This window comes from Cupriavidus sp. SS-3 (genome assembly GCF_035818815.1).
Taxonomy (GTDB): Bacteria; Pseudomonadota; Gammaproteobacteria; order Burkholderiales; family Burkholderiaceae; genus Cupriavidus; species Cupriavidus taiwanensis_C.
Map to the genome: position 1 here is coordinate 1 of NZ_JAYLVT010000001.1, position 113,488 is coordinate 113,488.

At 69.4% G+C, this 113,488-nt stretch carries 97 protein-coding genes (1 of these 97 cut by a window edge); 45 read left to right on the top strand and 52 right to left on the bottom strand.

Annotated features, from left to right (window positions below; all coding sequences use genetic code 11):
- Positions 1 to 568: 568 nt before the first annotated feature.
- The 3 genes from U9J39_RS00005 (at position 569) to U9J39_RS00015 (ending at position 3,123) form a co-directional block, all read left to right on the top strand.
- Complete coding sequence (locus tag U9J39_RS00005; RefSeq protein ID WP_115682180.1) at positions 569 to 958, top strand: OsmC family protein; 390 nt, start codon at positions 569 to 571, stop codon at positions 956 to 958.
- A 363-nt stretch (positions 959 to 1,321) separates the two neighbouring features.
- Positions 1,322 to 2,143 (top strand): hypothetical protein, encoded by an 822-nt coding sequence (locus tag U9J39_RS00010; protein ID WP_115682179.1) that lies wholly within the window; start codon positions 1,322 to 1,324, stop codon positions 2,141 to 2,143.
- A 230-nt stretch (positions 2,144 to 2,373) separates the two neighbouring features.
- A complete protein-coding gene (locus U9J39_RS00015; RefSeq protein ID WP_172581805.1) occupies positions 2,374 to 3,123 on the top strand; it encodes a DUF3047 domain-containing protein in 750 nt (249 codons plus the stop codon).
- On the opposite strand, the gene U9J39_RS00020 is transcribed toward U9J39_RS00015, so the two are convergent.
- From U9J39_RS00020 to U9J39_RS00055, 8 genes are all read right to left on the bottom strand, one after another.
- Complete coding sequence (locus U9J39_RS00020; RefSeq protein ID WP_326346241.1) at positions 3,120 to 3,881, bottom strand: lipoyl protein ligase domain-containing protein; 762 nt, start codon at positions 3,879 to 3,881, stop codon at positions 3,120 to 3,122. The genes U9J39_RS00015 and U9J39_RS00020 overlap by 4 nt on opposite strands.
- A 47-nt stretch (positions 3,882 to 3,928) precedes the next feature.
- Complete coding sequence (locus tag U9J39_RS00025; protein WP_111520933.1) at positions 3,929 to 4,270, bottom strand: carboxymuconolactone decarboxylase family protein; 342 nt, start codon at positions 4,268 to 4,270, stop codon at positions 3,929 to 3,931.
- A gap of 74 nt (positions 4,271 to 4,344) precedes the next feature.
- Positions 4,345 to 5,460, bottom strand: coding sequence for an acetoin dehydrogenase dihydrolipoyllysine-residue acetyltransferase subunit (locus tag U9J39_RS00030; protein ID WP_326346242.1), 1,116 nt, complete (start codon positions 5,458 to 5,460; stop codon positions 4,345 to 4,347).
- Entirely contained in the window at positions 5,460 to 6,476 is a 1,017-nt protein-coding gene (locus U9J39_RS00035; RefSeq protein ID WP_115682175.1) for an alpha-ketoacid dehydrogenase subunit beta, read from the bottom strand. The genes U9J39_RS00030 and U9J39_RS00035 overlap by 1 nt, the downstream gene beginning before the upstream one ends.
- Before the next feature lie 35 nt (positions 6,477 to 6,511).
- Positions 6,512 to 7,525 carry a thiamine pyrophosphate-dependent dehydrogenase E1 component subunit alpha gene (locus tag U9J39_RS00040; protein WP_115711922.1) on the bottom strand — a complete coding sequence of 338 codons (1,014 nt, stop codon included), beginning with the start codon at positions 7,523 to 7,525 and terminating at the stop codon, positions 6,512 to 6,514.
- Positions 7,526 to 7,590: 65 nt separating this feature from the next.
- A complete protein-coding gene (locus tag U9J39_RS00045) occupies positions 7,591 to 8,658 on the bottom strand; it encodes an ATP-NAD kinase family protein (protein ID WP_326346243.1) in 1,068 nt (355 codons plus the stop codon).
- 362 nt (positions 8,659 to 9,020) lie between these two features.
- The gene (locus tag U9J39_RS00050) at positions 9,021 to 11,027 is read right to left on the bottom strand and encodes a sigma-54-dependent Fis family transcriptional regulator (RefSeq protein ID WP_116313669.1); all 2,007 of its coding nucleotides are present in this window, start codon (positions 11,025 to 11,027) and stop codon (positions 9,021 to 9,023) included.
- A 223-nt stretch (positions 11,028 to 11,250) separates the two neighbouring features.
- Positions 11,251 to 12,291 (bottom strand): LLM class flavin-dependent oxidoreductase, encoded by a 1,041-nt coding sequence (locus U9J39_RS00055; RefSeq protein WP_326346244.1) that lies wholly within the window; start codon positions 12,289 to 12,291, stop codon positions 11,251 to 11,253.
- A 212-nt stretch (positions 12,292 to 12,503) separates the two neighbouring features.
- Here U9J39_RS00055 and U9J39_RS00060 point away from each other — a divergent pair, with 212 nt between their 5' ends.
- Complete coding sequence (locus U9J39_RS00060) at positions 12,504 to 13,259, top strand: IclR family transcriptional regulator (RefSeq protein ID WP_326346245.1); 756 nt, start codon at positions 12,504 to 12,506, stop codon at positions 13,257 to 13,259.
- Positions 13,260 to 13,277: 18 nt separating this feature from the next.
- On the opposite strand, the gene U9J39_RS00065 is transcribed toward U9J39_RS00060, so the two are convergent.
- Positions 13,278 to 16,061 (bottom strand): hypothetical protein, encoded by a 2,784-nt coding sequence (locus tag U9J39_RS00065; protein ID WP_326346246.1) that lies wholly within the window; start codon positions 16,059 to 16,061, stop codon positions 13,278 to 13,280.
- Between the two features lie 190 nt (positions 16,062 to 16,251).
- Between U9J39_RS00065 and U9J39_RS00070 the strand changes: the two genes are divergently transcribed.
- The 6 genes from U9J39_RS00070 (at position 16,252) to U9J39_RS00095 (ending at position 23,114) form a co-directional block, all read left to right on the top strand.
- Positions 16,252 to 16,965, top strand: a complete 714-nt coding sequence (locus tag U9J39_RS00070; RefSeq protein WP_115711910.1) for an IclR family transcriptional regulator — start codon at positions 16,252 to 16,254, stop codon at positions 16,963 to 16,965.
- 64 nt (positions 16,966 to 17,029) lie between these two features.
- Positions 17,030 to 18,637 carry an OPT/YSL family transporter gene (locus U9J39_RS00075; protein ID WP_326346247.1) on the top strand — a complete coding sequence of 536 codons (1,608 nt, stop codon included), beginning with the start codon at positions 17,030 to 17,032 and terminating at the stop codon, positions 18,635 to 18,637.
- 54 nt (positions 18,638 to 18,691) lie between these two features.
- Positions 18,692 to 19,876 (top strand): aminotransferase class V-fold PLP-dependent enzyme, encoded by a 1,185-nt coding sequence (locus U9J39_RS00080; RefSeq protein WP_326346248.1) that lies wholly within the window; start codon positions 18,692 to 18,694, stop codon positions 19,874 to 19,876.
- 30 nt (positions 19,877 to 19,906) lie between these two features.
- Complete coding sequence (gene pepE, locus U9J39_RS00085; protein ID WP_116313674.1) at positions 19,907 to 20,662, top strand: dipeptidase PepE; 756 nt, start codon at positions 19,907 to 19,909, stop codon at positions 20,660 to 20,662.
- 276 nt (positions 20,663 to 20,938) lie between these two features.
- A complete protein-coding gene (locus U9J39_RS00090; protein WP_326346249.1) occupies positions 20,939 to 22,099 on the top strand; it encodes a porin in 1,161 nt (386 codons plus the stop codon).
- 58 nt (positions 22,100 to 22,157) lie between these two features.
- Complete coding sequence (locus tag U9J39_RS00095) at positions 22,158 to 23,114, top strand: DUF1177 domain-containing protein (RefSeq protein WP_326346250.1); 957 nt, start codon at positions 22,158 to 22,160, stop codon at positions 23,112 to 23,114.
- A 10-nt stretch (positions 23,115 to 23,124) separates the two neighbouring features.
- On the opposite strand, the gene U9J39_RS00100 is transcribed toward U9J39_RS00095, so the two are convergent.
- Positions 23,125 to 24,105 (bottom strand): DedA family protein/thiosulfate sulfurtransferase GlpE, encoded by a 981-nt coding sequence (locus U9J39_RS00100; RefSeq protein ID WP_115682168.1) that lies wholly within the window; start codon positions 24,103 to 24,105, stop codon positions 23,125 to 23,127.
- Between the two features lie 393 nt (positions 24,106 to 24,498).
- Between U9J39_RS00100 and kdgD the strand changes: the two genes are divergently transcribed.
- Complete coding sequence (gene kdgD / locus U9J39_RS00105; protein ID WP_111520918.1) at positions 24,499 to 25,413, top strand: 5-dehydro-4-deoxyglucarate dehydratase; 915 nt, start codon at positions 24,499 to 24,501, stop codon at positions 25,411 to 25,413.
- A 114-nt stretch (positions 25,414 to 25,527) separates the two neighbouring features.
- On the top strand, positions 25,528 to 27,054 hold the full coding sequence (locus U9J39_RS00110; protein ID WP_116313677.1) for an aldehyde dehydrogenase (NADP(+)): 1,527 nt from the start codon (positions 25,528 to 25,530) through the stop codon (positions 27,052 to 27,054).
- Positions 27,055 to 27,182: 128 nt separating this feature from the next.
- Here the strand turns inward: U9J39_RS00110 and U9J39_RS00115 are convergent, their stop codons facing one another.
- The 3 genes from U9J39_RS00115 to gudD all read right to left on the bottom strand — a co-directional run bounded on the left by U9J39_RS00115 (position 27,183) and on the right by gudD (position 30,746).
- Positions 27,183 to 28,178, bottom strand: coding sequence for a Bug family tripartite tricarboxylate transporter substrate binding protein (locus U9J39_RS00115; RefSeq protein ID WP_115682166.1), 996 nt, complete (start codon positions 28,176 to 28,178; stop codon positions 27,183 to 27,185).
- Positions 28,179 to 28,276: 98 nt separating this feature from the next.
- Positions 28,277 to 29,299 carry a Bug family tripartite tricarboxylate transporter substrate binding protein gene (locus U9J39_RS00120; RefSeq protein ID WP_326346251.1) on the bottom strand — a complete coding sequence of 341 codons (1,023 nt, stop codon included), beginning with the start codon at positions 29,297 to 29,299 and terminating at the stop codon, positions 28,277 to 28,279.
- Positions 29,300 to 29,390: 91 nt separating this feature from the next.
- Entirely contained in the window at positions 29,391 to 30,746 is a 1,356-nt protein-coding gene (gene gudD / locus U9J39_RS00125) for a glucarate dehydratase (protein ID WP_115711899.1), read from the bottom strand.
- 167 nt (positions 30,747 to 30,913) lie between these two features.
- Between gudD and U9J39_RS00130 the strand changes: the two genes are divergently transcribed.
- Positions 30,914 to 31,681: a FadR/GntR family transcriptional regulator gene (locus tag U9J39_RS00130; RefSeq protein WP_115682163.1), complete on the top strand. Its 768-nt coding sequence runs from the start codon at positions 30,914 to 30,916 to the stop codon at positions 31,679 to 31,681.
- Positions 31,682 to 31,757: 76 nt separating this feature from the next.
- Here U9J39_RS00130 and U9J39_RS00135 read toward each other — a convergent pair whose 3' ends face one another.
- Positions 31,758 to 32,387 (bottom strand): response regulator transcription factor, encoded by a 630-nt coding sequence (locus tag U9J39_RS00135; protein WP_026164172.1) that lies wholly within the window; start codon positions 32,385 to 32,387, stop codon positions 31,758 to 31,760.
- 293 nt (positions 32,388 to 32,680) lie between these two features.
- On the opposite strand from U9J39_RS00135, the gene fusA reads away from it, so the two are divergent.
- The 4 genes from fusA (at position 32,681) to U9J39_RS00155 (ending at position 41,685) form a co-directional block, all read left to right on the top strand.
- Entirely contained in the window at positions 32,681 to 34,789 is a 2,109-nt protein-coding gene (fusA, locus tag U9J39_RS00140; protein ID WP_326346252.1) for an elongation factor G, read from the top strand.
- A gap of 529 nt (positions 34,790 to 35,318) precedes the next feature.
- Complete coding sequence (locus tag U9J39_RS00145; protein ID WP_326346253.1) at positions 35,319 to 36,440, top strand: porin; 1,122 nt, start codon at positions 35,319 to 35,321, stop codon at positions 36,438 to 36,440.
- Positions 36,441 to 36,631: 191 nt separating this feature from the next.
- Positions 36,632 to 37,057 carry a PRC-barrel domain-containing protein gene (locus tag U9J39_RS00150; protein ID WP_062804057.1) on the top strand — a complete coding sequence of 142 codons (426 nt, stop codon included), beginning with the start codon at positions 36,632 to 36,634 and terminating at the stop codon, positions 37,055 to 37,057.
- Between the two features lie 167 nt (positions 37,058 to 37,224).
- Positions 37,225 to 41,685 carry a response regulator gene (locus tag U9J39_RS00155; protein ID WP_442784876.1) on the top strand — a complete coding sequence of 1,487 codons (4,461 nt, stop codon included), beginning with the start codon at positions 37,225 to 37,227 and terminating at the stop codon, positions 41,683 to 41,685.
- A 33-nt stretch (positions 41,686 to 41,718) separates the two neighbouring features.
- Here U9J39_RS00155 and U9J39_RS00160 read toward each other — a convergent pair whose 3' ends face one another.
- The 3 genes from U9J39_RS00160 to U9J39_RS00170 are packed head-to-tail and all read right to left on the bottom strand — an operon-like array spanning position 41,719 to position 43,996.
- Positions 41,719 to 42,063 (bottom strand): DUF3325 domain-containing protein, encoded by a 345-nt coding sequence (locus U9J39_RS00160; RefSeq protein WP_116313680.1) that lies wholly within the window; start codon positions 42,061 to 42,063, stop codon positions 41,719 to 41,721.
- The gene (locus U9J39_RS00165; protein WP_115711894.1) at positions 42,060 to 43,700 is read right to left on the bottom strand and encodes a PepSY-associated TM helix domain-containing protein; all 1,641 of its coding nucleotides are present in this window, start codon (positions 43,698 to 43,700) and stop codon (positions 42,060 to 42,062) included. Before U9J39_RS00165 ends, U9J39_RS00160 begins: the two co-directional genes overlap by 4 nt.
- The gene (locus U9J39_RS00170) at positions 43,700 to 43,996 is read right to left on the bottom strand and encodes a DUF3649 domain-containing protein (RefSeq protein WP_326346254.1); all 297 of its coding nucleotides are present in this window, start codon (positions 43,994 to 43,996) and stop codon (positions 43,700 to 43,702) included. The genes U9J39_RS00165 and U9J39_RS00170 overlap by 1 nt, the downstream gene beginning before the upstream one ends.
- 343 nt (positions 43,997 to 44,339) lie before the next feature.
- On the opposite strand from U9J39_RS00170, the gene U9J39_RS00175 reads away from it, so the two are divergent.
- Positions 44,340 to 45,038, top strand: coding sequence for a hydrolase (locus U9J39_RS00175; RefSeq protein WP_115682157.1), 699 nt, complete (start codon positions 44,340 to 44,342; stop codon positions 45,036 to 45,038).
- Between the two features lie 187 nt (positions 45,039 to 45,225).
- Here the strand turns inward: U9J39_RS00175 and U9J39_RS00180 are convergent, their stop codons facing one another.
- Positions 45,226 to 46,143 carry a LysR family transcriptional regulator gene (locus U9J39_RS00180; RefSeq protein WP_116314711.1) on the bottom strand — a complete coding sequence of 306 codons (918 nt, stop codon included), beginning with the start codon at positions 46,141 to 46,143 and terminating at the stop codon, positions 45,226 to 45,228.
- Between the two features lie 235 nt (positions 46,144 to 46,378).
- Here U9J39_RS00180 and U9J39_RS00185 point away from each other — a divergent pair, with 235 nt between their 5' ends.
- The 3 genes from U9J39_RS00185 (at position 46,379) to U9J39_RS00195 (ending at position 49,076) form a co-directional block, all read left to right on the top strand.
- The gene (locus U9J39_RS00185) at positions 46,379 to 47,665 is read left to right on the top strand and encodes an MFS transporter (RefSeq protein ID WP_115711890.1); all 1,287 of its coding nucleotides are present in this window, start codon (positions 46,379 to 46,381) and stop codon (positions 47,663 to 47,665) included.
- A gap of 50 nt (positions 47,666 to 47,715) precedes the next feature.
- Positions 47,716 to 48,465, top strand: coding sequence for a creatininase family protein (locus tag U9J39_RS00190; RefSeq protein WP_115711888.1), 750 nt, complete (start codon positions 47,716 to 47,718; stop codon positions 48,463 to 48,465).
- Positions 48,466 to 48,611: 146 nt separating this feature from the next.
- Entirely contained in the window at positions 48,612 to 49,076 is a 465-nt protein-coding gene (locus tag U9J39_RS00195) for a RidA family protein (protein WP_116313681.1), read from the top strand.
- A gap of 8 nt (positions 49,077 to 49,084) precedes the next feature.
- Here U9J39_RS00195 and U9J39_RS00200 read toward each other — a convergent pair whose 3' ends face one another.
- On the bottom strand, positions 49,085 to 49,996 hold the full coding sequence (locus U9J39_RS00200) for a LysR family transcriptional regulator (protein WP_326346255.1): 912 nt from the start codon (positions 49,994 to 49,996) through the stop codon (positions 49,085 to 49,087).
- A gap of 230 nt (positions 49,997 to 50,226) precedes the next feature.
- Between U9J39_RS00200 and U9J39_RS00205 the strand changes: the two genes are divergently transcribed.
- Positions 50,227 to 50,937 (top strand): SDR family NAD(P)-dependent oxidoreductase, encoded by a 711-nt coding sequence (locus U9J39_RS00205; protein WP_115682151.1) that lies wholly within the window; start codon positions 50,227 to 50,229, stop codon positions 50,935 to 50,937.
- 89 nt (positions 50,938 to 51,026) lie between these two features.
- On the opposite strand, the gene U9J39_RS00210 is transcribed toward U9J39_RS00205, so the two are convergent.
- The 3 genes from U9J39_RS00210 to U9J39_RS00220 all read right to left on the bottom strand — a co-directional run bounded on the left by U9J39_RS00210 (position 51,027) and on the right by U9J39_RS00220 (position 53,035).
- Entirely contained in the window at positions 51,027 to 51,446 is a 420-nt protein-coding gene (locus U9J39_RS00210) for an organic hydroperoxide resistance protein (protein WP_326346256.1), read from the bottom strand.
- 63 nt (positions 51,447 to 51,509) lie between these two features.
- Complete coding sequence (locus U9J39_RS00215; protein ID WP_115682150.1) at positions 51,510 to 51,860, bottom strand: hydroxyquinol 1,2-dioxygenase; 351 nt, start codon at positions 51,858 to 51,860, stop codon at positions 51,510 to 51,512.
- A gap of 209 nt (positions 51,861 to 52,069) precedes the next feature.
- Positions 52,070 to 53,035, bottom strand: a complete 966-nt coding sequence (locus tag U9J39_RS00220) for a LysR family transcriptional regulator (protein WP_240987744.1) — start codon at positions 53,033 to 53,035, stop codon at positions 52,070 to 52,072.
- A 121-nt stretch (positions 53,036 to 53,156) separates the two neighbouring features.
- Between U9J39_RS00220 and U9J39_RS00225 the strand changes: the two genes are divergently transcribed.
- From U9J39_RS00225 to U9J39_RS00240, 4 genes are all read left to right on the top strand, one after another.
- Positions 53,157 to 54,140 carry a Bug family tripartite tricarboxylate transporter substrate binding protein gene (locus tag U9J39_RS00225; RefSeq protein ID WP_115711884.1) on the top strand — a complete coding sequence of 328 codons (984 nt, stop codon included), beginning with the start codon at positions 53,157 to 53,159 and terminating at the stop codon, positions 54,138 to 54,140.
- A gap of 43 nt (positions 54,141 to 54,183) precedes the next feature.
- On the top strand, positions 54,184 to 55,791 hold the full coding sequence (ggt, locus tag U9J39_RS00230; protein WP_326346257.1) for a gamma-glutamyltransferase: 1,608 nt from the start codon (positions 54,184 to 54,186) through the stop codon (positions 55,789 to 55,791).
- A gap of 508 nt (positions 55,792 to 56,299) precedes the next feature.
- The gene (gene fur / locus U9J39_RS00235) at positions 56,300 to 56,788 is read left to right on the top strand and encodes a ferric iron uptake transcriptional regulator (protein WP_326346258.1); all 489 of its coding nucleotides are present in this window, start codon (positions 56,300 to 56,302) and stop codon (positions 56,786 to 56,788) included.
- Positions 56,789 to 56,825: 37 nt separating this feature from the next.
- Positions 56,826 to 57,083: a hypothetical protein gene (locus U9J39_RS00240; RefSeq protein WP_062804044.1), complete on the top strand. Its 258-nt coding sequence runs from the start codon at positions 56,826 to 56,828 to the stop codon at positions 57,081 to 57,083.
- 84 nt (positions 57,084 to 57,167) lie between these two features.
- On the opposite strand, the gene U9J39_RS00245 is transcribed toward U9J39_RS00240, so the two are convergent.
- A complete protein-coding gene (locus U9J39_RS00245) occupies positions 57,168 to 58,097 on the bottom strand; it encodes a DMT family transporter (RefSeq protein WP_116313683.1) in 930 nt (309 codons plus the stop codon).
- Positions 58,098 to 58,602: 505 nt separating this feature from the next.
- Here U9J39_RS00245 and U9J39_RS00250 point away from each other — a divergent pair.
- Complete coding sequence (locus U9J39_RS00250) at positions 58,603 to 58,926, top strand: PadR family transcriptional regulator (protein ID WP_115682144.1); 324 nt, start codon at positions 58,603 to 58,605, stop codon at positions 58,924 to 58,926.
- Positions 58,927 to 59,016: 90 nt separating this feature from the next.
- Here the strand turns inward: U9J39_RS00250 and U9J39_RS00255 are convergent, their stop codons facing one another.
- From U9J39_RS00255 to U9J39_RS00270, 4 genes are all read right to left on the bottom strand, one after another.
- The gene (locus tag U9J39_RS00255; RefSeq protein ID WP_326346259.1) at positions 59,017 to 60,051 is read right to left on the bottom strand and encodes a putative 2-aminoethylphosphonate ABC transporter substrate-binding protein; all 1,035 of its coding nucleotides are present in this window, start codon (positions 60,049 to 60,051) and stop codon (positions 59,017 to 59,019) included.
- Positions 60,052 to 60,117: 66 nt separating this feature from the next.
- A complete protein-coding gene (locus U9J39_RS00260; RefSeq protein WP_326346260.1) occupies positions 60,118 to 61,845 on the bottom strand; it encodes a putative 2-aminoethylphosphonate ABC transporter permease subunit in 1,728 nt (575 codons plus the stop codon).
- Positions 61,842 to 62,936: a putative 2-aminoethylphosphonate ABC transporter ATP-binding protein gene (locus U9J39_RS00265; RefSeq protein WP_326346523.1), complete on the bottom strand. Its 1,095-nt coding sequence runs from the start codon at positions 62,934 to 62,936 to the stop codon at positions 61,842 to 61,844. The genes U9J39_RS00260 and U9J39_RS00265 overlap by 4 nt, the downstream gene beginning before the upstream one ends.
- Before the next feature lie 132 nt (positions 62,937 to 63,068).
- Entirely contained in the window at positions 63,069 to 66,284 is a 3,216-nt protein-coding gene (locus U9J39_RS00270) for a bifunctional diguanylate cyclase/phosphodiesterase (RefSeq protein ID WP_326346261.1), read from the bottom strand.
- Between the two features lie 262 nt (positions 66,285 to 66,546).
- On the opposite strand from U9J39_RS00270, the gene U9J39_RS00275 reads away from it, so the two are divergent.
- Entirely contained in the window at positions 66,547 to 68,562 is a 2,016-nt protein-coding gene (locus tag U9J39_RS00275; protein WP_326346262.1) for a sensor domain-containing diguanylate cyclase, read from the top strand.
- Here the strand turns inward: U9J39_RS00275 and U9J39_RS00280 are convergent.
- On the bottom strand, positions 68,556 to 68,930 hold the full coding sequence (locus U9J39_RS00280) for a hypothetical protein (RefSeq protein ID WP_062804036.1): 375 nt from the start codon (positions 68,928 to 68,930) through the stop codon (positions 68,556 to 68,558). The two genes, U9J39_RS00275 and U9J39_RS00280, sit on opposite strands and share 7 nt — an antisense overlap.
- Positions 68,931 to 69,255: 325 nt before the next feature.
- Between U9J39_RS00280 and U9J39_RS00285 the strand changes: the two genes are divergently transcribed.
- Positions 69,256 to 69,606 carry a four-helix bundle copper-binding protein gene (locus U9J39_RS00285; protein ID WP_012354956.1) on the top strand — a complete coding sequence of 117 codons (351 nt, stop codon included), beginning with the start codon at positions 69,256 to 69,258 and terminating at the stop codon, positions 69,604 to 69,606.
- 33 nt (positions 69,607 to 69,639) lie between these two features.
- Here U9J39_RS00285 and U9J39_RS00290 read toward each other — a convergent pair whose 3' ends face one another.
- Positions 69,640 to 70,524 (bottom strand): LysR family transcriptional regulator, encoded by an 885-nt coding sequence (locus U9J39_RS00290; protein WP_115711869.1) that lies wholly within the window; start codon positions 70,522 to 70,524, stop codon positions 69,640 to 69,642.
- 138 nt (positions 70,525 to 70,662) lie between these two features.
- Between U9J39_RS00290 and fumC the strand changes: the two genes are divergently transcribed.
- A complete protein-coding gene (gene fumC / locus U9J39_RS00295) occupies positions 70,663 to 72,066 on the top strand; it encodes a class II fumarate hydratase (protein ID WP_326346263.1) in 1,404 nt (467 codons plus the stop codon).
- Positions 72,067 to 72,124: 58 nt separating this feature from the next.
- On the opposite strand, the gene U9J39_RS00300 is transcribed toward fumC, so the two are convergent.
- Both U9J39_RS00300 and U9J39_RS00305 read right to left on the bottom strand, forming a co-directional pair.
- Positions 72,125 to 72,895 carry a ferredoxin--NADP reductase gene (locus U9J39_RS00300; protein WP_018006019.1) on the bottom strand — a complete coding sequence of 257 codons (771 nt, stop codon included), beginning with the start codon at positions 72,893 to 72,895 and terminating at the stop codon, positions 72,125 to 72,127.
- A 197-nt stretch (positions 72,896 to 73,092) separates the two neighbouring features.
- On the bottom strand, positions 73,093 to 73,434 hold the full coding sequence (locus U9J39_RS00305; protein WP_092314779.1) for a hypothetical protein: 342 nt from the start codon (positions 73,432 to 73,434) through the stop codon (positions 73,093 to 73,095).
- Positions 73,435 to 73,791: 357 nt separating this feature from the next.
- Between U9J39_RS00305 and U9J39_RS00310 the strand changes: the two genes are divergently transcribed.
- A complete protein-coding gene (locus U9J39_RS00310; RefSeq protein WP_115682137.1) occupies positions 73,792 to 74,715 on the top strand; it encodes a LysR family transcriptional regulator in 924 nt (307 codons plus the stop codon).
- An 83-nt stretch (positions 74,716 to 74,798) separates the two neighbouring features.
- A complete protein-coding gene (locus tag U9J39_RS00315; protein WP_018006022.1) occupies positions 74,799 to 75,272 on the top strand; it encodes an aminoacyl-tRNA deacylase in 474 nt (157 codons plus the stop codon).
- Between the two features lie 61 nt (positions 75,273 to 75,333).
- Here the strand turns inward: U9J39_RS00315 and eutC are convergent, their stop codons facing one another.
- Both eutC and U9J39_RS00325 read right to left on the bottom strand, forming a co-directional pair.
- A complete protein-coding gene (gene eutC / locus U9J39_RS00320) occupies positions 75,334 to 76,149 on the bottom strand; it encodes an ethanolamine ammonia-lyase subunit EutC (protein WP_326346264.1) in 816 nt (271 codons plus the stop codon).
- 9 nt (positions 76,150 to 76,158) lie between these two features.
- Entirely contained in the window at positions 76,159 to 77,541 is a 1,383-nt protein-coding gene (locus tag U9J39_RS00325; protein WP_326346265.1) for an ethanolamine ammonia-lyase subunit EutB, read from the bottom strand.
- A gap of 222 nt (positions 77,542 to 77,763) precedes the next feature.
- On the opposite strand from U9J39_RS00325, the gene U9J39_RS00330 reads away from it, so the two are divergent.
- A complete protein-coding gene (locus U9J39_RS00330) occupies positions 77,764 to 78,801 on the top strand; it encodes an AI-2E family transporter (protein WP_115711863.1) in 1,038 nt (345 codons plus the stop codon).
- Positions 78,802 to 78,864: 63 nt separating this feature from the next.
- Here U9J39_RS00330 and U9J39_RS00335 read toward each other — a convergent pair whose 3' ends face one another.
- Positions 78,865 to 79,584 (bottom strand): FadR/GntR family transcriptional regulator, encoded by a 720-nt coding sequence (locus tag U9J39_RS00335; RefSeq protein ID WP_172581803.1) that lies wholly within the window; start codon positions 79,582 to 79,584, stop codon positions 78,865 to 78,867.
- Positions 79,585 to 79,709: 125 nt separating this feature from the next.
- On the opposite strand from U9J39_RS00335, the gene U9J39_RS00340 reads away from it, so the two are divergent.
- The 4 genes from U9J39_RS00340 (at position 79,710) to U9J39_RS00355 (ending at position 84,498) form a co-directional block, all read left to right on the top strand.
- Positions 79,710 to 80,492, top strand: a complete 783-nt coding sequence (locus tag U9J39_RS00340) for a (Fe-S)-binding protein (RefSeq protein ID WP_326346266.1) — start codon at positions 79,710 to 79,712, stop codon at positions 80,490 to 80,492.
- Complete coding sequence (locus U9J39_RS00345) at positions 80,489 to 81,190, top strand: LutC/YkgG family protein (protein WP_116313691.1); 702 nt, start codon at positions 80,489 to 80,491, stop codon at positions 81,188 to 81,190. Before U9J39_RS00340 ends, U9J39_RS00345 begins: the two co-directional genes overlap by 4 nt.
- On the top strand, positions 81,187 to 82,632 hold the full coding sequence (locus U9J39_RS00350; protein WP_326346267.1) for a LutB/LldF family L-lactate oxidation iron-sulfur protein: 1,446 nt from the start codon (positions 81,187 to 81,189) through the stop codon (positions 82,630 to 82,632). Before U9J39_RS00345 ends, U9J39_RS00350 begins: the two co-directional genes overlap by 4 nt.
- A gap of 156 nt (positions 82,633 to 82,788) precedes the next feature.
- Positions 82,789 to 84,498: a lactate permease LctP family transporter gene (locus U9J39_RS00355; protein ID WP_115711859.1), complete on the top strand. Its 1,710-nt coding sequence runs from the start codon at positions 82,789 to 82,791 to the stop codon at positions 84,496 to 84,498.
- Positions 84,499 to 84,583: 85 nt separating this feature from the next.
- Here the strand turns inward: U9J39_RS00355 and U9J39_RS00360 are convergent, their stop codons facing one another.
- The 3 genes from U9J39_RS00360 to U9J39_RS00370 form a co-directional block, all read right to left on the bottom strand.
- A complete protein-coding gene (locus U9J39_RS00360; protein WP_326346268.1) occupies positions 84,584 to 85,705 on the bottom strand; it encodes a CaiB/BaiF CoA transferase family protein in 1,122 nt (373 codons plus the stop codon).
- A 22-nt stretch (positions 85,706 to 85,727) separates the two neighbouring features.
- Complete coding sequence (locus U9J39_RS00365) at positions 85,728 to 86,702, bottom strand: Bug family tripartite tricarboxylate transporter substrate binding protein (protein ID WP_116313694.1); 975 nt, start codon at positions 86,700 to 86,702, stop codon at positions 85,728 to 85,730.
- A gap of 221 nt (positions 86,703 to 86,923) precedes the next feature.
- Positions 86,924 to 88,717, bottom strand: coding sequence for an acyl-CoA dehydrogenase family protein (locus U9J39_RS00370; RefSeq protein WP_326346269.1), 1,794 nt, complete (start codon positions 88,715 to 88,717; stop codon positions 86,924 to 86,926).
- Between the two features lie 120 nt (positions 88,718 to 88,837).
- On the opposite strand from U9J39_RS00370, the gene U9J39_RS00375 reads away from it, so the two are divergent.
- The 4 genes from U9J39_RS00375 to U9J39_RS00390 all read left to right on the top strand — a co-directional run bounded on the left by U9J39_RS00375 (position 88,838) and on the right by U9J39_RS00390 (position 92,644).
- Entirely contained in the window at positions 88,838 to 89,773 is a 936-nt protein-coding gene (locus U9J39_RS00375) for a LysR substrate-binding domain-containing protein (RefSeq protein WP_115682126.1), read from the top strand.
- 362 nt (positions 89,774 to 90,135) lie between these two features.
- The gene (locus U9J39_RS00380) at positions 90,136 to 90,447 is read left to right on the top strand and encodes a FeoA family protein (protein WP_115682125.1); all 312 of its coding nucleotides are present in this window, start codon (positions 90,136 to 90,138) and stop codon (positions 90,445 to 90,447) included.
- A 14-nt stretch (positions 90,448 to 90,461) separates the two neighbouring features.
- Complete coding sequence (feoB, locus tag U9J39_RS00385; RefSeq protein ID WP_116313697.1) at positions 90,462 to 92,318, top strand: ferrous iron transport protein B; 1,857 nt, start codon at positions 90,462 to 90,464, stop codon at positions 92,316 to 92,318.
- Positions 92,319 to 92,332: 14 nt separating this feature from the next.
- Complete coding sequence (locus U9J39_RS00390) at positions 92,333 to 92,644, top strand: DUF6587 family protein (protein ID WP_116313698.1); 312 nt, start codon at positions 92,333 to 92,335, stop codon at positions 92,642 to 92,644.
- A 344-nt stretch (positions 92,645 to 92,988) separates the two neighbouring features.
- Here U9J39_RS00390 and U9J39_RS00395 read toward each other — a convergent pair whose 3' ends face one another.
- Positions 92,989 to 94,347, bottom strand: a complete 1,359-nt coding sequence (locus U9J39_RS00395) for a hypothetical protein (protein ID WP_326346270.1) — start codon at positions 94,345 to 94,347, stop codon at positions 92,989 to 92,991.
- Positions 94,348 to 94,951: 604 nt separating this feature from the next.
- Between U9J39_RS00395 and leuA the strand changes: the two genes are divergently transcribed.
- Positions 94,952 to 96,634 (top strand): 2-isopropylmalate synthase, encoded by a 1,683-nt coding sequence (gene leuA / locus U9J39_RS00400; RefSeq protein ID WP_326346271.1) that lies wholly within the window; start codon positions 94,952 to 94,954, stop codon positions 96,632 to 96,634.
- Positions 96,635 to 96,977: 343 nt separating this feature from the next.
- On the top strand, positions 96,978 to 97,619 hold the full coding sequence (locus U9J39_RS00405; protein ID WP_115711847.1) for an OmpW/AlkL family protein: 642 nt from the start codon (positions 96,978 to 96,980) through the stop codon (positions 97,617 to 97,619).
- Positions 97,620 to 97,696: 77 nt separating this feature from the next.
- Here U9J39_RS00405 and U9J39_RS00410 read toward each other — a convergent pair whose 3' ends face one another.
- The gene (locus U9J39_RS00410) at positions 97,697 to 99,196 is read right to left on the bottom strand and encodes an AMP nucleosidase (protein ID WP_115711845.1); all 1,500 of its coding nucleotides are present in this window, start codon (positions 99,194 to 99,196) and stop codon (positions 97,697 to 97,699) included.
- 187 nt (positions 99,197 to 99,383) lie between these two features.
- On the opposite strand from U9J39_RS00410, the gene U9J39_RS00415 reads away from it, so the two are divergent.
- A complete protein-coding gene (locus U9J39_RS00415; protein WP_115682118.1) occupies positions 99,384 to 99,773 on the top strand; it encodes a GNAT family N-acetyltransferase in 390 nt (129 codons plus the stop codon).
- 31 nt (positions 99,774 to 99,804) lie between these two features.
- Here U9J39_RS00415 and U9J39_RS00420 read toward each other — a convergent pair whose 3' ends face one another.
- From U9J39_RS00420 to U9J39_RS00440, 5 genes are all read right to left on the bottom strand, one after another.
- Entirely contained in the window at positions 99,805 to 100,554 is a 750-nt protein-coding gene (locus U9J39_RS00420) for an NADPH-dependent F420 reductase (RefSeq protein WP_326346272.1), read from the bottom strand.
- An 86-nt stretch (positions 100,555 to 100,640) separates the two neighbouring features.
- Positions 100,641 to 101,714, bottom strand: a complete 1,074-nt coding sequence (locus U9J39_RS00425) for an MBL fold metallo-hydrolase (RefSeq protein ID WP_326346273.1) — start codon at positions 101,712 to 101,714, stop codon at positions 100,641 to 100,643.
- 186 nt (positions 101,715 to 101,900) lie between these two features.
- Complete coding sequence (locus tag U9J39_RS00430) at positions 101,901 to 102,866, bottom strand: Bug family tripartite tricarboxylate transporter substrate binding protein (RefSeq protein ID WP_115711840.1); 966 nt, start codon at positions 102,864 to 102,866, stop codon at positions 101,901 to 101,903.
- A 42-nt stretch (positions 102,867 to 102,908) separates the two neighbouring features.
- Positions 102,909 to 103,262 carry an AtuA-related protein gene (locus tag U9J39_RS00435; RefSeq protein ID WP_326346274.1) on the bottom strand — a complete coding sequence of 118 codons (354 nt, stop codon included), beginning with the start codon at positions 103,260 to 103,262 and terminating at the stop codon, positions 102,909 to 102,911.
- A gap of 10 nt (positions 103,263 to 103,272) precedes the next feature.
- Positions 103,273 to 104,634, bottom strand: coding sequence for an acyclic terpene utilization AtuA family protein (locus U9J39_RS00440; protein WP_116313703.1), 1,362 nt, complete (start codon positions 104,632 to 104,634; stop codon positions 103,273 to 103,275).
- Between the two features lie 113 nt (positions 104,635 to 104,747).
- On the opposite strand from U9J39_RS00440, the gene U9J39_RS00445 reads away from it, so the two are divergent.
- A complete protein-coding gene (locus tag U9J39_RS00445; RefSeq protein WP_115682112.1) occupies positions 104,748 to 105,653 on the top strand; it encodes a LysR family transcriptional regulator in 906 nt (301 codons plus the stop codon).
- Between the two features lie 63 nt (positions 105,654 to 105,716).
- Here U9J39_RS00445 and U9J39_RS00450 read toward each other — a convergent pair whose 3' ends face one another.
- From U9J39_RS00450 to U9J39_RS00485, 8 genes are all read right to left on the bottom strand, one after another.
- The gene (locus U9J39_RS00450) at positions 105,717 to 106,508 is read right to left on the bottom strand and encodes an SDR family oxidoreductase (protein WP_326346275.1); all 792 of its coding nucleotides are present in this window, start codon (positions 106,506 to 106,508) and stop codon (positions 105,717 to 105,719) included.
- Positions 106,509 to 106,555: 47 nt separating this feature from the next.
- On the bottom strand, positions 106,556 to 107,692 hold the full coding sequence (locus U9J39_RS00455) for an ABC transporter substrate-binding protein (RefSeq protein ID WP_115711831.1): 1,137 nt from the start codon (positions 107,690 to 107,692) through the stop codon (positions 106,556 to 106,558).
- 247 nt (positions 107,693 to 107,939) lie between these two features.
- On the bottom strand, positions 107,940 to 108,452 hold the full coding sequence (locus tag U9J39_RS00460) for a DUF1269 domain-containing protein (protein ID WP_115682109.1): 513 nt from the start codon (positions 108,450 to 108,452) through the stop codon (positions 107,940 to 107,942).
- Between the two features lie 203 nt (positions 108,453 to 108,655).
- Positions 108,656 to 110,086 carry an acetate kinase gene (locus U9J39_RS00465; protein WP_116313705.1) on the bottom strand — a complete coding sequence of 477 codons (1,431 nt, stop codon included), beginning with the start codon at positions 110,084 to 110,086 and terminating at the stop codon, positions 108,656 to 108,658.
- 74 nt (positions 110,087 to 110,160) lie between these two features.
- On the bottom strand, positions 110,161 to 111,090 hold the full coding sequence (locus tag U9J39_RS00470; protein ID WP_116313706.1) for a flagellin: 930 nt from the start codon (positions 111,088 to 111,090) through the stop codon (positions 110,161 to 110,163).
- A gap of 10 nt (positions 111,091 to 111,100) precedes the next feature.
- On the bottom strand, positions 111,101 to 111,799 hold the full coding sequence (locus U9J39_RS00475; protein WP_115682106.1) for a C39 family peptidase: 699 nt from the start codon (positions 111,797 to 111,799) through the stop codon (positions 111,101 to 111,103).
- Entirely contained in the window at positions 111,799 to 112,233 is a 435-nt protein-coding gene (locus U9J39_RS00480; protein WP_115711826.1) for a hypothetical protein, read from the bottom strand. The genes U9J39_RS00475 and U9J39_RS00480 overlap by 1 nt, the downstream gene beginning before the upstream one ends.
- Positions 112,234 to 112,413: 180 nt before the next feature.
- Positions 112,414 to 113,488, bottom strand: partial view of a hypothetical protein gene (locus tag U9J39_RS00485; protein WP_326346276.1) — the 3' portion only. Its footprint extends 497 nt past the window's final position; the window shows 1,075 of its 1,572 coding nt (coding positions 498-1,572); the start codon falls outside the window, past its right edge; its stop codon occupies positions 112,414 to 112,416.

Here is a 113,488-nt window from a genome sequence, read left to right on the forward strand (position 1 = left end):
CAGTTCAATCTCTGTGTGGACCCGAAGGTCCTCGCTCTTTCGAGCGGTCGCTCACTCTCAGAAAACTGACTGACCAGATCCGAAGATCCAGTCACGTTTTGCTGTGCGAGCACTGTATAACTTGAAGCATCACTGTCTGTAGACAGCGGCGTCCGCTACCCAGCGCCCACACTTATCGGTTGTTTGTTTGTTAAAGAACTTCGCCACCCGGCTTTGCCGTTCAGCGCGCTGCGTTGTCTGCAGCAGAGAAACGAGATTATGCAGAGCTTTCTTCGTTTCGTCAACCGTTTGCCGCAATCTTTTTTGCTGCCGTCAGCGCTGCAAACTTCGCCGCGCCAACCTCCCGGTCGACCCCGCATCCCTTGCTGCGCCTGCCTTGCAGGTGCCGCGTCGTGTTGCGAGGGGGCGAATAGTAAGCGAGCGCGACGGGGTTGGCAAGCGGTTTCTGCGAACCAGCCGAAACTGGCACAAATGCGCCGCTTTCGGCGCTTCTCACTGGAGGCCAGGCTGCTTATAGAATGGCCGTTCCGGCCCGCGGGGCCGCTCTTTGACGAGATGGGGACGTTCGATGACTATCCAAGCGACATGGAAGCCAAGCCAGGGCAACAGCATCTGCCAGCTGACCAACGGCACTGCCGAGTGGCAAGCCGATCTGGACGCTTCCGCCGGCGGCGACACCCGCTACCCGAACCCGCATGACCTGCTGGACTCGGCCCTGGCTGCCTGCACCACCCTGACCTTGCAGCTGTATGCGAAACGCAAGGGCTACGCGGTCACTGACGTCCATGTTTCGGTCGGTCATGAAGAAGCCAACGGCACCTATACGATGCAGCGCGAGGTCAGGGTCAGCGGCGACCTGTCGCCCCAGATCCTCGAAGACCTGCTGCGCGTCGCCAATCGTTGCCCGGTGCACAAGACCCTGTCCGGCCAGGTTTCGATCCAGACCTCGATGGTATGACCGGCGCGCCCCGGTCACGGCATGGGGTTGCCACAGAAAATGAGAATCGTTAGCATTTGAGTTCTCGGGTTCTGACACCGCCTGAGTCAGCAAATGGGTTAGCCGGACACGGCATCCGTGTCCGGCTTTTTTCTTTTGCGGGATGCCGTGTCACGGTCATGACCGCCAGCCGCAATACGCTACGCCGCGATCCCACCCCGTTGACGCAACGCCCATGTGCTGTGTTGGCTGGCCCACCAAGTTCCGTCCGGGAAGTGGTCAAAACGGCGGTGCCGACACACTTTGCACCCCACCGCCGGCTTACCATGGCGAAAAGCAAAAACAATAAAAACGCTTAAATAACGAAGCGAGCGGGGGGATGCCTTGACCAATTTCATTGAAGCCTATTGCGCGCAGATACGGCTTGCGGGCGCCGGCGGCGTGATCGCGAAACCCGTCGTGGTGGCGCGGGACAGCAGCTACGCCATGCACTACGTACCGTGCGAATACCTGAATCCGCAGGCAGCGCTGGTGCTGGTCAGCACCACGCCGGGCCATGCGCACGTGCGGCTGGCCGCCGCGGTGACCGAGGAACTGCTGCGCTCCCATGCGCCGGGCCGTGTAATCCAGCGCGAGAACAAGCGGCGCGTTGAACTGGGCGGCAAGCTGGTACGGCCCAACCTGATCCGCATGCTTGACCACTTCCGCGTGCCGGAGCTGGTGGGGCTGCCGCACGCCGCCGCCTTGTGGAACGATGGCTTCGAGCGCCTGCAGCCGCTCGCCCTGTTGCCGCATGCCACCACGCGGCGTGGCCTGGCATTCGATGGCCCGCTGGAAGAACTGCTGGACGCGCCGATGCTGCGCGACGTCTTCGAGACGCAGTTCCTGGGCGCCGTGCGGCAGATGCGCACCGACGCGCTGTATATCGCATTGGGCCGCACCGCCTGGGCCGCGCTGCAGCACGCGGTCACACGCCGGTTGCTGGCGCGCCGCCAGTTGCTGGGAATGATGCCGGTGCCGGCGCGCGCGGGCAGCATGGTGCGTTACTTCCTGCGAGAGATCGCCGCCAGCGCCCTGTCGGCCAAGGATCCGGTTCGGCATCGCGTGGACTGGCTCGACGCAGCCCACGCCGAACTGGAAGCGAATGTCCGCAAACTGCGCGCCTCGGTCCGACCAGAGCCGCCTCCCGCCTACCTGATCGCGTAAGCGGTCGCTCGCATTCATAGTTGTGATCAATAGACCCCACGGAAGAGGGGTCTTGGGACGCCGGTTTGCGTCGATAACGTCTCCTGAGGAATTTGACACTCCTCGCATTCCCGATTTGCGGCCCCTCGTGGGCCGCGATTTTTTTTGTGGTGGTCAGATCGGACAGGGTCCACGGCGCTCGGGCACACGGTTTGCGTTCGGTCCCACGTCTCGTATTCCGCTGATCCGCCATGACGACCACCCATGCGTTGCCCATTGCCCTGTGTGCCACGCTGCTGCTGGCCCCGCTTTCAGCGCCGGCGCAGAGCGGCAAGCCTGGACTTGTCCTTTCCGACCGCAAGCCGGGCGGCGCGCTGCCGAATGACTGGAAAAATTTACCGGTCGCCGAAGGCAAGGCCAGGACCGAGTACCAGCTGGTGACCGAGGGCGGCACCACGGTGCTGCGGGCGCAAGCCAAGGACTCGGCGTCGGCGCTGATGCATGCGGGCAACGTGGACCTGTCGCGCACGCCCGTGGTGGCCTGGCGCTGGAAGGCAGAAGGCGCGATTCCCGGCGCCGACAACCGCGATGGCGCGCGCGAGGACGCGCCGGCGCGGCTGGTGTTCTTCTTCGACGGCGACGCCAGCAAGCTCTCGCTGGGCGACCGCGCCGCGATGCAGCTGGCGAAAACCGTGGCGGGGGAGGAACTGCCCTATGCCACGTTGATGTATGTCTGGTCGACCAGCGCCGCGCCCGGCAGCGTCATCCCCAACCCGCATACCGGCCGCGTGCAGATGATCGTGGTATCCGGCGCCGACGATGCCGGCAAATGGCAGAACTTGCGGCGCAATCTGGCGCGCGACTATGAACGCGTCTTCCACGAGCCGCCCGGACCGCTCAAGGCCTACGGCCTTATGACCGACACCGACAATACCCACGCCGCCAGCCGCGCCTGGTATGGCGATATCCGCTTCCTGCCGGACACCGCGGCGAAGAACTAGACCGGGGCGAGATGCTGTCCGAGACTCCATCGCAGCGCAACCGCGACCTCGGGCATCAGTGCGACATCGTCCTTCACGGCGTGTCCGACGGACAGCAACGCCTCGCGCACGCTGACCACCTTGTCCGCGCCATACCGCCGTTCGCTGCCGATGGCCGCCTCGAAGGCATTGGCGCGCGCATTGATCTGCTCCGGGTCGGCGCTGACCAGCAGCACCGCGTGGGCAAGCACCAGGTGGCGCTGGCCATCGGCCGCCTGCATGGCCGCTGGCGCGCGCCGCCAGTACTGGGCCGTGCCGGCGATCTTGCGGGCGGCTTCGGGCGGCCCCCAGGCGAGGTTGTAGCGGCCGTCGCAAAATGAGCCGGCCACCGCCTGCCAGTGGGTCTCGATGCCGAGCGTTTGCAGCGCGCCGCCGATCACCGCGCACAAGTGCAGGTAGACCGCGTCGCTGAGCGCGCCTGGCGGCTGGCCGACGGCGTAAGCGAGGCTCAGGTTGAGGATGCCGGGCCCTTGCGGAACCAGGCCGCCGCCGGACATGCGCAAGAACACGGGGCAACCCTGCTGCGCGAAATCGGCGCGCGCAGTCTCCAGCGCCGCGTGGCGCAGGTAGGTGCGCGGCACCACCAGCGACAGCGGTGCCTCCCACAACCGTGCCACCTGCCGGCCCTGCGCCGCGAGTTCGAGCAGCGCCAGTTCTTCCTGCAGCGGGTCGCTGCCCGCGTGGTCCGGGGCGACGGTATCGACAAGTTCAAACGGCATCGGTTGGGAAGCTGCCCGGGAATGGCGATGCGCCGAGTCTAGCAACCCTAGGCGTTGAGCGCATCGAAATACGCCAGCGCCTTGGCCGCGTACATCGCGCCGGGGCCGCCACCCATCTCGATATTGACGGCGAGCACTTCGGCCAGTTGCTCGCGGCTCGCGCGATGGCGCAGTGCCTGGCTGGTGTGGAACAGCACGCAGTCGTCGCAGCCCTTCTGCACGGCGAGTGCGACCGCCACCAGTTCCTTGAGTTCGGCGGGCAGGCTGCCCTGTTGCGTGGCAGCCTTCATCACGCCCTGGAAGGCGCTCATGGTGCCGGGCTGGGCCTGGCCGAGCGCGCCGAATTGCTTGTTGATCTCCGCCAGGCGGGTCTTCAGGTCTGTGGTCATGTGTAAGTGTCCTTTGGTAAATCGGCCCCGGGGGCCGCCTGGACGGCGCATGGTGGCGCCGTCCGGGGGCGGCATCAGCCGGCCAGGTGGGTCTTCAGCAGCGCGTTGAAGTCGTTGGCCTTCTCCATCTGGCTCATATGGCCGGCATCGGCAAAGACCTTGACGGTAGCGTCGGGCGGCGCCGCCTCGGCATGCGCGGCCGGGATGATGCGGTCCTGGCCGCCCCACACCACCAGCACGCGCTTGCCGCTGTCGGCCAGGCGCTGGCCCGGCTGCTCGCTCTGCCGGCCGCCGCCGAACAGGCCCTGGCCGAGCGCGGTCAGTGCCTCGTCGACGCCATCGAGCCGCTTGTAGCGCAACAGGTCGTCCAGCATCTGCCGGCTCACCAGCCCCGGGTCGGCAAACAGCAGCTCGACCACGGGCTTGAGCTCGCGCCGCGACTGCGCCTTGACGAAGCCGTCGGTGTAGGCGCTGTTGACGGCTTCGCCGAAGCCGACCGGCGACACCAGCGCCACCGACAGCACCCGCTGCGGCGCATCCACGGCCAACTGCGCGGCCACGCCGCCGCCCATCGAGTGGCCGACCACATGCGCGGCGTCGATCCCGGCTTCGTCCATGAAACGCGCTACAAAGCCGGCCATCTGCGCCAGCGTCGTGCCCGCGAGCCGCGGCGACGACTGTCCGTGGCCGGGCAAGTCGAGCGCCACCACGGTGTACGCGTCGGCCAGGGGATCGAGGTTGAACAGCCAGTTGTCCAGGTCTCCGCCAAAGCCGTGGATGAAGAGCACGGCCTGGGCGCCGTCGCCCTTGCGGGCATAGCGGACCCGGATGCCGTCGACCTCGGCAAACTGGTACGCGCTGGCGGCATCCTCGTCGCCGCTGTCGTCCGCCGGCGTTTCATAAGCCGCGACGTATTCATCGATCTGCGCATCGCTCACCTCCGCAGGGGCCAGCACGCCAAGCAGCGCCTTCACCGGCAGCACGTCGCCGGCCTGCGCCACCTTGCGGCGCAGCGTGCCCGCGTCGGGCGCCTCCACCGCATTGGCGATCTTGTCGGTTTCCACATCGAGGATCGGCATGCCCACGGTGATCTCGGTGCCTTCGTCGACCAGCCAGGCATTGACCGTGCCTTCCTTCATCGACAGGCCCCATTTGGGCATCACGATCGGGGTGATTGCATCCGTTGCCATCAGTGCTTGCCTCCCTTCACGGTCTTGCGCGCGGCATTGACGATCTGTGCCGCACTGGGGATATACAGGTCTTCCAGCGTGGGCGAGAACGGCACCGGGGTATGCGGCGGGCACACCATCTCGATGCCGGCCTTGAGCGCGCCGAAGGCCTGCTGCGCGACCTGCGCCGAGATATCGGTGGCGATATTGCAGCGCGGGCTGGCTTCATCCACGACGACCAGGCGCCCGGTGTTCTCTACCGACTCCAGCACCGTATCCATGTCCAGCGGCGAGAGCGTGCGCAGGTCGACGATCTCGGCCTCGATCCCCTCCTTCGCCAGCGTCGCCGCCGCTTCCAGCGCCCGATGCACCATCAGCCCGTAGGTGACGATCGACACGTCCTTGCCGTCGCGCACGATATTGGCCTCGCCGAACGGGATGGCATAGGCGCCTTCCGGGACATCACCTTCGAGGCCATAGAGGTTCTTGTGCTCGCAGAAGATCACCGGGTCGTTGTCGCGGATCGCCTGGATCAGCAGCCCCTTGGTGTCGTACGGCGTGGACGGGCACACCACCTTCAGGCCGGGGATATGCGTGAACAGCGGCGTCAGCATCTGGCTGTGCTGCGCGGCGGCGCGGAAGCCCGCGCCGACCATGGCGCGAATCACCACCGGGGTCTCGGCCTTGCCGCCGAACATGTAGCGGAACTTGGCGGCCTGGTTGAAGATCTGGTCGAAGCAAACGCCCATGAAGTCGATGAACATCAGTTCCGCGATCGGGCGCATGCCGCACGCCGCGGCGCCGATGGCGGCGCCCACGTAGGCGGATTCGGACAGCGGCGTGTCCAGCAGCCGGTCGCCATGCTTGGCATACAGGCCCTTGGTCACGCCCAGCACGCCGCCCCAGGCGTCCTTCTCGCCGTCCGCGCCGGCGCCGCCGACGATGTCCTCGCCCAGCATGATGACGCTGGGGTCGCGGGTCATTTCCTGGTCGATCGCCTCGTTGATCGCCAGCTTGATGCTCAGTTTGCGAGCCATGTCTGTCTCCTGATAATTGGTTTGCGCGTGGCGGATCAGTAGCTGACGTAGACGTCGGTCAGCAGGTCTTCCGGGCCCGGCTGGGGCGCCGCCTTGGCTTCCTGCACGGCGTGCTCGATCAGCGCGGCGACTTCGCGGTCGATCGCGTCCAGCTCTTCGCGCGCGATCACGCCGGCTTGCGTCACGGTGCGGCCGAACAGCTTCAGGCAATCCTTGTTGGCGCGGATGTCATCGAGTTCGCCGGCAGCACGGTAGGTCTGCGCATCGCCTTCGAAGTGGCCGTAGAAGCGGACCATCTTGCATTCGAGCAGCGACGGGCCGCCGCCCTCGCGGGCGCGGCGGATGACTTCGCCGGCGGCTTCGTGGACCGCGAAGAAATCGGTGCCGTCGACGGTCACGCCCGGGATGCCGAAGCCCGCGGCGCGGTCGACGTAGCTGTCGACCGCGGTGCCGTAGTCGCGCGAGGTCGATTCGGCGTAGCCGTTGTTCTCGATCACGAAGATCACCGGCAGGTTCCACACCGCGGCCAGGTTCAGGCTTTCCAGGAAGGTGCCCTGGTTGGAGGCGCCGTCGCCGCAGAAGGTAATGCCGACCTCGCCCTTGCCGCGGAACCTGGCCGCCAGCGCGGCGCCGCAGATCAGCGGCGCGCCCGCGCCGAGAATGCCGTTGGCGCCCATCATGCCCTTGGACAGGTCGGCGATATGCATCGAGCCGCCCTTGCCATTGCACGAGCCGCCCTTCTTGCCGTAGATCTCCTTCATCATCGCCACCGGATCGACGCCCTTGGCAATGCAGTGGCCATGGCCGCGGTGCGTGCTGGCAATGCGGTCGCCGTCGTGCAGGTGATGCAGGATGCCGACGCCCGCGGCTTCCTCGCCCGCGTACAGGTGGACAAAGCCCGGGATGTCGCCGCGCGCGAAGTCCACGTGCAGGCGCTCCTCGAAATCGCGGATGGTGCGCATCTTGCGGTACACCGTCAGCAGCGTCTCCTTGTCGAGCGGCAGCGCGCCGCGGGATTGCGCCGGATCTTGCGAAGCTCTGGCTGTCATCTCTGTCTCCTTCGTTTTCAGGTGTTGCACTTCAAGAAAATCGGTGGGTGCGCGGCCCGGCGTGCTCAGGCCAGGACGTGCTGCGGCACGCTGCGCATCAGCTGGTGGCGCGCCGCGTGGCGCATGCACGCGGCGACGTCGATGCTGCGGAATGCGTGGTCGTGCAGCGTGACGGTGACTTCGTCGTCCGGGCCGAAGGTCAGCTCGCGCTCGCCGTCCAGCGCGACGACGCCGCTGCGCTGGCGCACGCGATGGGGGCGGCCGTGCGCGAGCCGCTGCCAGCCGGCGATGGGAACGGTGCACATCAGGCCGGGCGCAATCGGCGCGCTCAGTTCGAATTCGCCCGCGCCCGGCGCCGCCAGTTCGATCGCAAGGCCGCCCGCTTCGCGCCGACCCACCGGCTCGAGCAAGCCGGCGATGGCGGACAGCCCGATCGCCTCGGGGTCGGCAAAGGACACGTAGACCGCGGCCAGCGTGTCGGTCTTCCACAGCGCGCGCGCGCCGATGAAGTGTTCGTGCGAGATCACCGCGTCGACCAGCGCGATGTCGCGGCGGAAGGTGCCATTGCCGTCGCGGATGACGATGTCCAGGCGCTTGTTCGACGCCAGCGCCTGGCTGGCTGGAATGCGGCCGGTGGCATAGAGGCCGGTGGCGAGCCCGGTGATGGTGGGCTCGCGCATCTCGGGGTAGGCATTGTTGGTGCCGGTCGACAGTCCTGCGATCGGCACCGCGCCGCATTCGCGCGCCACGGCGCGGTGGGTGCCGTCGCCGCCCAGCACGATGATCGCTGCCACGCCGGCATCGGCCATGCAGCGCGCGGCATGCAGCGTGTCGTCGACGCGCGAGGCCACCGGCATGTCCAGATACGCGACCTCGGGCAGGCTCGAATCCGGTCCCTGGCGGTGCGCCAGGTGCCGTGCCAGCATGACGCGCAGGCCCTCGCGATCGGGCATCATCAGCACGCGCTGCACGCCGCACGATGACAGCGCGGCCAGCAGCCGCAGCACGATATTGACGCGGTCAGCCAGTTGCAGGCTGTTGGCGTTGGCGATCACGCGGCGGATGTCGCGCGCCGAAACCGGATTGGCGATGATGCCGACCAGCGGCGCATCGGCGAACCTTGGCTGCCCCATTGCCTGTCTCCTGTGTTGTCGTTGTGGTGACAGGCGACATTGCAATGGCTGTGCCAGTGGCCGGATGGCATCGCGATGGCACAAGGCGGGCGGTTGCGGGGCCCTGGCTTCAGGGATAACCCGCAAAAATCGCTGCCGCTTGCGACGGGCGAGCGGCCTGGGTGGCCGTCAGGGCGAGACAGGTGTCACAGTGCAGGTGTATGGAGTGGACACGCGTAACGTCTTATCACCGGCGTGGCCGCACGCCTGGCGAAAGCCGGCGTCAAGAGAAATCCGGAAGACGAAAGGCCGCGAACGGCGTCGCAGAAACGGGTACGCCCGGCAGCCGCGCCAGCGCTGCCGGCCTTGCCTACGGCGCAGTGCTACGCCTGCTCCCCGCCGTCGCGCCGGTTAGGCGACTGGATGCCGTAGCGCTCCATGCGCCGGTACAGCGTCATGCGGCTGATGCCGATCTGGCGCGCGACCGCGCTCAGGTTCCAGCCCGAGGCGCGCAGGTACTGCATCAGCAGCATGCCCTCGGGGGGCAGCTGGTGCGGGTCGAACGGGGCGGCGGTGCCGTGGTCCGGGGCGCGATCGGCTGATGCCGGCTGGGCCGCTACGGCAGCCGGTTCGGCGGTGCCGGCGACGGCATCGGGCAGGTCGTGCACGTCGATATAGCCGCCGCTGCAGACCGCGCGCGCGTACTCCAGCACGTTGCGCAGTTCGCGCAGGTTGCCCGGCCAGCGGTGGCGGCGCAGCCGCTCGCTCGCGGCCGGTGACAGCGTCACCGGTTCGACCGCGCCTTCCTGCAGCAGCTTGCGCACCAGCCAGTCCAGGTCGGTGCGGGCGCGCAGCGGCGGCAGTTCGAAGCGCGCGCCGTTCAGGCGGTAGTAGAGGTCCTCGCGGAAGCGGCCGTCGGCCACCAATTGCTCCAGGCGATGGTGCGTGGCCGAAATGACGCGCAGGCGTACCGGCACCGGGCGCGCGGCGCCCACCGGCAGCACCTCGCCCTCGGCCAGCACGCGCAGCAGCCGCGACTGCAGCTCGCGCGGCATGTCGCCGATCTCGTCCAGGAACAGCGTGCCGCCGTCGGCCTCCTGGATCAGCCCGCGCTTGCCGCGCGAGCCGGCGCCCGAAAAGCTGTTGGGCAGGTGGCCGAACAGCTCGCTCTCGATCAGGGTCTCCGGAATCGCCGCGCAGTTCACCGCGACAAAGGGCCCGGCGCGGCGCGCGCTGGCCTGGTGCAGCGCCTTGGCGAAGAACTCCTTGCCGCTGCCGGTTTCGCCCTGGATCAGCAGGTGGATCGGGGAATCGACCAGACGCGCGGCGCGCTCCAGCTGCTGCGCCAGCGCGGCGTCGCCGCCGCTGAGCGCCGCCAGCGGCGCCGGCATCGCCACCTGCGCCGGTGCCGCTGGAGCTTGCCAGCCCAGCGCGGGCGGCATCACGCTCAGGTACAGCAGGCCGCCGCTGCGGTTGAGCGCGACCAGGCGCTGCTCGCTGGGACGCGAGTAGACATAGCGGCCCAGGTCTTCGAGCCGGGCGTCGAACAAGGTCTCGAACGGCTGCCCGAGCACGGTGGCGCCGGGCATGCCGGCCAGTTCGGTTTCCAGCATCAGGCGGGCGCGATGGTTGTGGCCGACGATGCGGCCGGCATCGTCGAGCGCCAGCAGGTATTCCGGGTTGACGTCGACGAACTCGGGCGCGACGTTAAGCTTAAGGATCCAGTCGCGCCGGTGCGCGCGCAGGAAGTTGGCGTTCTCGATATGCGCGGCGTAGATGCGCACCATCTGCAGCGCCAGGCCCTGGCTGTCCTTGGCCTGCGGCGAGACCAGCGCGGAGATGTCGAGGATGGCGTGCAGCGTGCCATGCGTGTCGAACAGCGGCGCGGCGGTGCAGGTCAGCGGGATATGGGTGGCATCGAAATGGTCGGCCTGGTGCACGGTCAGCGCCTGCCCGGTGACCAGCGCGGTGCCGACCGCGCAGGTGCCGGCGCCGCTCTCGCTCCATTCCGCGCCAAGGTAGAGGCCGGCGTGGCGCAGCGCGGCATCGGTGTGGGTGTCGCCGATATAGTCGACCGTGACGCCCTGCGCATCGGTCAGCAGCACCACATAGCCCAGCGCCGCCACCTGCGCGTGCAGGCTCTGCAGGCCGTGGCGGGCGATGCGGGCGAAGTCGTCGATGCGTTCCTGGTGTTCGCGCAGGCGCGTCTGCGGCAGGATGCGCGCCTCCTGCATGCGCGAGGGATCGAGCCCGTACTGGTGCACGCAGCGCCGCCATGAATTCTGGATGATCGCGTCATGCGCGATGCGCTCCGCGAGCAGGGCTGGCGGGGATAGGTAGGCGGTGGCCTGGACCACCGTCTCGATGTGCTCGCGTTGCCGCAGGTCCATCGCTGTCTCCTGTCGTCGCTGCCCCTCGGCCCCTGGAGATTGCTTGGGGGCGGCGGATCGGGCGGACTATGTGGGCGCGTGCCTGGGTGGCCACGCCTCTGTCTGGTGTCGGCCTTCTAATGTATCCGAGCGCCTCGGCGCTATGCAAACCAGAACCGGCAGGAAATGAAAGACAGCGGCCGGCGCACGCCGCAAGTGCGGCGTGCGTCATACCGGCAACGGCTCAGAGCGCGGCGTTGGCCTTGAGGCTGCGCGCGGCAGCCGCGGCGATCTCGAACGATCGCAGCCGCGCCTGGTGCTCGTAGATCTGGCCGGTGATCATCAGCTCGTCCGGCTGCAGGTCATCGACAAAGCGCTGCATGCCGGCGCCGACCACATCCGGGTCGCCCACCACGGAGCACGCCAGCGAGCGCCGGATATGGTCAGCCTCGCTCTCGTTCCAGAGCGCTTCGATATCGTCGACCGGCGGGCGCAGCTGCCCCGGCGTGCCGCGCACCAGCGCCAGGAACTGCTGCTGCAGCGAGCTGAACAGCCGGCGCGCCTCGTCGCCGGTATCGGCCGCGAACACATTGAGGCCGAGCATCACGTAGGGCCGGTCGAGCGTCTCGGACGGGCGGAAGGTGCGCCGGTACAGGTCCAGCGCCTGGCGCATGAAGCCCGGCGCAAAGTGCGAGGCGAAGGCGAACGGCAGCCCCATCGCCGCGGCCAGCTGCGCGCTGAACAGGCTCGAGCCCAGCAGCCAGATCGGCACCTTCAGGCCGGCCCCGGGCACCGCGCGCAGGCGCTGGCCCGGGCGCACGTCGTCGAAGTAGGCCTGCAGCTCTTCCACGTCCTGCGGGAAGGTATCGGCGCTGTCGCTGGCCAGATGGCGGCGCAGGGCGCGCGCGGTGGCCTGGTCGGTGCCGGGCGCGCGGCCCAGGCCCAGGTCGATGCGGCCCGGATAGAGCGAGGCCAGCGTGCCGAACTGCTCGGCGATCACCAGCGGCGAGTGGTTGGGCAGCATCACGCCGCCCGAGCCCACGCGGATGCGCTGGGTGCCGTTGGCGACATAGCCGATCAGCACCGCGGTGGCGGCGCTGGCGATGCCGGGCATGTTGTGGTGCTCGGCCAGCCAGTAGCGGTGGTAGCCCAGCTGCTCGGCATGGCGCGCCAGGTCGAGCGAGTTGCGCATGGCCTGGCCGGCATCGCTGCCTTGCGGGATGGGGGCGAGGTCGAGCACCGAATAGGCAACGCCGTTGCCGGCGGGGAGAGAGTCGCGATTCATGTCGTGGTCTGGCGGGCGCCACACGTGCGCCGCCGCTGCAATGCGGATGGTTCGCTATGTTAGTGAGCCTGCGCGGATCGTGCTGGCGGCGGCTTTGCGGCCCTGCGGGCGGCGTGGGTATCGCCGGGCGCGGTGGGGCCACAGCCGGGGCGCAAGGATTGAGCCGCGCGCAGCTTGCCCTTACCATTCAGCCCGATGCGAAGGAACGATCGATGACTCTCAAGACACTGGACGGCGCGCTGGCCCTGCTGACCCACTTCACCGTGCGCCAGCCCACCTGGGGCGTGCGCGAGCTGGCCAAGCACAGCGGCGTGCATTACGCCGTAGTGCACCGCGTGCTGGCCACGTTCGCCGCCAACGGCTTCCTGGTGCAGGATTCGGCCACCGGCAAGTATTCGCTGGGGCTGCGGCTGTTCGAGCTGGGACAGGTAGTGCGCAAGAGCTTCTCGCCCGACGAGATCGTACGCCCGGTGCTGGAGAAACTGGCCGCGCAGAGCGGCGAGACCGTGTTCCTGTCGTGGCTCGACGGCCATGAAGGCCTGTGCGTGGGGCTGGTGCACAGCCAGCATCAGCTGCGCTTTTCGATCGAGCTGGGCGAGCGCTTCCCGCTCTATGCCGGCGCGCATGCCAAGGCCATGCTGGCGTTCCAGGACGAGGCCTTCCGCGACGAGGTGTACCGCCAGGGCGTGGCGCGCATGGGTCCGCATACCACGCTGGAACGCGAGCGCATCGAGCAGCAGCTGGCCGAGGTGCGCGAACGCGGCTGGGCGCATACGCGCGAGGAAGCCGCGGCCAGCGTCGCCGGCCTGGCCTTGCCGCTGTGGTCGCGCGACCGCAGTGCGGTGGTGGGCTCGGTCGCCATCGCCGGGCCGCAGCAGCGGCTTGACGACGCCGCCGTGCCGCGGCTGCTGGAAGCGTTGCGCGATGCCAGCGGCCGACTGGAAGACGTGATCGGCTTCGTGCGCTGAGGCCAGCTTGGCGCGCGATCAGGCCAGCAGCGCCTTGCCCACGTCGCCGCCCAGCACGCGCTTGCCAAGCGCGTGTCCCAGGGCCCGGTAGCTCTCCCATTGCGCCTCGTCGAAGAACTGGTCGCCGGTGCCTTGCTGCGGGAAGGCCGGGTGCGTGGCGCCATAGTGCCGCACGTCGGCCGGCGCCCATGACACCAGCCGCGGCTTGATCAGCACGATGCGGCAGACGCGCGCGCGCGGCGCCGCGCAGGCCGGGTCGGTGCGGAACACGTCGAGCAGCACCGCGCATTTGTCGCCGGTGCCGGCGCTGGACGGCTGGCCCGGCACGAAATCGTCCGGCATGCCGAAGACTCGGCTCAGCACCGGATGCGTGGTGGCGGCCTCGGTATCGACGACGATCTCGAGGCCATGGTCGATGCGCGCCAGGCGGATCAGGTTGGCAAGGTCGCCGAAGCGATAGTCGGGATCGGCCCCGCAGTCGCACAGCACGATCAGCGCGACGTTCCGGCCCGGACGCAGCAGCTCGTAGACGCCGGTGTTGTCGAAATGACCGCCGTCCGACAGGTATTGCCAGCCGCGCCGCGTGCCATGGAAGCGGCCGCTCAGCTCGCACCCCAGGTAATACTGCGTGCGGAAGATGCCGGCGGCCAGCCACGGATGCGTGGCGCGTTCGGGATGGCGCCAGCGCTCGCCCTCGCGCCCGCCGCGACGCGCGTAGCGGGCCGGGAACGACGGCCACCATGTGCCCAGCCGCAGGTTGGCCAGCCCCAGCAGCAGCGATGTGCCTAGCGTCGTGGCACGGCCCAGCCCGGTGGACACCGCCGCGCCCGAGATCGCGATCCAGTCACCCACCGTCAGCGCTTGCGCCAGCTTGCCCGACGAGGGCCATGACAGATCCGGGCAGCACTGCCAGCCATCGACGGTGAAGCGCGCATAGGCGTCCGGCGCGACCGCGCTTGCCGCACCCGGCTGCGGCAGGCCGGCGCCCGGTGCCAGGCACAGCGGCTTGCCCTTGCGGTCGCGCTGGACCAGCTGCTCGGCCGGATCGACGGTCAGGTTCAGCGTCACGTTGATCAGGTGCAGCGGCGCCAGCACGTGCGGATCGTAGTAGGCATTGAGGCTGAGCTGGTCGCCCGGCACGGGCTCGGCCACGCTGAAGCGCGCGCGCCGGCGCCGGTCCGCCACCGGATCGGGATCGGGCGCGGCAAAGCGCTCGCCATTGGATGCGCCAAGGTAAGCGCGCGTGAGGCGCGCCGCGTAGAAAGGTTGCAGCGTGGACAGGTTCAGGAAGCCGGTAAAGCGGCCGGCGACCAGCGCCAGCACCAGTGCCACGGCCGTCAGCGTAGCCAGCGCCGGCCCGGTGTAGGCGGTGCCATACACCAGCCAGTCGACCGGCTCGCGGCCATTCCAGCGCACCCACAGCACCAGCCACGACCACAGCACGTACAGCAGCAAAGCCAGCACCGCCGCGGCCGCCCCGGCCAGCAGCGAAACCGGCAGGCGTGCCCACAATGCCCGCCAGGCAGTACCGGCGCTGCCCTTGCGGCCTTCGTCGAGCCGGCGCGCGCCGTAGCGCACCAGCCAGACCAGCACGCCCAGAGCGCTCGCGGGCAGCGCCACCCCCCACGGATGGCCGGCAGCCTGGGCATACAGGTAAGTGGTGCGCGCGACGGTATCGGCCACGCCCAGTGCCGCCAGCCACAGCGTCAGCGTGACCGCCGTGCGCAGTGCACGCGTGGCCCGCACGCGATAGCCGGACACCGTGCGCGGCTCGCCCTGCAGCATTACCAGGCAGGCCAGCACGCCAAGCCAGGCCAGCCCGCCCAGCGCGGCAAAGAGTTGCGCAGGCAGCGGCTGCGCGCCGATCCGTTCCGACCAGTACGCGGCGGCGAGCAACAGCAGTCCCAGCAGCGTGGCCAGCATCGGCGCGGGGCTGAAGAAGCGGCCCGGCGCCTGCGGCTCGCTGGCGCGCGGATAGACCAGCCAGTACGCCAGGCCGGGCGGCACCGCGCCGAGCACCACCGTCACCAGCGGCAGCCACAGCAGCGGGCTCCACCAGATCGCGCATTCGCCCTGGTTGAAGGCCTGCCGCGCATCGTGGAGCAGGTCCATCTCATAGCGTCCGAACCCGTACCAGGCGCCCGCCGCGCCGTGCAGCAGCAGCGCCAGCAGCGACAGCAACACCAGCAGCGCGCTGCCGATCACGTAGTGCATCGCCAGCCAGTTGCGCGCCACCAGCGCGGCGGCATAGAGGTTGTCGCCCGCGCCCGTGGGCGACAGGTAGCGGCCGTTCTCGCGCAGCCACGCGACCGCGCCGCGGCCGGGATCGGCGGCATAGGAGACCGAGGTGTGGATGCGCCCCGGCGGCTCGCATTGCAGCGTGTGGTACGCCTCGGCCGCGGCCTGGACCGGGCCGGTGCCGCGGCGCAGGCGACCGGGCACGAACAGGCTGACGAAGAAAGCGCCGAGATAGCCGCCGCCGCTGACGGTCGACAGGTAATCGAACTGGGCCAGCAGCGAAGCCAGGCCCGGCACGGTCTGCGCCGAGGCGGCGGTGCTTGCCGCGGGGGTCTGGGGCCTGCTGCTGTCCGGCGTCGCAGCCGTGGTGTTGGCCGGCATGTCGGTGCCGGCCAGCGCCTGCATCACGCCAAGGCAGAACGTGGCGCTGCGGATGCCGCCGCCGGACAACGCCAGCGCCCAGTTGCGCTGGCCCTCATGCGTGCGCGGCGCGATGCCGAGCAGGCGGCGGCGGTGAGCGATGCGGGCCGCTTCGTCGCCGTAACCGTGGTCTTCCGCAGCCATGGGCGCCTCCCGTAGCAGTCGGCCTGCGCCAAGTATAGGCAAGGGCGCATGGGTCGATATTCGCCCCGATCCGGGAGACGACTGCGCGTTAACCCTGATTGTTGCGGGTGACAGCGAGGCCTAGCATTTCTCTGTATCAGAGACGTTGTCTCTTATATAGAGACAACGCAATTCGAAGTTCAGCTCGGCAATGCTCAAGACCCTGGACGGCGCGCTGGCGCTGTTGACCCACTTCACCGTGCGCCAGCCCTGTTGGGGCGTGCGCGACCTGGCGCGCCACAGCGGCGTGCACCATGCCGTGGTGCACCGCGTTCTGGCGACGTTCGCCGCCAACGGCTTCCTGGTGCAGGACGCGCAGGGACGCTACGCGCTCGGGCTGCGCTGGTTCGAGCTGGGCCAGGTCACGCGCAAGACCTTCTCGCCGGCCGAGGTGGTGCAGCCCGCGCTCGAGGCGCTGGCGCGGGAATGCGGTGAAACCGTGTTCCTGTCGTGGCTGGACGGCGACCACGGCCTGTGCACGGACATCGCGCACAGCCAGCACCAGCTGCGCTTTTCGATCGAGGTGGGCCAACGCTTCGCCCTCGAGGCGGGCGCGCATGCCAAGGCCATGCTGGCGTTCCAGCCGGAGGCGTTCCGGCGCCGGCTTGGCGGCGACGCGCCCGGGCTGGAAGCGCGGCTGGCGCAGGTCCGCGCCGACGGCTGGGCCTACACCTGCGAGGAGTCCGCCGCCACGGTGGCCGGGCTGGCGCTGCCGCTGCATCACCGCGACACCCAGGCGGTGGTCGGGTCGCTGGCCATCGCCGGTCCGCTGCAGCGGCTGACGCCGGAGGCGGCGCCGCGCTGGCTGCAGGCGCTGCGCACGGCGCGCAGCACCATCGGCCCGGTGGCCGGTTTCATGCGCTGAGCGCGCGCCAGGCATCACACACAACAGACAAAACCAGACAACACTACGGGGAGCGGTGGAAGACATGACCATGCCAACACAACTGAACGCGCCGATGGCGGCGCCGCCCGCGACACGGACGCGCTTCATGGAGCCCTTGCTGCTGCTGGTCTCCGTGGCGCTGTCCGTGTTCGGCGCCATGATCGGCATGCAGCTGATCGTGTCGCTGGGGATCTCGGCCAACACCTCGATCATCGGCGCGCTGATCGCGATCGTGTTCTCGCGCATTCCGCTCGAGATCACGCGGCGCTTCCGCGTGCTCGAGCGCCAGAACCTGGTGCAGACCGCGATCTCGTCGGCCACCTTCGGCGCCGCCAACTCGCTGATGATCCCGATCGGCGTGCCGTATGCGATGGGCATGCCCGAGCTGGCCACGCCGATGCTGATCGGCGCGGTGATCGCCATGTTCGTCGACGGCGCGATGCTGTACTTCCTGTTCGGCAGCAAGATCTTCCCGGCCACCGGCACCTGGCCGGCCGGCATCGCCACCGCCGAGGCCATCTGGGCCGGCGACCGCGGCGGGCGCAAGGCGGCCTTCCTGGGACTGGGCATCGCCGTGGGCGTGGGCGGCGCATGGCTGGGCGTGCCGATGTCCGCGTTCGGCGCGGCCTTCCTGGGCAACCTGGCGGCACTGACCATGTTCGGCATCGGCCTGCTGGTGCGCGGCTATTCGGTGGCGCTGACCGGCATCGACATCGCCAAGGCCTATATCCCGCACGGGCTGATGATCGGCGCGGGCATCGTCGCGCTGTTCCAGGTGGCCCATGAAATCCGCCGCGCGCGCCACGCCCCGGCGGCCGACGCGCGCACCATCGAAGTCCCGGCCGCGCGCGCCAGCCGCATCCTGTCGGGCGGCTTCCTGGTCTACCTGGCGATCGCGCTGCTGATCTCGGTGCTGGCCGGCCATATCTCGGACATGTCGCTGGGCATGCTGGTGCTGTTCGTGCTGTACGCGGCCTTTGCCGCCTACGTGCACGAGCTGATCGTCGGCATCGCGGCGATGCATTCGGGCTGGTTCCCGGCCTTCGCGGTGGCGCTGATCACGCTGACCATCGGCATCCTGATCGGCTTCCCGCCCACGGCGCTGGCGGTGCTGGTGGGCTTTTCGGCCGCCACTGGCCCGGCCTTCGCCGACATGGGCTACGACCTCAAGACCGGCTACCTGCTGCGCGGCGAAGGCCGCGACATGGAGGCCGAGCTGTCCGGGCGCAGGCAGCAGTTCCTGGCCGCGATGATCGGCTTCGCGGTGGCCGCGGTGGTGGTGCTGGTGTTCCACGGCAGCTTCTTCGCGCAGGGCCTGATTCCGCCGGTGGACCGCGTCTACGCGGCCTCGATCAAGGCGGGCTCGTCGGCCGAGATCGCGCGCAACCTGATGATCTGGGCCGTTCCCGGCGCCCTGCTGCAGTGGCTCGGCGGCTCGAAGCGCCAGCTCGGCATCCTGCTCTCGACCGGCATGCTGATCGCCTCGCCGCTGGCCGGCTGGGCGGTGCTGGCGGGCCTAGCAATCCGCTTCGTGCTGCAGCGCCTGCGCGGCGACAAGCATGTGGCCAAGATGAGCGCCTTCGCCGGCGGCGTGATCGCGGGCGATGCCCTGTTCAGCTTCTTCGGTTCGGTCACCAAGCTGAAGAAGTAAGCCCTACCTGCGGGCGCACGCGCTGCGCCCCTCTGTCATTTCCCGAGACGTTCCATGGATATCCAGGCAATCCGCGCCGACACCCCGCTGACGGCTTCCACCATCTATCTCGATACCGCCGCCGCGTCGATTCCGCCCGACGCCGTGCTCGACGCCGTGCGCAGCTACCTGCTCGACACCGGCCATGTCGGCATCTACCTGCCGGCATTCCGCAAAGAGACCTATGCGCGCGTCGAAGCCGTGCGCGCCACGCTGGCCCGATGGCTGAACTGCGCGGCCGACGAGCTCGCCTTCACCAAGAACGCGACCGAGAGCATTTCGATCGTCGCGCGCGGCATCGCCTGGCAAGCCGGCGATGAAGTGCTGGTGGCCGACACCGAGATGCTGAGCAACCTGCTGCCGTGGCGCCGGCTCGAGCAATCGCACGGCATCGTGGTGAAGATGGTGGCCGCCGATGCCGAAGGCTTGCTGTCGGCCGAGGCATTTGCCGCGGCCATCACGCCGCGCACGCGCCTGCTGACGTTTTCGCACCTGCCCAATTCCACCGGCACGGTGCAGCCCGCCGCGCAGATCTGCGCGGTGGCGCGCCAGCGCGGCGTGCTGTCGCTGGTCAACGGCGCGCAGAGCGTGGGCATGCTGCGCTCGGACGTTGCCGAACTGAACTGCGATTTCCTCGCCGGCTGCGGCCGCAAGGCGCTGCGCGCGACCGAGGGCTCCGGCTTCCTGTACGTGCGCCGCGAGCTGATCGCGCAGGTCGAGCCGATGCTGGTGGGCTGGTGGAACGGCGCCTATGACCGCGCCACCGGCGCAGTGTCGCTGGTGCCGGGCGCGAAGCGCTTCGAAGCGGGCTGCCCGATCGTGCCGGCCATCCTGGGTCTTGGCACCGCCATCGACTACGCCGCCGCGATCGGCATCGACGCCATCGAAGCGCGCGTGCGCGACCTGACGGAATACGCGGTGGCGAAGCTGTCGTCGATCCCCGGCTTCGAGCTGTACGGCCCGGCCGACGTGGCCCAGCGCATCGGCATCGTGCCGTTCAACGTGCGCGGCGTCGACCCGGCCCGCATCGTGGCCGCGCTGGAAGCGCAGCAATGCATCATCGAAGCCGGCAGCTTCATGGCCGATTCGATCCTGGCGCGCTACGGCGTGTCGACCATGGCGCGCGTGTCGCTGCACTACTTCAACACGCATGACGAGATCGACCGCGTTGCCGCGCTGGTGCGCGCAGCGATCGCCTGACCTCACACCTGAACCGACGGAAAGCAAGACATGACCCAACGCATCCTCCTGATGAGCAGCTCGCGCAAGGACAACCTCGGCTATCTCGAGCACGCCGGCGAGCAACTCCACACGCTGCTGAAGCATGAGCCGCGCAAGGTGCTGTTCGTACCGTTCGCCGGCGTGACCTTCAGCTTCGATACCTACGAGGGCATGGTCAGGCCGGTGTTCGAAAAGCTGGGCTACGCGCTGGAATCGATCCATCACAGTGCCGATCCGCTGCGCGCCGTGCAGCAGGCCGAGGCCATCGCGGTCGGCGGCGGCAATACCTTCGCGCTGCTCAAGCGCCTGTATGACGCCGGCATCGTCGAGGCCATCCGCGCCAAGGTGCGCGCCGGCACGCCGTACGTGGGCTGGAGCGCCGGCAGCAACGTCGCCTGCCCGACCATCCGCACCACCAACGACATGCCGATCGTGCAGCCGCCGTCGCTGCGCGCACTGGGACTGGTGCCGTTCCAGATCAACCCGCACTTCATCAGCGGCAAGCCCGCCGGGCACAACGGCGAAAGCCGCGAAGAGCGGCTGGCGGAGTTCCTGCACATCAACGCGCCGGAACAGGTGTTTGCGCTGCCGGAAGGCTCGGCGCTGTATTCCGATGGCACCACCGGCCTGGTGCTGGGCGAGCGCAATGCGCTGTGGTTCCCTGCCGAGGGCAAGGTGGAGACGATTCGCGAGGGCGAGGCGTTCGCGTTATCGCAGATCACTGGGCCGGCGGGGATGGTGGACTGGCCGGGCTTTGAAGTCTGAGTGTTTTCTCCCCTCTCCCATTTATGGGAGAGGGGCGGGGGTGAGGGCTGGAGTCTCCACGAAGTGGCCCGTCGCGATGCTTGCCATGCGCCTGCCCTCACCCCCGGCCCCTCTCCCGCGAGCGGGAGAGGGGAGCACACACTCGCGATGGATCGTGAATCAGCAAGCGAGCCACATCGGGCCACCAAGCCCATAGCAACCAAACAAGAATCCGCCCGCGGGCCGCCCAGCGCAGCCCGCGAGGCCTCCCTTTTGCCTTCTGGAGGAGAAACCACAATGAGCCCAACCCTTCGCCATGCCGTGCGCCTGGTGTTTCCCGCGCTGGTGGCCCTGCCCGTCACCACCATGGCCCAGTCTGGCGTCACGCTGTACGGCGTCATCGATACCGCGCTGACATACCAGACCCACTCCAACCCCGCCGGCGACGCGCAGGTCGGCCTGCAACAGGGCGGCGAAGGCTTCCTGTCCGGCAGCCGCTTCGGCCTGAAGGGCGTCGAGGACCTGGGCGGCGGCGTAAAGGCGGGCTTCGTGCTGGAGAACGGGCTGCTGGCCGATACCGGCCGGCTCGACCAGCAAGGCCAGCTGTTCGGGCGCCAGGCGTACGTGAAGATCGGCAACCGCTGGGGCGAGCTGGCGCTGGGCCGGCAGTACACCACCGCCAACACCATGCTGTACTACGTCGATCCGCTTGGCGTGGGCGCGGCGCCGTCCAATGCGTGGATGGTCTACCTGACCGGCCAGCGCTACGACAACGCCGTCAGCTATACCGGCAATTTCGGCCCGGTGTCGGTGATCGCGGAATACGCGCTGGGCGAGACCGCGGGCAACACCCGCGCGATGTCATCGATGTCGTTTGGCGTCAGGTACGCGGCCGGGCCGATCACCGCGGTCGGCGACTTCCAGCAGACCCGCGACAGCCAGAGCCGCAACGCCAACATCTACCTGGCCGGCCTGAAGGCCGCGGTCGGCCGCGCCAGCCTGTTCGCCAACTACATCCACAGCGACCGCGACGCGGGCTTCGACTCGTCGAAGGGCGGCACCGATACGGCCACCATCACCAGCATGTCGACCGCGGCCACGCCGACCAACCGGGCGGCGATCAGCTCGGTGTTCGGCGGCAGCCGCCACGACGACTTCTTCACGCTGGGCGCGAGCTACGCCGTGACCGGCAACGTCACCCTGACCGGCAGCGTGATGCACAACCGCACCCGCGCCGACAACTTCAGCGGCAACCGAACCACCGCGTATGCCGTTGCCGACTATGCATTCAGCAAGCGCACCGACGCCTACCTGGCGCTGGCCTACGACCGCGTCCACGGCGACTGGTCGGGCCTGTTCGGCAACAACACCACCAGCTGGACCGGCGGCAGCGGCACGCCGCTGGACGGGCGCGACACCCAGACCACGGTGATGGTCGGCCTGCGCCACCAGTTCTGACCGATTTGTAGAACGCCCTGCCCGCACCGCGCGGCGGGGGCAAACTTTGGAGAAAGCCATGGCCCTGCAGCAGACGCTGGTCATTCACGAAGCCCTGGACAGCCCGCACGCCAACGGCGCGCTCGTCAGCGAACTGTTCGCGCCCTACGCCAACGCCGGCGTGTCGGTGCAAGTCACCACGGTCAACAACGCGCCGCCCGAGAACACGGCCAACACCACCGACTTCATCACCATCGTGATCCCGGGCAGCGCCGGCAAGCGCGGCGGCGGCACGGCGCCGACGCTGGGCGTGATCGGCCGCAACGGCGCCATCGGCGCGCGTCCGGAACTGGTGGGGCTGGTGTCCGATGCCGATGGCCCGATCGGCTGCCTGGCGGTGGCGCTGAAGCTGGCGCAGATGAAGGCGCGCGACGACCACGTGGCGGGCGACGTGATCGTGACCACGCACCTGTCGACCAATGTCTCGATGGTGCCGCACGACCCGGTGCCGTTCATGGGCATGCCGGTGTCGTCCGACACCATGAACGACTACCAGGTGCTGCCGGAAATGGACGCGATCCTGTCGATCGATGCGTCCAAGGGCAACAGCATCGTCAAGCACCGCGGCTTTGCGATCTCGCCGACGGCGATGCAGGGCTATATCCTGCGCGTGGCGCCGGACCTGGTAGCGGCCATGGAATCGACCACCGGCTGCCCGGCGGTGACCTTCCCGCTCTCGCTGCAGGACATCACGCCGTACCACAACGGCCTGTACCACTTCAACAGCATCATGCAGCCGCACGTGGCCACGCAGGCGCCGGTGGTAGGCGTGGCGGTGACGGCGCAGTCGGTGGTGTCGGGCAGCGCGACCTCGGCCAACCACGAGATCGACATCGCCGAGGCGGTGCGCTTCTGCGTCGAAGTGTCCAAGCGCTTCGGCGCCGGCAAGTGCCAGTTCTTCAATGCTGCCGAATGGCAGAAGATCCGCGCGATCTACCCCGACCTGTCGGTGTTCCAGACCGCCGGCCAGCGCTGAGGGCCGGGGCTCAGCGTCCCGTCGCCTGGCCCGTGCCGGGATGGGTGACGGCGGGCGGCACGGTGGCGCCGTGCCGCCGCTTCCATTCGTCGAAGCCGCCGGCCAGCGCCCAGGTCCTGGGATAGCCGGCCACGCGCAGGCGTTCGGCCAGCAGCGCCGCGGACATCTCGTTCGGGCAGGCGCAATAGACCACGATGTCGGCTTCGGCGGGCGCCACGCCGAGCGCGTCGAGGCTGTCGAGCGCGCCCTGCATGTCGAGCACCATCGAGCCGGGAATGCGCTCCATCGGCACGTCGCCATGGGCGCGCACGTCGATCACGACCGGCAGCGCGCCGGCCAGCCGCCGCGATTCCAGCTCATCCACGCTCATGCGCGGCACTCGCTTCGTGATGCGCAGCAGCCGCAGGCGGCGCCACGAGCGCCAGGCCAGGAATACCAGGAAGGCCCCCACCACCGCCACCAGCGCCATATGGCCGTAGGTGCTGAAGCCCTCAAGAATGGCATCGATGAAGTCGCTGAACACCACGCCGATCAGCAGCCCGCTGCCGGCCCACACCAGCGCGCCGATCGCGTCGTAGAACAGGAATACCGGCAGCGGCGTGCCAGTCATGCCGGCCATCGCGGTCGACAGCGCGCCGGCGCCCGGCAGCAGCTTGGCGACCACCAGCGAGCGCGGTCCCACGCGCAGGTACAGCGACTGGGTCTGGCGGATGCAGGAATCGGGCGAGATCGAGACCTTGCAGATGGTGCGCAGCATCGGCTGCCCCAGCCGGCGCCCGGCGAAGTACCAGCCGGTGTCGGCAATCAGGCAGGCGACGATGACCGCGGCCAGCACCGCGCCGATCGACGGCCCGGTCTCCTGCACGCCCAGCGCGCCGGCGACGAACAGCATCGGATAGGCCGGCACCGGCAGGCCGGCCTGCTCGACCAGTACGTTCAGGAACACCAGCATCAGCCCGTGGTTTTCCAGCAAGGCCTGTAACTCTCCCACCGCTCTCCCCCTTTGGTCCAGGACGCCAGTGTGCCAGCGCCGGGATGCCCGTGGCGCGCCAGCTTTGCATGGTCGGTTCAAATTCGCTGAGTGGATCAGGCGTCATGCGAATTACGTTGTCCGACAACATGGCGCTGTGCCGCCTGCGCCGTACCGTGGGCCACCGACCGTACGACGCACCCCAACGTGATGTCATGCACCCGCCGCTCATGCTATCCCTTCTTGCTCTGATGCGTAGAAGGCGTTCCGCTCCCGGTTAACCCGGGGAACGTCCGTCCCCTATTGCCATCCCAATTTTCTTGTCGTACGATGACTGATAACTCGACTGACCTGCCACGCCGCAGCCAGCCGCTTCTGCCACCCCGGGCCACCGGCCCGCCCTGGATTGCCGCAATGCTCGCACCCAACGAACTCAAGCAAATCGTCTCCGAAGGCCTGCTGTCCTTCCCCATCACCGACTTCGACGCCCAGGGCGACTTCGCGCCGAAGTCCTACGCCGCGCGCCTCGAATGGCTGGCCCCCTACGGCGCCACGGCCCTGTTCGCGGCAGGCGGCACTGGCGAATTCTTTTCGCTGACGCCGCAGGACTACTCGGCCGTGGTCGACACCGCGGTGCGCACCTGCGCCGGCAAGGTGCCGATCCTGGCCGGCGCCGGCGGCCCGACCCGCACCGCCATCGCCTACGCGCAGGAAGCCCAGCGTCTTGGCGCCGCGGGCGTGCTGCTGCTGCCGCACTACCTGACCGAAGCCAGCCAGGACGGCATTGCCGCCCACGTGGAAGAAGTCTGCAAGGCGGTCGATATCGGCGTGATCGTCTACAACCGCGCCAATTCGAAGCTCAACGCCGACCAGCTGGCCCGCCTGGCCGCGCGCTGCCCCAACCTGATCGGCTTCAAGGACGGCGTGGGCGACATCGAAGCCATGGTCAGCATCCGCCGCAAGCTGGGCGACCGCTTCTCCTACCTGGGCGGCCTGCCCACCGCCGAGGTCTATGCCGCGGCCTACAAAGCGCTGGGCGTGCCGGTGTATTCGTCGGCGGTGTTCAACTTCATCCCGAAGACGGCGATGGACTTCTACCGTGCCATCGCCGCGGACGACCACGACACCGTGGGCCGCCTGATCGACGACTTCTTCCTGCCCTACCTGGCCATCCGCAACCGCAAGGCCGGCTATGCGGTCAGCATCGTCAAGGCGGGCGCGCGCCTGGTGGGCCGCGACGGCGGTCCCGTGCGCGCGCCGCTGACGGACCTGACCGGCGAGGAAATGGAGATGCTGGGCGCGCTGATCAACAAGCTCGGACCGCAGTAACCCGGCACGCGGATGGCCAGCGCGCCGTCCCCGCCTCGCATTCCGACCAGCCGGCCGTGGGGCGCATGCCCTCCGGCCGGCTTCCCGTTCCAAACGCTGACAAGGATTCCTTCCATGCAAATCACCGGCGACATGCTGATCGGCGCGCAAGCCGTGCGCGGCACCGAAGCGACGCTGCAGGCGATCAACCCCGCCACCGGCGCGGCGATCGGCCCTGACTTCCACGGTGGCGGCGAGGCCGAGGTCGAGCGCGCCTGCGCGCTGGCCGAAGCCGCCTTCGACACGTACCGCAACACCACGCCCGAACAGCGCGCGGCCTTCCTTGAAGCCATCGCGGCGGGCATCGAGGCGCTGGGCGACACGCTGATCGAGCGCGCCCACCTGGAAAGCGCGCTGCCGATCGCGCGCCTGCAAGGCGAGCGCGGCCGCACCGCCGGCCAGCTGCGCCTGTTCGCCACCGTGCTGCGCGAGGGCCGCTGGCAGCAAGCCACCTTCGACCCCGCGCTGCCCGAGCGCACCCCGCCGCGGCCGGACCTGCGCATGCAGCGCATCGCCATCGGCCCGGTTGCGGTGTTTGGCGCCAGCAACTTCCCGCTGGCCTTTTCCGTGGCCGGCGGCGACACCGCCGCGGCGCTGGCCGCGGGCTGCCCGGTGGTGGTCAAGGCGCACCCGGCACACCTGGGCACCTCCGAGCTGGTCGGGCGCGCAATCCAGCAAGCGGTGCGCGACGCCGGCCTGCCCGAGGGCGTGTTCTCGCTGCTGGTGGGCGCGGGCAATGCCATCGGCACCGCGCTGGTGTCGCATCCGGCGATCCAGGCGGTCGGCTTCACCGGCTCGCGCGCCGGCGGCATGGCGCTGATGCGCGCCGCCAACGCGCGCCCGCAGCCGATCCCGGTGTATGCCGAGATGAGCAGCATCAACCCCGTGTTCCTGCTGCCCGCCGCGCTCGCCGCGCGCGGCGAGGAGATCGGCCGCCAGCTGGTCGAGTCACTGGTGCTCGGGGTCGGCCAGTTCTGCACCAACCCCGGACTGGTGCTCGGCATCGAAGGCCCGGCGCTGGACAAGTTCCGCGCGGCGGCGCTGGGCGCGCTGCAAGGCAAGCCTGCCGCCACCATGCTGACGCCCGGCATCCATGCCGCGTATCAGCAGGGCGTGGCCCAGCTGGCATCGCTCGACGGCTTGCAGCGCATCGGCAATGGCGTGGACGCCAGCGGCACCAACCAGGCCCGGCCGGAGATGTTCGAAACCACCGCCGCGCAGTTCCTGGCTGACCACCGCATGCAGGCCGAGGTGTTCGGCCCATCGACGGTGCTGGTGGTGTGCCGCGATATGGAGGAGATGCTGACCGTGGCGCGCCAGCTCGAAGGCCAGCTGACCGCCACGATGCAGCTCGACGACGCCGACCACGCGGCGGCGCAGCGCCTGCTGCCGGTGCTGGAACGCAAGGCCGGGCGCGTGCTGTGCAACGGCTATCCCACCGGCGTCGAGGTGGCGTACGCGATGGTGCACGGCGGGCCGTTCCCGGCGACGTCCGATGTGCGTACGACTTCGGTGGGCGCTACGGCGATCGACCGGTTCCTGCGGCCGGTTTGCTACCAGAACCTGCCGCAGGGGCTGATGCCGGCGGCGCTGCGGAAATAACAAGAGCCATTGAGACGTGCCCCGCCTGGTGCGGGGCTTTTTGCTTTTGGCCACGCCTCCTCTAGGCCCCCGCAAAAAAAAACGGCCCGCATTCCCCATGCGAGCCATCCCTTGCCAACACCTGCCCCTCAAGCCTCCAGCTTGATCCCCGCCTGCTTCACCACCCCCGCCCAGCGTGTTTGCTCGGCAACAAAGAACTTGCCGGTTTCCCCCGGCGTCATCGTCACCACTTCGGCGCCCTGCGCCACCAGCTGGGCGCGCAAGTCAGGGGCGCGGATGATGCGGATCAGTTCGGCGCTGATGCGCGCCACCATCGCATCGGGCATGCTGGCCGGGGCCATCACGCCCTGCCAGGTGCCCGACTCGAAGTTCGGCACGCCCTGCTCGGCGATGGTCGGCACGTTCTGCAGCAGCGGCATGCGCGTGCGCTTGGACTGTGCGATCAGCTTGAGCTTGCCCGACTGCACATGCGGCAGCGTGGCGAGCATACCGTTCATCAGCACCTGGGCGCTGCCGCCGACGGTGTCGGCAATGGCCTGCGAGCCGCCCTTGTAGGGCACGTACTGCCACTTGGCGCCGGTGGCCTGCTCCACCGCCACGCCGGCCAGGTGCGGCGCGCTGCCGATGGCGGTCACGGCGAAATTGAGCTGGCTGCGCTGCGACAGCGCCACCAGTTCCTTCACGCTGGTCACCTGCACCGACGGATGCACCACCAGCAGGTGCGGCGAATACGCCAGCATCGACACCGGCTTCAGGTCCTTGGCGATATTGAAGGTCAGCTTGGTGTAGACCGACGGGCTGATCGCCAGCGCGCCGATATCGCACAGCAGCAGCGTGTGGTTGTCGGTCGCCTGCGCGACCAGTGCCGCGCCGACGTTGCCGTTGGCGCCGGGGCGGTTGTCGACCACCACCGACTGGCCCAGCGCCTCGCCCAGCTGCTTGCTGATCAGGCGCGCGATGATGTCCGACGAGCCGCCGGCGGTGTACGGCACCACCAGGCGGATCGGGCGGGTGGGCCAGTCCGCGGCGTGCGCGGCCGACGACAGGCCGGCGAGCGGCCCCGCGGCGAGCCCGGCGGCCAGGGCGGAGGATTGCTTGAGGAAGTTGCGGCGTCCGTAAGTCATGCTGTGGTCTCCAGTCGAGGGCGCGCGCCGGCGCGGCACGATGCACGTGCAGGGCCGGCGCGGTCGGTGCTTTGGTATTGGGTTTTATGCGGCGGTTTTCAGTCCAGCGCGATCTTGCCCTTCTCGATCACGGTCTTCCAGCGCTGCAGCTCCTGCGCCTCGAACTGGTTGAACTGCTCGGGGGTGTTGGCCACCACCTCGAAGCCGCTCTCGGACAGCTTCTGGCGCATCTTGGGGTCGTTCAGCGACGACACCAGCGCGCCGTGCAGGCGGCTCTTGATCTCCGGCGGCAGGCCGCGCGGCGCGGCCACGCCCTGCCACGAGTAGACCTCGACATCCTTGATGCCGGCCTCGGCCATGGTGGGCACATTGGGCAGCACCGGCGAGCGCTTGTCGGACGTCACCGCCATCGCCTTGAGCTTGCCGGCACGGATGTGCTGCAGCACCGCGTTGACGTTCTGGAACGACACGTCCACCTGTCCGGCCAGCAGGTCCGAGATGGCCGGGCCACCGCCCTTGTAGGGCACGTGCAGGCCGTCGGTGGCGCTCTTCTGCCAGAACAGCGCCGCGGTCAGGTGGTCGGACGAGCCGGCGCCGGACGAGGCAAAGCTGACCTTGCCCGGGTTCTTCTTCATGTATGCCACCAGTTCCGCCAGCGTGTTGGCCGGGAACTGCGGGTTGGCCACCAGCACGTTGGGCGCGCGCACCGCCACGGTCAGCAGGTCGAAGTCCTTGGCCGGGTCATAGGCCAGGTTCTTCTGCAGGAACGGATTGACCGCATAGACGCCGATCGACGCCACCATCATGGTGTAGCCGTCGGCCGGCGCGCGCTTGACGTAGGTGGCGCCGATGGCGCCGGTCGCGCCGGGGCGGTTGTCGATCACGAATGGCTGGCCCAGCTTCTCGTTGAGCGGCACCGTCAGCATGCGCGCGATGGCATCGCTGGAGCCGCCCGGCGGGAACGGCACCACCACCGATACCGGACGTTGCGGCCAGTCCTGCGCCGCGGCGCCGGCCGGGCCGATGAAGGTCAGCGCCGCGACCGCGGCGACCGAGCCGAGCGCAACGGCGCGCAGCCAGTGAGGCAGGCGCGGCGCGCCCTGGCGTTGGAATGTGGTCATGGTTGTCTCCTGCACTGTTTTTGATGAGAGAGGCCTGCCGCCGCGGGATGGATGAGGGGCAATGGCCGTTGGCGTCGTCGCCGGTGGCGCGTCAGCGCACCATGCACGGCGCCTTGTTGTTGAACTGCCAGCCCGGGATCAGGAACTGCATCGCCGCGGCATCGTCGCGCGCGCCCAGGCCCTTGCGCTGGTACAGCTCGTGCGCGCGCGCCAGCGCATCCGGGTCGAGCTCGACGCCCAGCCCCGGGGTCTTGGGCACCTGCACCAGCCCGCCTTCGATCTGCAGCGGGTTGCGGGTCAGGTGTTCGCCGTCCTGCCAGATCCAGTGGGTGTCGATCGCGGTGACGCGTCCCGGCGCGGCCGCCGCCACGTGCGTGAACATCGCCAGCGAGATATCGAAGTGGTTGTTCGAATGCGAGCCCCAGGTCAGGCCCCATTCGGCGCACATCTGGGCCACCCGCACCGAGCCCTGCATGGTCCAGAAATGCGGGTCGGCCAGCGGGATGTCGACCGACTGCAGCCGCACCGCATGCCCCATCTGGCGCCAGTCGGTGGCGATCATGTTGGTGGCGGTGGGCAGGCCGGTGGCGGTGCGGAACTCGGCCATGATCTCGCGGCCCGAGTAGCCGTCTTCGGCGCCACACGGATCTTCGGCATAGGCCAGCACGCCGCGCTTGTCGCGGCACAGGCGCACGGCGTCCGCCAGCGACCAGGCGCCGTTGGGATCGAGCGTGATGCGCGCCCTGGGGAAGCGCTCGGCCAGCGCCAGGATCGCTTCCATCTCTTCGTCGCCGCGCAGCACGCCGCCCTTGAGCTTGAAGTCATTGAAGCCGTAGCGCTCATACGCCGCTTCGGCCAGGCGCACCACGGCCTCGGGCGTCATCGCCGCTTCATTGCGCAGGCGGAACCACGCGTTGTCCGCGTCCGGCTCGGTGCGGTAGTCCAGCGTGGTGCGCTGGCGCTCGCCGATATAGAACAGGTACCCCAGCATCTCCACCGCGTCGCGCTGCTGGCCTTCGCCCAGCAGCGCGGCCACCGGCACCTCCAGGTGCTGGCCGAGCAGGTCGAGCAGCGCCGCCTCCAGGGCCGTGACGGCGTGGATGGTGATGCGCAGGTCGAAGGTCTGCAGGCCGCGGCCGCCGGCGTCGCGGCCGGCAAAGGCCGCACGCACGCGGTTCAGCATGGCCTGGTACTGGCCGATGGGCTGGCCCACCAGCAGCGGGCGCGCGTCTTCCAGGGTCTGGCGGATGCCTTCGCCGCCCGGCACTTCGCCGACGCCGGTATGGCCGGCGCTGTCGCGCACGATCACGATATTGCGCGTGAAGTACGGGCCATGGGCGCCGGACAGGTTCATCAGCATGCTGTCATGCCCGGCAACGGGCACCACGGTCAGTTCGGTCACGACCGGGGTATGGGCGGACGCCATGGGGGCGGCGGTAGGGGTCATCTCGGCAATGTCTCCGGCTGGCCCCGGGCGTACGATCCTTCACCCGGGCCTTGTGTTGCGTATGTTATCTGTCATCGTATGACTGATAACCCAGTATAATGAGGCATTCTCGGGCCGGTCAAGTCCGGGAAAGCCCGCCCGTATCCCTGAATTCGTACGTAGCTGCCATGCCGAACGCCCAGCCTCTCGCGCCGACCCCGAGTTCCGCCCCGACCCCGTTGCGCCGCCGCGGCCGCACGCTTGCCGAAGAAGTCGTACAAGCCCTTGGCGAGGAGATCCGCCAGGGCCAGCTCAAGCCCGGCGACAAGCTACCCACCGAATCCGAGATCATGGCCACCATGGGCGTGAGCCGCACCGTGGTGCGCGAAGCGCTGTCGCGGCTACAGGCCAGCGGCCTGGTGGAGACGCGCCACGGCATCGGCACCTTCGTGCTGGAACGCCCGGCCGAAGCGCCGTCGCCATTCCGGATCGGGCCGGACACGCTGGGCACGGCCATGGATGTGATGGCGATGCTGGAATTCCGCGTCAGCGTGGAAGCCGAGGCGGCCGGCCTGGCGGCCGCGCGCCGCACCGAGGCGCAACTTGCGGCGATGCGCCAGGCGCTGGACGAGCTCAAGCACGGCGCCGGCGAGGGCAATGACGCGGTAGAGAGCGACTTCGCCTTCCACCTGGCCATCGCGCGCGCCACCGGCAACCGCTATTTCACCGACATCATGGGTCACCTGGGCACCATGGTGATCCCGCGCAGCCGGCTGCAGGTCAGCACCCCCGAGCGCGTGCAGTACCTGGAGCGGGTCAGCATCGAGCACGAGAACATCTACGACGCGATCGAGCGCCGCGACCCCGACGCCGCCAAGGCCGCCATGCGCATGCACCTGACCAACAGCCGCGAGCGGCTGCGCAAGGCGTCCGGCTCGGCCGGCCCGCAAGGCTGAGGCGGGACGCGCATGCGGCGGGCATGCGCCGGCAAGTCATACGATGTCTAATGAATAGTGACGCCGGCGCCCGCCGCTAAGGCGTCAACCGGCAGCGGCGCGCGAAGTCGACCAGTTCGACCAGCGACGACACCTGCAGCTTGTTCATGATGCGGGCCTTGTAGCTGCTGACGGTCTTGTTGCTGATAAAGAGGCTTTCGCTGATGGCCTTGTACGACATGCCGCGCGCCAGCATCTGCAGCACCACCAGTTCCTTGTCGGACAGCCGCCGCAGCATCTCGTCGTCGGCCGACATCGACTGGCGCGGCGCGCCGCCGCGGCCCAGCACTGGGAACACGGTATAGCCCGCCAGCACGGCCTCGACCGCGCGCAGGATTTCCTTGATGTCCTGGGTCTTGCTGACGAAGCCCTGCGCGCCCGCCTGCCACGAACGGCTGACGAACACGGCCGGGTCCAGCGCCGTCACCACCAGGATGCGCACCTGCGGATGGATCGCGCGCAGGCGCGGCGCCACGTCGAGCCCGCTCGAGCGCGGGATGTCGAGGTCGAGCAGCACCAGGTCCGGCATGCGTGCGCGCACCATTTCGATGGCGCATTGCCCGTTGTCCGCCTCGATCACCTCGTCGACGCCAAGCAGTTGCGACAGATGGTGCCGAAGCACCAACCGCATCGCCGGATGGTCGTCAACGATCAGGATGGTTGTCATGCGCGGGGTCCAGGTTCTAGGCAGGCATCGGCGGAGGCAACATCCCGATGCTGGAACGGGCTGGCAGGAACGGCGCATGCCGGTGCGCGATGCCACGCCAGTATAGGGAGCCGCAGGCGCGCACAGGATGGGAGGAATCCGCTTCGGTTGCAGCGAAAATCCTAGGCCCGCCTCAGACGCGCGGGACCGTGCGCGGGCCGCCCCGAAGCGCGTGTCCCTGCCCGCGGCAGGGGCAACGGGGAGCGGCCAGTGGTGCTACTCTATTCGGGCGTGTTTCATCCATGGAGAACACTGTGCCCCGCAAGACCCCCATCGAGCGCTACCGCAATATCGGCATCAGCGCGCATATCGACGCCGGCAAGACCACGACGACCGAGCGCATCCTGTTCTACACGGGCGTCAACCACAAGCTTGGCGAAGTGCACGATGGCGCGGCCACCATGGACTGGATGGAGCAGGAGCAGGAGCGCGGCATCACCATCACCTCGGCCGCCACTACCGCCTTCTGGAAAGGCATGGCCGGCAATTATCCCGAGCACCGCATCAACATCATCGATACGCCGGGGCACGTCGACTTCACCATCGAAGTCGAGCGCTCCATGCGCGTGCTGGACGGTGCCTGCATGGTCTACGACGCCGTCGGCGGCGTGCAGCCGCAATCCGAAACCGTCTGGCGCCAGGCCAACAAGTACGCGGTGCCGCGCATCGCCTTCGTCAACAAGATGGACCGCATCGGCGCCGACTTCTTCCGCGTGCAGGCGCAGATTGCCGAGCGCCTGCGCGGCCGCGCCGTGCCGATCCAGATTCCGCTGGGCGCCGAGGACCACTTCCAGGGCGTGGTCGACCTGGTCAAGATGAAGGCCATCGTCTGGGACGAGGCCAGCCAGGGCGTGCGCTTCGAGTACCAGGACATCCCCGCAGACCTGCTCGCCACCGCGCAGGAATGGCGCGACAAGATGGTCGAGGCCGCCGCCGAGGCCGACGAGGCGCTGCTGAACCAGTACCTGTCGGGCGAGCCGCTGACCGAGGACCAGATCAAGCAGGGCCTGCGCAAGCGCACCATCGCCAACGAGATCGTGCCGATGCTGTGCGGCAGCGCCTTCAAGAACAAGGGCGTGCAGAGCATGCTCGACGCGGTGATCGACTACCTGCCGTCGCCCGCCGACGTGCCCGCCATCCTGGGCCACACCGAGGACGACCGCGAGGCCGAGCGCCACCCCAGCGACGACGAGCCGTTCGCCGCGCTGGCGTTCAAGATCATGACCGACCCCTTTGTCGGCCAGCTGATCTTCTTCCGCGTGTATTCCGGCGTGGTCAGCTCGGGCGACAGCGTCTACAACCCGCTCAAGGGCAAGCGCGAGCGCCTGGGGCGCATCCTGCAGATGCACGCCAACGTGCGCCACGAGATCAAGGAAGTGCGCGCCGGCGACATCGCCGCGGCGGTGGGCCTGAAGGAGGCCACCACCGGCGACACGCTGTGCGACCCCGACAAGGTCATCATCCTGGAGCGCATGAGCTTTCCCGAGCCGGTGATCTCGCAGGCGGTGGAGCCGAAGACCAAGGCCGACCAGGAGAAGATGGGCATCGCGCTGAACCGGCTGGCGCAGGAAGACCCGTCGTTCCGCGTGACCACGGACGAAGAGTCCGGGCAGACCATCATCTCCGGCATGGGCGAGCTGCACCTGGAAATCCTGGTCGACCGCATGCGGCGCGAATTCGGCGTCGAAGCCTCGGTCGGCAAGCCGCAGGTGGCGTACCGCGAGACCATCCGCCACGCCGCGCGCGACGTCGAGGGCAAGTTCATCAAGCAGTCGGGCGGGCGCGGCCAGTACGGCCACGTGGTGCTGAACCTGGAGCCGATGCCGCATGGCGGCGGCTACGAGTTCGTCGATGCGATCAAGGGCGGCGTGGTGCCGCGCGAGTTCATCCCCGCGGTGGACAAGGGCATCCGCGAGACCATGCAGTCGGGCGTGCTGGCGGGGTACCCGGTGGTCGACATCAAGGCCACGCTGGTATTCGGCTCTTACCACGACGTCGACTCGAACGAAAACGCGTTCCGCATGGCCGGCTCGATGGCGTTCAAGGAAGGCATGCGCCGCGCCCGGCCGACGCTGCTGGAGCCGATGATGGCGGTCGAGGTGGAGACGCCCGAGGAATTCACCGGCAACGTGATGGGCGATCTGTCGTCGCGCCGCGGCATGGTGCACGGCATGGAAGACATCGCCGGCGGCGGTGGCAAGATCGTGCGCGCCGAAGTGCCGCTGGCGACCATGTTCGGCTACTCCACCACGCTGCGCTCGCTGACGCAGGGACGCGCGACCTTCACCATGGAGTTCAAGCACTACGCCGAGGCCCCGGCCAATGTGGCGGAAGCGGTGATCTCGGCGAAGCGGGTGGGCTGAGGCGTCCGCCCCCGGCCGGTGTGTGGCGACCGAGTTCGTTGACGCGCCGGCCCTCTCCTCCACCCCTCTCCCGCATGCGGTAGAGGGGGCACGCCAGCGGCCTGATCAGGCCAGCAACCAGCGCCGGACGAAGCACTTTTCAAGGGCGCTGACCCAGTGCGGGTAAACTACGCCCGGTTCGCCGCGCCGGGGACGACCCGGCATGCGCCTTCCAAGCCCGATCGGCCATTGCCGAAAAACGCTTGCCGAAGCGGGCGCCGGCGAACCCGCTCCATGGCCTTCGGGCCGCTCCCGTGGCGCCGGCAAGCGGCGCTGCCCAAGGCTTGCCCGGCAATACTGCCGGCATTCGCCGACCCTCCAGGCATCGTCGCCCGCTTCGACCCTCGCCCGGGCCACGCATCCGTTGCGCCAGGCCCGATGACGACCCGCGTGCCCCCGCGCGGGACTGGAACCCGCAGGCCATCGGCCTGACGGATCCGCTCCGGCACGCTACCGCGCCGTCCGGATCCGGCCCTCCGGAGGACCCTCCATGAAGAAGACAGCCAGCCACTGGCTGCCGGCGGCCGGGCTGTTGCCCGTCGCTGCCCTTATCACTGCCCTCACCGCGGGGCGCGCCCATGCGCAGCCGGGCGTCACCGTCTATGGCATCGTCAGCACAGCCGTGCGCTACACCTCGAACCTCGACGGCCATCACCACGACCAGGCGGCGCTGGTCTCCGGCGGCATGGTCGGCAGCCGCTTCGGCCTGAAGGGCGACGAAAACCTGGGCGGCGGCCAGCACGCCATCTTCCAGCTCGAGGCCGGCATCGGCAGCGACGACGGCCGCGCCAGCTACCAGGCGCTGTTTGGCCGCCAGGCCTATGCCGGCCTGGCCGGCGACTGGGGCAGCCTGACCTTCGGCCGCCAGTACAACGCCCTGAACAATATCGGCTGGGCCTTCAATCCGCTGGACCAGGGCTGGGGCAACTTCTGGTCCGATCCGATCTACCTGGGCGGCGACATCTTCTTCCAGGACTATCGCATCGACCACAGCGTGGTCTACAAGAAGAGCGCCGGCCCGCTGACGCTGCAACTGGACTACGGCGCCGGCGGGCAAGCCGGCAGCCTGGCGCGCGGCGCCACGCTGGGCGGCGGGCTGATGCTGCAGCAGGGCGCGCTGGCGCTGGGCGCGGCCTATGACCAGCGCCGCAGCGCCGACGGCGGCAGCACGGTACGCAACTACGCCGTGGGCGGCTCCTACGCAGCCGGCAAGGCCACCTTCTACGTGGGCCACATGGGCCGGCGCGAATCGGCGCGAAATCCGGCCGTGGGCGGCGCGCGCTTCAACATCGCCTTCGCCGGGCTGGGCTACCAGCTCACGCCCGCGCTGCATGTATCCGGCGCCTATTACCGCTACTGGCAGCGCGGCCACGTGACCACGCAGTTCCTGCAGGTGCCGGTGCTGCTGGGCAGCGGCAACGCCGACAGCGTCGCGGTGGTGGCCGACTACGCCCTGTCCCGGCGCACCAGCCTGTACCTGGAAGCCGACGTGGTGCGCGCGCGCGGCGGCGCGGTCGGCCGCGAGACCGAGTACTGGGCTGGCACGCCCGCCACCGACGTGGCGCGCAGCACGCGCGTGGGCGTGATGCTTGGCATGCGGCACCACTTCTGAAGCGGCTGCCGAATGCCGCGCGGCGTCCGTGCGGATGCGTTGTTTTTGCAAGCCACGCGAAAGAATTACCTCCGCGGGGGGTGCCAACGGGCGCGCAGCGGGGCGATCCACGTGGAAACCACGGCAAAGCGGCGCAGGCATGGTCATTGCGCACGCCAAGCATTCCACCGTCTCGCGACAAGGAGCACAGCATGCAAACGCAACCTCCCAGCAGTCAAGGCGCAGCCATCGTCGGTTCCGGCGTGGGCGAAGGCCCGGGCCCGGAAGTGATGGCGGCTTCCAGCCTGGATGGCACCAAGGCCTATTCGTCCGATGGCGAACATGTCGGCAAGATCTCCGAGATCATGCTGGACGTGCCGCACGGGCGCATTGCCTATGCGGTGCTGACCACCGGCGGCTTCCTCGGCATGGGTGACACGCTGCACGCCATTCCGTGGAACGCGCTGGTCATGGATACCGACGAAAAGTGCTTCCGGATCGCCGTGACGGCGGACCGGATCAAGTCCGCGCCGGGCTTCAACAAGGACAGCTGGCCGAGCATGGCCGACCCGCAGTGGGGCAAGTCGCTGCACGAATACTACGGGCGCGACCCGTACTGGGTCTCTCCGCCGCTGTAAGCCCACAGTAAGCCCGCGGCAGGCTGATCGCAGCACGCTGCGAACCAGGGCCGCGAGTGCGCCGCGACAGGCGCCTCGCGGCCCGCTTGCATTGCACGGCAAGGCTAGGCACAGTCTGCCAAGACGCGCGGGCCGGACGCCGGGGCCGGCGTGCCCGAGAGACCACCATGAGGACACCCGCCGCCAGCATGACGCCCCTGCCATCTCCGCCGCCCCTGGCCGAAACCGCAACTCCCGGCGCCAGCGCGGCGCCCGTCCCGCCCGGCGACATGCCCGGCTTTCTCTCCGGCGGTGGCGAGATGGGCGCGCTGATGCGCGGCTTCGACTGGGACTCGACCCCGCTCGGGCCCCCGCAAGGCTGGCCGAACAGCCTCAAGACCGCGATCCGCATCATGCTGACCTCGCGCCAGCCGATCTGGATCGGCTGGGGCGACGCCCTGCACTTCTTCTACAACGACGCCTACAAATCGATCATCGGCGGCAAGCACCCCGCCGCGCTCGGCCAGCCCACCTCCGTGGTGTGGCGCGAGATCTGGCCCGAGATCGGCCCCCTGCTGGCCACTGCCATGACCGGCAGCGAAGGCACCTTCGTCGAGCAGAAGCTGCTGATCATGGAGCGCAACGGCTACCCGGAGGAAACCTACTACACCTTCTCTTACAGCCCGGTGCCGGACGACCACGGCGGCACCGGCGGCATCATCTGCGCCAACAGCGACGACACCGAGCGCGTGCTGGCCGAGCGCCAGCTGAACGTGCTGCGCGACGTGGCGGCAACGGCCAGCGAGGCGCGCGCCTGGCGCGACGCGTGCGGGCGCGCCATGGCGGCGCTGTCGTCGGACCCGCGCGACATCGTGTTCGCGCTGCTGTACATTGCCGAGCCCGGCGCACGCGCGCTGCAGCGCGCCGGCGCCATCGGCATCGGCGTCGATAGCGGCCACCCGGGCGCGCCCGCGCAGATCGCGCTGGACGCGCACTGGCCGTGGCCGGTGGCCGAAGTCCTGGCGCAGCAGCAGCCGGTGCTGCTCGACGGCCTGGCGGAGCGCTTCGCCGTACCGCTGCCGGGCGGTGCCTGGGGCGTGCCGCCGTCGCGCGCGGCCGTGATCGAGGTGGCGCCGTCGGGCAGCGCGTCGCATCGCGGCGTGCTGGTGGTCGGCCTGAATCCGTTCCGCCTGTTCGACGAGCGCTACCGCAGCTTCCTGACGCTGGCGGCGGGGCAGATCGGCGCCGCCATGCATTCGGCTCTGGCCTATGAGGCGGAGCGCAAGCGCGCCGAGGCGCTGGCCGAAATCGACCGCGCCAAGACCGCGTTCTTCTCCAATATCAGCCACGAGTTCCGCACGCCGCTGACGCTGATGCTGGGCCCGCTGGAAGAACTGGTGCGCCGCGCCGGTTCCGGCGAGGACCGCGCCATGCTGGAGATGACGCATCGCAACGGGCTGCGCCTGCTCAAGCTGGTCAATGCGCTGCTGGACTTCTCGCGCATCGAGTCCGGCCGCGTGACGATGCGGCGCCAGCCCACCGACGTGGCCGCGCTGACGGCGGACCTGGCCTCGCTGTTCCGCGCCAGCGTGGAAGCGGCCGGCATCACGCTGCGGGTCGACTGCCCGCCGCTGTGCCCGCCGCTGGCGCACGCCGTGGCGGTGGACCGCGACATGTGGGAGACCATCGTGCTGAACCTGGTCTCCAACGCCTTCAAGTTCACCTTCGCCGGCACCATCACCGTGGCGGTCGCGCCGCAGGGCGACGACGCCGTAGTGCTGACCGTGCGCGACACCGGCATCGGCATCCCGGCGGCGGAACTGCCGCGCATCTTCGAGCGCTTTCATCGCGTCGAAGGCGCCCAGGGCCGCAGCATCGAAGGCAGCGGCATCGGGCTGGCGCTGGTGCAGGAACTGGTGCGGCTGCATGGCGGCACCATCGACGTGCAGAGCACCCCCGGCGAGGGCACCTGTTTTACCGTGCGCCTGCCGGCCGGCGCCGACGTAGCCATGGATGCGGCCACTGAGGTGGCTGCGGAGGCCGACGCCGCGCCGCCGGCCAGCAGCGTGCAGGCGCGCGCCTATGTCGAGACCGCGCTGCGCTGGCCGCAGGTACAGATGCCGCCGGCAACGACCGTGGCAGCGGATGAGCTTCCGTTGTCCGCCCCGCAAGGCGCGGCCGACGCCGCAGCCGGCGAGGCGGCGCATGGCAGCGCCCTGGTGCTGGTGGTGGACGACAACGACGACCTGCGCGACTACATGCGCCGCCTGCTGGGCGCCGCCGGCCATCGCGTCGCCGTGGCCGCCGACGGCGAGGCCGCGCTGGCGCTGGCGCGCGCGCACGCGCCGGCACTGGTGGTGTCGGACGTGATGATGCCGCGCCTGGACGGCTTTGGCCTGGTGCGCGCGCTGCGCGCCGATGCCGCGCTGAGCGACACGCCGGTGCTGCTGCTGTCCGCCCGCGCCGGCGAGGAGGCGCGCGTCAGCGGCCTGGGCAGCGGCGCCGACGACTACCTGGTCAAGCCCTTCTCCGCGCGGGAATTGCTGGCGCGCGTGGCCAGCAATCTGCGCCTCTCCGAACTGCGCCGGGCCACCGAGCGCCGCCTGCAGGAACTCAACGCCTCGCTGGAGCGCCGCGTCGCGCAGGCCGTGGCCAACCATGACCGGCTGTGGGAGCTGAGCGAAGACCTGCTGATCGTGGCGCGCTTCGATGGCTGCCTGCAGCGGGTCAGTCCGGCGTGGACGCGCACGCTCGGCCACGCGCCGCAGCAGGTGCTGGGACGCGCGTATCTATCGTTTATCTACCCTGACGACCTGGCCGGCGCGAGTGCGCAGCTGGACGCCCTGCGCCACGATGGCGTGCCGGTGCGCTTTGAATGCCGGCAGCAGCGCGCCGACGGCGCACTGCGCTGGCTGGCCTGGACGCTGTCGGTCGATCCGGCCAACGGCCATGTCCATGGCGTCGGCCGCGATGTCACCGGCGACCGCGAAGCGCAGGCCGCGCTGCGCCACGCCGACGAGGCCCTGCGCACGGCGCAGAAGATGGAGGCGATCGGCAACCTGACCGGCGGCGTCGCGCATGATTTCAACAACCTGCTGCAGGTGATCGGCGGCAACCTGCAGTTGCTGACGCGCGACCTCGCCGGCGATGACCGCGCCGGGCCGCGCCTGCGCAACGCGCTGGCCGGGGTCGCGCGCGGCGCCAAGCTGGCATCGCAGCTGCTGGCGTTCGGGCGGCGCCAGCCACTGGCGCCGCGGGTGGTCAACCTGGGCCGGCTGGTGCGCACGCTGGACGACATGCTGCGCCGGGCGCTGGGCGACGGCATCGAGGTCGAAACCGTGGTCGCGCCCGACCTGTGGAACACGCTGGTCGACCCCTTCCAGGTCGAGAATGCGCTGCTGAACCTGGCGATCAACGCGCGCGACGCCATGCAAGGGCACGGGCGCCTGACCATCGCGGCGCGCAATGCGCGGCCGGGCGAAGCCACCAACGAAACCGCCAACGAAGCCGCGCCAGCCGCGCCGATGCAGTATGTGCTGCTGTCGGTCACCGACACCGGCGTGGGCATGGCGCCCGAGGTGCAGGAACGCGTGTTCGAGCCCTTCTTCACCACCAAGCCCGAGGGCCAGGGCACCGGCCTGGGGCTGAGCATGGTGTATGGCTTTATCCGCCAGTCCGACGGACACGTGAAGATCGCCAGCGAGCCCGGGCGCGGCACCACGGTCACGCTGCTCCTGCCGCGCGTGCTTGAGGACGAAGACCCGGATATCGAACTGGACGCAGGCCCGGCGCGCGGCGGCAGCGAGACCGTGCTGGTGGTGGAAGACGACGAGGACGTGCGCGCCACCGTGGTCGAGATGCTCGCCAGCCTGGGCTACCACGTGCTGCGCGCGCGCGACGCGCACAGCGCGCTGGCCATCGTCGAGCGTGGCGTGCCGGTGGACCTGCTGTTCAGCGACGTGGTGATGCCCGGCCCGCTGCGCAGCACGGAACTGGCGCGCAAGCTGCGCGAACGGATGCCGGACGTGGGCGTGCTGTTCACCTCGGGCTATGCCGACAGCGTCATCGTGCATGACGGACGCCTCGATGCCGGCATCGAACTGCTCAGCAAGCCCTACACGCATGAGGCGCTGGCACGCAAGGTGCGCCACGTGCTGGCAAATCGCAGCCAGCGCGCCGCGACGGCCGCGGCGGGCCAGCACCTGGCGCCAGTCGGCCACGCGCCGGACGCCGCGCCGCTGCGCGTGCTGTGCGTCGACGACGACGCGCTGGTACGCGCCGGCACCGCGGAAGTGCTGCGTGCCTATGGCGTGCACGCGCTGGAAGCGGACAGTGAGAGCGCGGCGCTCGCCGTGCTGGCCGGCAACGCGGTCGACGTGCTGCTGACCGACGTCGCCCTGGCCGGGGATTCCGGCGTGGACCTGGCGCTGGCAGCACGCTCGCGCCATCCGGGGCTGGGCGTGGTGTTCGCCACCGGCTACGCGCTGGAGCTGACGCCGGCACAGCGCGCCGCGCTGGGCGCGGTGGCGGTGCTGCGCAAGCCCTATCCGCCGCAGACGCTGCTCGAAGTCCTGCGCGATGTCGTCGCCGAGATCCGGGGCGATGCCGCGCGGGCCGAAGCGCCCGGCCGGCCACAACCGGCAAGCTGAGCACGCCGCGGCGCGAGCGTCAGGCGCCGCGGCTCAGCCGGCAAGCCGCCAGGCGGCGCCGGCCAGCCCGACGAGCGCCACGCCGGGCAGCAGGCGCGGCACCGCGCGCGGCGCGTAGGACAGGCCCAGCGCCACGACGATGGCACTGGCCGTCAGCGTGCCCACCCACGACACCGTGCCCATCGGCCCGCCCTGCGCGGCGATATGCAGTCCCAACGCCAGTGCCAGCGCCACCGCGCCCTGCAGGCGCAAGCGCGCCACCGCGCCGCGCGACGGCATGCTGCCGCGGCCATGGATATCGGCATGATGGCGCTCGAGCGACAGCGCCAGCGCGGCAAACCCGGCCAGCGACAGCGCGAACCCAGCCAGCGCGTTCATGCGGCCTCCTGCGTGGTGGCGGCGACGTTGCGCGGCCGCGATGCCACGCGTGCGCCCATGGCTTGCCGGCGGCCCGTGATCCAGGCCGCGGCGCCAAGCGCCAGGCCCAGCGCCAGCGACACCAGGTCGAAGCCGGCCACGGCCGCCGGACCATGCCCCTGCAGCAGGGTCACGCCCAGGTGCGAGCCGGTGGTCAACGCATTGAGCAGCGGGAGGGTGCCGAACAATGCCGCGCCCGCCCACAGCTGCGCGCGCCACATGCCGCGCGTGGGCCGGCACAGCGCCAGCAGCGCGCACGCAGCCCAGGCCATGAAGAACCAGCGGATCTCGGCCTCCGGCCGCTGCGCCATTGCCACCGGCAACAGCCGGTTGGCCCAGAAATAGCTTGCAAAGGCCACCGGCAGGCCGGCGATGGCGCCGATATTGAGCGCCTCGACCAGGCGCAGCCCGAACCCGGGCCGGCCCCGCGCAGCGATCGCCTTGGCCTGCTGCTGGCGCGTGCGCACCGCCCACAGGATGGCGCCGGTGGCGACCATGGCGCAGCCCGCCAGCCCGCACAGGAAGAACAGCGCGCGCAGGCCGGGGGGCGCAAAGCTGGCGATATGCAGGCCGGTCATGACGCTGCGCGTCATTTCGGCGGCGGACTTGTCTTCGGCATACGCGCCCAGCAGGGCGCCGCTGGCACCCGCGAACTCGAGCGCGAGCGGATCGTGCGAGAGCGTATCGGGCTCGGCGCGCGAGAGCGTCACGGTCGCGTTGGCATCGCCCGGCAGGTTGACCACGATGCGGCGCACCTGCCCCCCCTGCCATGCGCGCCCGGCCTGCGCCATCATGTCCGGCACGCTCGCCAGCGGCGCGGCCGTGCCGGCGGCCTTGGGCGGCAGCGGGCGCAGCCTGGTCTGCGCCTGGAACGCGCGCAGGTCGCCGCCGTATGCCGCCTCGACGCCCCACGGCATGTACATGAACAGCAGCGTGACCAGCCCGGTGTAGGTGATCATCAGGTGGAACGGCAGCGGCAGCACCGCCAGCGCGTTGTGCGCATCGAGCCAGGAGCGCTGGCCCTTGCCGCGCCGGAACGTAAAGAAGTCGGCAAAGATGCGGCGATGGGTGATTACGCCGCTGACGATCGCCACCAGCATGAACATGGCGCAGAAGCCGGCGATCCAGCGCGCCCACTTGGCCGGCATGTAATGCAGGTCGAAGTGCAAGCGGTAGAGGAACTCGCCGCCGCGGGTCTCGCGCGCGGCCTGCAGCGGCGCACCGGTGGCCGGATCGAGCAGGCGCGTGTCGAAGCGGCGCGGCTTGCCGTCGGCATCGCGCGGCGCCTGCCCCGGCTTGTAGGTCCACAGCACATTGACCGCGTCGCGCCGCGCATCGGGCAGCGTGACGATCCAGCGCGCGGCATCGGGCGCCTGATGCTCCAGATAGCGCAACGCGTTTTGTGCCATCTGCGCGGCCGGAACCTGCGCGGCATCGGCGGGCGCAGTGCGATGCAGCTCCGGCCGCATCCACAGCGAAATCTCTTCCTTGTAGTAACTGGCGGTGCCGCCGCAGAACATCAGGAACAACACCCAGCACACCAGCAGGCCGCTCCAGGTGTGGAGCCATGCCATCGACTGCCTGAATCCCGCGCGCATCACGCCCCCCGTCCGAGCGCCAGCATGGCCGACAGCAGCGCGGCCGGCAGCGCCAGGCCCGCCCATGCACGCCAGGCGCTACGCACCGCAAACACCCAGACCGCCGCGCCGGCATAGATGGCGAACGACAGCAGCGTCGCCGTGGTCACGGCATCGTGCCGCGCCATCGGCAGATAGCGCGCCAGCACCGCGGTGGCCAGCGCGGCCAGCCCATAGCCGCCGGCAATGGCGGCAACGGCGCGCACGCCCACGCCCGCGCGATAGCGCCACCCGCTAGCCTGCAGCGCCTTGCTCACGCCGGCACCCGCAGCGCCGCATATGCGGTGGCATTTTCAGCGCGAGCGGCATGGCTGAGAGGACAAAGATGGCAAGCGGCAAAGGAAGCGGCGGGCATAGAGCGATGCGGGCAGGAAACGACCACAAATGATAACAATTCGCATTTCCAACCTCAAGGCAATCCCTGCCCTCCGCCTGGACAGAGCCGCGATTCGTTTTTCAATTTTTTTGAACAACAATGACAATGAATGTCGGCAGAAAGCATCACGGCGTTCGCTATAGTTCTGCTCATGGCGGCGCGACACAAACAGAAAGCGCCGCTACATACAATCAACAATTTTGAATTCGTTTTAGGAGAACATCATGTCGAACGCCAAGCTCGAAGTCCTGACCCCGCGCAACAGCCAGCTGATCATCATCGACCACCAGCCGCAGATGGCCTTCGGGGTGCAGTCGATGGACCGCCAGGCCATGAAGAACAACGTGATCGGGCTGGCCAAGGCGGCCCGGGTGTTCGACGTGCCGACCACCATCACCACGGTCGAGAGCGATTCGTTCTCGGGCTACACCTACCCCGAGTTGCTGGATGTGTTTCCCGGCAAGCAGACCCTCGAGCGCACCTCGATGAATTCGTGGGACGACCAGAAGGTGCGCGACGCACTGCAGGCCGCCGGGCGCAAGAAGGTGGTGGTGGCCGGACTCTGGACCGAAGTCTGCAACACCACCTTCGCGCTGAGCGCGATGCTGGAAGGCGACTACGAGATCTACATGGTTGCCGACGCCTCGGGCGGCACCAGCAAGGAAGCGCACGACTACGCCATGCAGCGCATGATCCAGGCCGGCGTGGTGCCGGTGACGTGGCAGCAGGTCCTGCTGGAGTGGCAGCGCGACTGGAAGAACCGCGACACCTATGACGCCGTCACCGGCATCGCCAAGGAACACTCGGGCGCCTACGGCATGGGCATCGACTACGCCTACACCATGGTGCACAAGGTCGCGCAACGCACCGCCACGCCGCACGCATCGATCGCCCCGGTCCACGCACCGGTGATCGAGCGCTGATCCACTCAGCCAGCCTCTGACAGGAGACCACACCATGAAGCCAAGCCGAAGCCTCGCCCATGGCGCGCTGCTGCTCGGATGCTGGCTGGCCATCGGCACCTCGAGCCTGGCCGCCGCGGCCATCGTCGCGCAGACGCTGGCCTGAGCGGCGGTACGCTGCCGGCAAGACGCCGCAGCCGCGGCCCGGCTAGCGCCGGTGCGCGAACATCGACATATGCCGGCCGATATGGTCGAGCAGTTCCAGCGCTGCCGCGGGCAGGGGCCGCCCGGCCTTCACCAGCAGCCGGGCCTGGGTGCCTGAAAACAAGGGATGGTCCAAAGGCACCACCGCCAGCGTGCCCGCCGCGATCTCGCGATACGCGGCGAACTCGCCGATCAGCGTCATGTACTGGTCGTAGGCGACGAACTGCTTCAGCGCGGTCAGTGAGTTGCTGACCAGCGTCGCGCGGATCGAGACGTTCTCGGCGAACTCGACCATACGCAAGGCATGGCCAACGCCGAACGATGCCGGCATCATGGCCAGCGGATAGGCCTGCAGGTCGGCGACACTGGCCACGCCGCCGCGCAGCGCCAGCGGGTGGTCGGGCCTGACCAGCAGCACCACCGGCTGCGACGCGCTCGCGCGATACTCGATGCGCGGGTGCGGCGGCGGATTGTAGGCCAGGCCGATATGCGCGCGGCTTTCCGCCACCTCCTCCAGCACGCCATCGACCGCAAGGATGTCCATGCGGATATCCAGGCGCGGATAGCGCGCACAGAACCGTGCCAGCACTTCGTTGACGAGCAGGTCGACATAGCCCTCGCTCAGGACCAGCCTGACCTCGCCTTGCTGCAACCCCTGCAGCGCGTGCAGCTGGTCTTCCAGCTTCTCCTGGTGCGAACGGTAGCCGCGCCAGAATTCCACCAGGTGCGCCGCCGCGGCGGTGGGCCGCAGCCCGCGTGGCTCGCGCTCGAACAGCAGCGCGCCCAGCTCTTCCTCCAGCAGCCGGATCTGCCGCGTGATCACCGAGGGCGATGTGTTCAGGCTGTCCGCCGCGCCGCGGATGGTGCCGTGCGCCAGCACTTCACGGAAGTATCGCAGCCGCTGCTGATTGATCTCTCGCATGTCGAACGCCTGTTCCGCCATTTTTCCGCAGTGGTAACGATACCCGAACGCGCCTTGCCTTGCTTGCCATGGGCAGCGTGGGCCACCTCGACCGGTGCGTTGCCCGGAACAGAACGAAGTGTGGCCTGAGTTGCTGTTTGCCAGCCCGCCCGCGGCTGCCACGATTCAGCACACGAGGGACACGACCAAGCCCCACCGAGCCCACCGGGCCGCAACCACACCGGAGACAGCGAGCATGCTAGCCATCCCTACCGCGGGCGCCATGGACGGCGCTTCCAGCCTTTACAGCCGGATCAACTGGCGCCTGTTGCCCTTCCTGCTGGTCTGCTACCTGTTCGCCTACCTGGACCGGGTTAACGTCGGCTTTGCCAAGCTGCAGATGCAAAGCGACCTGGGCTTTTCCGACGCGGCCTACGGCGTGGGCGCCGGCATCTTCTTCGTGGGCTATGTGCTGTTCGAACTGCCGAGCAACCTGATGCTGCCGCGGGTCGGGGCCCGCAAGACCTTCAGCCGGATCCTGGTGCTGTGGGGGCTTACCTCGGCCTGCATGGTGTTCGTGCGGGACGTGCCGACGTTCTACGCGTTGCGCTTCCTGCTCGGCGTGTTCGAGGCCGGCTTCGCGCCCGGCATGATCTATTACCTGTCGTGCTGGTACGGTCCGCAACGCATGGCGCGCGCCATCGCCATCGTGTTCCTGGCGGGACCGATCGGCGGCATCGTCGGCGCGCCGGCGTCGGCATGGCTGATGACCGCGCTGGCGGGCTATGGCGGACTGGCGGGCTGGCAATGGATGTTCCTGGTCGAGGGCCTGCCTTGCGTGCTGCTCGGCATGCTGGCGCTGTCGCTGGTGCCGGACCGCCCGGCGCAGGCGAGCTGGCTCAGCGACGCCGAACGGCGCCTGCTGGAAGCCGAACTGGGGCCGGTCGCCGCGCACAAGCATGGCTTCGGCGCCGTGGCCCGCGATCCGCGCGTCTATGTGCTCGCGCTGGCCTACTTCTGCATCATCGCGGCGATCTACGCCATCAGCTTCTGGCTGCCGACCATGATCAAGGCGCAGGGCGTGGACGATACCGTGCGGCTGGGCTGGTACGCGGCCATCCCATACGTGGCGGCCGCGTTCGGCATGTACTACATGGGCCGCAAGTCCGACCGCTCGGGCGAGCGGCGCCTGCACTGCGCGCTGCCGGCACTGGCGGCAGCCATGCTGCTGGCGGCCTCGGTGCTGGCGGACGGCAACCTGGTGGCGACGCTGGTGCTGCTGACGCTCGCCACCATGGGACTGTGGATGGCGTACACCGTGTTCTGGGCCATGCCGGCCGAATACATCCAGGGCCCGGCGGCGGCGGGCGGCATTGCGCTGATCAACACCATCGGCCTGTCGGGCGGCTTCTGGGGACCGGCCACCATCGGCTGGACCAAGACCGCGACCGGCAACCTCCATCTCGGCATGCTGATGATGGCCGCGTTGCCGCTGCTGGCGGCCGTCATCATCCTGTGCAACAAGCTGCCCGCACGCCGCTGATGCGGCATCGCGACGCCGTGATCCCGACCATCACTCACCAAGGAGCTCCCGTGCAACTTCATCTTTCAACCTGGGCGGAGATCGAGCAATACCTGGGCCGCAGCCGTACCATCGTGATCCCCATCGGCTCGAACGAACAACATGGCCCGACCGGGCTGCTCGGCACCGACTGGCTGTGCCCGCAAATCATTGCCGGCGAGGCGGAGCAGCAGGCCGATATCCTGGTGGCGCCGACCTTCAATATCGGCATGGCGCAGCATCACCTGGCATTCGCCGGGACGATTTCGCTGCGTCCGTCGACCTTCATCGCCGCGATCGGCGACTGGGTACGCTCGCTGGCAGGACATGGCTTCGAGAAGCTGCTGTTCCTGAATGGCCATGGCGGCAACGTTGCCTCGATCGATGCGGCCTTCTCCGAGCTCTACGCCGAAGCCAGCTTCGCCAGGCGCCGCGCCGGCTTTGCGCTGAAGCTGTGCAACTGGTGGGACCTGCCTGGCGTGGGCGAGCTGGCGCGCGACCAGTTCCCGACCGGCCACGGCTCGCACGCCACGCCTTCCGAAATCGCGATCACCCAGTGGGCCTTTCCGGATGCGCGCAAGCATGCCGACTATGCACCACGGATCGCGCCCAGCGGCCCGATACGCGAGGCGCTGGACTTCCGCGCGCGCTATCCGGACGGCCGCATCGGCTCGGACCCCGGACTGGCAACGGCCGAGAAAGGCGCTGCTCTGGTCCGGCTGGCGGCGCAGAGCCTGGTCCGGGAACTGGACGCGTTCGGCCGCGAACCGATGCCGGACTGAGGTCGCGGGCAGACGTATGGGGGGCTGCGGGCCGGGACTGGTTACGTCATGTATCAAGTCCTGTTCCCGCCGATGGCTTTATCGCGTGCCGGCGAGCCCCTAGAGTCTGCCGTGTGAGCCATGACACCTTTGGATTGGGAGCCACCATGTCTGTCCAGCAACGACTCGCGGCGCGCGGCCTGGCACTGCCGCAACCACCTCAACCTTTGGGCAGCTATACCGCGGTCAGCCAGGCCGGCGACCTGCTGTTTATTTCCGGGCAGCTGCCGCTGCAGGACGGCAAGGTGATCTGGCAGGGCCAGGTCGGCAAGGACCTGAGCGTCGACGAAGGCAGGCGTGCCGCCGAACTGGCCGCGCTCAATGTGCTGGCGCAGATCGACGCGCACTTGGGCGGCTTTGCGCGGCTCGATCACCTCGTGCGGGTCGACGGCCACCTTGCCAGCGCGCCCGGATGGTTCGCGCAGCCGGCGGTGCTCGACGCGGCGTCGGACCTGTTCCGCGACGTGCTGGGCGACAAGGCCGGCCACGCGCGCACGATCTCTTCGCACCTCCAGCAGCCGGGCAACGCGGCCGTGATCCTGGTGGTCATCGCCCAGGTCCGGCCGGCATGAGCCGACTGCTACGCCGAGAATTTTTCGAGCAGGAAGTCAACGAAGACCCGGACCCGGCGCGTGACATGGCGCGCGGACGGGTATAGCAGCACGAACGGGCGCGCGCTGCCGCCGTATTCGCGCAGCACTTCCACCAGCGTGCCGTCGCGCAGGTCCTGTTCCACCACGAAGCGATAGGTCTGGAACAGGCCGGCGCCGGCGCGCACCAGCGTGGCGCCGCCAAGGATATCCTCCGACGCCGTGTACGAGCCGGTCGTGACGATATCGGTTTCCGTGCCGTCGACCTGGAGGGTCCAGGGAATCCTGCGTCCGCTGCTGGGGCGCTCGAACTGGATGCACTCATGCCGCAGCAGATCTTCCGGCGTTTGCGGCGTGCCGGCCTGCCGCAGGTACGCGGGCGCCGCCACCACCACCAGTTCGACGTCCTCGAGCTTGCGCGCGATCAGGTTAGAGTCGTCCGGCGCGCGTCCGCGCACGCACAGGTCATAGGTGTCATCGGCGAAATCCACATTGCGGTTGCTGATGTGCACGTCGATCTGGACCTCCGGGTACCGGGCCCGGAATGCCGGCAGCACTGGCAACACGCGGTAGTGGGCATACGGCGTCGGCAGGCTGATGCGCAGCCGCCCGGCCGGCGTCGCATGCTGGCCGCCGATCTGCCGCTCGGCATCGACCAGCTGCGCCAGCGCGGCGCGGCTCTGCTCGAAGTACAGGCGGCCTTCGTCGGTCAGGCGGATCTGCCGCGTGGTGCGCACGAACAGCCGCACGCCAAGCCTCTCCTCCAATCGCTGCACGGTACGGCTGACTGCGGGCGGCGTCACGCCGGCGGCGACCGCGGCCGCGGTAAAGCTGCCCAGTTCCGCGGCCAGGCAAAACAGTTCGATGCTGCCGAGCTGGAGGTCATCGAATTGGCGTTTCATGGCTTCCCCCTGCTGGTGACGGACCTCGCCCGGTATCCGGGGCAGTCGCCATCATAGGTTCGCGCCCCGACGAAGTCGACTGACGCGCCCGTGCATTAGTACGCACCGCGCATAACTGTTTGTCCGGCCGGTGCCTTCGAAAGCCCGACCCGAGCCTCTAGATTGGAACCCATCGGCGCCGCGGGCCCGATCGGCACGCTAGCCGGACCAACCTACATCGAGGTGAAAACATGAGTGCAGCACAGAAAGTCGTCGTCATCACAGGCGCATCGCAGGGCATCGGCGCGGAACTGGTCAAGGCCTTCCGCGAACGCGGCGATCGCGTCGTCGCCACGGCGCGCAGCATCCGGCCGTCAGAAGACCAAGACCTGCTGGCCGTCGCCGGAGACCTGGCCGACCCGGCCACCGCGCGCCGCGTCATCGCCGAGGGCGTGGCCAGATTCGGCCGGATCGATACGCTCGTCAACAACGCCGGCATCTTCGTCGCCAGGCCGTTCACCAGCTATACCGGCGCGGACTACGCCGCGGTCACCGGCATCAACCTGGCCGGCTTTTTCCATATCACGCAGCTGGCCGTCGCCGAGATGGAGAAACAGCGCAGCGGCCACGTGGTCAGCATCACCACCAGCCTGGTCGACCATGCCCTCAGCGGGGTGCCATCGGTGCTGGCGTCACTGACCAAGGGCGGCCTGAACGCGGCCACCCGGTCGCTGGCGATCGAATACGCCCGCACCGGCATCCGCGCCAACGCCGTCTCGCCCGGCATCATCAAGTCGCCGATGCACCCGGCCGAGACCCACGCGGCCCTGGGCGCGCTGCACCCGATGGGCCATATGGGCGAGATGCGCGATATCGTCGACGCCGTGCTGTACCTGGATTCGGCGCCGTTCGTGACCGGCGAGATCCTGCACGTCGACGGCGGGCAGAGCGCCGGCCATTGACCACGCGGCATGCGACCGCGGCAGCCCAGGGCTGCCGCGGTCATGACATGCAGGATGGGGGCTGCCTCGCGATGAGGCAGCCCCTTGCTTCAGACCAGCCGGGTCTCGACGTGGATGTTGCCGCCCAGCGCCTTGGAGTACGGGCAGGTCTGGTGCGCGGTATCGACCAGTGCCTGCGCCAGCTCGCGCTCGATGCCGGGAATGCTGACATTGAGTCGGGCCTGCAGCAGGTAGGCGTCGCCCGCCGTGCCCAGGTCGACCTCGGCGTCGACCGACAGGTCCGACGGCAGCTTGACCTGCCGCTTGCCGGCGGCCAGCCCGATCGCGCCGATAAAGCATGCCGACCAGCCCGCTGCCAGCAATTGCTCCGGGTTGGTGCCCGCGCCGCGCGAGCCTGGCGAGGACAGCTGCAGGTTCAGGCGGCCGTCGTCGCTGCGCGCCTCGCCGTCGCGGCCGCCCGCGGTGATGTGGACCTTGCCGGTGTACAGCACTTTCTCGATACGGGTCATGTCTGGTTCCTGTTGGATGGTGTTGGTGGTGATGAAGCAGGCCGGCGCGCCGGCCCGCACGGCTCAGGCGTAGGCGCCGTCGAGATACGGATCGACGCTGCGCGCCGGGTCCGCCGACACACCGCTGCGGTCGAGCCCGGCCACGGAGCGGGCGCCGTCGGTGTAGGGATCGACGTTGCGCGCACCGTCGCTGAACGGATCGACGCTGCGGGCGCCATCGCTGTACGGGCTGCGCGGCTCCTGCACCGAGCGCGCGCCCTCGCTGTACGGGTCGCGGGCATCCACCGCGCTGCGGGCACCGTCGGTGAACGGGTCGCGTGCGCCGGCGGCAGAGAAGCTGGCGGCCTGGGCGCCGGCAGCGGCGGCAGCGAGGGCGAGGGCGAGGACAAAGCGGCGGGCGATTTGGGTAGTCATGATCGGCTTCCTTAAGTACACGTTGAGGGTTGAGCGGGCCGGCTTTCGCTTTCGGGGTATCCGACGCCGCGGCCACGGAACGTATTTAAGGTGACCGGTGTATCGGCCATGTAGCCAATGCGGGCCGCCTTTGTCAGCCGCCGTGTCGCAGCGGAGGCGGGATACAAAGCGGTACAAAGTGACGGCCTGGCGCGCGACCGTCGCCGCGGCTAACTGGCTGCCGCGCCTTGCCCGGCACCCAGGCCGAGACGCCCTGCCTCCTCGCGCAGCGCGCGCACAAACGCGTGCACGACCTCGCCCGCCCCGCCCTGGCGCCATACCGCGCCCACCGGCCCGAACGATTCGGCGTCGGCCACCGGCAGCACGCACAGCAGACCCAGCGCTTCGAGGTGGCGCGCCATCGCGCCGGAACAGACCCCGATGTAATCGGTGCCGCGCAGCACCGACTCCAGCGTCAGCACGGAACCGGTTTCCACGCGCGGCTGCAGCCCGGCAGCGCCGCGTTCCAGCAGCACGGTGTCGAGCCGGGTCCGCATCAGCGTTTCGCGCGGCGGCATCGCCCACGGAAAATCGAACAGGTCGCGCCAGGCGATGCGCTGGCGTCCGGCCAGCGGATGATGACGTGCCACCACCACGCCGATGCCATCCTCGAACAGCACCTCGTGCGCCAGGTGGGGGCCATAGGCACGCGCGTCGATGGAGCCGACGATGACGTCGTAGTCGCGCCGCTCGAGCCGCTCCAGCAAGGTATTGAAGACGCCTTCCGTGACCGCGATCTGCACGTTGGGCTGCGCCTGCTGGAAGCTGACGATGGCGCGCGGCACCAGGTGCGCCACGCCGGCAAAAACGCTGCCCACATGCAGCCGCGCCACCGCGCCCTTGGCAATCGAGCCCAGTTCTTCATGTGCGCGCGACACCTCGCCCAGCACGCGGACCGCCAGCTTGCGCACCGCCTCGCCGGCGGGCGTGAGCTGCAGCCGCCGCCCGCGCACCAGCAGCCGCGCGCCGGCGAGCGCTTCCATCTCGCCCAGCCAGTGCGACATCGCCGATTGCGTCATGTGCAGCCGCTGCGCCGCCGCGGACAGCGTCCCGGCGTCCAGCAGGATCAGGAAGGATTCGAGATGCCGCATGCGCAGCCGGCGCGCCCAGGCCACGCTATCCGCAGGTTCAGTCATGAGTGTTTACTAATATATCTATCGGAACAATTCACTGGCGCTCATGGTAAGCCAATTCAATAATGCTCAGGAGTTCCCGGGCCTTCTCAGCTTCCTCACATTGTTCTCAGGCTTTATACCTATGAAGAAACTCTCAGTTGTTTCGCACCTGGCCGTGGCGGCAATCGGCCTGGGCTTGGCGCTGCCCGCCTGGAGCTGCGGCGAGGCGGGCTCGAACCGGCCCATCCGCCTGGTGGTATCCCAGCAAGCCGGCGGCAGCACCGACACCATCGCGCGCATGTGGGCCGAGCATGCCGGCAAGGAACTCGGCACCACGGTGGTGGTGGAGAACAAGCCCGGCGCCGGCGGCGTCATCGCCGCCAAGTCGGTGCTGGCGCAACCGGCGGACGGCTGCACGCTGTTCCTGGCGGGCGTGTCGCAGATGGTGCTGAACAAGTTCGCCTACGCGCCGCTAGCCTATTCGCCCGAGAAGGATTTCACACCGGTGGCGACGCTGACCAACGTGCCGTTCGTGCTGGTGGCCAATCCGCAGACCGGGCTACGCACGCTGGACCACCTCAGCGAAGCGGCGCGCGCCAAACCCGGTGCGATCAATTTCGCCTCGTCGGGACTTGGCAATTCGACCCACCTCGTGGTCGAGATGCTGCTCAAGCAGCGCGGCCTGCGCATGACCCACGTCCCCTACAAGGGCGAGCCTGACGGTGTGATCGCCACGGTCTCGGGCGAAACGCAGGTGATGGCGCCGGTGCTCAGCACCGCCTTGCCGCAGATTCGCGCCGGCAAATTGGTGCCGCTGGTGGTGTTCGCCGCCAAACGCGTGCCGGACCTGCCCGACGTGCCGGCAGCGCCGGAAATCGGGCTGAAGGGCTTCGAGGACATCGGCTGGTCGGGCATCGCCGCCAAGGCCGGCACGCCCGCGGAACCGATCCGGCGCATGCATGCGGCCACGCAGAAATTCCTCTCGGATCCCACGGTGGTCGACAAGCTCCGCGCGATGCAGGTCACGCCGATGCCAGGCCCGGTCGGCAAGCTGGCCGAGCTGACCGCGCGCGACACGGTCAAGTGGAAGGACGCCATCGGCGACCTGAACCTGCGCGCCAACTGAAGCCCACCCGACACCAGATCCCGAGGTAACAATGAAAAAAGGCATGGTCGTCTGCCCGCAGCCCGAGGCGGCGGAAGCAGGCATCGAAATCCTGCGGGCCGGCGGCAATGCGGCGGACGCCGCGGTCGCCTGCGCGTTTGCCCAGGCCGTGGTCGATCCGCTGATGTGCGGCATCGCCGGGTTCGGCACGGCCGCGGTGTATATGCCGTCGCACCAGGCACACGAGTACATCGACTTCCACGCCACCGCGCCGGCACGCGCCACCCCGGACATGTGGGCCGACAAGCTGGAAGGCGAGGCCCGCGACGGCTTCGGCTTCTTCGTCAAGGACCGGCTCAACGACATCGGCTACCAGTCGGTCGCCACGCCGGGCACGCTGCGCGGCCTGGAGGCGATTCACCGCGGCTACGGCAGGCTGCCCTGGCGGGAAGTCATCGCGCCGGCGATCCGCTGGGCGCGCCAGGGCTATTTCGTGCGGCCGGGGATGTATTCGTTCTGGATCGACGAGGGCACGCTGGGCCGCGCCAGCAACCGTGAACGCCTGGCGTACAGCGCCGATGGCCGGCGCCTCTATTGCCGTGAAGACGGCTCGCCCAAGACCATCGGCACGCCGCTGCACAATCCAGATTTCGGCGACACGCTCGAGCAGATCGCGCGCGAGGGCGCGGACGCGTTCTATCTGCACGATATCGCCGGGCGCATCGTCGCCGACATGGAGGCCAACGGCGGGCTGCTGTCGCGCGCGGACCTGGCGGGCTACCGGGTCGAGCGCACCGCGCCGCTGGCCGGCACCTATCGCGACCGCACCATCACCACCAACCAGCCGCCGGGCGGCGGCGTGATGCTGATCGAGATGCTGAACATCCTCGAGCGCTTCGACCTGGCCCGGATCGGCCACAACACCGCGGAATACCTGCGCATTGTCTGCGAGGCGATGAAGGCGGCCACGCGCGACAAGGATCTGCACGTCGGCGATCCGGCCTTTGTCGAGGTGCCGCTGGCGCGCCTGCTCGACAAGGGCTATGCCCGCGAGCTCGCCGCGGGCATCGTTACCGGCGACAGGATCGACATTGCCCGCGTCAATCCCGGCCATGTGGTGCCGCGCGATACCACGCATCTGTCGGTGGTCGATGGCGAGGGCAACTGCATTGCGCTGACGCATTCGCTGGCGATGCCGTCGGGGGTCATGACGCCGGGCCTCGGCTTCCTGCACAACGGCTGCATGGGCGTGTTCGATCCGCGCCCGGGCCGCGCGGGCAGCATCGCGCCGGGCAAGCGGCGCTTCACCTCGTCGTGCCCTTCGATCGTGTTCCGCGACGGCAAACCGGAGATCGTGCTTGGCGCACCGGGCGGCACCCAGATCGCGATGGGCGTGCTGCAGGCCATCCTGAACGTGGTGGACTTCGGCATGGCGATGCAGCCCGCCGTGTCGGCGCCACGCTTCTCGTCGACCAGCAATGCCATCGACGTCTGCAACCGGATTCCGCGCTATCTCACCGCGGAACTGGAAGCGCAAGGCTATGAGGTGATTCGCAATCCGTACAACTACACCATTGCCTGGGTGCACGCGATCCGGCTTGTGAACGGCGAGCTCGATGGCGGCGCGGACCCCGGGCGCGACGGGGTGGCGCTGGAGACGGCGATCGCCTGAGCGGGTGTCGCAGAACGGAAATCACGCCTGCCGAAAAATTTTCCTTGTAATGAGATCGATTCCCATTTACTATTCGATCACTGCCTGACGCACGGTGCACCGAAGCAAGCACCGGACGGCGCGGGCAGACCGGCCAGGCTGGCACCGCGCGGCACGCGTCGGCACCCAGCGCTGGCAGGCAGGACAGATTTCCGGATGCCGTCCTCGCGGCCTTCGATACCGACTTTTGTGGGGACCGCTCCGTCACGCGGAGCGTTTGGTAGTAGCCAGTCTCCGGAAGATCGGGAAAGCAACCAGACCCCGCTTTCCCGATCGCGTCTTCCGGCGGCAAGCCAGGCCACCTTTTTATTCCGCGCGCCGTGCAGGCACGTCGCGCCGCCAGGGACGAGGGCGCCAGCGCCCGGCCGGCCCTGGCGCTTCCCGCCTGAAATTCCGCCAAGCCACTGACGCCGTGCCCCGTGCGGCGCCAGGCCGGGCGCCGCCCTGACTGCGGGGCGCCAGCCGCAGCATGCCTATGCCATCCGCCATGTCATCCGAGAGCACCAACCCGATCCATCTCAAGCGCGCCGGCCTGAAGGCGACGTCGCCGCGGATGCGCATCCTCGAAGTGTTCCGCACCAGCGCCAGGCGCCACCTGAGCGCGGAAGATGTCTACCGCATCCTGCTGACGCAGGACGAGGATGCCGGGCTGTCGACGGTCTATCGCGTGCTCAACCAGCTGGTGCAGGCCGATATCCTGCTGCGCCACAGCTTCGAGTCGGACCACGCCGTATTTGAACTGAACGAAGGCGGTCACCACGACCACCTGATCTGCGTGGCGTGCGGCCGCGTGGAGGAATTCCGCGACGAGCGCATCGAGCAGCGCCAGCGCCAGGTCGCCGCCGACAACGCCTTTGAGCTGCGCGAGCATATGCTGGTGCTGTATGGCGTGTGCCCGCAATGCCGCGCCGGCGCCGCCGACGAAGCGCGCGTGCCGGAACTGCCGGCCAGCGCCTGATCCCCCGCCGCATGTTGCGCGCCTGACGGAGCCATCCATGGAGCGCCTGACCAAACCCCTGTCCGAACTGAAGCACCTGATCAACCTGTGCCTGCGCCAGGAACCTGGCTGCCAGGACTGCCAGCTGCGCGCGGTGTGCGTGCACCGCCCCGACCACACCGGCTGCAACTGGAGCGCCGAGGTCGATTTCCCCGAACGCAGCGAAGCCGACGCCGTGCGCCACTGGCGCCAGGCCCGTCGCGTGGTGATGATGGTGCGCGAGCAGTACAACGTGGGCACCGCGGCGCAGGCCTGAACCGGCCGCGCAGGTCAGATATCGAGTTGTGCCGCCGTGATGCCGAGCGCTGCGGCAACCCGCGTTTTTCTTATCTGGCCCGCGTCAACGTTCAACGCCAGCTGCGGCGGTATGGCTGCTGCCCGTTTGCCGGGCAGCCCCCGGCCGCAGTACCAGCCACACCGCCATGCCGATCAGCGTGCCGCCGGCGGCATGCGCCCACGACAGCGTCTCGCCCAGGAACAGCGCGCCCCAGACCATGCCGAACGGCGGGATCAGGAAGGTGACGGTCAGCGAGCGCACCGGGCCCAGGTCGGCGATCAGCCGGTAATACAGGATGTAGGCCAGTGCCGTGCACAGCGTGCCGAGGCCGACCATCGCCGTCCACACGCCGGCGCCGGCATCGGGCAGCGTGTTGTGGCGCCACAGTGCCACGGCGCAGAAGGGAAGCAGAAAGGCGCCCGCGCCGACCAGGCTGCCGGCCGCGACCAGCCGGCTGTCCAGCCCGCCGCGTTGCGTGATCCAGCGCCGCGCGAGAAAGCCGGCCAGGCCGTAGCACGCCGTGGCGAACAGGCAAGCCAGCGCGCCCAGCAGGACCTCCGTGGAAAAGGCCACCGGCCCGGTACGCGTCAGCACTCCCACCCCCGCGACGCCCAGCACCACCCCCAAGGCCTTCGCCCGCGTCAGCGGTTCCGCAAAGGCCAGCGCGCCGATCGCCACGCCCATCAGCGGGGTCATGGCGTTGAACACCGCCGAGTAACCGGCCGGCAGCCACAGCGCCGCCACGGCGTACATCGCGAACGGAATGCCCGAGTTGACCACGCCCAGCGCCAGCACTGCCGGCCATTTGCCCTGCATGTCCCAGCGCAGGCCGAGTAGCGGCAGGCACGCCGCCAGCGTCAGCGCGCCGATCAGCACGCGCACGAAGGCCGTCGGCAGCGGCCCCAGCACCGGCGCGCCAATGCGGATGAAGAGGAAGCTGCCGCCCCAGAGGGCGGCCAGGGCCAGCAAGCGAAGCAGGTCGAGGGGTTTCATCGGTCGGGCGAGGGGCGCCCCCCGCCGGCAGGATCAGCGATGCCGCATTGGACGCCGGTGCGGGGCCGCCCGCAAGCCGGATTCGGACCTGTGGTCCGGCAGGCGCCGAGCGGAGCACCTACCGGGCCATGGGATGCGCGGCACGTTCGCGGATTTACGCGACAATTGAGAGCCTTTTACGCCACAATGTCACGCAAATACGTCACTTCCTTACCGGGAGCTTTCATCCGCTCCCCCCGCAGGAGGGGACGCGTCGCCGACGCGTGACAATCCGCATTCGATTAAATTAAAATCTGGTCTGCGCCAGAGTTAATTGACCCCTCCGACGCATTCCCGACAAGCCGCCAGGCCTCCTGGCGGCTTCTTTTTTTGTTCCGGTAAGATGCGCGTTGCCCGGCGCACCGGCCGGCGACATCCCCATTGGCCCCGTCCCGCGGCGCTGCCGGCATCCCAATGCCCGCATCCTGCGTCAACCGGCGCGGCGTCGGCCGCGTTGCCAATCCACATGAAACGACAGTTCCTGGGCCTGCTGGCCCGCGTCTACGTCCTGCAATTCGCGCTGGAAGTCCCCGCCACCGTGGCCATGCTGGCCGACATGCTGCTGGAATACGGCTTCCAGGTCGATATCGGCTCGGTGCGTCCGCTGCTGCGGGCGCTGCAAATGGAAGGCTACCTGGAAAGCGTGCTGCGCGACGGCATCGGCCGGGTCTACCTGCTGACCGAACGCGGCCGCGAAGAACTGCAGGCCAGCCGCCAGCGCATCGACGAACTCTACCGCCGCCTGCACGCCGGCCTGCCCGCGACCGACGACGCGCAACGCCGGGCCTGAAACGGGGCCGGGACGGGCGGCCGCGGCGCCGCCAGCGTACCCGTTTCTGCGAGCTGCTTTGGCGCTGCAGCGGCACCCGGCCCAACCGTCTTACTTCTTCTCCGCCTTCCCTTCGTAGCGCTTGCTCCATTCGGCCAGGATGCGGTCGCGGTTATCGCTGGCCCAGCGGAAGTCGTTCCTGATCAGGCGCTTCTCGTAGTCCGCCGGCAGCAGCGCGTCGGGCTTGGCGATGCCAGGCACGGCCAGCACCGCGAAGTTCTTTTCATACAGCGCCATGGCCTCGCGCGACGCCGAGAAGTCGGCCAGCTTGCGTGCCGCATCGAGATGCTTCGTGCCCTTGACGATGGCGGTGGCCTCGATGTCCCAGCCCAGGCCTTCGCTGGGCAGGACGATATCGATCGGCGCGCCTTCCTTCTTCGACTTCATGGCGCGGTACTCGAACGCAATGCCGATCGGGAACTCGCCCTGCGCGGCCATCTTGCACGGCTTGGAACCCGAGTGCGTGTACAGGCCGATGTTCTTGTGCAGCGCGTCCATGTACTGCCAGCCCTTCTGCTCGCCCTTCATCTGCAGCCATGCGCTGACGTCGAGAAAGCCCGTGCCCGACGAGGCCGGATGCGGCATCACCACCTTGCCGGCATAGACCGGCTTGGTCAGGTCGGCCCACGAAGTCGGCCTGGGCAGGCCCTGCTTCTGCGCCTCGACCGTGTTGAAGCAGATCGCCGCGCCCCACACGTCCATGCCGACCCATGCCGGCGGGTTGGCGGGGCTGCGGTACCTGGCATCGATCGCGGCCAGGTTCTTCGGCGCGTACGGGTCGAGCATGCCTTCCTTGTCGAGGATCGCCAGGCTGGAGCCGGCCAGGCCCCACACCGCGTCGGCGCGCGGCGCGGCCTTTTCCGCCAGCAGCTTGGCGGTGACGATGCCGGTGGAGTCACGCACCCACTTGATCTCGATATCGGGATGCACCTTCTCGAACGCGGCCTTGTAGGCGGCGATCTGGTCGGCTTCGAGCGCGGTGTAGACGGTCAGCACGGTGGCGGCGGCGGCGTGGCCGGCCAGCAGCGGCAGCGTGGCGACGGCCACGGTTGCAATGGCCGCGGAAAGGCGGGTGATGCGGGACATGGTTTCCTCCTTTGGAATCGGTCAGTGTGTAATGCGCAGTGCAGCGGGATGACAAAACGGGAAGTTTCAGCCGGCGCGCCAGCGTTGCGCGCGGCGCAGCCAGCCGGCCGACAGCGCGTGCAGCAACAGCGCCGCCAGCACGGCGGTGAGCAGGATCAGCGTCGACATCGCCGCGGCGGGCGCGGTATCGCCGGCATCGTCCATGTTCAGCACCGAGATCGCGGCCAGCACGGTGTCGGGGCTGTACAGGAAGATCACCGCCGAGACCGTCGTCATCGACGACACGAACAGGTAGCGGAAGATGTCGAGCAGCGCCGGCAGGCACACCGGCACGGTCACGCGCCAGCACGTCAGCAGCGGCGCCACGCCCAGCGACAGCGCGGCGGCCTCGAACTCGTGGTCGAGCTGGCGCAGTGCCGCGGCCGCGGTCAGGTGGCCGGTGGTGTAGCAGTGCGCGACATTGCACAGCACCAGCAGCGCCATGGTCCCGTACAGCGCATGCAGCGGATTGCCGGGCGCATTGAAGAAAAACACATAGCCCAGCCCCAGCACCAGGCCCGGCACCGCCATCGGCAGCAGGAAGCCGGCGCGCAGCACGCCATGCAGCCATGCGGGTCCGCGTGTGCGCAGCGTCAGCCAGGCACCGAGGAAGATCGCCACGGTGCCGGCCAGCGCGGTCAATACCGACAGCTTCAGGCTGTTGCGGTAGGCCAGCCAGCCGCCGCCATCCATGTTGTCGAAGTCGTAGTGCGCCAGCGTCAGGCTCAGGTTGTACGGCCACAGCTTGACCAGCGACGCCCCCACCGCGGTGGCGACCACCGCCAGCAGCGCGGCGCTGATGGCCAGCACCAGCAGCAGGCAGGCGCTGTCGCGGCCGCGCTCGGGCGCCGGCACATACACCTGCGCGCGGCTGCCCAGCTGCGTGCGCTGGCGCCGCTGCAGCGCCATGTCGACGGCGAAGGTCAGCAGCGCGGGTGCCAGCAGCAGCATGCCGATCAGCGCGCCGCGGTCGAACTGCTGCTGCCCCACCACGGCCTTGTACGCCTCGAGCGCCAGCACCGGGAAGCCGCCGCCCACCACCTTGGGCACGCCGAAGTCCGTGATCACCAGCGTCAGCACCAGGCACGCCGCGGCGAACAGGCCCTGGCGCGCGCCCGGCAGCGTCACGGTGCGGAAGGTGCGCCACGGGCCGGCGCCCATGGCGCGTGCCGCTTCATAGAGGCGTGCATCGGCCAGCGACAGCGTCGCCACCAGCACCATCAGCGCATGCGGGAAGGTGTAGAAGGCCTCGCCCAGCACGATGCCCCAGAAGCCGTAGATGCCGCCCGGGCCGAACACGTCGCCGAAGATGCCCTGGTTGCCGAACAGATAGACCAGCGCGATCGCCGGCAGCAGCGACGGGGCGAACAGCGGCAGCAGCGCAATGCCGCGCCACAGCGGCCGCAGCGCGATGCAGGAACGCTGCAGCGCGTAGGCAAAGCCGAACGCCAGCGGCACCACCAGCGCCACTACCGTGAGCGACACTGCCACGCTGCGCCCGAGCATCGGCAGGAAGTTGGGGCCGGATACCAGCGCGGCCATGCGCGCGCCCAGCACCCACTGGCCCGCGCCATCGAACCAGGCCTGGCGGAACAGCGCCAGCAGCGGCAGCAGCAGGCCCACGGCAAGCCCGGCCAGCCACAGCCACTTCATCGCCGCGGGGGCGCCGTGCGCCAGCCGCGCGGGCAGGCCGGTGCCGCGCTGCCGGGACGCCGGTGCCTGCGCCGGCAGCAAGGCGGTGACGGCGCGCGTCATGCGAACACCCGCAGCGCCGGCGCCGGCAAGGCAATCCAGAACTTGTGGCCGCCCGGCTCCGGCAGCCGGTGCCGCGCCTCGCGCGCCACGTCGGCAAACAGCGTCAGGCCGGGCAGGCGGTCGGCTTCCAGCGCCAGACGATAGCGGTTGCCCAGGTAGGTCTGGTCGACCACGCGCGCCAGCAGCCGGTTGGGCTCGGCGGGGTCCGGGTCCAGCCGCACCGCCTCCGGGCGGCAGCACAGCCGGCCAGCGCCCGCCAGCGGCTGCGGTGCGTCGACCTGCAACTCGACCGCCTGGCTGCCTTCGCCGATGGTGAAGCGCCCGGCCGGCGCGCCGTGCCCGGGCAGCCAGTTGGCCTGCCCGACAAAGCCGGCGACGAAGGCCGACGCCGGCTGCTCGTAGATCTCGGCGGGCGTGCCCGCCTGCACGATGCGTCCGCCATCCATCACGGCGATGCGGTCGGCCATGGTCATGGCCTCTTCCTGGTCGTGCGTGACCATCACGGTGGTGATGTTCAGTCGGCGCTGCAGCTGGCGCAGCTCCACGCGCAGGTGCTCGCGCACGCGCGCGTCGAGCGCCGACATCGGCTCATCCAGCAGCAGCAGCGACGGCGCCGGCGCCAGCGCGCGGGCCATCGCCACCCGCTGCTGCTGGCCGCCGGAAAGCTGCCCCGGAAACTTGCGTTCGCTGCCGGCCAGGCCGACCAGGTCGAGCATCTCGGCCACGCGCGCGTCGCGGTGCGCGCGCCCCATGCCGCGCCCGTGCAGGCCGTAGGCAACGTTCTGCGCCACGGTCAGGTTGGGGAACAGCGCGTAGGACTGGAACAGGATGCCGTAGTCGCGCGCCTGCGGCGGCAGGCCGGTCAGTTCGCGCGCGCCGGCGTGGATGCGGCCGGCGTCCTCGCGCTCCAGGCCGGCGATGATGCGCAGCAGCGTGGTCTTGCCGCAGCCGGACGGGCCCAGCAGGCACAGCAGCTCGCCCTGCCCCACCGACAGCGACACGCCATCCAGAGCGACGAAACCGCCGAAGCGCTTGCTGACCTGCTCCACGGCCAGGAACGCCCTGCCCTGCGTTGGCTTGCCTGCCTGCATCACCGAATCTCCCTGCATCTCGATCGAATTGGCCGCCAGCATAGGCAGCGCAGATGCCAGCCATATGGCAGATCGGCAAAGGTTTTCGATGGAGGTATCGGGGGATTTGGGATGCGCCGCGCGGTGCGCGAGTCAGGCCTGCTGCGGTGGGGAGGCGATCGACATGTCCGTGTCCGGCACCGGCAGCGGCTTGCGCAGCACCTCGCGCAGCGCCTGCTGCGGCACGCCCTGGCTGAACAGGAAGCCCTGCAGCCCGTCGCATCCCTGCGCGCGCAGGAAGGCAAACTGCGCCGCGGTCTCCACCCCTTCGGCGATCACCTTGAGATGCAGCTGGTGCCCCAGCGCGATGATGGCCGCGGCCACGGCCTGGTCGTGGCCGGGTGTATCCACGCCGTCGACGAAGGACTTGTCGATCTTGAGCCGGCTGATCGGCAGGCGGGTCAGGTAATTGAGCCCCGAGTAGCCGGTACCGAAGTCGTCGATCGACAGCCCCACGCCCAGTTCGCGCAGGCGGCGGAAGGTTTCGATGGTGGTCTCGCCGCCATCGACCAGGATACCCTCGGTGACCTCGATCACCAGCCCCTGCGGCGGCAGGCCGGCCTGCTGCAGGCAGCGCGCCACGGTGTCGGGGAAGTCGGCCTGGCGCAGCTGCAGCGGCGAGATATTGACCGCCACCTCGAGCTCGCGGCCCAGTTCCTCGCGCAAGGCCTGGATCTCGCGGCAGGCGGTAGCCAGGGCCCATTCGCCCAGCGGCACCACCAGGCCGCTCTGCTCGGCAATGGGGATGAACTCGGACGGCTGCATTGCACCGCGCTCGGCGGTCTCCCAGGTGATCAGCGCCTCGACCGCGGGGATGGCCAGCGTGGCGGTATCGACGATCGGCTGGTAGCGCAGCCGGAATTCGTTGGCGGCCAGCGCCCGCCGCAGCAGGCCTTCGATGGTGAAGCGCGTCAGCGAGGCCTCGGCCATGGCGCTGGCAAAGCGGCACAGCTGCGCGCGCCCGCTCTGCTTGGCGGCGTAGACGGCGGAGTCGGCGGACTTGAGCAGTTCGATCAGCGTGTCGCCGTCGTCGGGAAACACCGCCATGCCGATCGACGGCGTCACGCGCAGCCGCTGGCCGCCGGCCAAAAGTTCTTCATTGACGCGCGCCTGGATCTTGGCGGCGATCAGCTCGGCTTCGCTGTCGTGGCGCAGGCCGCCCAGCACCACGCCGAACTCGTCGCCGCCCATGCGCGCCACCAGGTCGCCCTGGCGCACCGTGCCCTTGATGCGGTCGGCCATGGTGCGCAGCACGTCGTCGCCCACCGGGTGGCCGAGCGAATCGTTGATGCGCTTGAAGTGGTCCAGGTCGAGCAGCAGCAGCGCGACGCGCTCGCCGCGGGTGCGCGCGTGCAACAGCAAGGCCTGGGCGCGCTCGCTCAGCTCGGCGCGGTTGGGCAGGCCGGTCAGCGGATCGTGCAGTGCCAGGTGGCGGATGTATTCGTCCACGCGCAGGCGCTCGGTCAGGTCATGGCCGATCGCCTGGTAGCCGGGCGACGGCACGGCGCTTGCACTCACCGGCGAGGCGGGCACCGGCAACGCGGACACCGCCAGCCGCACCGGCATGCGCGAGCCGCCCTTGCGCACCCAGGTCCATTCGCGTTCATCGGTCAGCCCCAGCCGCGGCTTGGCCAGCAGCGCGGTCAGTCCCGGCGGCACCGGCGCGCCCAGCTCGGCGCTCAGTGCGCGCGCGTGGTCGGCCAGTTCGGTGGCGACATGCAGGCCGGTCATGGGCATGTGGCCGACCAGTTCGGCACTGCTGTACCACAGCATGCGCTGGCCGGCCGCGTTGATGCCGGTGATCATCCCGTGCTCGTCGAAGGTGATGACGCAGAAGGCAGCATGGTCGAGCAGGCCGGCATAGCGCGCCGCCTGCACCGCGGCGGCGTCCTGCGCGCGCCGCTCGGGCGCAAGGTCGGTGACCGCCCACAGCCAGTGCGGCGCGGCGCCGTCGCCGGCGGGCAGGGGCGCGACGCTGACGCGCAGCGCAAAGCTGTCGCCGTCGGCACGCACGCCGGCCAGTTCGCGGTGGATCGCGGAACCCGCCGCGGCGTCGGCGGGCATCACGCCGGCGGCGCCGGGAATCAGCGCGTCCAGGCTGCGTCCGGCCAGGCGCCTGGCATCGGTGCCCAGCAATTGCCCGGCGCGCTCGCTGGCGCGCACCACCACGCCGTGCGCATCGGTCACGACAAAGCCGTCGGCGGACTGCGCCAGGCAGGCCTGCAGCATGGCGCTGTCGTCCTCCCAGCCGTGCACGGCCCGCGCCTCGCGCTGGCGCGCGGCGCGGCCCTGGCGCGCCAGCGCATGGGTCAGCCAGGCCAGCAGCAGCGTCGCCAGCGCACCCGCGGCCGGCAGCAGCAACGCGGGCCGCGGGCCATGCGCGGCTTCGAAGGCCGGACGGGTAGCGGCGCGCAGCGTCCAGCTGCGGCCACCGTACTGGAACTGGCGCTCGCCCCGCAGCAACGGCGCGCTGCCGTCCTCGCGCAGCTCGCCTTCGGTGGGGCCGCCCGACAGCAGCGCGCCGGCAGCGGCGGGGCCGCCCTCGTGCAGCGACAACTCGAGCTCGTTCGACGCCGAGGCCCCGACCGCGCGCATCAGGTCGCCCAAACGCAGCGACAGGTAGACGTAGCCCAGCACGGCTTCGCGCCGCTGCGCCACCGTGCCGACCGCAGCACCGCCGCCATAGACCGGCAGGAACACCAGCGCGCCGCGCTGGCGCGCCACGGCCCCCGTGGCTGCGACTTCGCCGATCGGGTCCAGGCCGGCGCTCAGGCGCGGCTCGCCGCTGTCGCGCGCGGCTTCGAGCGCGGCCAGGCGGGTGGGCTCGGACAGCATGTCGAAACCGGCGATGCGCATGCTGCGCCCGTCCAGCGGATCGATGTAGAGAATGGGCGCGTACAGCTCGCGCGCGCCGGCGGGATGGACGCTGAAATCGGCAAGGCCGTCGGCGCGGGCGGCCTGCACCAGTTGCGGCAACTGCCGTGGCGTGGCGAGCGGCGCATAGCCGATGGCCTGGGTGCCGGCCGGCAGGTCGTCGCGCTGCGCGGTATAGAGGTAGTTGCGCCATTGCGCGCGCGAGGTGCCGGGATTGGCCGTCATCACCGCGGCCACGCCGCGCAGCAGCCGTTCGTTCTCCAGCATGCGCTCGCGCAGCGCGCTGCCCGCTTGCGCCAGCAGCGCGTCGAAGTGCTGCTGGGCGGCGCGGCGCTCGAGCCGGTCGGCCTGCAGCCATGCCCCCGCCGTCAGCAGCGCGCCGCCGGCCGCGACCAGCAATGACAACAGGGCGGGGGAAAGCGAAGTCAGTCTCATGGTCGGGGGGTTCCGGCATGCGGCAGGGGCACCGCCCCTGCGCAGGCTTGCCGCCACGCGGCCGGCCTTCGCCTTAGCGGGGGACTATACCGTGGCGCAGGCAGCGCGCACAGCCCCGCCGCGGCATGGACACGAGCGCGGGGGAAATGCCCGATGCCCCACCAAGGCAGGGGTATGGTAGGGTTGCACCCGAGACTCGACCTGCAGTTTGCGACAAGCCCGCGCTGTGCCTCGCTGCCCTTGCGCCCCCACTGCACCCGACATGCCCGTTTACACGCCCACGCTGAAAGCGCGCATTGCGATCATCACCACCGTGCTGGCCGCGGTGTTCGGCACCGGCATCATACTGATCGCCCTGTATGACGCGCACAGCGATCTGCACGATGCGCTCGAGGGCCAGCAGGATTCCGTGGTCAAGCTGACCGCCAACCAGCTCGACACGGCCATGAACGACCGCATCCAGCTGCTGTCGCACCAGGCCGGCCAGCTCGGCGACCTGATGGCGCAGGCGCACGGCGCGCACGCTGCGGCGGCGCGGCAGCGCGCGCTGCAGGCGCTGTCCGCCGCGATCCCGGTGCCGGCGGCATTCAACGCGCTGCTGGTCGCCGACCGGCACGGCAATGTCCTCAGCGGCCAGGGCGACGGCGCCGAAGTCCGCGACCGCGATTACTTCCGCGAGGCGGCGCGCACGCTGGCGCCGGTGGTATCGCCGCCGATCCGCTCGCGCACCAGTGGCCAGATGGGCGTGCTGGTGGCGGTGCCGGTGCTGTCGCCGCAGCGCGGCTTCCTGGGCCTGGTGGGCGGATGGCTGGACCTGTCCAGCGCCAACTTCCTGGTCGACATCCTGCACAACCGGCTCGGCACCACCGGCTACTACTGCCTGGTCTCGGCCGGCCGCGAGCCGGTCTACGTGCGCCATCCCGATCCCGCGCAGGCACGCCAGCCGGCACGGCCCGTGGCCGACACCTGCGGCGAGGACGACAGCCCCGCCCCGCTGGAATTCCTGACGCCGGCGCGGCCGGTGATCGCGCGCTACCTGATGTCGAGCACCGGCTGGGAACTGGTGGCATTGCTGCCGGCGCGCGAAGCCTACGCGCCGCTGCGGCAGATGCAGCAGCGCTTCCTCGGCATGGCGGGGGTGGCGATGGCCGGGGTGGCGCTGCTGATCTGGCTGGCGGTGCGGCGCCAGCTGACGCCGCTGTCGCGCCTGCACCGGGTGGTGCTGGCCAGCGCCAACGACCTGTCCGCGTTCGAGCGCCTGCCCACGCGCCAGCAGCGCGACGAGATCGGCGACCTGACGCGCGCCTTCATCAAGCTGATGCGCGACGTGCGCGAGCGCCGCCAGGCGCTGGACCGCAGCGAGCGCCGGCTGCGCGCGGTGACCGACACGCTGCCGTCGCTGCTGGCCTTTGTCGATACCGAAGCGCGCTATGTGTTCAACAACCTGGCCTATGAGCGCGTGTTCGGCCTGAAGCCCGAAGAGCTGCGCGGCAAGCCCATGCGCGAGGTGCTGGGCGAGGCCCGCTTCGCGCGCGTGCGGCCGTTCCTGGAGCGCGCGCTGGCCGGCAGCGCGGTGACCTTTGAAACCGAGGACGAAGGCCCCGACTACCACTGCATGGAAACCAGCCTGCGCCCGGAATGGAGCGCCGACGGCAGCGAAGTGGTGGGCGTGCATGTCCACGTGCAGGACATCACCCAGCGCAAGCTCGAGACCCAGCGCCTGGCGCGCATGTCGCGCACCGACCACCTGACCCAGCTGCTCAACCGCAGCGCCTTCGAAGGCCAGCTGCACGCGGCCATGGCGCGCAGCCGCGAGCAGGGCGCGCTGATGGCGCTGCTGTATCTGGACATGGACCGCTTCAAGGCGGTCAACGATATCCACGGCCACGCCGCCGGCGACCTGCTGCTGCAGGACTTCGCGCAGCGCGTGCGCCGCTGCGTGCGCGACAGCGATACCGTGGCCCGGCTGGGCGGCGACGAGTTCGCCGTGGTGCTCGAAGACCTGGCGCAGCCCGCCGCCGCGCGCCGGGTCGCGCAAGCGATCCTGCAGGCGATGGACGTTCCCTTCAGCTTCGAGGGCGTGCGCGCCGACGTCGATGTCAGCATCGGCGTGGCGCTGTACCGCGGTGGCCCGGCGCAGGACCACGAGCTGATGCGGCTCGCCGACGTGCTGCTATACCGCGCCAAGGGCGCGGGCCGCGGCCGCTACGAGATCGGTCCGCCCGAACTGGCGGACCAACCCAGCCCGCAGCACGCGGGGCCGTTCCCGGCTCAGTGAAGCGTGCCCGCGGGCTTGTCCGGCACCGCGCCGGCCGCGCCCTCGGGCTCGAACGGCACGTGGCGGCCGTCGCTCGACTGGTAGCCGAGCTGGGCGTCGGCGCCCAGCATCTTTTCCCAGGCGATCATGGCCTGGGCGACGGCCTCTGGCGCACCCTTGAACACCACCACGTCGTTGCCGCAGTTCGGGCATTCGCCACCGAACACCGCGTCGATGCCGGGGAGGCCCGGCACGTCGAGTGCGTCGAACTGTGCAAACGCGGTCTTGCAGTGCCCGCACACCAGCTGGGCGGGGCGCAAGGCCTCGATCTTTGCGCGTGCCTGTGCCGCACGCTCCTCGGGGGTACCCCGCCGTTTTGCCTCGCCCATGATGTCCTTCCTTCCCCGTGCTGCCGGTGTGTGTGTGTTTGCAGCGGCCGGCCGCTCGGGCCGGTGCCGTGCCTGTTAGATGCGCAATGCGGGCCGGTGGTGCCCCGGACCGTGGCCAGGTGACGGCCGCGATGCCTGCGAGCCGGCGCCTGCCGGCCGCGCCTACCCGGCATTGTAACCAGCGCGGCGCTGCAAATACCGGGCCGACAGGAAGCGGCAGCGCCTGCTATTGTGGATAACGATGCCCCGTGCGGGCGCGGATGCGCCGCCTGCCGCACCGCGGGCATGCCGGTTCCATCCACCTACCCCCGAAGGAGGACGTTCCATGATCCGACCCACCGTGCAGGAAAACGCCGCCCGCTACGCCGACTGCATTGCCGCCTGCAATGCCGCGGCGGCGGCCGCCCTCAAGTGCGCGGCCGCCTGCCTGGAAGAACAGGACGTGCGCAAGATGGCGCGCTGCATTGCGCTGGACATGGATTGCGCCGGCATCGCCCAGCTGGCCGCGTCCTACATGCTGCGCAACAGCGAGTTCGCGCCGCTGGTGTGCGAGGACTGCGCCGAGGTCTGCAAGTGGTGCAAGGAAGAATGCGAGCGCCATGACGCCGAGCATTGCCAGGAATGCGCGCGCGCCTGCGCCGTCTGCATGGAGCAGTGCCTGAAAATGACAGCGTAGCGCCGGCGCCGCGCGCCCCAGGCTCGCGCTCGCTCAATCCCCGCCGGGCGCCTGCGCGGCCGGTGTGTCCGCCAGCGCGACGAAGGCATCGATCAGCCGCGCGCCGCGCCGCTCGCGCAGGCAGTACAGGTATTCGTGCAGGCACGGCGCGGCATCGGTGAAGCCCAGCACGCGCAGGTCGGGATGGCTTGGCACCTCGTGCCGGGCAATCACCGAAACGCCCAGGTTGCGGATCACCGCTTCGCGGATCGATTCCCGGCTGCCGATTTCCATCTGCGCCGCCGGGCTGACGCGCGCCTGCGCCAGCATGTCCTCGGTAGCGATGCGCGTGGTCGAGCCCAGCTCGCGCATCAGCAGCCGGCAGTTCGCCAGCGCGCTCACCGGCACTTCGGTATGGCCGGCCAGCGCATGGGTGCGGTGCACCACCAGCATCAGCGGATCGACGCCCAGCAGCATGCGCGACAGGCGCGCGTCGTCGACGCGCTGCGACGAGGTGGCAAGGTCGACGCGGTATTCCTGCAGCGCCTCCAGCACCTCCTGCGAGTTGCCGGTGACCACGCTGACGTCGATCGCGGGAAAACGCTCGCTGAAGCGGCGGATCAGTTCCAGCACGTAGTACGGCGCGGTGGCGCCCACGCGCAGGCTGCCGGTGCGCAGGTCGCCCGAATGGCGCAGGAAGAAGTCGATCTCGGTTTCCTGCTGCACCAGCGCCTCGACTCGCGGCAGCAGTGCCAGCCCGGCGTCGGACAGCGCCAGCCGGCGCCCGCCGCGGTGGAACAGCTCGACCCCGTAGGCCTCTTCCAGCGCGCGGATCTGCGCGGTGATGGTGGGCTGCGACAGGCCCAGGCGCTTGGCCGCCTGGGTGACGCTGCCGATGCGGGCCACCATGAAGAAGGATTTGAGCTGGGCGATGAGCATGCGGCGGGACAAGTCGCGAACGCCGGCCACGCGGCAGGACGGCTGGGCGCGGGCACCCGCCATGGCGAAGCGGTATTCTAATGGACCGCACCACGTCCTCCGGCCCAGCCGCCCGCCGCCTTGCCAAGGAGTCAACCCATGCCTTCCCCGTCCACCGCCACCCGCATCGAAAAAGACAGCCTGGGCGACGTGCCCGTGCCCGCCGACCATTTGTGGGGGGCGCAGACCGAGCGCTCGCGCCAGAACTTCCGCATCGGCACCGAGAAGATGCCGCCCGCGCTGATCGAGGCCTTTGCCATCCTGAAGCTGTGCGCGGCGCGCGCCAACGGCGAACTGGGCGTGCTGCCGCCCGAACTCGCGCATGCCATCGAGCAGGCCGCCGCCGAGGTCATCGAAGGCCGCTGGCCCGACGAGTTCCCGCTGTCGGTGTGGCAGACCGGCTCCGGCACGCAGACCAACATGAACCTGAACGAGGTCATCGCCAACCGCGCCATCCAGCTGCTGGGCGGCGAGGTCGGCAGCAAGACCCCGGTGCACCCGAACGACCACGTCAACGCCAGCCAGTCGTCCAACGACAGCTTCCCCACCGCGATGCACATTGCCGCCACGCGCGCGATCCAGCAGCAACTGCTGCCGGCGCTGGAGCAGCTGCAGCAAACCTTCGCGCGCAAGGTCGAGGCCTTTGCCGATATCGTCAAGGTAGGCCGCACGCACCTGCAGGACGCGGTGCCGCTGACGCTGGGGCAGGAGTTCTCCGGCTACATGGCGCAGGTGGCCGATGCGCAGTCGCGCCTGCAGCAGGCCATGCTGCGCGCGATGCCGGTGGCGCAGGGCGGCACCGCGGTGGGCACCGGCCTGAACGCGCCGCACGGCTTTGCCGCCGCCTTTGCGCGCGCGCTGGCCGACTACACCGGCCTGCCGTTCGAGCCCGCGCCCAACCGCTATGCGTTGCAGGCCGCGCACGATGCGCTGGCCGACTTGTCGGGCGCGCTCAACACCACTGCGTCGTCATTCCTGAAGATCGCGCGCGATTTCATGCTGCTGGGCTCCGGGCCGCGCGCCGGCTTTGCCGAGCTGGTGCTGCCGGCCAACGAGCCGGGCTCTTCGATCATGCCGGGCAAGGTCAACCCGACCCAGGCCGAGGCGCTGGCGATGGTGTGCTGCCGCGTGATCGGCAACCACACCACGGTGACGCTGGCGAACGGACTGGGCACGCTCGAGCTGAACGCCTACAAGCCGGTGATCATCTACAGCCTGCTGCAATCGGTGAGCCTGCTGGCGGGCGCGGCCTCGAGCTTCGCCGAGCATATGGTCGAGGGGGTCGAGGCCGACCGCGAGCGCATCGCCGAACTGCTGGAGCGCTCGCTGATGCCGGTGACCGCGCTCAATCCGCATATCGGCTACGACCGCGCCGCGGAAATCGCCAAGCTGGCGGTCAAGCGCAACCTGTCGCTGCGCGAGGCCGCGATCGCGTCCGGGCATGTCACCGAGGCGCAGTTTGCCGAGTGGATCGACCTGAAGGGGATGACGCGCGAGGTGTAGCGCGTGCGGGCTTGAAACAGAGGCGCCCGGCGCGGAACCGCGCCGGGGCGGGCCGGCGTCAGCCGACGAAGGCCTTTTCCAGCACGAAATGGCCGGGGTGGCTCATATTGCCTTCGGCAAAGCCGCGCGCTTCGAGGATGGCGCGCACGTCCTTCAGCATATCCGGGCTGCCGCACAGCATGATTCGGTCGTTCTCGGTCGAGAACGGCGCCATGTCCAGGCGCTCGAACAGCTCGCCCGAGGCGATCAGGTCGGTGATGCGGCCGCGGTTGTCGAACTCTTCGCGGGTCACGGTCGGGAAGTACACCAGCTTTTCGCGCACCAGCTCGCCCAGGTGCTCGTGCTGGGGCAGGTGTTCCTGGATCAGCTCGCGGTAGGCCAGCTCTTCGACGAAGCGGCAGGTATGGGTCAGCACCACCCTGTCGTAGCGCTCGTAGACGTCGGGGTCACGGATGATCGACAGGAACGGCGCCAGGCCGGTGCCGGTGGCCAGCAGCCACAGGGTCTTGCCGGGCAGCAGGTTGTCCACCAGCAGCGTGCCGGTCGGCTTCTTGCCAACGTAGATCTGGTCGCCTTCGCGCAGGTGCTGCAGGCGCGAGGTCAGCGGGCCGTCGGGCACCTTGATGCTGAAGAATTCCAGCGTCTCTTCATAGTTGGCGCTGGCAATGCTGTAGGCGCGCAGCAGCGGGCGGCCATTCACTTCCAGGCCGACCATGGCGAACTGGCCGTTTTCAAAGCGGAAACCGGGGTCGCGCGTGCAGGTGAAGCTGAAAAGGGTGTCGGTCCAGTGATGGACGGAAAGGATCGATTGCTGGTTCAGATTGCTCATGGCAAGACGCGGAATGCAGCGCGACGGCGCGCCAAAAAAACGGCTGGGAAGGAAGCGATCTTAACGCAAGCCCCGGCTCGGCGCAGGCGGAGCCTGCAACGGCAGCAGGGATTAGCGCCAATCCCGAGCGGATGAGCCGAAGCCATCACGTCGATAAACGCGTGGCGGCGCTTGCCTGGCTCAGCGAGATCCCGGCTTCACCCGCCAGGCGTGAGCGCGCCGGACAGTTCGCAGCGCTGGCGCGCCAGCGCTTCGCGCGAATAGCCGTGGCGCACCCGCAGCTGGTGCTCGACGGCGTCGGCCTGGTCCAGGCACGCGAACACCAGGTCGTCCTTGACGCGTTGCGACACGCCCTTCAGGCGCGGCGCCTCGTACGCGACCTGGCGCGCGCGGCAGCGCAGGAACAGCAGGGTTTCCTGCGAGGCGATGATCAGCTGGTCATGCTCGATCCGCTTGCATTCGACCAGATCCTGGGCGGAGGCGCTGGCGCCGGCAAAGAACAAAGGCAGGCACAGCCATCGGCGCAACGAGCGGTGCATGGCAAACGGGGGCGCAGAAGGCCAGTTGAGGGTCCGGCTCGAATCATTGCCCAGACCCGCGCCCAGCGCAAGCCGCAGTGCGCGCAACATCGCATTGCGGCACGGCGCCGGACGGTGCCAATTCGGATATCGGTGTCCATTTAGCGGAACAATTGCCCGCAAAGGCTGAAAACTTCGTCGTCACGCCGCCCATGCTGCATCGCAACATAGGGCTGGGACGTAAGTCCCGCCCGGCATGAAGAGGCTTGGGCCACTCAAGACCGCGCTCCACTGGTATGTGAGCGCCCGCCGGCCCCATGCCGCCGGCATGGCAATATACGGGGGCCGTCACCGCCCCTGTCTTTTCCTGATCACCCCATGGACCTGAACGCCCTGCGCCTGTTCGTCGACATCGTCGACGCCGGCAACCTGAGCGCGGCCGCGCGCAAGCTCAAGATGACGCGCGCCAATGTCAGCTACCGGCTCAAGGCGCTGGAAGAAGAGCTGGGCGTGCAGCTGCTGCGCCGGACCACGCGCCATGTCGAGCCGACGCCGGTGGGCGCCGGCCTGTACGAGCACGGCCGCAATATCCTGGGCGAGGTCGCGGCGGCCAATGCGCTGATCAGCAACATGGGCAAGAGCCTGCAGGGCCATGTGCGGCTGTCGGTGCCCACCGGGCTGGGCCATTCGCTGCTGTCGCCGCTGCTGGTGCGGTTCAAGCAGCGCTATCCGGACATCACCCTGGATGTCGTGTTCGACAACCGCGTGCACAACCTGGTGTCCGAGGACGTGGAGGTGGCGCTGCGCATCATCTCGACGCCGCCGGATTCGGTGGTGGCCACCGAGATCGGCGCGGTCGACTGGATCGTCTGCGCCGCGCCCGCGTACCTTGCCGGCCACCCGGCGCCGCAGGCACTGGCCGGGCTGCAGTCGCATGCCATCGTGTGCGCGTCGCCGGTGGGGCAGAAGCTCAAGGCATCGGGCTCGCGCGAAGGCGGCAACGATGGCGAGGTGCGCGAACAAGTGGTGCTCGAGCCCACGCTCAGCTCGGAGAACTTCGCCTTCCTGAAAGAGGCGGTGCTGGCCGGCCTGGGCGTCGGCATCTTCCCGATCTATGCGATCGGCGCGGAACTGGACAGCGGCGCACTGGTGCCGCTGCTGTCCGACTACCGCATCAGCGTGTTCGGCAGCAAGCTCTACATGCTGACCATGCCCAACCGCTACCAGACCCTGGCCACGCGTTACCTGCTGAATTTCTTGAAGACCGAACTGCAGGCGGTGTGGCCGCGGCTGCACCGCTAGCCGCAGGCCATCGCCATGGCGCCGGCGCACTATATTAGGAGCACAAGGATAACCGTCGGCGCATCCGGAACCTAGGAGCAATCATGGCCCTGGCTAGTACGCTCGCTAACTGCCTGAGCAGCAAGAACACCCGCTACGACATCATCCGCCACCCCTACACCCTGAGCAGCATGGCCACGGCAGAGGCCGCGCACGTGCCCGGGGACCGGCTGGCCAAGACGCTGTTGCTGGAGGATGAACGCGGCTACGTTGCCGCTGTGATCCCTTCGAGCCATCACCTGCAGATGGCGGCCATCTGCGAACAGACCGGGCGCAACCTGGTGCTGGCGCACGAGGACGAGATCCGCGAGATATTCAAGGATTGCGACCTCGGCGCGATTCCGCCGGTGGCGATGGCATACGGCATGACAACTTATGTGGACGACAGCCTGATGCAGCAGCCCGAAGTGTATTTCGAGGGCGGCGACCACCAGGACCTGGTGCACATGAGCGGCGACCAGTTCAAGCAACTGATGTCGGATGCGGGGCATGGGCAGTTCTCGCGCCGCATGATGTAAGCGGTGCGACGGCAACGGCCACCACGCGGGTTGCGGCCCGCGCGGTGGCCGTTTTGCTGTTTCAGCGGATCTGTGGCGATGCCTCGGCGCCTGCGGGCAACGCCGGCGCGCTGTCGTCCTTCAGGTCTACGCCGGAGCGCCCGAGCGCCGCCGCGCCGCAAAGCAGAAACACCAGCCGCTCGGCGGCCTGCGCGCAGGACAGCCCCTCGGGGCGCACATTGGAGATGCAGTTGCGCTCGGCATCGGTGCGGCCGACACGCGGCGCATGGGTCAGGTAGATGCCGAGGCTGTCGGGCGAACTCAGCCCGGGCCGCTCGCCGATCAGCATCACCACCTGGCGCGCGCCCAGGCGCTCGCCGATCTCGTCGCCCAGCGCCACGCGCGACTGCTCGGCCACCACCACGGGGCCGATCTGCCAGCCCTGCGGCAGACGCTGGCGCGCCGCCTGAAGCAGCGGCAGCGCATGGCGCTGCGTGGCCAGCGCGGACAGGCCATCGGCGATCACGAACACCACATCAGGCGCCTGCTGCGGTCGTGCCGCGTCCAGCCGCTTACGGCTGGCTTCGTCGAGACGACGGCCCAGGTCGGGGCGGCGCAGGTAGTGCTCGCGGTCCGGCGCCGCGCTGTGCACGGCCACGTGCGGCAGCCCGGCCGCATCCAGCGCCGCGGTGACGGTGCCCATCTCGAGCGCCAGATGCACCGCATCGCGCGCCTGGGCATGGGCCAGGCCGAAGGCCAGCACGGCGTCGGTGGGCTGGCTGTGGCCGGTGCGGCCCAGCGCGATGCGCGCGCGCGTGAAGCGGCGCAGCCGTTGCCACGGGTCGGCTTCGGCCGGGGCGGGAGCGGGGCTGGCGGGCGCCTGGCGTTTGGCCGTCATCGCGGTGCCTTACAAGGTGTGGGCCATCTGCAGCAGCGGCTGGCGCGCCGCGGGCTCCAGCAGCCGGCCGGCGCCGTCGGCAATGCCCATGCGCTGCAGCCAGGCCTCGAATTCCGGCGCCGGGCGCAGCCCCAGCACTTCGCGCAGGTACAGCGCATCGTGGAACGAGGTGCTCTGGTAGTTCAGCATGATGTCGTCGGCGCCGGGCACGCCCATGATGAAGTTGATGCCGGCCACGCCGAACAGCGTCAGCAGCGTGTCCATGTCATCCTGGTCGGCCTCGGCATGGTTGGTGTAGCAGACGTCGCAGCCCATCGGCACACCCATCAGCTTGCCGCAGAAGTGGTCTTCCAGCCCGGCGCGGATGATCTGCTTGCCGTCGTACAGGTACTCCGGCCCGATAAAGCCGACCACGGTATTGACCAGCAGCGGCGAGAACGCGCGCGCCACCGCATAGGCGCGCGCCTCCATGGTCTGCTGGTCGACGCCGTGGTGCGCGTCGGCCGACAGCGCGCTGCCCTGGCCGGTCTCGAAATACATCAGGTTGTCGCCCACGGTGCCGCGCGCCAGCCCCTGCGCGGCGTCGTGCGCCTCGGCCAGCAGCGACAGGCTGATGCCGAAGGCGGCATTGGCGCGCTCGCTGCCGGCAACGGACTGGAACACCAGGTCCACCGGCGCGCCCTGGCCGATCGCGCGCAGCGTGTTGGTGACATGGGTCAGCACGCACGACTGCGTGGGGATGTCGAAGCGGCTGCGCAGCTCGTCGATCATGCGCAGCAGCGAGACGATCGCGCCGAGGTTGTCCGAGGCCGGATTGACGCCGATGGTGGCATCGCCGCAACCATAGAGCAGCCCGTCGATGATCGACGCGGCAATGCCCTTGGGGTCGTCGGTCGGGTGGTTGGGCTGCAGCCGCACCGCCAGCCGGCCCGGCAGCCCCACCGTGCTGCGAAAGCGCGTGACCACCTGGCACTTGCGCGCCACCGCGACCAGGTCCTGGTTGCGCATCAGCTTGCTCACCGCCGCCGCCATCTCCGGCGTGATGCCGGGCGCCACCCGCGCCAGCGTGGCGCTGTCGGTCTCGTGCCGCAGCAGCCAGTTGCGCAGGTCGCCCACGGTGGTGGCATCGATCGCGGCAAAGGCGGCGGCGTCGTGGCGGTCGTGGATCAGGCGCGTGACCTCGTCGTCTTCATAAGGCACCAGCGCCTCGTTGAGGAAGCGCGTCAGCGGCACCTCGGCCAGCGCCAGCCTGGCCGCCATCCGCTCCTGTTCGCTCTGCGCGGCAAGGCCCGCCAGGGCATCACCGGCGCGCGCCGGGCTGGCCCTGGCCAGCAGCGTGCGCAGGTCGGCAAAGACGTGGCGGTGGTTGCCGATGGTATGGGTGTAGGCCATGCGTTGCGTTCCCGGACTTGGCGACAAACACGGATCGCGCGGCAAGCCGCGGGCCGCGCACGATTCCCCCTAATATAGACACCCTTTGCGTGTGCCGATATGCCAACATCGGCGCCAGATCGCGGCGGCAAGTGCGAACCAAGCAGCGACTGACGCAGCCATTACACCTGGATCGGCGAGAATCCAGAATTCCTTTCAGCAAATTGCATGCCGGAGACACCGATGAAAGACCCCGAACCGACCGTCACCCCGCGCCTGCCGCCGGCCGCGTGGTACAGCGTCGGCACCGTCGCCTACCTGCTGACCGTGCTGGCGCTCTGGACCGTGCTGCACGCCAACCTGGTGGCGGCGCTGCTGTCCGGGCTGCTGCTGTATTCGCTGGTGGACGTGCTGGCGCCGCGCCTGAAGCGCCTGCACCAGCGCCACGACGCGCTCGCGGTGGCAATCCTGTCGGCGCTGATCCTGCTGGGGCTGACGCTGGCGGGCTGGCTGCTGGTGCGCTTCGTCAGCGGCGAGGGCAATACCCTGGACGGCCTGCTCAACCACGTCGCCGACATCATCGACCGCTCGCGCGGGCAGCTGCCGCCGTGGGTCAGCGACGCGCTGCCCAACGGCGTCGACGAACTGGCCAACACGCTGATCGACACGCTGCGCGAACACGCCGCGATGGCGCAGAAGCTGGGCGCCGAGGTACTGCGCACGCTGGTGCATATCCTGATCGGCCTGGTGATCGGCGCGATGGTGGCGCTGTACCGCGCCGTGGCGCGGCCCAACCGGCGCCCGCTGGCAGCCGCGCTGGTGGCGCGCGCGCGCACGCTGCAGCAGGCGTTCTCGCAGTTCATCTTCGCGCAGATCCAGATCTCCACCATCAACACCGTGCTGACCGCGCTCTACCTGCTGCTGGTGCTGCCGCTGTTCGGCGTGCACCTGCCGCTGAGCAAGACCCTGGTGGTGATCACCTTTGTCGCGGGCCTGCTGCCAGTGCTGGGCAACCTGATCTCGAACACGGCCATCGTGGTGGCCTCGCTGTCGGTATCGCTGCCGATCGCGGTGGGCTCGCTGGTGTTCCTGGTGGTGATCCACAAGCTCGAGTACTTCCTCAACGCGCGCATCATCGGCGCGCGCATCCAGGCCGCGGCGTGGGAACTGCTGATGGTGATGCTGCTGATGGAAACGCTGTACGGCATCCCGGGCGTGATCGCCGGGCCGATCTTCTACGCGTACCTGAAGCGCGAACTGGCCGGTGCCGGGCTGATCTGAAGGCAGTGGCCGGCACGCCGGGCCGGTGGTAGGACCAACTCCCGGCCTCAACCGCCTCGGTATTCAGGCCCCGTCCTGCTCCACGCGGCTGCGCACGAAGTCGATGTGGGTCTGCATCGCCGTGCGTGCCTCTTCGGGGCGGCGCGCGCAGATGGCATCGCACAGCGTGCGGTGCTGCAGCAGCAGCAGGTCGGAGGCGCCGTCGTCCTGTTCGCGCAGGCCGGTGCCGTTGATGGTGATGTGCTCGCGCAGCATGCCGATCACGCTGGTATGCAGGTGCAGGAACATGGTGTTGTGCGAGGCCTGGGCGATGGCGTCATGCAGCTGCGCGTCGGCATCGGCCTCGGCCTGCTTGTCGTCGGCGGCGCGCGCGCGTTCCAGTTCGGCCATCAGCGCACGGATGCGCTTCACGTCGGCGGCATCCGCGCGCAACGCCGCGAAGTAGGCGGTGGCGCCTTCCAGCACGCGGCGGAACTCCAGGATGTCTTCGCGCAGCGCGGGATGGTCGGCCACCAGCTGGCCCCACGGCGAGGCAATGCCGGCGCGCAGCTGGTCGGTGGCATAGACGCCCGCGCCGCGCCGGCTCTGCAGCAGGCCGCGCGCGGCCAGGCGCTGGATCGCCTCGCGCACGGTGTTGCGCGCCACCGCGTACTGCTCGGCCAGCGTGCGCTCGGCCGGCAAGCGCGTGCCGGGTGGCCAGGTGCCGTCGAGCAGCGCGGTTTCCATGCGCCGCATCACCGACTCCACGCGTCCGCGGGCATTCCCGTGCCTGGCTGCCGTCATGCCGTATTCCCTCGCTCCTGAACGTGCGCGGAGCGCATTCTGAATTGGTCCGACCAATTTGAACCGCCGCGCGGAAGCGGGAATTATGCGCCCAAACGTGCGACCCAGCACGTGTGGAGCGAGACATGAAGGATCGTCAGTACCCCAGCGGCCCTGCCCCCACGCAGGCCTACCTGTTTGCCACCTGCCTGGTCGACATGTTCGTGCCGCAGGCCGGCCTCGATGCCGTGCGGCTGCTCGAGCGCGAAGGCCTGACCGTGCATTTCCCGCGCGGCCAGAGCTGCTGCGGCCAGCCCGCCTACAGCAGCGGCAACCCGGACGCGGCGCGCGCGGTGGCGCGAGCCCAGCTCGACCTGTTCGGCCAGCCATGGCCCGTGATCGTGCCGTCCGGCTCGTGCGCCGGCATGATGCGGCACCACTGGCCGCAGCTCTTTGCCGACGATCCGGTGGCCGGCCCGAAGGCGCGCGAACTGGCCGGGCGTGTCTACGAGCTGGGCGAGTTCCTGCTGCACGTGCTGAAGGTGGACTTCGGCACTGCCGCGTCGTCGGCCCAGCCGTCGGAGCGCATCGTGCTGCATACCTCGTGCGGCGCGCGCCGCGAAATGGGCACGCGCGGGCACGGCGTGGCCCTGGTCGATGCGCTGCCGGGCGTGACCCGCGTCGAGCATGCGCGCGAGTCGGAATGCTGCGGCTTCGGCGGCACCTTCTCGCTCAAGCATCCCGATATCTCGGGCGCCATGGTGCGCGACAAGGTGGCGTCGGCCTGCGCCACCGGCTGCGACCGCCTGGTCTCGGCCGACTGCGGCTGCCTGCTCAATATCGGCCATACCGCCGCGCACGACCGCGCCCCGCTGCAGGTAGAACACCTGGCCAGCTTCCTGTGGCGCCGTACCGGAGGTGCCGCATGAGCACGCCTGGCGCCCGCGAACGCATGCTGGGGCGGCTGCGCGCCGCCGCGCCCGTGCCATCACCGCAAACCACTGAGCTCGATCGGCGCATCGACAGCCATTTCGAAGCGCGCCGCCACGGCACGTCAGCGACGGGCGACCGCGTCGCCGCGATGCAGGCCGCGCTGCAGGGCCTGCATGCCGAGGTCTGGTGCGCCGACTCCACCGCCTGGCCCGCCTTGCTGGCTGCGGAACTGGCCAGGGCCGGCGTGAAGCGGCTGCTGCTCGATCCGGCCAGTCCGGCCGGCGCGGCGCTGGCAGCCGCGTTGCCGGCGGCGATCGAAGCCATCGGCTACGACCGCCCGCTCGAGGCGTGGAAGGCCGAACTGTTCGACACCGTCGATGCCGGCTTCACCGTGGCGCGCTCCGGCATCGCCGCCACCGGCACGCTGGTGCTGGCGCCCGACGCGGGCTCGCCGCGCACGGTGTCGCTGGTGCCGCCGCTGCATGTGGCGCTGGTGCGGGCCTCGACACTGCATGACGACCTGCACATGGCCGCCCGCGCCGAGCGCTGGGCCGGCGGCATGCCGACCAACCTGGTGCTGGTCTCCGGCCCGTCCAAGACCTCGGACATCCAGCAAACCCTGGCCTACGGCGCGCATGGTCCGCGCCGGCTGTGGGTGGTGATCGAGACCGATAACGCGGAGGCCGCGCGATGAGCGAGCAAACCCTGCAGTTCGTTGCGCCGCAGGCGTTCAAGGCCCGCGCCCGCGAGGCGCTGGACGACCCCAAGCTGCGCCAGAGCTTTCGCGGCGCGATGGACTTCCTGCAAGGCAAGCGCCTGGCGCAGTTTCCCGACGCCGACGAGCTCGAGCGCCTGCGCGACCTGGGCGAGGCGGTGCGCCAGCACGCGCTGGCCAACCTGCCGGACCTACTGGTGCAGCTGGAACAGAAGCTGACCGCCGCCGGCGCGCAGGTGCACTGGGCCGAGACCGCCGACGAGGCCAACGCCATCATCCACGGCATCGCCAGCGCCAGGCAGGCAAGGCGCGTGATCAAGGGCAAGTCGATGGCCAGCGAGGAGATCGAGCTGAACCATTTCCTGGCTGAACGCGGCGTGGCGTGCATCGAGTCGGACATGGGCGAGTACATCGTCCAGCTGGCCGGCGAGAAGCCCTCGCATATCGTGATGCCGGCGATCCACAAGACCAAGGGCGATATCGCGCAGCTGTTCACCGAGCATATCCCCGACACGCCTTATACCGAGGACGTCGACGCGCTGATCCAGACCGGCCGCCGCGCGCTGCGCCAGGCCTTCGTCGAGGCCGACATCGGCCTGTCCGGCGTGAACTTCGCCGCCGCCGACACCGGCACGCTGTGGCTGGTGGAGAACGAGGGCAACGGCAGGCTCTCCACCACCGTGCCCGACGTGCATATCGCCATCATGGGCATGGAGAAGGTGGTGGCCAGGCTGGAGCACATCGTGCCGCTGTCGACGCTGCTGACGCGCTCCGCCACGGGCCAGGCCATCACCACCTATTTCAACCTGATCTCCGGCCCGCGCCGCGCCGGCGAGCGCGACGGCCCGCGCGAAGTGCACCTGGTGCTGCTCGACAACGGCCGCACCCAGGCCTATGCCGACGCGCAGCTGCGCGCCACGCTGCAATGCATCCGCTGCGGCGCGTGCATGAACCACTGCCCGGTCTACACCCGCATCGGCGGCCACGCCTACGGCACCACCTACCCGGGCCCGATCGGCAAGATCCTGTCGCCGCATCTGCTGGGGCTGGACGCCACCGCCGACCTGGCCACCGCCTCGAGCCTGTGCGGCGCCTGCGGCGAGGTCTGCCCGGTGCGCATCCCGATCCCGCAACTGCTGGTGCGCCTGCGCACGGAGGCCAACCGCGCGCCCGACCAACCGGTCGCCAACCCGCTGCGCGGCCAGGGCGCCAAGTACAGCCGTGGCGAGCACCTGGTGTGGCGCTTCTGGAGCGGCGCCTATGCGCACCCGGCGGCGTACCGGCTGTTCCGCTGGGCCGCGACGCGGCTGCGCGCGCTGACACCGGCGCGGCAGCTGGGCTGGACGCAGCACCGCACGCCGCTGAAACCGGCGGCGAAGAGCCTGGCGGACCTGCTGAAGGAAAAGGGGCAGCCGGAGTAGGCGGCGCCGGGCGCGGCGCTGACGCTTCCCCACGCCCGCTTGTTTGCTCCCCTCTCCCGCTTGCGGGAGAGGGAGCACACAAGCGCGGACTGACGTCATCACGCATCCCACAACAACAAAGCTTTCCCAAACCACCACCAAATCAGGAGACCACCCTTGCAACCCTGGACCCAACTCTACACACCACTGGGCAGCCTGTGGCTGTCCTCGCTGGCGGCAGCGATCCCCATCGTGTTCTTCTTCATCGCGCTCGCGGTCTGGCGCATGAAGGGCCATGTCGCCGCGGCGGTGACGCTGCTGCTGGCGCTGGCCGTGGCAATCTTCGCTTATGGCATGCCCGCGCAGCAGGCGCTGGCCGCGGCCGGCTTCGGCTTTGCCTACGGCCTGTGGCCGATTGCGTGGATCATCGTGACCGCGGTGTTCCTTTACAAGATCGTGGTCAAGACCGGCCAGTTCGACGTGATCCGCGCCTCGGTGCTGTCGATCACCGACGACCAGCGCCTGCAGATGCTGCTGATCGGCTTTGCCTTCGGCGCCTTCCTGGAAGGCGCGGCGGGCTTCGGCGCGCCGGTGGCGATCACCGCGGCGCTGCTGGTGGGGCTGGGCTTCAACCCGCTGTACGCGGCGGGACTGTGCCTGATCGCCAATACCGCGCCGGTGGCGTTCGGCGCGATGGGCATTCCCATCATCGTGGCCGGGCAGGTGACGGGCCTCGACCCCTTCCATATCGGCGCCATGGCCGGGCGCCAGTTGCCGCTGCTGTCGCTGCTGGTGCCGTTCTGGCTGGTGTTCATGATGGACGGCGCCAAGGGCGTGCGCGAGACCTGGCCGGCGGCGCTGGTGTGCGGCGGCAGCTTTGCCGTGACGCAGTACTTCACCTCCAACCATATCGGGCCGGAACTGCCGGACATCACGTCGGCACTGGTGAGCCTGGTGTCGCTGGCGGCGTTCCTGAAGGTGTGGCAGCCGCGCAGCGCGTCGCAGCGAGCCGGCGGCAGCGCTGGCAACGTCAGTGGCGGCACGGTCGCGCTCGCTGGCTTTGGCGGCGGCTTCGGCGGCGCGATGGCAAGCCGCAAGGCGTCGCCCTACACGCTGGCGCAGACGCTGCGCGCATGGGCGCCGTTCGGCATCCTGACCGCCATCGTCACGGTGTGGAGCCTGCAGCCGTTCAAGGCGCTGTTCGCCGCCAACGGCCCGCTGGCGGGCACGGTGCTGAAGTTCAAGGTCCCGGGTCTGGATCAACTGGTGATCAAGGCCGCGCCGATCGTGGCCACGCCCAAGGCCTATGACGCGGTGCTGAAGATCGACCTGCTCTCCGCCGTCGGCACCGCGATCCTGCTGACCGCGCTGATCTCCGCCGTGCTGCTGCGCATGAAGCCGCGCGACCTGCTGGCCACGTTCGGCGAAACGCTGGTGGAACTGGCGCGCCCGGTGCTGTCGATCGGGCTGGTGCTGGCATTCGCCTTTGTCGCCAATTACTCCGGCATGTCTTCGACACTGGCGCTGCTGCTGGCCGGCACCGGTGCGGCGTTCCCGTTCTTCTCGCCGTTCCTGGGCTGGCTGGGCGTGTTCCTGACCGGATCCGACACCTCGTCCAATGCGCTGTTCTGCGCGCTGCAGAACACCACCGCGCACCAGATCGGCGTGTCCGACACGCTGATGGTCGCGGCCAACACCACCGGCGGCGTCACCGCCAAGATGATCTCGCCGCAATCGATCGCGGTGGCCTGCGCTGCGACCGGGCTGGTGGGCAAGGAATCGGAGCTGTTCCGCTTCACGGTGAAGCACAGCCTGCTGTTCGCGGTGATCATCGGCGTGATGACGATGGTGCAGGCGTACTGGCTGCCGGGGATGATTCCCGGGTGATGCCCGTATCGCACCGCTTGCGTGCTCCCTCTCCCGCTTGCGGGAGAGGGGAGCAAACCAGCGGTGAGAGCTGACCACGCCGCCCCTACTCCAGGAACTCGTCCCCTTCAGTGAGCGGCGCATGCCGGTACGTCGCCGGCGTCCGGCTCAACTTCACCGGCGCACCCAGGCCCCGGTACCCCCCTTCCATCTCCACCACCATCTCGCGGTGCCGCGTATGCGGATGCTGCAAGGCATCTGCCACCGACAGCACCGGCGCGCATGGCACGCCCGCGGTCACCAGCGTATCCGCCAGCGCCTTGCCGTCGAGCGTGCGCATGCGCGCTTCCAGCTCCGCCTTCAGCGCGACGCGATTGACCGAACGCGCGCCGGCCGTGGCGTAGCGCTCGTCGTAGGCCAGCGCCGGCAGCTGCAGGTGCTCGCACAGGATGCGGAACTGCCGGTCGTTGCCCACCGCCAGGAACACCGGGTCGGTGGCCGTGGCGACGGTGTCGTACGGATAGATGTTGGGATGCGCATTGCCGGTGCGCTGCGGCGTGTTGCCGCTCATGAACCAGTTGGCCGCATGCGGATGCAGCAGCGACAGCCCCGAGTCGTACAGCGCGGCCTCGACGAACTGCCCGCGCCCGCTGCGGGCGCGCTCCTGCAGCGCCAGCAGCACGCCGATCACGGCGTTGAGGCCGGTCACCATGTCGACCACCGGCAAGCCCACGCGCAGCGGCTCGCCATCGGCCTCGCCGTTGATGCTCAGGATGCCGGACATGGCCTGGATCGCGGCATCGTAGCCGGGCAGGCCGCCCAGCGGACCGTCGGCGCCGAAGCCGGACACCCGGCAATGGACCAGCCGCGGGAAGCGCGCCGACAGCACGTCGTAGCCCAGGCCCCACTTCTCCAGCGTGCCGGTCTTGAAGTTCTCGACCAGCACGTCGGCCTCGGCCAGCAGCGCCAGCAGCACCTCGCGGTCCGGCTCGGCCGTCAGGTCCAGCCGCATCACGCGCTTGTTGCGGTTCAGGCCGAAGTAATACGACGCCACGCCATCCTTGAAGGGAGGGCCCCAGGTACGGGTGTCATCGCCCTGCGGCGGTTCGATCTTGAGCACGTCGGCGCCGTGGTCACCCAGGATCTGGCCGCAGTACGGGCCGCCCAGGATGCGCGACAGGTCGACCACTCGGATGCCGGCGAGCGCGCCGGGACGGGCTTGGGTCATGGCTGCAATCCTCCGGGCGTTGTCAGTCAAGCTGGGCGCCGGACTTCTGCACCACGGCACGCCACTTGCCCACCTCGGCCTTGACGAAACTGCCGAGCTGCTCCGGCGTGGTCGACGGGGCGAACTCCAGGCCTTGCGCCTGCAGCGTCTTGCGCACGTCGGGCTGCTTCAGCGCCTCGGCAAAGGCGCGGTTGAGCTTGCCGACCACCTCCGCCGGCGTGCCGGCGGGCGCGACCACGCCGAAGAACACCGACACGTCAAACCCGGGCACGCCCTGCTCGGCTACCGTCGGCACGTCGGGCAGCGCCTGCGAGCGCGCCTTGGTGGTTACGCCCAGCGCGCGCACCTTGCCGCTCTTGATGAAGGGCATCGCGGTCAGCACGTCGGTGAAGGTCATGCTGACCTGGCCGCCCAGCAGGTCGTTCAGCGCCGGGCCGGTGCCCTTGTACGGGATATGCTGGAAATCGGTGCCGGTGACGTTGTTGAACAGCACGCCAGCCAGGTGCGACGAAGCGCCATTGCCGGACGAGGCATAGGTCAGCTTGCCGGGATGCGCCTTGCCGTAGGCGATCAGCTCGTTGACGTTCTTCGCCGGCACCGACGGATTGACCACCAGCACGTTGGGCAGCTGGCCGATCTGGATCACCGGGGTGAAGCTCTTGACCGGGTCGTAGTTGATCTTGCGGTACAGGCTGACGTTGATCGCCAGCGGCGCCGAGGTGCCGAACATCAGCGTGTAGCCGTCGGGCTCGGCGCGCGCCACCGCCTCGGCGCCGATATTGCCGCCGGCGCCGGCGCGGTTCTCGACCACCACCGGCTGGCCCAGGCTGGTCTTGAGCGCGGCGGCCAGCGTGCGGGCCATGGCGTCGGTGGGGCCGCCCGGCGGATAGGTGACGACCATCATGATGGGCTTCGAGGGGAAGTCCTTCTGCGCGAAGGCGGGGGCGATAAACAGCGAGCACGCGGCGATGGCCGCGACGCGGTGCCAGAGTTTCATGGCGTTGTCTCCTGGTGTAGGACGTCTCCCGCGGGGTAGGCGGGATGGTTGGGGCGCTGGGGTTGGGGGTGCTCCCTCTCCCGCTTGCGGGAGAGGGTTGGGGAGAGGGCGGGAGCCTCTCACGAAGTCGGTGCTTTCGGTATGCCACCGCCTGCCCTCACCCCCGGCCCCTCTCCCGCACGCGGGAGAGGGGAGCAAACAGCGGGTTCGGGCAAGCGATGTCAGAACACGTTAACCGCATCGACCGCGCCGGCGGCGCGCACCACGCCATCGTCGGCGGGCGCCACGGTCTCGGCCAGCCAGGCCGGCTCGGCGCTTGCCGCCAGCGGATCCTGCGGCAGCACGCGGTGGCGCAGCACCAGCTGCGCCAGCCGCATGCGGCGCACCGAGCCGATGCGTCCGGCTTCCCAGGCCATCGCCACCGCGCTGGTCACGTGGTACAGCGCCGAGGCCGCCTGGCGCGCCAGCAGCTCGCCGTCGGCACCGGCCGCGGCGGCCTGGCCGGCCAGTCGGGCAGCGCTGGCGATGGCGCCTTCGACGACGGCGCGGGCGTCAGCCTGCATCGGGGTATCGGCCAGCAGCCCGGCCAGGTGCGCCTGCAACACCGGCAATGCCCCCTCGCGCCGGACCGCGCGCAGCACGTCGAGCGCGACGATATTGCTGGTGCCTTCCCAGATCGAGCCGAGGTGGGCGTCGCGTACCAGGCGCGGGTCGCTCCATTCCTCGATATAGCCGCAGCCGCCGCGAATCTCCATGGCGTCGCCGGTGACCTTGCGCGCGTCGCGGCAGGCGCGGAACTTGATCAGCGGGGTCAGGATGCGCATCAGCGCGTAGGCGTCGGGCTCGCCGGCGTCGGCGCGGCGCAGTGCCTCGGCGGTCTGGAACACCATGGTGCGGGCCTGCTCGGTCGGCAGCGTCAGCTTGAGCAACTGGCGACGCATCAGCGGCATGTCCTGCAGGCGCTTGCCGAAGGCCTGGCGCTCGCGGGCGATGAACAGGCCCTCGGTCAACGCGCGGCGCATCAGCCCGGCGGCGCGCACGCCGTTGGACAGGCGCGAGTTGTTGATCATGTCCGCCATCTGCACGAAGCCGCGGCCGGGCTCGCCGACCAGGTAGGCATGCGCGCCCTCCAGACGGATCTCGCCGCTGGCCATCGAGCGCGTGCCCAGCTTGTCCTTGAGCCGGATGATGCGGTAGTGGTTGGCGCTGCCGTCGGCCAGCCTGCGCGGCAGCAGGAACAGCGACACGCCCTTGTGGCCGGGCACGGCGTTGCCGGCCTCGTCTTCCACGCGCGCCAGCACCATCGCCAGCGCGGCATCGGGATTGGAGCAGAACCACTTGTCGCCATGCAGGCGCCAGCCGCCCTCGGCCGAGGCATCGCGCACCGCGCGCGTGGCGGTGGCGGCCACGTCGGATCCGGCGCCCTGCTCGGTCATGAACATCGCGCCCTGGTACAGGTCGTCAAAGACCTGGGTGGTCAGGTTGGGCAGGAAGCGCCCGACCAGCGCCGGATCGCCGAACTTGCGCAGCGTGCGTGTCAGCGAATCGGTCATCGACAGCGGGCAGCACAGGCCGAACTCCGCTTGCACGAACAGATACGTGAGCGCGTACTTTGCCGCCGGCGGCATGGGCTTGTCCCAGCCCAGCACGCCGCCGCGGTGAGAGGCCGCGGCGAGACCGAATTCCGCAAAGGCCACGCGCTCCATCTCGACATAGGCCGGGTGCTTGTCGATGCGCTGCGCATCCACGCCGGCGCGGGTGCGGTAAGTCAGTTCCGGCGGGTTGCGGTCGGCCACGCCGGCCAGCTCGTCGAGCACGCCGCCGGCCAGCGCGCCCATGCGCTCGAGGTGCGGCAGCAGGTGGCTGAACAGGTCCGGCGGCAGGTACAGCGGCAGCAGCGCGCGCAGGTCCGGGTCGGCGGCAAACAGGCTGCCGCCGTGGCGGTCCGGCACCGGATGCGCAGCGGGCGCGGCCGGGTGTTGCTGGGGGATGTCGCGCACGGCGCTGGATGGCATGGCTGGTCTCCTGGTTTGCTTGGGCGCCGGCTTGCGGCCCCTTTGGCCTCCATTATTCAAACCCCAAGGATTTGCGTCTAATTCTAAAATTGGCTTGATCCATATAATTTCTGTATCGCCATGGAATTCCGCCACCTGCGTTACTTCCTCGTGCTGGCCGAGGAACTGCACTTCGGCCGCGCCGCGCGCCGGCTGGCCATCTCGCAGCCGCCGCTGTCGCTCAATATCCAGCAGCTCGAGGCCTCGGTCGGGGCGCGGCTGTTCGACCGCGACAGCCGCGGCGTGCGGCTGACCGCGGCCGGGCGGGCCTTCCGCGAGTCGGCCACGGCGCTGCTGGCGCAGGCCGAGGCCGCGCGGGTGCTGGCGCGCGAGATCGAAGCGGGCGCCATCGGCCGCCTGCGCGTGGGCTTTGTCGGCTCGATGCTGTACCGCGGCCTACCGCAGACGCTGCGCGAGTTCGAGGCCGCCTATCCCGGCATCCACGTGGCCCTGACCGAGCTGAATTCGCAGGAACAGGTCGACGCGCTGCTGCATGACGAACTCGACGCCGCCTTCATCCACACCGGCCGGGTGCCGGACACGCTGCAGGCCACGCTGGTGCACGCCGAGCCGTTCGTCTGCTGCCTGCCCGCCGACCATGCCCTGGCCGCGCTGGCGCAGCTGCCGCTGACATCGCTGCGCGGCGAGCCGTTCGTGCTGTTCTCGCGCAAGGCCTCGCCCGACTATTACAGCCGGATCTTCGACATGTGCGCCGCGCAAGGCTTCTTTCCGCAGATCCGGCACGAGGTGCGGCACTGGCTGTCGGTGGTGTCGCTGGTGTCGCAGGGCATGGGCGTGGCGGTGGTGCCGGCGGCGCTGGCGCGCTCGGGCATGGCGGGCGCGGCGTTCCGGCCGCTGGCCGACGCCACGGTGCGCTCCGAGGTCTATTGCGCCTGGAAGACCGCGCCAGATCATCCGGCGCGCGACCACTTTGTCGCCATGGTGGCAGGCAAGCCGGCGCAGCCGAAGCGCAGCCATAAAGAAAAAGCCACCGGTCCAGGGACCGATGGCTTGTGAAGTACGCGTGGAACGGGGTGTTCAGCGTGCCGTGAGCTTAACGCCGCTGGCTTACGGCATCCATAACGCAAATGCAGTAATTGCACGATGGCGGGCCCGGCGCGGATTCGGGGTGGCATGACCTGACCGCCGCCAGCCTCGGTGGACGCCGGCTCGCGGTCGCGGGGCGTGCTCATCGACGACCCTTAGCGGTTATCATTCGCCTCCTGCCGTGCCTGGCGCGGCAAGGCTGGCGTGCCCGCCCTTTGAGGGGGCAACGTAAAGCCTCATTTGCGATACAATGAAAACGATTTTCATTTACACACCCCGGCGCGGTCGCACCGACCGCTTGGCGGCAGGCCGCGCCACGGACTGGAAGCATGATGCGGTTGTCTGAACTTCCACGGCGCACGCCCGCCGTAGTGCAATCGGTGGACGACGCCACCCCAGGGGATCCGGTTGCGCGCCGCCTGCGCGAACTGGGCTTCGTTGCCGGCGAGCCCGTGCAGGTCATCGCCTACGGGCCGTTCGGCATGGATCCGCTGGTGGCGCAGGTAGGCTTCACGCGCTTTGCCCTGCGCCGCTCGGAGGCGGCGCGCATCGGCGTGGAAATCGCCAGCGCCTCGGTCACCCGCATCGCCCCCGCCACGCAGGGCGACGAGACTGCCCAACCGTCCGCCAAGCGGACCGCCTGAGCCTTCCCCGGATTATGTCTGCAGCTGCTTCCCCCTCGGCCCTGCGCATTGCGCTGGTCGGCAATCCCAATTGCGGCAAGACCGCACTGTTCAACCGCCTGACCGGCAGCCGCCAGAAGGTGGCCAACTACGCCGGCGTCACCGTCGAGCGCAAGGAAGGCTACTTCGTGTCGCCGGCCGGACGCCAGGTGCGCATCCTGGACCTGCCCGGCGCCTACAGCCTGCATGCGGCCAGCCTGGATGAAGCGATCACGCGCGATGTCTGCCTGGGCCAGCGCGCCGGCGAAGCGCGTCCTGACCTGCTGGTGTCGGTGGTCGACGCGACCAACCTGCGCCTGCACCTGCGCTTCGTGCTGGAGTTGCGCCAGCTGGGGCTGCCGATGGTGGTGGTGCTGAATATGAGCGACGCGGCCGCGCGCCGCGGCATCCAGATCGACCGCGACAAGCTGTCGGCCGCGCTCGGCGTGCCGGTGGTCAGCACCGTGGCGGTCCGGCGCGACGGCGCCGCGGCGCTGGTCAGCCTGCTCGATGCCACGCTGCCGCCGGCCCCGCCGGCCGGCGCTGCGTCCGGCCCTGACTTCGACGTGCATGCCGAAGTCAACCGCCTGCTGTCGGCCGCGGTGAGCATGCCCGCGCGCACCGCCGCGCTGGACGACCGCATCGACCGCATCGTGCTGCACCCGGTGTTCGGCCTGCTGCTGCTGGCGGTGTTGCTGTTCCTGATGTTCCAGGCGGTGTTCTCGTGGGCCGAGCCGCTGATGGACGGCATCGAGGGCGGCGTGCACTGGGCCGGCGAGATGCTGGGCGCCTGGCTGCCCGACGGCATGCTCAAGAGCCTGCTGGTCGACGGCCTGGTCGCCGGGCTGGGCAGCGTGGTGGTGTTCCTGCCGCAGATCCTGATCCTGTTTCTGTTCATCCTGACGCTGGAGGAATCCGGCTACCTGCCGCGCGCGGCGTTCCTGCTCGACCGCCTGATGATGGGCGCGGGGCTGTCGGGGCGCTCGTTCATCCCGCTGCTGTCGAGCTTTGCCTGCGCCATCCCCGGCATCATGGCCACGCGCACCATCCAGGACCCGCGCGACCGGCTCACCACCATCCTGGTGGCACCGCTGATGACCTGCTCGGCGCGCCTGCCGGTCTATGCGCTGCTGATCGGCGCCTTTATCCCCGAGCGCACCGTGATGGGCCTGTTCAACCTGCAGGGGCTGGTGCTGTTCGCGCTCTACGTGGCCGGCATCGTCAGCGCGCTGGTGGTGGCCTATGCGCTCAAGTTCCTGCGCCGCGACCGCACCGACCATCCGCTGCTGATGGAGCTGCCGTCGTACCGCATCCCGAACCCGCGCGACATCGCCATCGGCCTGTGGGAGCGTGCCCGCATCTTCCTGTCGCGCGTCGGCAAGGTGATCCTGGCGCTGACGGTGCTGCTGTGGTTCCTGTCGACGTTCCCGTCCGCGCCCGAGGGCGCGACCGCGCCGGCGATCGACTACAGCTTTGCCGGCATGATCGGCCACGCGCTGCAGAAGGTGTTCGCGCCGGTGGGCTTCAACTGGCAGATCTGCATCGCGCTGGTGCCGGGGCTGGCCGCGCGCGAGGTCGCCGTTGGTGCGCTGGCCACCGTCTATGCGCTGTCGGGCAGCGAAGAGACCGTGGCCACGCAGCTGGCACCGATGATCGCCGCGCAATGGTCGCTGGCCACCGCGCTGTCGCTGCTGGCGTGGTACGTGTTCGCGCCGCAGTGCATCTCCACGCTGGCGGTGATCCGGCGCGAGACCGACTCCTGGAAGGTGATGGCGCTGTCGGCCGCCTACCTGACCGGGCTGGCCTACCTGGCCGCATTCGTGACCTACCGCGTCGCGCTGATGTTCAGCTGAGGCCCGCCGACGCCATGAGCCTCTATCAGGCCATCGAAACCCTGCTGGTCCCGCTGATCGTGCTGGCGTGCGCGGTGTCGGTGGTGTCGCGCTACGCGCCGCGCACGCGCGAGCGCGTCAAGGCGGCGCTGGCGGCGCGCCTGGGCGGCCCCGCCGCCGCGGGCTGGCGCGGCCGCCTGGCCCGCTGGCTGGCCCCGCAGGCCGCGGCCGGCTGCGCCAGCGGCTGCGACGACGGCGGCTGCAATACCTGCGACGCCAATACCAGCACTCCCACCGGCCAGGACAAGCCTGCCGAGCAGGTGGTGCGCTTCGTGCGCAAGCGCTGAAGCGCTTTTTCCTCCCTTATCCTCCACGCAGAAACGGGTACGCCCGCTGCTGCCGCATGGTGCGGCAAGCGGCGGGTTGCGCGCGTCCAGGCCTCGTGGCAGGCGACGGCGTGGGCCTTTTCCAGGCCAATCCGGCGCTTCGCGAGGCTTGTTCCCATGCACGCAGAATTGGGTACGCTTTGCACGCGCGCCTGTCGGGGCATGCACGCAGGGGTCGAAAACAGCCACGCAGAAACGGGTACGCTTGCGCCTTTACCAATCATTCCTGACACACCGCATGTGTCTCCCAAAAGCGAAACGCCCTCCATCCGGAGGGCGTCTCGCCAGCTGCGGGATACCGGCGCCTACCTGACCGTACCGTAGAACACCACCTTCAGCGGCGTATTGTCGGCGATCGCGGTGCAGGTCGCGGTGATGGTGAAGTCGCCGGGTCCGGTGCCGCTGGCGCGCACCTGGTTGGGCAGCATCACCATGCTCGGGCTCAGCGACACCGGACCGGTGCTGGACCATGCCCAGTCCTTGCACGCGGTGTACTGCGCATCCTCGCCCAGGTGCTTCATGCGCGCGGTCACCTCGATCGGCATCGGTGCAAGTAGCAGCAGCGTGATCGGATCCTGGTTGTCGCCCACCAGTGCCCATAGCGGGTTTTCCGTCACCGTCAGGGTGGCGCTGCGCCGCTCGCCCAGCTTGCTGCTGACCGCGGTCACGGTCAGGCTGCCCTGCACCGGACCGGTGTCGCCGGCCAGGCTGGTGCGCACCGTGGCGTCATGCGTACCCGCGGCTTCCGTCGCGGACAGCGTCGCCGAGCTTGCCGTGTAGCTCCAGTTGCCGTCGAAATCCGCGGTCACGTCCTGGCCGTCGTGGCGCAACACGCGCGCAGTGAAGGTGTCGGGACGATTGCTGAACACCTGCAGCGCGTTGACCTCGCGCCCGCCCTTGGTGGTCACCACGCGATAGGCCGCGGCGCCGTTCTTCTGCACCGTCACCGCGATGACGCCGGCGAGGGCATGTCCGTCAGGCGCGGTCACCGACACCGAGACACTGGCGGTGGCCGCGGTCGTCGGCGAGCCGTTGCTGGCCTTCAGCGTGGCGCTGTTCTGGCTGGCCGTGACCTGGACCGCGGTGCCGCTGCTGGACCAGGCCCAGTTGGAGACGCTGGCCGACACATCGCTGCCGTTGCTGTCGAGCAGCGTCACCTTGACCGGCAGTTCCTGGCCGTCGCTCATCGACAGGCTGGTGGCGGGCATCGACAGCGTGTAGCTCAGCGCAGATGCCGGCACCACGGTGATGGTGGCCGATTGCGCAGGCAGTTGCACAGTAGTGTTGTCGGTGCCCCGGACCGTGGCCACCACCTGCACGGTGGTGGTGCCCGGCGCAACGCCCCTGACCACGGCGCTGCCCGGCGTGCCGGCGCCCGGCGTCACGGTGGCTACGGCGCTGTCGGTGCTGGTCCAGTCGAAGGTGGTGCTGGCCGATACGTCGACGCCGTTGCTGTCGACGGCCAGCGCGCTGATGGTCAGCGTGCGGCCGACACCGACCTCGCCCGAGGTCACGCTCATCTTCGCGCTATAGGTCAGCGGCGTGGTGGTGCCGCCCGAAGCCGGCGCGGCGGGCGCGCTGCTGCCACCGCCACCGCCGCATGCCGCCAGCAACAAGGCTGCGGCCGAACCCGCCAGCCAGGATGTCCACGTTCTCAGTCTCATGATTGTTCCCCCCAGTCGTGTTTTTTTCCCGCGCTATCAGCCTAGGCACAAAGTGGCCCGCGCAATACCAGCCAGAGGACTGAGGTGCAGCGCACAGAACCTCGCCGCAAGTCATCCATCCAGCGCAGTACATCGCCATTCGGCCGAGGGGAAACAGGGGCCGCCAGGCCCCTGCCGCAGCCGGCCCCCAACCGTTTGGCGCAGCCCGTTTCCACGATCCCCTGATCGGGCCACGACGGTTTGCCGCGCATGACGGCACACGCGCAAGGCTTGACCGGGTCGGGATTCGTCGACTAACCTTGCCCTTCCCATGGACCTGCGCTGCATGCGCACCCACGCGGAGCGGCCGCGGCCCCTCCCACTCCAGCCACGATGAACCGTTACACCAGCACTCCCTGCCAGGCTGCCGATGCGTCCCGCATCGCTGCCCGCGCACGCGTGCTGGCTGCCCTGGCATCGGGCCGCGCCCTGCGCGCTTCCTCGCTACTGCTAAGCCTACCGATCGGTTGCCGGGCCTAGGGCCCCGTGGCAGTTCGGCAGCCTTGCGCCACCCTTTTCCCGTTTTTCGATTTTTCATCTTCCCTTGCGAGGAAGGAGACCCCGTATGCTCGTCAATCCCGCCATCAAGTACCGCCCCGCCGCCACCGTCGACATCCCTGAGCGCACCTGGCCCGGCCGCACCATCACGCGCGCGCCGCGCTGGATGAGCACCGACCTGCGCGACGGCAACCAGGCCCTGATCGAGCCGATGAACCCGGCGCGCAAGCTGCGCTTCTTCGAACAGCTGGTGAAGATCGGCCTGAAGGAAATCGAGGTGGCGTTCCCCGCCGCGTCGCAGACCGACTTCGACTTCGTGCGCATGCTGATCGAAGAACGGCGCATCCCCGACGACGTCACCATCGTCGTGCTGACGCAGTCGCGCGAAGACCTGATCCGCCGCACCGTCGAATCCGTGCGCGGCGCGGCACGCGCCATCGTGCACCTGTACAACCCGATCGCACCGGCCTGGCGGCGCATCGTCTTCAATGCCTCGCGCGACGAGATCAAGGACGTCGCGGTATCGGGCACGCGCCTGATCAAGGCGCTGACCGATGCCATGCCCGAGACCGCGTGGACCTACGAGTATTCGCCCGAGACCTTCAGCCTGGCCGAGCTCGATTTCTCGCTGGAAGTCAGCGATGCGGTATCGGCCGCGTGGCAGGCCGGCCCGGGCCGCCCGATGATCCTGAACCTGCCGACCACGGTGGAATGCAGCACGCCCAACGTGTTCGCCGACCAGATCGAATGGATGCACCGCCGCCTCGCGCGGCGCGAGCATATCGCGTTGTCCGTGCATCCGCACAACGACCGCGGCACCGCGGTGGCAGCGGCGGAGCTGGCTTTGATGGCGGGCGCCGACCGCGTCGAGGGCTGCCTGTTCGGCAATGGCGAGCGCACCGGCAACGTCGACCTGGTGACGCTGGCGCTGAACCTCTATACGCAAGGCGTGGCGCCGCACCTCGACTTCTCCGACATCGACGCGGTGCGCCAGTGCGTGGAGCACTGCAACCAACTGCCGGTGCACCCGCGCCATCCGTACGTAGGCGATCTGGTGTTCACCGCGTTTTCGGGGTCGCACCAGGATGCGATCCGCAAGGGCTTTGCGCAGCAGCAGCCGGACGCCATCTGGGAAGTGCCCTACCTGCCGATCGACCCGGCCGACCTGGGCCGCAGCTACGACGCGGTGATCCGCGTCAACAGCCAGTCGGGCAAGGGCGGCATGGCGTACCTGCTGGAACAGGTGCATGGCCTCTACCTGCCGCGCCGGCTGCAAATCGAGTTCAGCCGCGCGGTGCAGGCCATGACCGACGACAGCGGGCTGGAAGCGAGCGCGGACGACCTGTATGGCCTGTTCGAGCGCGAGTACCTGGCGCGCGAGGCGCCGCTGCGCTATGTCTCGCACCAGCTGGCAAGCGACAGTACCGTGATCACGGTGCAGATGGAGCGCGACGGCCAGCCCTGCAGCGTGCGCGGCAGCGGCAACGGCCCGATCGACGCCTTCATCGATGCGCTGGACCTGCCGGTACGCGTGATGGACTACCACGAGCATGCGATGAACGCAGGCGCCGACGCGAGCGCAGCGTGCTATGTCGAAGTCCGTGTGGGCGATTCGCCGACCGGGTTCGGCGCGGGCATCGACGCCAACCTCGTCACGGCTTCATTGCGTGCAGTGCTGTCGGGTGTGAACCGGCACCTGCAGGCGGGCTTTGCCGGCGGCGCTCACGCGGCCAGCGCCGCCGCGGCCTGATGCCTGAGGTGTAGCGTTTGGCAAGAAAACCGGTGTGCCCCGCCCCCACGGGGCACACCCGGAAAGACGCCCTTGCGGACGCCCACGACATGCCTGGTGCGGATCCGGACACGCGTTGCGCGCGCTCGGATCTTTCGCACAGCGTAAGCGGCAGCATCGGCCCGCGCTACGAATCATTTCGCATGTGGTTAGAAGCGATGTCCGAGGATGCATCGGTGATGGCCGCGTTGTCGCGCCATCACGACGCCGTGCGCTCCATTTGGTTCCGCTTGTTTTGTGTCAAGGCCACCGCCGCCCCGCTCCGCCACACTGGGCGCGCCTTGATAACAAACCAAGCAGACCCATGAAAACACTGTCTCTTCGCACCGCCACCTGTTCGGCCCTCGCCGCCTGCGCCATGCTCGGCGCCTTCGCCACGCCCGCGGCCGCCGCGGACGACGCCCAGGGCAACTGGATGGTGCGGCTGCGCGGCACCTACCTCGACATGGCCCACAGCTCCGATCCCGTCGGCGGCGTCGGCCGTTCGGACCGCATCACGGTCAACAACAAGTGGATCCCCGAACTCGACGTCACCTACTTCTTCACGCCGAACTTTGCCGCCGAACTGGTGCTGACGGTGCCGCAGAAGCAGAACGTCTACCTTGACGGCAACAAGATCGGCACCTTCAAGCACCTGCCGCCGACGCTGCTGATGCAGTACCACCTCATTCCCAACGGCACCTTCCGCCCGTATATCGGCGCGGGCCTGAACTTCACCCACATCTGGGGCGAGAACATCGCCAACAACTCGCTGCAGCTCGATAGCTGGAGCGTGGGCCCGGCGCTGCAGATCGGCATGGACTACAAGCTGACCAGGAACTGGTTCCTCAACGCCGACATCAAGAAGATCTGGCTGAAGAGCGATGTGAAGGCGGGGGACGTCAAGGTCTCCAAGGTAAGCCTGGATCCGTGGCTGTTCAGCGTCGGGGTGGGGTATCGATTCTGATCCTGCCGCGCGACAAAAAAGGCCGGCGTCGAAGGGGCGCCGGCCTTTTGCATTTCATGAGCGCGCGCAGCGGACCGCTACCTGAACGCCGGCTCATCAAAGCTGCGCAGCTTGCGCGAATGCAACTGCTCCACGCCGTTCTCGCGCAGGATGCGGATCGCTTCCAGGCCGATGGTCATGTGCTGGCTGACGCGCTGGCGATAGAACGCGTTGGCCATGCCGCGCAGCTTGAGTTCGCCATGCAGCGGCTTGTCCGATACGCACAGCAGGGTGCCATACGGCACGCGCAGGCGGAACCCGTTGGCGGCCACCGCCGCGCTTTCCATGTCGATGGCGATCGCGCGCGACTGGTTGAAGCGCGCATACAGCGACTTGGACTTAAGCTCCCAGTTGCGGTCGTCGGTCGATACCACCGTGCCGGTGCGCATGCGCGTCTTCATCTCGTTGCCGGACAGCCCGGTCACGCGCGCCACGGCTTCCTGCAGCGCCACCTGGATCTCGGCGATCGGCGGCACCGGCACCCACGGCGGCAGGTCGTGGTCGAGCACGTGGTCGTCGCGCACATAGGCGTGCGCCAGCACATAGTCGCCGAGCTGCTGCGAGCGGCGCAGGCCGCCGCAGTGGCCCACCATCAGCCAGCAATGCGGGCGCAGCACGGCGAGGTGGTCGGTCATGGTCTTGGCGTTGGACGGCCCCACGCCGATATTGACCAGCGTCACGCCCAGCTTGTCGCCGCGCACCAGGTGGTAGGCCGGCATCTGCGGCAGCACGCGCGGGCGCGTGGCGTCGTCGGGTTCGGGCGCGCCCAGGTCCTGCACCACGTCGCCAGGCTCGACAAAGCGCGTGTAGCCGCCGCCATCGCCATTGCCGTTGCCATTACCCATCAGCGCGCGCCCAAGCGCGACGAACTCGTCGACATAGCGCTGGTAGTTGGTGAACAGCACGAAGCGCTGGAAGTGCTGCGGCGCCGTGCCGGTGTAGTGGTAGAGCCGCTGCAGCGCCAGGTCCACGCGCTCGGCGGGGAACAGCGACAGCGGCCAGGCTTCGCCCGGCACCGGCTCGTAGGTGCCGTTGGCAATGCCGTCATCGATGCGGTTCAGCTCCGGCAGCACGAACGAGGCCTCCAGTTCGCGCGCCTGGGTGTAGCTGATGTCGGTGGTCGAGGCCTCGATCACGAACGGCAGCGGGATCGGGCGCCGGCTCAGGCCCACCACCACCGGCACGCGGTGATAGCGCATCAGGCGCTCGATCTGGTCGCGGTAGTAGTCGGCCAGCAGGTCGGGGCGCGTCACCGTGGTGCCGTAGACGCCGGGGTACGCCACCGTGCCCCAGGAGGGGCGGCTGTCGGTGACCATGGTCTCGATGTTGACCGAGATGCCCAGGTACGGATAGCACGCGTGCGCGGCCGAGGGCAGCGGCTTGCCGCCGGCGAAGGCATCGAAGCGCGCGCGCACGGCGCCGACCGATGCATCGTAGATCTCGCGGATGCGGGCAACCGCCGCATCCGCGTCGGTGAACTCGGCGAGCTGGTCGGCCGGATGCGCGGAGGAAAAGACGGGGGCGTTCATGGCGGCCATGATACCGCGCCGGAGCGCCGCCGTGAGCGACGCCCCGGCGCGCCAGGCGCCAAATTGACGCGCCCGCGCCCGCTCGCTACACTCCGCCAATTGCGCAGCACGGCTTGCCGTGCCGTTCTCGACTCGCGGCGCCCCTGGTGGCAAGGGGCGGCGAGGGGCCGTACATGCTTTGCTGGGAGAGCCGCCAATGGAAATCCGTAACTTGTTGCCCGAAGACCTCGAGGCAGCCAGACAACTACTGATCGCCAATGGCTGGGCCCACCGCGTGGGCGGACCCGAAAAATTCGCGCGGCTGGTGGCCAATTCGCAGCGCGTGGCCGTGGCGGTAGAGAAAGGCGAGGTGGTCGGCTTTGCCCGCGCGCTGTGCGACGACGTCTGCGACGGTTTCCTGTCGATGGTGGTAGTGGCGCCCGGCCACCGCCGGCACGGCATCGGCCGCGCCCTGGTGCGGCATATCGTCGGCAGCGACCCCGATATCAGCTGGATGCTGCGGGCGGCGCGCTCGTCCGAAGCCGCCTTCTTCGGCCAGCTCGGCTTTACCCCCTCGATGGTTGCGATGGAGCGGCGCCGGCCCTGAACCACCCGGCCAGTACCACCCCGGCGCAGCGTCAGCGTCCTCCCATCTTCTGCCGGAACTCGTCGGCCGTCCCCACCTGCCGGAACAGCGGCCCGCCCGGCGCGAAGCGATCGGCGCTGGCCAGCGGCCCCACCACCACCGGTTCGAAGCCCGCATCGCGCACTAGCTGCGCCGCCACTTGCAGCGCGGCCGGGTCGTCGCCAGCGATCGGCACCGCCACCAGCCCGCCGGGCCGGTGATGCTCGCTGGCAAACTGCGCCGCGCCCATGAAGTTGAAGGCCCGCACCACGCGCGCGCCGCGCAGGTAGCGCGCCGTGGTGAGGCCGATGCCGTCGCGCCTGGCCTCGTCGGCAATGGGGCCGTCGCGGTGTTCGTAGGCGTTGGTGGCGTCGAGCACGATCTTGCCTTGCCAGGCGCCGGCATGGTCACGAGCGAGTTGCGGCAGCGCGCCATAGGGCGTGGCAAGGAACAGCACGTCCGAGAACGCAATGGCCTCGGCCACCGTGCCGGCGCGCGCAAGCGTACCCAATTCTTCGACCAGCGGCTTGAGCGCCTCCGGGTGCCGCGACGAGAACAGCACCGAATGCCCGGCCTTGACCCACAAGCCGCCCACGGTGCCGCCAATGCGGCCCGAGCCGATCACGCCGATGCGCTGCGCCGCGGCCTCGCGGGCCGGCGCCGGGCCGGGCTGGGCGCGCACGGCGCGCGGCAGTGGCGCAGCCAGCAGTAGCGCCGCGGCGCCGGCGCGCAGCCAGCGGCGGCGGGTCACATTGGCAGGCATGGCAAGTCCTCCGGCAGGCGGGGCCGCCGCCCGGTACGCGTGGCAGCCCCCTGGGATGACTCTAGGCGAAAAGCCGCCGCGCGTGGCTAGCGGTCGTTGCGGATCGGGCCATACTCGGCCGGCACCCACGTATAGCCGGCGGTATCGCGGCGCACATGGCCCAGGCCCGGGAACGGCATGTGCGCGCCGCCTACCCACAACCGGCCCCTGGCGGCCTGCTCCAGGATGCGCTTGCGCGTGATCACGGCCTGGTTGCTGTCGACGTCGAACTCGATCGCCACCTGCGGCCGACGCAGCTGCAGCGCATGGTTGTGCACGATGTCGCCCCACAGCAGCAGGCTGTCGTTGCCCGAGGTGAACAGGTAGCCGCTGTGCCCCGGGGTATGCCCGTTGGCCGGCACCACGCGCACGCCGGGAACAAGTTCGGCAATGGATTCACTACGGGCGCTGCCGTTGAAGGTGCGCAGGCGCTGCGCCGCCTGGTACGGCGCGGCCGCGGCACGCGCCATGGCGAACAGGCCCTGCGCCTCCTTCGGCGCGGCGGCGGCGTTGGCTTCGCTCAGCCAGTAGTCGAGGTCGGCCTTGTCGACGTAGACCGTCGCGTTCGGGAACGCGGCCTTGCCGTCCGTGGCCAGGCCGCAGGCATGGTCGCCGTGCAGATGCGTCAGCAGCACGGTATCGACCTGCTCGGGTGCATAGCCGGCGGCGCGCAGGTTCTCGCCGATGCGTCCCAGGGTCGGCCCGAAGCAGCCGGCCGCGCCGGTGTCGACCAGCACCAGGCGGCTGCCGGTATGGATCAGGTAGGCGTTGACGGCGGTCTGCATGCCCGGCGTCGAGGTCAAGAACATCCGAGCCAGCAGGCTCTGCACCTCGCGCGCGCTGGTGTACTTGAACAGCTTGGGGTCCAGGTCGATGTAGCCGTCATAGAGCGCGGTGACTTCGAGCTGGCCGACCATCATGCGGTAGTAGCCCGGCACCTGGGTCTTCTGCTGCGCCGGCGGCGTGGCGGTCTGCGCGCTGGCCATGCCCGTGGCCAGCACGGCGCTGCCCATGGCGATGGCGATGACGGCGCGCGATGCGGCCCGGCGCAAGGCAAGTTGCAACTTCGGGCGCGGGCGCGGGCCAGAGGTAGCGGGGCGCACCATGGACTGCAGCTTCATATCCTGATCCTGTTCTGATTGGTGTTGTCGAGGAGCAGGCCGGCGCCAGCGGGCGCGCGGCCAGCGCATATCTTAGCCGCGCCTTGCCCGACAAGGCCGCAAGGGTCAAAGCGTACCTACTTCTGCGTAAAAAACGGTGCCACGTGGCACCGTTTTCCATGCATGGGAGCTTGCGCCGCCCGCTTTTTACTCTGGCTGGATATTCGCCGCCTTGATGATGCGGCCCCACTTGCCGGACTCCTGCGACTGGAACTTCGCCAGTTCCGCGGGCGTGCTGGTGAAGACTTCCGTACCGGTCGACTTGTAGAAGCCGGCGGCGCTCTCGCTGCGCGCGGCCTTCACCATCATTGCGTTGAGTTTGGCCACCACCGGCTGCGGCGTCCCAGCGGGCGCATAGGCGGCGAACCAGTAGCTCATCTCGTAGCCCTTGACGCCGGCTTCATCGATGGTCGGCACCTCCGGCGCCAGCGGCGAGCGGGCCTTGCCCGACACGCCCAGCGCGCGCAGCTTGCCGCTCTTGACCTGCGGCAGGCCGGTGGCGGTGTCGGTGATCATCATCTGGATCTGGTTGCCGAGCAGGTCGGTGATGGCCAGCGGGTTGCTCTTGTACGGCACGTGCAGCAGCTGCACCTGCGCCATCTGCTGGAACAGCTCGCCGGCAATGCGCGACGACGAACTGCCGCTGCCGAAGCTGAGCTTGCCCGGCTGCTGCCGCGCCAGCGCGATGAACTCGCCCACGGTCTTGGCCGGCACCTGCGGGTTGACCACCATGATCTGGCCGCCGCGTCCCAGCGCCGTGATGGGCGCGTAGTCCTTGACCGGGTCGTAGGGCAGCTTCTTGAACAGGTGCTCGTTGGCCGCATGCGTGGTGTTGGTGCTGATCAGCACGGTGTAGCCATCCGGCGCCGCCTTGGCCACGTCGGACGCGGCGATAAAGCCGTTGGCGCCGGGCTTGTTGTCGACCACCACGGTGACCTTGCTGTCCACCGTGATGGCCTGGCCGATGGCGCGCGCGAGCTGGTCGGTGGCGCTGCCGGCGGCAAACGGCACCACGAAGCGGATCGGCTTGTCGGGAAACTCGGCCCAGGCCTGGCCCGCGGGCAGGATCAGCGCGAGCGCGGCAACGGCCAGTGGCTTGAAGAGCGGATGCATGTGAGGTCTCCTGTTGAAATCGTTATCGGTGAAGGCAAGGGTTCAAGGGTGGTCCGAAACCCCCGGCACGAGCCGCGGCGGCACCGGGATCTCGAGCTGCAGCAGGCGGAACGACAGCGCCTTGCCGTGGGTGTCGAGGTTGAGCGCATCGTTGACGCCGCCATCGAGCACGCCGTCGAGCACGAAGTTCATCGCGCGCAGCGACGGCACCAGGTAGCGCGTGACCGCCGCGGGCCGGCGCTCGCGAAACAGATCGCGCACCGCGTCTTCGGTCACGTGCGCGACCAGGTGGTCGAAGTCGCGCGCGTCATAGGCGATCACGCTGATGTTGGAACGGTCGCCCTTGTCGCCGGTGCGGCCATGGGCGAACTGGTAGAGCGCGGCGGTGGCGGTCATGGCAGGCTCCTCAGTCGATGAAGGTATGGGTGGGCGTGACCGCGGCGCGCGGCACCAGGCACGACACCGCGTTCAGGCGCGCGCGCTGCGCCGTGCGCACGCCGCCGCCGCCGGCGGGGCCGCAGGTATAGAGCGCGTTGACCTCGCGCTGCAGCGCCTGCGCCACGGCCAGGTCGTCATGCGCGAGCGCGGCGCGCAGGCGCACGTCCTGCGCCTGCGCCTCGTGCGGCTGGGGCTGTGCCAGCATGGCGCCGGCATCGTCGGCGAGCACGCTGAGCACGCCGATCAGGTCGAAGCGGATCGGCGCGTCGTGGCCCAGCATGCGCATCCGCCGGCGCAGGATGTCGGCGGCCAGCCGCGCGCGCGCCGCGGCGTTGGGGCCGGCGTAGGAGATCTCGCCCTCGGCCAGCCAGCCGCCGTGGCTGAACACATTGGCCTTGAGCTGCGCGGGGCGCGGGTGGCCGCGCACATTGCGCACGGCCACGCGGTCCGGGCCGAGCTGCGCCACGGTGACGGCGCCGATGTCGGCCACCACGTCCGGCGTCAGGTAGGCGCACGGGTCGTGGACCTCGTACAGCAGCTGTTCCTTGACCGTGCGCAGGTCGACGCAGCCGCCGGTGTCGGCGGCCTTGAAGATCTCGATGCCGCCGTCGGCGTCGAGCTGCGCGATCGGGAAGCCCAGCGCGTGCACGTCCGGCACCTCCTTGCGGCCCGGATCGGCAAAGTAGCCGCCGGTGACCTGCGCCCCGCATTCGAGCAGGTGCCCGGCCATGGTGGCTGCGGCAAGCCGGTCCCAGTCGTCCCAGGCCCAGCCGAAGTGCGCCATCGCCGGCCCCAGTGCCAGCGCCGGGTCGGCCACGCGCCCGCACACCACCACGTCGGCCCCGGCGGCGAGGGCGTCGGCAATGCCTTGCGCGCCGATATAGGCGTTGGCGCAGACGAAGCGTTCGGCGTCGAAGGCGTCGCCGAGGATGCCGTGCAGGCGCGCGCGCCCGGCCTCGTCGGACAGGTCGTCGCCCTCGACCACCGCCACGCGCGGCGCGGCCAGGCCCAGTTCGCTGGCGAGTTGCAGCACGCGCCGCGCCGCGGCGCGCGGATTGGCGGCGCCGAAATTGCCGACGATGGCAATGCGGTGCTGCAGGCACAGGCCCAGCACCGGCGCCAGCAGCGCGTCGAGCAGCGGCTCGTAGCCCTGCGCGGGATCGTTGCGCCGCGCCAGCTGCGCCAGCGCCAGCGTGCGCTCGGCCAGGGTCTCGAAGATCAGCGCGGCCGGCTGCGCCGCGGCGATCAGCGTGCGCACCACCGGCAGCGCGGCGTCGGTACGGTCGCCGGAGAAGCCGGCGCCGGAGCCGATCAGCAAAGGAGCAGTCATGGTTGGGGGAGGCAGGGGGTGGAGGTCGATCTCATTCTAGGGTGCGTGGGCCCAGCCAAAAAACGGATTATTTGGATTAATCTATCGACTTCCTGGTTAAATCCGCTGGCGCCATGAACCTGTCGGTGAAACATCTGCGCGCCTTCGTCGCGCTGGCCACCTACCGCAATTTCACGCGCGCGGCGCGCGCCTGCCACCTGTCGCAGTCGGCCTTCAGCGCGCTGGTGCAGACGCTGGAAGAGCAGGCCGGCAGCCGGCTGTTCGAACGCACCACGCGGCATGTGGAACTGAGCACGGACGGCGTGCGCTTCGAGCAGACCGCGCGCCGGCTGCTGGCCGACTTCGAGACCGCGTTCGAAGACCTGCGCGCGCACGCGGAGCGGCGCAAGGGGCGGGTCTCGATCGCGGCGCTGCCCTCGCTCGCCGGGGGTGACCTGCCGCCGCTGCTGGCGCAGTTTCGCGCGCGCTATCCGGGCATCGTGCTGGAACTGTTCGACCAGCTGGCCGATGGCTGCATCGAGCTGGTGCGGCAGGGCCGCGCCGACTTTGCGCTGGCGCCCGCGCCGGCGCAGGACGACGACCTGCGCGTCGAGCCGCTGGTGCGCGACACCTTCCACCTGGTGTGCCCGGCGGACCATGCGCTGGCGCGCAAGCGGCGCATCACGCCGGAGATGCTGGCGGGGCTGCCGTTCATCCAGCTGTCGCGCACCACCAGCGTGCGCCAGCACCTGGACGCCGCGCTGCATCCGTTGCGGCTGGCCAGCGTGATGGAGGTGGAGCACCTGGCGACGGTGGCGGCGCTGGTGCAGGCGGGCCTGGGCATCAGCGCGGTGCCGTCGCTGGCGCTGTTCCAGTTCCGGCGCGAAGGGCTGGCGATCCGGCCGTTGCAACTGCCGTCGCTGGTGCGCGATATCTGCCTGGTGCGGCTCAAGGACCGCGGCGATTCGGCCGCCGCCGCCGCGATGATCGAGTCCCTGCAGGCGTTCTACCGCGGCGGCAAGGCACCCGCGCGGCGCTGAATCGCGACGCGCACCGGTACGCAGAATTGGGTACGCTTTGGGCAGAAGACGCCGTGCGGCGCCTCAGAAGTGCCCGAGATAGCCGCCGTCGACCGCCAGCACCTGGCCGGTGACATAGGACGCCGCCGGCGAGGCCAGGAACACCACCGCGCCCGCCACTTCCTGCGGCTGGCCCCAGCGGCCCAGCGCGGTGCGCTGGCGCAGCCACTCGGCCACGCCCGCGTCCTCGACCATGGGCTGGTTCGGCTCGGTGGCGAAGTAGCCGGGGGCGATCGCATTGACGGTGACGCCGTGGCGGCCCAGGTCGGCGGCCATGGCGCGCGTGAGCGCGTCCAGGCCGCCCTTGGTGGCGGGATAGAGCACGTCGCCGGCGCGCGCCACCTGGCCCGCGATCGAGCTGACATTGACGATGCGCCCGTAGCCGCCCTGGCGCATGCGCTGCGCGGCCAGGCGGCACAGCGCGTAGGGCGCCACCAGGTTGGTCTCGAGCATGGCGCGCAGGTCGCCGGCATCGAGCTGCGCCATATTGCTGCGGTTGCGCGCGCCGGCGTTGTTCACCAGGATATCGAGCCGGCCATGCTCGGCATCGATGCGGTCGAAGGCCGCCGCCACGGCGGCCTCGTCGGTGATGTCGAGCACCAGCGCCTCGGCGCTGCCGCCGCGCGCCGCCAGCGTGGCGACGGCCTCGTGCACGCGCGGCGCATTGCGGGCCACCACCAGCACATGGGCACCGGCATCGGCCAGCCCGGCGGCAATCGCCAGGCCCAGGCCCTGCGCGCCGCCGGTCACCAGCGCCACGCGGCCATGCAGCGCGAACGGGATACGGGAATCCGGGGAGGGGATAGGAGTAGCCATGCGGGCGACTATACCGCAGCGGCCGGCGGCCGGCCCGTCCCCGCGCGCTAGCGGATCAGCTTGCCGGTGGACGACACGATCGACATCTCCACGAACGACGAGCCGGTGTGGCGCGCGGCGCTGTAGCTGATCAGGATGCCACCGAGGTCATAGTCGCGCATGCCCTCCAGCGCCGCGACCAGCCGCTCGCGGGTCAGGTCGGGGCCGGCGCGGCGCAGGCCTTCGACCAGCACCTTGGCCGACATGAAGCCCTCCATGCCGGCGTTGGACAGCTCCACGCCCTGCTGCTTCGCCAGGCTGCGGTATTCGCTCGCCAGCGTCATCTGGCTGGAGTTGGTGCCCGGCACCACCTGCGTGATGATCAGGCCGCGCGCGTCGTCGCCGAGTTCGCGTATGAAGGCATCGGCAGCGTTGTTGGACAGCGTCACGAACTGCGCCTCGCTGCCGGCGCGGCGCAACTCGCGGATGACGCGCGCCGCCTCCGAGCCCGAGCCGATCACCAGCACCGCCTGCGGGTTGGCCTTGTGCATGGCCGCCACGCCCTGGCTGATGTCGCCCATGGGCCGGGCGAAGTTGACCGTCGCCGCGGGCTGCACGCCGCGCGCCTGCAGCGCGGTGCTGTAGCCTTCCAGCACGTCCCGGCCGAAGCCGTCGTTGGCGTAGAAGATGCCGATACGGCTCATGCCCGAGGTCGCCAGGTGATTGATCGCGCGCGCCACTTCGTCCTGGTACTTGGCGCGCACGTTGAAGACGTAGCGGTTCACCGGCCGGTGCAGCGTGATGGCGCCGGTCAGCGGCGCAATCAGCGGCACTTTCTGCGCGGCGATGATGGGCAGGATGCTTTCGTTCTGCGGCGTGCCGCGCACCATGAACAGCGCGAACACCTTGTCTTCGTCGAGGAGCTTGCGCACGTTGTCGGGCGTGCGCTTGGCATCGAAGCCGTCATCGTAGGTGACCAGTTCGATGCGCCGCCCGGCGACGCCGCCGTTGGCATTGACTGTGCGCAGGTACACCTGTGCGCCGGCGATCTGCTCCTTGACCGAGCCCGCCACCGGCCCGGTGATGCCCGCCGACTGGCCGATGCGGATGGTGCTGCGGGTCACGCCCGGTTCCGCCTGGGCCGTTTGCGCGGCCCACCCCAGCGTGACGGCCAGCACGCCGCACGCGATCCATTTCGCCTTCATTGTCTCGACCCCTCTGCCTGGACGGCTGCTTTCGTTATTCTGTGGCGACGCCGCGGACAGGGCCCGGACGCCGTCACGCAAGGTACCGCATGCGTCCGACGGGGGCAAACCGGGAAAACAGGGGGTGTTGCAGCGGCATCACACCGGAGCCGGGGGACGGTTCCGGTGCGCGCCGGAGCGCGCCCGCGCGGGCGCGCGCGAAGAGACATGCGGCGCCAGGTGGCGCCAGCCGGCGGCAGGCGCCGGATCAGGGGAACGCCGGCACGGCCGGATCGACGCCGGCGAAGCTGGCTTCCGGATGCGCGTTGCGCAGCAGGGTTTCGATTTCTTCCACGCGGCTGCGCGGCACGTCCAGCATCAGCAGGATCTTGCCCGCCTCGATGTCTTTCTCGAACGCGCGCAGCCGGCTGTTGGGGGCGGAACTGCCGATCATGCTTGCGGCCCAGGCCCCGAACACCGCGCCCAGCACCGCCAGCACGCCGACCAGCCCCCACTGCGGGGTGTCGCTGACGATGGGGAACATCGCCACCACCACGCCGGCCACCACGCCCACACCGCCGCCGACCATCAGGCCCATCTCGGCCGCATGGACGATGTCGGAAGTCTGGAACAGGTTGGCTTCATGCAGGCCGGTCATGTCGGCACCGTCGCGCGCCACGAAGTGGATGTGGCGGTTCTCGACGCGGGCCAGCAGCAGGTCATCCATGGTGCGTCGGGCACTCGCCAGGTCGGGCAACAACCAGAAGATGCGTTTGCGCATGTCTCTCTCCTTGTACAGGCCGCGCCACCGGTGAGGTTGAGGCTGGTCGGAAAGTACCGCTGGCGGCGCGGGGTTATTTCTTTGTACGCCGTTCATGGGGCCAGCGCAAGGCGCGTTTCGGCGCTGGCGCACGGTGCCGGCGCATGTGACGCGCACGCGTGTCCTGCCCGGGCGGGGCACGCGTCACGTCTGCATCATGGCGTTCAGAAAGTGATCGGCAGGCGCACATTGACCTGCAGGTCGGGCGTGTCGCGCGTCAGCCCCGCGCCCACCGACAGGTTGAGCGTATAGCGGTTGTTGAAGCGGTACGAATATCCCACCAGCAAGGTGCCCTGGGTCACGCGCACCGAGCCGGGCACGGTCATGCCGTTCTGCTTGGTCGGCCAGATGATGGCCTGGTCATAGCCGATACTGAACGACGCCTTCTCGTTGAGCGACAGCCCCATGCCGAAGCTGAACTCGAAGATGTCGCCCGGCGCGATCTTGCCCAGGTTCTCTTTCTCGCCGTTCAGCACGGTGCGGCTCACGTTGTTGCGCGCAAAGTTGTGCAGGTAGCTGAAGGTGCCGAAGAACACCGCCGGATCGGTCGGCAGCAGCCAGGTGATGCCGGGCTGGATCGCCTGGAAGCCGGTGCCGGTGGGCAGCCCCAGCGGCAGGCCGGTGCCGGTGGTATTGCCGACGCAGCGCGTCACGCAATCGGTCACCACTTCGAACGGGTCCTTGCCGGTGGCGGACTTGTAGCGCAGCCAGCCGACAAAGTACGGGATGCGCTCGTTGCCGTAGTTGAGCTGGTAGCGCAGCGTCGCCTCGACATCGCCCAGGCCCTTGCCGCTGGAATTGAACACGTTGTCGACGGCAGTGCCGGTGAACACCTCGCGGCTGATGGTCGAGCCCGAGGTCTGCACGTACGGGACCTTGGCCTCGATCTCGAACCGCTTGGTGACGCCGTAGCGCAGCGCGATCGATTCGATATAGGTCGAGGTCTTGACCTCGCGCACATCGATCAGCCCGATCAGGATGGCCGGAATGATCGAGTAGCCGACCAGCGCGACGCGGTTGTTCGATGAGTAGCCGTACTGGAAGCCCGGCTCCACCACGAGCTTGCCCTCGGCGGTGAGCACCCCGGGCTGGTCGATCAGCGGTGCCACCTCGGGCGGGCGCCGGTCGCTTTCGGGCGGCCGCCCCACGGGCTCTTCCACCGCCACCGTCTGCGGGCTGGCGGACTCGCCTTGCTGTGCCCCGGGCTGCGGTCCCTGGGCCATAACCTGTTGTGGACTGTTGGCCAGACCCGGCGCGCCCTGCGTGGCACTGGCGGCCGCTGCCGCGGTGGCGGCATTGGTGGCGTTGTCGGCCGGCATCACGCCGGGCCCGGAGCGCTGGCCGCCGCGCTTGGCGGCCAGCACCTCGGTGCCGATCACGCTGCGCAGTTCGCGGATCACTGCCTCCTGCTCGGCCAGCGCGCGCTTCATGGCATCGAGCTGGCTGGCCTGCTCGGCGAGTTCCCTCTGCAGTGATTCCAGTCCGGCCGCGGGTGGCCCCGCCTCCGGCGGCGTCTGGGCTTGCGCCAGTCCGCCGAGCAACAGCAACGTCGAGCATCCCGCATTGCGGATGCCCTGCATCGAGCGCTTCTTCATCGCGTCTTCCTCCCCCGGACGGCAGGCTGTTCTGCAGGAGCCCGCGACCTGTACTGCCGCTACCTCGCTAACGGCTATCTCATGCTTGCGGCCCGCAGCAGCGCATTGTTCAGCGCCGTGTTGGCCAGTTGCGACCGGAAGGCCTGCAGCGTATTGACGCTTGCGTCGATTGTCATCAGGCTCCGGATGCTCTGGTTGTTCAGCGTGTTCTGGATCACGGTCACCGGCGTTCCCGCCAGTGCCCCCACCGATGCGGCATTGCCCGGGCCGTTCTGGATCACGTTCAGCAGCCCGTTGGTGACGACCTGGCCCGTGGCGGTACTTACGACTGTGGTCGGCGGGCCCGACGCACCGGTCGCGCCTGCCGCACCTGCTGCGGCCGTGCCGCCTCCCGCCGCACCAGCGCTGGCTGCGGCGCCGCCGTTGGCCGCTGCCGAAGCCGTGCTTCCCGCCCCAGCACCACCCGCAGCCGATGCCGCCGCGCCGGCGCCATTGGCATTCATCGCCGCGGCAGCGTCGGCCGTGACCGGATTGCCTGCCAGCGCGTTGGCCACCGCGGCATTGGTGCTGGCCACAATGGCTGGCCCCAGCGTCGCGGCAAGCCGCGCGGCCTGGTCGGCAGTGATGCGGCTGATGTCCGGGATGTTAATGCTGGTAGCGACCACCAGGTCGCCGTTGATATACACCGCGCGTTCGATACCGAACGAAACCTGCAGCCCCGGCATCTCGAAGCCGCCGCGCATGTCGTCGAGCTTTTCATGTGCCACCGGTTTCCAGCCGGCCATGCTGCCGCGCGCGGCAGCCACAGGGTGGGAGTCGCCGCGCTCGCGCGCGGGCATGGCGGCCTGCGCCGGAGGCGCCGCGGCATCGGCTGCCCCGGGCTGCGGCGGCATGCCGGCCTGTGCCGTGCCGGCGTACGCCAGGCCGGCGCCCAGCACCATCGCCGCGGCCGCCGAGGCGGCGCTGCGTGGCACGGCCGGGGGCGGCAAGGAAGTCTGCAACATGATGCGTTCCTCAAAAATCTCCGGTGCCATGGCGGGGCATGACCGTGAAGAACAGGTTGTCCCGGTTGACGCCCATCCAGTAAGGACCGCTGGGCGCGACGCGCCAGTCCGCGGCGACATTGAAGCGCGCGCGGTCGGTGCGGTTGTGGATCACGAACAGCAGCTGGCTGTCCCAGATGCGCTCGAACTGCTCGCGCGACATGGCGCGCGTGCCGCGCGCCGGATCGCCGACCAGCACGCGGTCGCCCTTCACGCCCTTGACCACCACGAAATGGTGGTAGCCGTTCTCGACGATCAGCACGATCGCCGGCACCTGCGTTTCTTCCAGCTTGGACAGCGGCACCTCGAAGCCATCCGCCTCATAGCCCAGTGCGGCCAGGAAGCGCTTCATGTCCAGCAGCGAGAACCCCTCGGCGCGGATCTTCTGCTGGTCGCCGTTGAGGTACATGTTCTGGAACACCGTGGCCTCGTTGATCGGATGGCCGTACTGGTACGTCAGCAGCGTGGCCACCGCGGCCGAGCCGCAGCTGAAGTCATACTGCTGGCGGATGGTGGACTTGAAGCGCGCCTCGCGGATGCTGGTGACCCTGACGCTGTAGGGCTCGCCCACCGGACCGTACAGCGCGACGTCGGCGGCCTGCGCGCCGGGCACGTGCGCCCCGGCCAGCAGCCAGGGGACACATGCCAGCAGGATTCGCAACGGCTTCATCATTTGAACTGGACGTTGACGATGGTGGCGTTCTGAATCAGCACGTTCGATCCCGAGTTCTGGATCGCGGTGGGAATCCCGGCCGCATTCGAGAACGCGCCTTCCGTGATGTGGTTCGTGCCGGACAAGGTATTGACCGCGGCGTTGTCGGCCACGGTGCCGTGCAGGCGCATATCGTTGACGGTGACCTCCGCACCGCCGCGGACATCATCCAGCCGCGACACGGGCACGGCCTTGGCCGCGCCGGCGAACAGCGCGGCCGGCGCAGGTGCCGGTGCGGCGTCGGCTGCCGCCGCCGCGGTGGGCGCGGCAGCGTCAGCGCGCGCCGCGGCCATGGCGGCCTCCAGCCCTGGCGGCTCCGCATGGGCCGGCAATGCTGGCCAGGCGAGTAATGCCGCGGCAAAGGTGCCGACGGCGAAGCGGACCGGTTGCATGGTGTTCCCCCCTGCCGATGCGCCGACTCTCTCCACTCGGCTGCATGGCAACTTGGCTTGCGTAGGCATGACAGGGCCCGGGCGCCCGCACACAGGATGCGGGCGCCGGTCCTGCCGGCATGACTGCGAAACCGCCGGCCGGCCCCGGGGCAAGCCCGGGGTCCGGCCGCGTTGCGCGTCTTACCTGCCGCCCACGTTGAGGTTGGCCTGCACGTTCACGCTTTGCTGCACCAGCGAAGCCACGCCGCTGTTCTGGCTGGCCATCATGATGCCCGCCGCCGTCTGACCAACGCTGGTCATGGTGTTGGACATGTTGAAGGTGCCTGCGTCGACCAGGTTGTAGCCACCAGCACCGCCGGTACCGCCAGCGCCGCCGTTGCCCACGCCACCCATGCCGCCGGTACCGCCGGTGGCCGCCCCGCCGCTGCCGCCGTTGCCGCCGTTGCCGCCGTCGCCGCCGTCACCAGCGGTGGCGCTGCCGTTCGACGCCATCGCCGTGGCCGCCCCCGAGGTAGCTGCCGCGCCCGCGCCGCCGGCACCGCCGGTGCTGCTCTGCGCGCCGCCGGCACCGCCGGTCGCCGTGCCGTTGCCAGCCGTCGCGGTCGCGCCCGCGCCGCTCGAGCCGCCCGCACCGCCGGTGCCGCTGCCGGCGCCGCCGGTCGCGACCGAGCCGGAGCTGCCGGAGCCGCCCGCACCGCCGGTGGCACCCGCGCCGCCGCCCGTGCCCGTGCCCGCGCCCGCCGTGTTGGTACCGGTCGCACCGGACCCGCCACCAGCGCCACCCGCACCGCCGGCGTCCGCGCCGCGGCCGTTGGCATCGCCGCCGCTGCCGCCCGCGCCGCCGGCCGAACCGGCCAGGCCACCCAGGGCACCGCTGGCACCCAGGCCGCCGCCGCCGATCGCGCCGGCGCTGCCGCCACGGCCGCCCGCGCCAAGCGAGGCGCTCAGAGCACCGCCGCCCTTGCCGTAGGCATCACCGCCGCTGCCGCCCTTGCTGCCCGCGGCGCTGAGCGCGCTACCGCCCTTGCCATAGGCGCTGCCACCATCGCCGCCCCAGCCGATCGCGGCGCCACCATCGCCACCGTCGCCGCCCACGGCCCTGCCCGTGGTGGCATCGCCGGCGCGAGCCCCGCCGTTATAGGCATAGGCCTTGGCGCCCACCGCACCGACCGCGCCGGCAGCACCGTTGCCGCCCACGCCGCCTGCACCGGTACCGCCGTTGCCGCCGGTGCCGCCCTTGCCGCCGAAGCCGGTG

Bases quoted from the DNA above. Each gene is read 5' to 3' on its own strand.
- U9J39_RS00005 (WP_115682180.1), top strand. From the start codon at position 569: ATGACTATCCAAGCGACATGGAAGCCAAGCCAGGGCAACAGCATCTGC.
- U9J39_RS00015 (WP_172581805.1), top strand. From the start codon at position 2,374: ATGACGACCACCCATGCGTTGCCCATTGCCCTGTGTGCCACGCTGCTG.
- U9J39_RS00020 (WP_326346241.1), bottom strand. From the start codon at position 3,881: ATGCCGTTTGAACTTGTCGATACCGTCGCCCCGGACCACGCGGGCAGC.
- U9J39_RS00025 (WP_111520933.1), bottom strand. From the start codon at position 4,270: ATGACCACAGACCTGAAGACCCGCCTGGCGGAGATCAACAAGCAATTC.
- U9J39_RS00030 (WP_326346242.1), bottom strand. From the start codon at position 5,460: ATGGCAACGGATGCAATCACCCCGATCGTGATGCCCAAATGGGGCCTG.
- U9J39_RS00035 (WP_115682175.1), bottom strand. From the start codon at position 6,476: ATGGCTCGCAAACTGAGCATCAAGCTGGCGATCAACGAGGCGATCGAC.
- U9J39_RS00040 (WP_115711922.1), bottom strand. From the start codon at position 7,525: ATGACAGCCAGAGCTTCGCAAGATCCGGCGCAATCCCGCGGCGCGCTG.
- U9J39_RS00045 (WP_326346243.1), bottom strand. From the start codon at position 8,658: ATGGGGCAGCCAAGGTTCGCCGATGCGCCGCTGGTCGGCATCATCGCC.
- U9J39_RS00050 (WP_116313669.1), bottom strand. From the start codon at position 11,027: ATGGACCTGCGGCAACGCGAGCACATCGAGACGGTGGTCCAGGCCACC.
- U9J39_RS00055 (WP_326346244.1), bottom strand. From the start codon at position 12,291: ATGAATCGCGACTCTCTCCCCGCCGGCAACGGCGTTGCCTATTCGGTG.
- U9J39_RS00060 (WP_326346245.1), top strand. From the start codon at position 12,504: ATGACTCTCAAGACACTGGACGGCGCGCTGGCCCTGCTGACCCACTTC.
- U9J39_RS00065 (WP_326346246.1), bottom strand. From the start codon at position 16,061: ATGGCTGCGGAAGACCACGGTTACGGCGACGAAGCGGCCCGCATCGCT.
- U9J39_RS00070 (WP_115711910.1), top strand. From the start codon at position 16,252: ATGCTCAAGACCCTGGACGGCGCGCTGGCGCTGTTGACCCACTTCACC.
- U9J39_RS00075 (WP_326346247.1), top strand. From the start codon at position 17,030: ATGACCATGCCAACACAACTGAACGCGCCGATGGCGGCGCCGCCCGCG.
- U9J39_RS00080 (WP_326346248.1), top strand. From the start codon at position 18,692: ATGGATATCCAGGCAATCCGCGCCGACACCCCGCTGACGGCTTCCACC.
- pepE (WP_116313674.1), top strand. From the start codon at position 19,907: ATGACCCAACGCATCCTCCTGATGAGCAGCTCGCGCAAGGACAACCTC.
- U9J39_RS00090 (WP_326346249.1), top strand. From the start codon at position 20,939: ATGAGCCCAACCCTTCGCCATGCCGTGCGCCTGGTGTTTCCCGCGCTG.
- U9J39_RS00095 (WP_326346250.1), top strand. From the start codon at position 22,158: ATGGCCCTGCAGCAGACGCTGGTCATTCACGAAGCCCTGGACAGCCCG.
- kdgD (WP_111520918.1), top strand. From the start codon at position 24,499: ATGCTCGCACCCAACGAACTCAAGCAAATCGTCTCCGAAGGCCTGCTG.
- U9J39_RS00110 (WP_116313677.1), top strand. From the start codon at position 25,528: ATGCAAATCACCGGCGACATGCTGATCGGCGCGCAAGCCGTGCGCGGC.
- U9J39_RS00115 (WP_115682166.1), bottom strand. From the start codon at position 28,178: ATGACTTACGGACGCCGCAACTTCCTCAAGCAATCCTCCGCCCTGGCC.
- U9J39_RS00120 (WP_326346251.1), bottom strand. From the start codon at position 29,299: ATGACCACATTCCAACGCCAGGGCGCGCCGCGCCTGCCTCACTGGCTG.
- gudD (WP_115711899.1), bottom strand. From the start codon at position 30,746: ATGACCCCTACCGCCGCCCCCATGGCGTCCGCCCATACCCCGGTCGTG.
- U9J39_RS00130 (WP_115682163.1), top strand. From the start codon at position 30,914: ATGCCGAACGCCCAGCCTCTCGCGCCGACCCCGAGTTCCGCCCCGACC.
- U9J39_RS00135 (WP_026164172.1), bottom strand. From the start codon at position 32,387: ATGACAACCATCCTGATCGTTGACGACCATCCGGCGATGCGGTTGGTG.
- U9J39_RS00145 (WP_326346253.1), top strand. From the start codon at position 35,319: ATGAAGAAGACAGCCAGCCACTGGCTGCCGGCGGCCGGGCTGTTGCCC.
- U9J39_RS00150 (WP_062804057.1), top strand. From the start codon at position 36,632: ATGCAAACGCAACCTCCCAGCAGTCAAGGCGCAGCCATCGTCGGTTCC.
- U9J39_RS00155 (WP_442784876.1), top strand. From the start codon at position 37,225: ATGAGGACACCCGCCGCCAGCATGACGCCCCTGCCATCTCCGCCGCCC.
- U9J39_RS00160 (WP_116313680.1), bottom strand. From the start codon at position 42,063: ATGAACGCGCTGGCTGGGTTCGCGCTGTCGCTGGCCGGGTTTGCCGCG.
- U9J39_RS00165 (WP_115711894.1), bottom strand. From the start codon at position 43,700: ATGCGCGCGGGATTCAGGCAGTCGATGGCATGGCTCCACACCTGGAGC.
- U9J39_RS00175 (WP_115682157.1), top strand. From the start codon at position 44,340: ATGTCGAACGCCAAGCTCGAAGTCCTGACCCCGCGCAACAGCCAGCTG.
- U9J39_RS00180 (WP_116314711.1), bottom strand. From the start codon at position 46,143: ATGCGAGAGATCAATCAGCAGCGGCTGCGATACTTCCGTGAAGTGCTG.
- U9J39_RS00185 (WP_115711890.1), top strand. From the start codon at position 46,379: ATGCTAGCCATCCCTACCGCGGGCGCCATGGACGGCGCTTCCAGCCTT.
- U9J39_RS00195 (WP_116313681.1), top strand. From the start codon at position 48,612: ATGTCTGTCCAGCAACGACTCGCGGCGCGCGGCCTGGCACTGCCGCAA.
- U9J39_RS00200 (WP_326346255.1), bottom strand. From the start codon at position 49,996: ATGAAACGCCAATTCGATGACCTCCAGCTCGGCAGCATCGAACTGTTT.
- U9J39_RS00205 (WP_115682151.1), top strand. From the start codon at position 50,227: ATGAGTGCAGCACAGAAAGTCGTCGTCATCACAGGCGCATCGCAGGGC.
- U9J39_RS00210 (WP_326346256.1), bottom strand. From the start codon at position 51,446: ATGACCCGTATCGAGAAAGTGCTGTACACCGGCAAGGTCCACATCACC.
- U9J39_RS00215 (WP_115682150.1), bottom strand. From the start codon at position 51,860: ATGACTACCCAAATCGCCCGCCGCTTTGTCCTCGCCCTCGCCCTCGCT.
- U9J39_RS00220 (WP_240987744.1), bottom strand. From the start codon at position 53,035: ATGACTGAACCTGCGGATAGCGTGGCCTGGGCGCGCCGGCTGCGCATG.
- U9J39_RS00225 (WP_115711884.1), top strand. From the start codon at position 53,157: ATGAAGAAACTCTCAGTTGTTTCGCACCTGGCCGTGGCGGCAATCGGC.
- ggt (WP_326346257.1), top strand. From the start codon at position 54,184: ATGGTCGTCTGCCCGCAGCCCGAGGCGGCGGAAGCAGGCATCGAAATC.
- fur (WP_326346258.1), top strand. From the start codon at position 56,300: ATGCCTATGCCATCCGCCATGTCATCCGAGAGCACCAACCCGATCCAT.
- U9J39_RS00240 (WP_062804044.1), top strand. From the start codon at position 56,826: ATGGAGCGCCTGACCAAACCCCTGTCCGAACTGAAGCACCTGATCAAC.
- U9J39_RS00245 (WP_116313683.1), bottom strand. From the start codon at position 58,097: ATGAAACCCCTCGACCTGCTTCGCTTGCTGGCCCTGGCCGCCCTCTGG.
- U9J39_RS00250 (WP_115682144.1), top strand. From the start codon at position 58,603: ATGAAACGACAGTTCCTGGGCCTGCTGGCCCGCGTCTACGTCCTGCAA.
- U9J39_RS00255 (WP_326346259.1), bottom strand. From the start codon at position 60,051: ATGTCCCGCATCACCCGCCTTTCCGCGGCCATTGCAACCGTGGCCGTC.
- U9J39_RS00260 (WP_326346260.1), bottom strand. From the start codon at position 61,845: ATGACGCGCGCCGTCACCGCCTTGCTGCCGGCGCAGGCACCGGCGTCC.
- U9J39_RS00265 (WP_326346523.1), bottom strand. From the start codon at position 62,936: ATGCAGGCAGGCAAGCCAACGCAGGGCAGGGCGTTCCTGGCCGTGGAG.
- U9J39_RS00270 (WP_326346261.1), bottom strand. From the start codon at position 66,284: ATGAGACTGACTTCGCTTTCCCCCGCCCTGTTGTCATTGCTGGTCGCG.
- U9J39_RS00275 (WP_326346262.1), top strand. From the start codon at position 66,547: ATGCCCGTTTACACGCCCACGCTGAAAGCGCGCATTGCGATCATCACC.
- U9J39_RS00280 (WP_062804036.1), bottom strand. From the start codon at position 68,930: ATGGGCGAGGCAAAACGGCGGGGTACCCCCGAGGAGCGTGCGGCACAG.
- U9J39_RS00285 (WP_012354956.1), top strand. From the start codon at position 69,256: ATGATCCGACCCACCGTGCAGGAAAACGCCGCCCGCTACGCCGACTGC.
- U9J39_RS00290 (WP_115711869.1), bottom strand. From the start codon at position 70,524: ATGCTCATCGCCCAGCTCAAATCCTTCTTCATGGTGGCCCGCATCGGC.
- fumC (WP_326346263.1), top strand. From the start codon at position 70,663: ATGCCTTCCCCGTCCACCGCCACCCGCATCGAAAAAGACAGCCTGGGC.
- U9J39_RS00300 (WP_018006019.1), bottom strand. From the start codon at position 72,895: ATGAGCAATCTGAACCAGCAATCGATCCTTTCCGTCCATCACTGGACC.
- U9J39_RS00305 (WP_092314779.1), bottom strand. From the start codon at position 73,434: ATGCACCGCTCGTTGCGCCGATGGCTGTGCCTGCCTTTGTTCTTTGCC.
- U9J39_RS00310 (WP_115682137.1), top strand. From the start codon at position 73,792: ATGGACCTGAACGCCCTGCGCCTGTTCGTCGACATCGTCGACGCCGGC.
- U9J39_RS00315 (WP_018006022.1), top strand. From the start codon at position 74,799: ATGGCCCTGGCTAGTACGCTCGCTAACTGCCTGAGCAGCAAGAACACC.
- eutC (WP_326346264.1), bottom strand. From the start codon at position 76,149: ATGACGGCCAAACGCCAGGCGCCCGCCAGCCCCGCTCCCGCCCCGGCC.
- U9J39_RS00325 (WP_326346265.1), bottom strand. From the start codon at position 77,541: ATGGCCTACACCCATACCATCGGCAACCACCGCCACGTCTTTGCCGAC.
- U9J39_RS00330 (WP_115711863.1), top strand. From the start codon at position 77,764: ATGAAAGACCCCGAACCGACCGTCACCCCGCGCCTGCCGCCGGCCGCG.
- U9J39_RS00335 (WP_172581803.1), bottom strand. From the start codon at position 79,584: ATGACGGCAGCCAGGCACGGGAATGCCCGCGGACGCGTGGAGTCGGTG.
- U9J39_RS00340 (WP_326346266.1), top strand. From the start codon at position 79,710: ATGAAGGATCGTCAGTACCCCAGCGGCCCTGCCCCCACGCAGGCCTAC.
- U9J39_RS00345 (WP_116313691.1), top strand. From the start codon at position 80,489: ATGAGCACGCCTGGCGCCCGCGAACGCATGCTGGGGCGGCTGCGCGCC.
- U9J39_RS00350 (WP_326346267.1), top strand. From the start codon at position 81,187: ATGAGCGAGCAAACCCTGCAGTTCGTTGCGCCGCAGGCGTTCAAGGCC.
- U9J39_RS00360 (WP_326346268.1), bottom strand. From the start codon at position 85,705: ATGACCCAAGCCCGTCCCGGCGCGCTCGCCGGCATCCGAGTGGTCGAC.
- U9J39_RS00365 (WP_116313694.1), bottom strand. From the start codon at position 86,702: ATGAAACTCTGGCACCGCGTCGCGGCCATCGCCGCGTGCTCGCTGTTT.
- U9J39_RS00370 (WP_326346269.1), bottom strand. From the start codon at position 88,717: ATGCCATCCAGCGCCGTGCGCGACATCCCCCAGCAACACCCGGCCGCG.
- U9J39_RS00375 (WP_115682126.1), top strand. From the start codon at position 88,838: ATGGAATTCCGCCACCTGCGTTACTTCCTCGTGCTGGCCGAGGAACTG.
- U9J39_RS00380 (WP_115682125.1), top strand. From the start codon at position 90,136: ATGCGGTTGTCTGAACTTCCACGGCGCACGCCCGCCGTAGTGCAATCG.
- feoB (WP_116313697.1), top strand. From the start codon at position 90,462: ATGTCTGCAGCTGCTTCCCCCTCGGCCCTGCGCATTGCGCTGGTCGGC.
- U9J39_RS00390 (WP_116313698.1), top strand. From the start codon at position 92,333: ATGAGCCTCTATCAGGCCATCGAAACCCTGCTGGTCCCGCTGATCGTG.
- U9J39_RS00395 (WP_326346270.1), bottom strand. From the start codon at position 94,347: ATGAGACTGAGAACGTGGACATCCTGGCTGGCGGGTTCGGCCGCAGCC.
- leuA (WP_326346271.1), top strand. From the start codon at position 94,952: ATGCTCGTCAATCCCGCCATCAAGTACCGCCCCGCCGCCACCGTCGAC.
- U9J39_RS00405 (WP_115711847.1), top strand. From the start codon at position 96,978: ATGAAAACACTGTCTCTTCGCACCGCCACCTGTTCGGCCCTCGCCGCC.
- U9J39_RS00410 (WP_115711845.1), bottom strand. From the start codon at position 99,196: ATGGCCGCCATGAACGCCCCCGTCTTTTCCTCCGCGCATCCGGCCGAC.
- U9J39_RS00415 (WP_115682118.1), top strand. From the start codon at position 99,384: ATGGAAATCCGTAACTTGTTGCCCGAAGACCTCGAGGCAGCCAGACAA.
- U9J39_RS00420 (WP_326346272.1), bottom strand. From the start codon at position 100,554: ATGCCTGCCAATGTGACCCGCCGCCGCTGGCTGCGCGCCGGCGCCGCG.
- U9J39_RS00425 (WP_326346273.1), bottom strand. From the start codon at position 101,714: ATGAAGCTGCAGTCCATGGTGCGCCCCGCTACCTCTGGCCCGCGCCCG.
- U9J39_RS00430 (WP_115711840.1), bottom strand. From the start codon at position 102,866: ATGCATCCGCTCTTCAAGCCACTGGCCGTTGCCGCGCTCGCGCTGATC.
- U9J39_RS00435 (WP_326346274.1), bottom strand. From the start codon at position 103,262: ATGACCGCCACCGCCGCGCTCTACCAGTTCGCCCATGGCCGCACCGGC.
- U9J39_RS00440 (WP_116313703.1), bottom strand. From the start codon at position 104,634: ATGACTGCTCCTTTGCTGATCGGCTCCGGCGCCGGCTTCTCCGGCGAC.
- U9J39_RS00445 (WP_115682112.1), top strand. From the start codon at position 104,748: ATGAACCTGTCGGTGAAACATCTGCGCGCCTTCGTCGCGCTGGCCACC.
- U9J39_RS00450 (WP_326346275.1), bottom strand. From the start codon at position 106,508: ATGGCTACTCCTATCCCCTCCCCGGATTCCCGTATCCCGTTCGCGCTG.
- U9J39_RS00455 (WP_115711831.1), bottom strand. From the start codon at position 107,692: ATGAAGGCGAAATGGATCGCGTGCGGCGTGCTGGCCGTCACGCTGGGG.
- U9J39_RS00460 (WP_115682109.1), bottom strand. From the start codon at position 108,452: ATGCGCAAACGCATCTTCTGGTTGTTGCCCGACCTGGCGAGTGCCCGA.
- U9J39_RS00465 (WP_116313705.1), bottom strand. From the start codon at position 110,086: ATGAAGAAGCGCTCGATGCAGGGCATCCGCAATGCGGGATGCTCGACG.
- U9J39_RS00470 (WP_116313706.1), bottom strand. From the start codon at position 111,090: ATGTTGCAGACTTCCTTGCCGCCCCCGGCCGTGCCACGCAGCGCCGCC.
- U9J39_RS00475 (WP_115682106.1), bottom strand. From the start codon at position 111,799: ATGAAGCCGTTGCGAATCCTGCTGGCATGTGTCCCCTGGCTGCTGGCC.
- U9J39_RS00480 (WP_115711826.1), bottom strand. From the start codon at position 112,233: ATGCAACCGGTCCGCTTCGCCGTCGGCACCTTTGCCGCGGCATTACTC.